Source organism: Leucobacter fengyongliangi (genome assembly GCF_050971685.1).
GTDB lineage: Bacteria > Actinomycetota > Actinomycetes > Actinomycetales > Microbacteriaceae > Leucobacter.
Window position 1 is genome coordinate 1 of sequence record NZ_JBPCEU010000015.1, and the last position, 85,087, is coordinate 85,087.

Genomic DNA, 85,087 nt, shown 5'->3' on the forward strand with positions numbered 1-85,087 from the left:
AAGAGGTCCGGCGGTGTCCTACTCTCCCACACCCTCCCGAGTGCAGTACCATCGGCGCAGTCAGCCTTAGCTTCCGGGTTCGGAATGTAACCGGGCGTTTCCCTGACGCTATAACCACCGTAACACTATTGACATACCAAAACCCACCCACCCAAACCCCAACAAGAGTTCAAGCACCAGGTCGTGGCCGTACGTCAAGAACCACAAAGCGGACGCGAAACATCGTTAGAAGGACCAAACTCACACTTACTCATGCATAAATGATTATCAAGCCATCGGCTTATTAGTACCAGTCAGCTCCACACCTTACAGTGCTTCCACATCTGGCCTATCAACCCAGTAATCTCCTGGGAGCCTCACCACCACAAGGGTGACGGAAATCTCATCTCGAGGCCGGCTTCCCGCTTAGATGCTTTCAGCGGTTATCCATCCCGAACGTAGCCAACCAGCCATGCCCTTGGCAGAACAACTGGCACACCAGAGGTCCGTCCAACCCGGTCCTCTCGTACTAGGGTCAGATCCTCTCAAATTTCCAACGCGCGCAGAGGATAGGGACCGAACTGTCTCACGACGTTCTAAACCCAGCTCGCGTACCGCTTTAATGGGCGAACAGCCCAACCCTTGGGACCTACTCCAGCCCCAGGATGCGACGAGCCGACATCGAGGTGCCAAACCATGCCGTCGATATGGACTCTTGGGCAAGATCAGCCTGTTATCCCCGAGGTACCTTTTATCCGTTGAGCGACAGCGCTTCCACAAGCCACTGCCGGATCACTAGTCCCGACTTTCGTCCCTGCTCGACCTGTCAGTCTCACAGTCAAGCTCCCTTGTGCACTTACACTCGCCACCTGATTGCCAACCAGGTTGAGGGAACCTTTGGGCGCCTCCGTTACTCTTTAGGAGGCAACCGCCCCAGTTAAACTACCCACCAGGCACTGTCCCAGAACCCGATCAGGGTCCGTAGTTAGATATCCAATATGACCAGAGTGGTATTTCAACAATGACTCCACAAGAACTAGCGTCCCTGCTTCACAGTCTCCCACCTATCCTACACAAGCCACACCGAACACCAATACCAAGCTGTAGTAAAGGTCACGGGGTCTTTCCGTCCTTCTGCGCGTAACGAGCATCTTTACTCGTAATGCAATTTCGCCGAGTTCATGGTGGAGACAGCTGGGAAGTCGTTACGCCATTCGTGCAGGTCGGAACTTACCCGACAAGGAATTTCGCTACCTTAGGATGGTTATAGTTACCACCGCCGTTTACTGGGGCTTAAATTCAAAGCTTCACCCCGAAGGGTTGACCTCTCCTCTTAACCTTCCAGCACCGGGCAGGCGTCAGTCCGTATACATCCAATTGCTTGTTCGCACGGACCTGTGTTTTTAGTAAACAGTCGCTTCCCACTGGTCTCTGCGGCCACCACACCCTTTCCGGAGTAAATCCGTATAAGTGGATGGCCCCCCTTCTCCCGAAGTTACGGGGGCATTTTGCCGAGTTCCTTCACCATGATTCTCTCGATCTCCTTAGTATTCTCTACCTGACCACCTGTGTCGGTTTGGGGTACGGGCGGCTAAAACCTCGCGCCGATGCTTTTCTTGGCAGCATAGGATCACTGACTTCCCCTTACGGGTCCCCATCACATCTCACCCTCAAATGAACCGCGGATTTGCCTACGGTTCGGGCTACATGCTTAGCCCGGGACAACCATCGCCCGGGACCAGCTACCTTCCTGCGTCACACCTGTTAATACGCTCACCTCACCAATTCGGGTTCGTACACTCCGAAAGGAAATCACCCGAAGGATCAAACCCAACTTCACATACTTAGCACTCATGGATCAGCGTTTGACGGTTTTTCGCCGGTACGGGAATATCAACCCGTTGTCCATCGACTACGCCTGTCGGCCTCGCCTTAGGTCCCGACTTACCCAGGGCAGATTAGCTTGACCCTGGAACCCTTGGTCTTCCGGAGGACGGGTTTCTCGCCCGTCTTTCGCTACTCATGCCTGCATTCTCACTCGTGTGGGCTCCACGGCTGGATCACTCCGCCGCTTCACTGCCCACACGACGCTCTCCTACCCATCCAACGGACTGAACCACGAAGGCTTGTCTATACGCTGAATGCCGCAACTTCGGTGGCGTGCTTGAGCCCCGTTACATTGTCGGCGCGGAATCACTTGACCAGTGAGCTATTACGCACTCTTTCAAGGGTGGCTGCTTCTAAGCCAACCTCCTGGTTGTCACAGCAACTCCACATCCTTTTCCACTTAGCACGCGCTTTGGGACCTTAGTTGGCGATCTGGGTTGTTTCCCTCTCGACTATGAAGCTTATCCCCCACAGTCTCACTGCTGCGCTCTCACTTACCGGCATTCGGAGTTTAGCTGACGTCAGTAACCTTGTAGGGCCCATCGGCCATCCAGTAGCTCTACCTCCGGTAAGAAACACGCAACGCTGCACCTAAATGCATTTCGGAGAGAACCAGCTATCACGAAGTTTGATTGGCCTTTCACCCCTATCCACAGCTCATCCCCTCAGTTTTCAACCTAAGTGGGTTCGGTCCTCCACGACGTCTTACCGTCGCTTCAACCTGGCCATGGATAGATCACTTCGCTTCGGGTCTAGGACACGCGACTGAATCGCCCTATTCAGACTCGCTTTCGCTACGGCTTCCCCACACGGGTTAACCTCGCCACATGCCGCTAACTCGCAGGCTCATTCTTCAAAAGGCACGCTGTCACAGCAACAAGGCTGCTCCAACGGATTGTAAGCAAACGGTTTCAGGTACTATTTCACTCCCCTCCCGGGGTACTTTTCACCTTTCCCTCACGGTACTAGTCCGCTATCGGTCATCTGGAAGTATTTAGGCTTATCAGGTGGTCCTGACAGATTCACACGGGATTTCTCGGGCCCCGTGCTACTTGGGATACACACCACGCGGCCAAGCCATTTCGAGTACGGGATTCTCACCCTCTCCGATCAGCCATTCCAAGCTGTTCCTCTATAACTTGACGCTCACGTCGAAGACTCGGCAGAATCTCCAGGCATGTCCCACAACCCCGACCATGCAACCCCTGCCGGGTATCACACATGACCGGTTTAGCCTGATCCAGTTTCGCTCGCCACTACTCCCGGAATCACTATTGTTTTCTCTTCCTGTGGGTACTGAGATGTTTCACTTCCCCACGTTCCCTCTACCCGCCCTATATATTCAGGCGGGAGTCACCAGGCACGCACGCGCCCTGGCGGGGTTTCCCCATTCGGAAATCCTCGGATCACAGCTTGTTTATCAACTCCCCGAGGCTTATCGCAGATTACTACGTCCTTCTTCGGCTCCAGATGCCAAGGCATCCACCGTTTGCTCTTTAAAACTTGAAATCACATAAGTAAAGAGAATAAACACGCACACCACCCCGAAAGGCAATCCACGCGCTCAGACCTTATTTCATGAAACACATTGTGTTTCAAAGATGCTCGCGTCCACTGTGTAGTTCTCAACGTACGGTCGATCCCCCCACCATAAGCAACACGTCTCACAGCGAAGGGTCAGAAACCAAGCCCACCCACACCCCCAAAAGAGCACGAACGGTCTAGGCCTCCAGGACCCAATAATGTGCACAAAACGGACACCCACCACCATGACAGAGAGTTCCAACAAACCCGAAGACTTGCGTACTACCCCCACCACACCAGCAGACACCCTGTTGTCAAATGTTCCACCCATGAGCACCCAGCACCACACACTCGGTGATGATCTGGGCAATCTACGAAACCAAAGGTTCCGAGTGCTCCTTAGAAAGGAGGTGATCCAGCCGCACCTTCCGGTACGGCTACCTTGTTACGACTTAGTCCTAATCACCAGTCCCACCTTCGACGGCTCCCTCCACAAGGGTTAGGCCACCGGCTTCGGGTGTTACCGACTTTCATGACTTGACGGGCGGTGTGTACAAGGCCCGGGAACGTATTCACCGCAGCGTTGCTGATCTGCGATTACTAGCGACTCCGACTTCATGGGGTCGAGTTGCAGACCCCAATCCGAACTGAGACCGGCTTTTTGGGATTCGCTCCACCTCGCGGTATCGCAGCCCTTTGTACCGGCCATTGTAGCATGCGTGAAGCCCAAGACATAAGGGGCATGATGATTTGACGTCATCCCCACCTTCCTCCGTGTTGACCACGGCAGTATCCCATGAGTTCCCACCATAACGTGCTGGCAACATAGGACGAGGGTTGCGCTCGTTGCCGGACTTAACCGAACATCTCACGACACGAGCTGACGACAACCATGCACCACCTGTAAACGAGTGTCCAAAGAGTTGACCATTTCTGGCCCGTTCTCGAATATGTCAAGCCTTGGTAAGGTTCTTCGCGTTGCATCGAATTAATCCGCATGCTCCGCCGCTTGTGCGGGCCCCCGTCAATTCCTTTGAGTTTTAGCCTTGCGGCCGTACTCCCCAGGCGGGGAACTTAATGCGTTAGCTACGACACAGAACCCGTGGAACAGGCCCTACATCTAGTTCCCAACGTTTACGGCATGGACTACCAGGGTATCTAATCCTGTTCGCTCCCCATGCTTTCGCTCCTCAGCGTCAGTTACGGCCCAGAGATCTGCCTTCGCCATTGGTGTTCCTCCTGATATCTGCGCATTCCACCGCTACACCAGGAATTCCAATCTCCCCTACCGCACTCTAGCCTGCCCGTACCCACTGCAAGCCCGAGGTTGAGCCTCGGGTTTTCACAGCAGACGCGACAAGCCGCCTACGAGCTCTTTACGCCCAATAATTCCGGACAACGCTTGCACCCTACGTATTACCGCGGCTGCTGGCACGTAGTTAGCCGGTGCTTTTTCTGCAGGTACCGTCACTTGCGCTTCTTCCCTACTAAAAGAGGTTTACAACCCGAAGGCCGTCATCCCTCACGCGGCGTTGCTGCATCAGGCTTGCGCCCATTGTGCAATATTCCCCACTGCTGCCTCCCGTAGGAGTCTGGGCCGTGTCTCAGTCCCAGTGTGGCCGGTCACCCTCTCAGGCCGGCTACCCGTCGTCGCCTTGGTGAGCCATTACCTCACCAACTAGCTGATAGGCCGCGAGTCCATCCATCACCAATAAATCTTTCCAACAACTGACCATGCGGCCGCTGTTCATATCCAGTATTAGACGCCGTTTCCAGCGCTTATCCCAGAGTGATGGGCAGGTTACTCACGTGTTACTCACCCGTTCGCCACTCTTCCACCCAGCAAGCTGGGCTTCATCGTTCGACTTGCATGTGTTAAGCACGCCGCCAGCGTTCGTCCTGAGCCAGGATCAAACTCTCCGTAAAATACTGATGTCACAAACCAGCGGAATAAGCCAGCAAGCAACGAGTTTGACCTGACAAACAAAAACAAACCATCAACCAACCCCCAAAGGAGGCCAGTACTGACAATCCGAATTATTCATCCAAAAGAATCACACCACCGAAACCCATACAGGCCCCGATGACGGGATATAAAATTTGGCATTTGACAATTAAGTGCACACTATTGAGTTCTCAAGGACCAGACACCCCCCGTAACGACCCGCAGGCCCTCCGAAGAGCAACTTTCCTAACTTACCACACCCAAATCATCCCTGCAAATCGATGAACCAGCGAACCAGTAACGATCAACAATGATTTCCCACGCCCGAAGACCCGAGACCACACAAGGTGGTGAGAGAGGTGGTGAGCGCATTATGTCGACCGGGCCGCTTCCGCGTCCCGCATCGTCGCGCTGACAAGGGATTACATTACGCGGGTTGGCCCCTCAGCCGCAAACCCTGCAGTAATTCCGGGCGTGTCTCCGCATGATTCCGCCAATCCAGAGAAATCTGGTCGGAGTTCACCACCCGAGTCCGGAACTAGTCGTCCACGATTCCAGCGAGAGTTTTTTTTCCTCGGCGAAGTATCGCGAAGCGTCCATGCAGCAGATCACTTGCCTGCAGAGCCTGGTCCTCTGACGTCACGGCAACGTTGTTGACGTAGACGCCGCCTTGGGAGATCGCCCGCCGGGCCTCGCTCGAGCTTGTCACCAGCCCAGAGTCGATGAGCAACTGAGCGATGCCTGATCCACCCGTACCTCGTGCGCTGGGGAGCTCCGCGATAGCTGCTTGCAGCGTGCCCGCGTCAAGCGAAGAGAGTTCACCTCTTCCGAAGAGCGCCTCGGAGGCATCGATTGCAGCTTGAGTCGCCGCGGTGCCGTGCACCAGAGTGGTGACCTCGAGCGCCAATCGTTTCTGCGCCGCACGCCGGAACGGTTCATCCGACACCAGCCGTTCAAGCTCCTCGATTTCGGTGCGCGTGAGGAAGGTGAAGACCCTCAGCCTGTCGATCACGTCTGCGTCGGCCTGGTTAAGCCAGAACTGGTAGAACCGGTACGGTGAGCACATTTCTGGGTCGAGCCAGATCGCATTCCCCTCGCTCTTCCCGAACTTCGTGCCGTCTGAATTCGTGATCAGCGGCGTTCCGATCGCGTGAGCGGAGGCACCTTCGACCTTCCGAATCAGATCGGTGCCGCTGGTGAGGTTGCCCCACTGATCGCTGCCCCCGGTCTGGAGCACGCACTCGTACTGCCGAAATAATTCCAGAAAGTCAAAGCCCTGCAACACCTGGTAGCTGAATTCGGTGTAACTGATGCCGGCCTCGCTGTTGAGTCGCGCCGCCACCGCGTCCTTCTTGAGCATCGTGCCCACTCGGAAGTGCTTCCCCACTTCACGCAGAAAATCGATCGCGGAAAGAGGCGCCGTCCAATCGAGGTTGTTCACGAGTCGCACCGCGTTCTCGCCCTCCCCGGAGAGGAATCTACTGACTTGACCCTGCAACCGCGTCACCCACTCGGCAACGGTGTCACGGCTATTCAGCGTGCGCTCGGCTGTGGGCCTGGGGTCTCCGATGAGCCCGGTAGATCCACCCACGAGCCCGAGCGGCCTATGCCCCGCGAGTTGCAAACGGCGCAACAGCAGCAGCTGAACCAGGTTTCCGAGGTGCAGGCTCGGTGCCGTCGGATCAAACCCGCAGTAGTACGTGATGGGTGTGCCCGCGAGGAGTTCGGCGAGCGCATGCTCGTCTGTCGAGACGTGGATCAGGCCGCGCCATTGGAGCTCCTCCCACAGGGTCGCGAAACTCTCATCGTTTCGCTGGGAAGCAAGGATCTCGGTGCGTTCACTCGTTGCTGACACGCCTGTCATCGTATCGCGCCTCGGAATCAGTTCTGCTCGCTACGCGTCGACTGCACGGAACTCGGCAATTCGCTCGGAGAGGAGCGCGAGTTGCTCGTCGACGCGCGCACGAGCGGTACCCCCCACCCCGACCCTGGAGTTGACGGATCCCTCGATCGTGAGGACCTCGCGCACATCTGGTGTGAGGTGCGGTGATACCGCCGCCAGTTCCTCGTCGCTTGGCTCATGCAACTCGATGCCACGATCCTCGCAATACCTCACCAATTCGCCGGAGATTTCGTGTGCATCGCGGAAGATCACGCCCTGCTTGACGAGCCACTCAGCGACATCGGTTGCGAGCGAGAATCCCTGCGGTGCAAGGTCGGCCATCCGATCCACATCGAAGCGCATCGTTGCGACCATGCCGGTGAACGCTGGCAGGAGCACCTCGAGCTGATTCACAGAGTCGAAGACCGGCTCCTTGTCTTCCTGCAAGTCGCGGTTGTAGGCGAGCGGCAGGCCCTTGAGTGTCGCGAGCAGCCCGGTGAGATTTCCGATGAGCCGCCCCGACTTCCCGCGTGCCAACTCGGCGATATCAGGGTTCTTCTTCTGCGGCATGATCGAGGACCCGGTCGAGTAGCCATCGTGCAGACGCACGAAGCCGAACTCTTTGGTGTTCCAGAGGATGATCTCCTCGCTCAGCCGCGAGAGGTCAATGCCGATCTGGGCGCAAATGAACGCGAACTCGGCCACCACATCGCGCGCGGCTGTGCCGTCAATCGAGTTTTCGAGGGGATCGCCCAGTCCGAGCTCGGTCGCAATCAGCCGTGGATCGAGGCCCAGCGAACTCCCCGCGAGCGCGCCACCGCCATATGGCGAGCGACGCGCACGCACCGCCCAGTCGCGCAGACGCTCGAGGTCGCGCACGATCGGCCACGCGTGCGCGGCGAGCTGATGGGCGAGCAGCACTGGCTGCGCGTGCTGCAGGTGCGTGCGACCCGGCAGAATGGCTGCGGGATGAGCGAGCGCCTGAGACAGGATGGCCTGGGCCAAGTCAAGGAGCTGCCGACGGATGACCGCGGCATGGTCGAGCAGGTAGAGCCGGACCAAGGTAGCAATCTGGTCGTTCCGGCTACGTCCCGCGCGAAGCTTGCCACCGAGTTGCACTCCGGTGATCTCGATGAGCCCGCGTTCAAGCGCGGAGTGCACATCTTCGTCGTCGTGCGCAGGCACGAACCTGCCATCAGCAACGCGCGCGGCGAGTTCATCAAGCGCCTCACGCATGGCCACAAGCTCAGCGTCGTCAAGGTAACCGGCCGACGCGAGCGCCGCAGCGTGCGCTTTCGAACCACGAATGTCGTACGGTGCAAGCACCCAGTCGAACTGAGTGGACTTGCTCAGGAGCTGCAATTCCGGCGAGGGACCGCTTTCAAACCGGCCGCCCCACAGCGCTCCGGCCTCCGCCGCTCGGTTTTCAGTCTCGCTCATTTGCTCTCCTTCAACAACCAGGCCATCAAAGCTTTCTGCGCGTGCAGTCGGTTTTCCGCTTCGTCCCACACCACGCTCTGCGGGCCATCAATGACTTCCGCAGCTACCTCGAACTCGCGGTAGGCCGGCAGACAGTGCAGAAAGATCGCGTCGGACTTCGCGTGCGCCATGAGCGTCGGATCCACTCGATACCTACCGAAGATTTCAATGCGCCCCGCCTTCTCGGCCTCTTGACCCATCGATACCCAGGTGTCAGTAATCACCGCATCAGCACCGCTTACCGCAGCCACCGGATCGGTGGTTACCGTGACGCTGCCCCCGGTCTCTGCTGCGATGCGCTCGGCATCGGCGACAATCTCGGCGCGGGGCAGAAAGCCCTCTGGCCCAGCGACACGAATGTGCATGCCGGCGGTCGCGAAACCCAGCAGGTAGGAGTGCCCCATGTTGTTCCCTGCGTCGCCGACGTATGCCGCGGTCAAACCTGCAAGCTCCCCCCTGCGCTCTCGAATCGTCTGGAGGTCGGCGAGTATCTGGCAGGGATGAAAATCGTCGGAGAGGGAGTTGATTACCGGCACGGTCGCGCTTGCCGCCATCTCTTCAAGCCCTGCGTGGGCGAATGTGCGCCAAACGATGAGATCCACCATGCGTGACAGAACCCGCGAGGTGTCGGAAATCGATTCCTTGGCACCGAGTTGGGCCTCGCCCGGATTCACGATGATCGCGTTGCCGCCCAGCTCTGCGATTCCTGCGGCGAAGCTGAAGCGGGTGCGGGTTGAGGTCTTGTCAAAGAAGACGGCGGCCGATCTTGGCCCCTCAAGCGGACGCTCGGCGAATGGATCGAGCTTCAGCCGGGCCGCGAGGTCGAGAACCTCACGTTGCTCGGCAGGCGTCAGATCGTCATCACGCAGAAAGTGTCTCGTCACCCGCCTAGTCTAACGAGGACGGGGTGGGGCGTACGCCCCACCCCGTCCTCCACAGCGAATTGCTGTCGCGACTACTTCGCGAGCTGCTGCTTCAGCCGTGAGGCCGAGCGCGCGCGGGTGTTCGCGTCGAGATCCACCTTGCGGATCCGCACAACCTCGGGAGTCACCTCGACGCACTCGTCTTCGCGAGCGAATTCTAGGCATTCCTCGAGGGTGAGCTGACGCGGCGGAGTCATCGATTCGAAGCTGTCGGAGCTCGCCGCACGCATGTTGGTGAGCTTCTTCTCCTTCGTGATGTTGACGTCCATGTCTTCGTTGCGCGAGTTCTCGCCGATGACCATGCCCTCGTACACCTCTTGCGTGGGCTGCACGAAGAATGACATGCGCTCCTGCAGGTTGATAAGCGAGAAGGGCGTGACGACGCCCGAGCGGTCAGCCACGATCGACCCATTGTTGCGAGTGACGATCGGGCCAGCCCACTCGTCGTAGCCGTGCGAGATCGCGTTGGCGATGCCGGTACCACGGGTCGTGGTCATGAACTCGGAGCGGAACCCGATCAGACCACGCGAGGGAACGATGAATTCCATGCGCACCCAGCCGGTGCCGTGGTTCGTCATATTCTCCATGCGACCCTTTCGCGCGGCGAGCAGCTGCGTGATTGCCCCGAGGTGCTCCTCGGGGGTGTCGATGGTGAGGTGCTCGTAGGGCTCGTGTACCTTCCCGTTGACCTCTTTGGTGACCACCTGGGGCTTGCCAACGGTGAGCTCGAAGCCCTCTCGACGCATGTTCTCGACGAGGATCGCGAGCGCGAGTTCGCCACGACCCTGCACCTCCCACGCGTCCGGGCGTCCCACGTCGAGCACGCGCAACGAAACGTTACCGATGAGCTCGCGATCGAGACGGTCCTTGATCATGCGGGCGGTGAGCTTGTGGCCCTTTACCTTACCGACGAGCGGCGAGGTGTTGGCTCCAATCGTCATAGAGATGGCGGGCTCGTCAACCGAAATGGTCGGGAGCGGGCGTACATCTTCAGCGTCACAGATCGTCTCACCGATGGTGATGTTCTCGATGCCCGCGATGGCCACGATGTCGCCGGGGCCAGCCTTCTCAGCGGGGAAGCGCGTCAGCGCCTTGGTGAGCATCATCTCGGTGATGCGAACGTTCTGCACCGTGCCATCCTGCTTCACCCACGCGACGGTCTCGCCCTTGTGGATCCAGCCATTGTGCACGCGCAGCAGCGCGATACGGCCAAGGAACGGCGAGGAGTCGAGGTTCGTGACGAGCGCCTGCAACGGGTGCTCATCGTCGAAACTCGGAGCGGGAACCCGCTCGAGGATGGTCTGAAAGAGTGGCTCGAGATCCGGGTTGTCGGGAAGTTCACCGTTGCCTGGACGGTTGTGGCTCGCGGCCCCGGCGCGACCCGAGAGGTACACGGTGGGAACATCCAGCACTGCGTCCACATCGATTTCGGGGTGATCTTCGGAGAGATCCGAGGCAAGACCCAGCAGGAGATCCTGCGCCTCGACCACAACCTCTTCAATGCGCGCATCGGGCCGGTCGGTCTTGTTGACCGCGAGGATCACGGGGAGCTTGGCCTCAAGTGCCTTACGCAGCACGAATCGGGTCTGCGGCAGCGGCCCCTCGGACGCATCGACGAGCAACACCACGCCGTCGACCATCGAGAGCGCGCGTTCGACCTCGCCACCAAAGTCGGCGTGACCCGGAGTATCAACGACATTGATAATGATGGGCCCGTTCTTCGCGTGGGCACCAACGTAGGTGATGGCCGTGTTCTTAGCCAGAATCGTGATGCCCTTTTCGCGCTCGAGATCATTCGAGTCCATAACCCGATCGTCCATCTCGGAGTGTGCGTCAAAGGAGTTCGTCTGACGCAGCATGGCGTCGACGAGGGTCGTCTTGCCATGGTCGACGTGAGCGACGATGGCAACGTTGCGGAGGTCTTCGCGAGTGGCGAGAGCCATAGAGGTAGTTCCTAACGAACGAAATACGAAATGCCGGCGGCGCGGATGCCAGGCGCGACACGATGGGCCGAGCGCAAGAAAGCCGACACACTATTCTAACGGATCAGTCTGTGGGGTCACCAAGCCGGGTTCGCGAGGCGAGTCCGGCGATCGCCTCGAGCACGCAGAGAGCCGCGAGTCGCACAGTCCGACCGTCTGCGGAGTCCGCTTGAACGTCCACCTCAGCGATGTCGATGCCGCGCACCCGATCGTCCGCGGCGAACAAGCGGGCGAAGCGTCGCAACTCGTGCGCTTGCAGCCCACCAGGCAACGAGGCGGGGCACCCCGGGGCGACCGAGCGATCGCAGACATCGACATCAAGGTCGACGTGGATCGCGCCGCCCCCCGCCCCCGCAATCTCGAGCGCCTCCGCAACCACTGCGCTGATCGGCCGATCGTGCAGTTCGTCTCGATGCACCACCGTGATTCCGAGATCCTTCGCGCGCTCACGGTAAGCCCGGGAGTTGGCAAAATCCGCGATGCCGACCTGCACGATGCGATGCGGATCAAGCCCGGCCTCGATCAGGCGCCGCACCGGCGAGCCATTACTTCGCCCCTCGCGCAGATCGTGGTGTGCGTCGAGCGTCACGAGTCCGGCGGTGCGGAGCCCGGCAACTCCCCCGGACACCCCAATGGCCGCGGGCACGGTCAGCGCGTTATCGCCCCCGAGCGCAATCACGAGCCGAGCATGCGTGGCGAGTACCGTCACAGCTTCGGTGGCATCCTTTTCGCCGGCAACGGAGTCGGGCCCCGTGAGATCCCCGGCATCGACGATACGCAGCACCTCGTCGAGCACGAGTTCGCGCTCTGCACCGCGAGCCCCGGGCGATGCCGGATCCACCAGGTGGCTTGAATAGCGGCGCAACGCACGCCGCACCGCAGCGGGAGTCTCGTGCGCCTGTGACGGCGAGAGCGAGGTGCGCGACGTGGGAATGCCGACGAGCGCGAGGTCGACTTGCTCGCCCGGACGCGGCGGGGGCCATCCTCCGGTGCGCGGCCACAGCGGATCATGCGAAAGGTCTGACGACTTGATGTTCATGGGCTCCCGCCTGATTGTCTCCCAGCGGTGCCCTCCCCGCAAGACCGACTCTGCTCGCGCAGGGGACAGAAAATGTCGGCCTGCTTCGGCTTTCCAGCACCTCCACCCCATTCTTCACGGCTGCCGGCCCGACCTCGAGGACCCACGACGGCGAGCGTCTGGTATTCCAGACAAATGAGACTCATTCGGGGTGCCCTCCGGGCCGCAGGTGCGCTGGAATCATGGAATGGACGCACGCTCAGACCACACGATTGCCCTCGGTGAGGGCACGCTCACCATCGGCGATGTCGTCGCCGTCGCGCGCGAGGATGCCCCGGTGACACTCGACCCCAGCGCGCTGGAGCGGATCGCCGAGAGTCGCCGCATGATCGATGAACTCGCACGCGACACGCGCCCGCACTACGGCGTCTCGACGGGATTCGGGGCACTTGCCAAGGTGCAGATCCCATCGGAAAACCGGGCACAGCTCCAACGCAGCCTGATCCGCTCGCACGCCGCTGGCACCGGCCCGGAGGTGGAGCGTGAGGTGGTGCGCGCACTGATGCTTCTCCGTCTGAACACCCTCGTAACCGGGCGGACAGGCGTGCGCCCCGTTGTCGCAGAAACGTACGCGGCCATCCTCAACGCAGGCATCACTCCGGTGGTGCACGAGTATGGCTCACTCGGCTGCTCGGGCGACCTCAGTCCCCTCGCGCACTGCGCGCTCACACTTATCGGCGAGGGGATGGTGCGCATGGGTGCAGATCGTTCCGCCGCCCCCGAGCCAGCGGCGGCGGCACTTGAGCGTGCCGGGATCACCCCGGTGGTGCTCAGAGAAAAAGAAGGACTCGCCCTCATCAACGGCACCGACGGGATGCTGGGTATGTTGTGCCTGGCGCTGCACGACCTGAGCTCGCTGCTGAAGATCGCCGACCTCGCTGCAGCGGCGAGCGTCGAGGCGCTCATGGGTTCGGACGCGGTGTTCGCGCCCGAGCTACAGGCGCTGCGTCCGCACCACGGTCAGGCCGTGGCCGCCGCGAACATCGCCCGGGTACTCGTCGAGTCGGGCCTGATCCAGCGCCCGCACGAGGGCGAGTTCACCCGCGTGCAAGACTCCTATTCGCTGCGCTGCGCCCCGCAGGTGCACGGCGCGGTGCGAGACACGGCGGCGCACGCCGCCATGGTGGCCGAGATCGAACTGCGATCCGCGATCGACAACCCGGTTGTGCTGCCCGATGGCCGGGTCGAGTCGAACGGCAACTTCCACGGCGCCCCCGTCGGGTACGTGCTCGACTTCTTGGCAATCGCGGTGGCGGATCTCGCGAGCATCTCGGAGCGCCGCACCGACCGTTTTCTCGACGTGTCGCGCAGCCACGGGCTGCCGCCGTTTCTCGCAGCCAACCCCGGCCTCGACTCGGGCCTCATGATCGCGCAATACACGGCGGCTGGCATCGTGAGCGAACTGAAGCGCCTCGCTGCACCGGCTTCGGTGGACTCAATTCCTTCGTCGGCCATGCAGGAGGACCACGTCTCGATGGGCTGGCACGCCGGGCGAAAGTTGAGGCGCTCTCTCGACGGGCTCAGCCGCGTGCTCGGTATCGAGCTGCTCGCCTCGACGCGCGCGCTCGATTTTCGAGCTGCGGACGGCGCAGGCACGCCCGCTCCCGCAACCTCCGCGATCCACCGGTTGTTTCGCACACGCATTCCCGCGCCTGCGACCGACACCTTTCTGTCTCCACTCATCGATGCTGCGCACCACTTCGTGGTGTCCGGTGCCGTGCTAGAAGCCGCGGAGGCTGCGCTCGCTGAGCCGCTGGAATGAGCAGCGATCGAGGTGCCTCACAAGGGACAGGGTTCAGCTCAGTCGGATATCTCACTCCAGTCGGGCCAAAGAGGGCCCAGCCCTCCGACGCAACTGACATATCCGACCTCGGTGGCCTCGCGATAGGCTGCCGCTGTGAGTCAGCCAAAGGTGCCCGCAGCGGATCAGACGCTGCGAATCCTGTCCCTCCTGGCCGGGGCGCGGGGACCACTGCCCGCGAGCATGATCGCGACGCAGCTGGGGCTGCCCCGATCCACCGTGTACCACCTGCTCGACACACTGCAGGAGCACGGCTTCGTCATGCACGTGCCGGAGGAGCACCGGTACGGGCTTGGGATCGCGGCTTTCGAGCTGAGCTCGGCGTACTCCCGGCAGGAACCGCTTACCCGGATCGGTCGTCCGCTGCTGACCGCCCTGGTTGATCGCGTGCACGTCAGCGGCCACCTGGCTGTGCCCCACGGCCGCGACGTGCTCTACGTCGTCGAGGAACGCGCCCAAGGTGCCCCAGCCCTGGTCACCGGTGTCAACGTGCGGCTGCCCATGCACTTGACGGCGAGTGGCCGGGCGATCCTTGCGGCACTCCCGCGCGCGCAGGTGCGGGCGCTCTACCCCGACCGTGACGCTTTTGTGCATCGGCATGACAACAGCGATGCGATCAACGCCGCCAGGCCGATCGACGGAGATCACGAGATCGACATCGACCGCTACTCGAGGCTGCGTGCGGTGCTCGATGCCACGACCACACGCGGATTCGCCCTTGAACGCGGATCCGTCACGCCGGGCTTCTCTTCTGTCGCAATGCCCGTGAATGATCACCGCGGATGGCCGGTCGCCGCGGTCGCGGTGACGTTTCGCGACGACGAGGCGACAGCGGATCGCCTCGCCGAGCTCGCCTCGCACGTGCGCGTGGCGGCCGAGACGCTCTCGACGCGTATCTACGGCCGCGCCGCGCACTAAAAGGCACCCGAGGCATCTGCAGGACAGCCTGTACAAGCTGCGCGGCCCCCTATCGGACGCGGATGCCGGCCCTCCACACGGCCGAGGTCAGCGGAACACCGGGGCGATAGGCGAGGTGCGTTACCGAGGGGGCTTCCAGCAGCTGAAGATCAGCACGGGCACCTGGGCGGATCATCCCCACCGCGGGCTGCTTGGCGCCCCGGGGATCGATCCAGCCCGTCTCGTGCATGCTGAGCGCCCTGGCCCCGCCCAGTGTCGCGGCACGCACCGCTTCTGCCACGGTCAGCCCCATCTGCAGCACTGCGGTGGCCACACAGAACCCCATCGAGGTGGTGAAGGAGGTGCCGGGGTTGCAGTTGGAGGCAATCGCCACCACCGCGCCCGCATCGATCAGTTGCCGCGCCGGGGCGAGTGGCATGCGCGTTGACAGGTCGCAGGCCGGCAGCACCGTCGCAACCGTGCCGCGACGCCCATCTCCCCACGACTGTGCCAGCGCGTCAACGTCGGCACCAGAAAGAAAGCCCACGTGGTCAACGCTGAGCGATCCGTACTCGACCGCGAGCCGCACCCCCGGGCCGTGTCCCAACTGGTTCCCGTGCACGCGGGTTGCGAGGCCGGCGTCGGCCGCGGATTCGAGCACTCGTCTGGCGGCGGTCTCGTCGAACGCGCCGGCCTCGCAGAACACATCGACCGCGCTCACGTGTGGTGCCACGGCTGCGAGCATCGGCCCGGTTACAAGCTCGAGATAGGTCTGCGGATCCACTCCCGTCGGCACCACGTGTGCACCGAGGAACGTGACGGCGTCAGCGTGTTTCGCTGCGATGCGGGCCGACCGAAGCTCGTCCTGGGTGGTGAGACCGTAGCCGGTCTTCGTCTCGATGATCGTGGTGCCACCGCTTCGGGCCTCTGCGATCAGTCGAGTGAGATTCGCCTCAAGCTCTGTGTCGCTTGCCAGTCGAGTCGCCTCCACTGTGCGGTTGATGCCTCCCGCGGCATACGTCTCCCCTGCCATGCGGGCCTCAAACTCAGCGGTGCGATCGCCGGCGAAGACCATGTGCGTGTGCGAATCAACCCAACCGGGCAAGACCGCGCGCCCCGCCGCGTCGAAACGCGTGTCGGCGGCCGGCGCGTCGGACGCGAGTCCAACCCAGACCACAACATCGCCCTCGATGACCACTGCGGCATCGGAAATCCGCCCGTTGGCACTCGCCTCGGCACCCGCACCAGCACCGGAACCGGAACCGGAACGGAAACCGGACCCGAGCCGTTCGTCGTTGGTCGTGAGCTCGCCGATGTTGTCGATCAGCAGCGTGTGACTCATGCGGCTCTCCCTCGGCACAGTGGTGGCGGGCTACAGGGCCCGGTCGGTATTGCGGATCACGGGTTCCATCGGCACTCGCACGCCTCGTTCGCGCGCAACCTCCGCCGCGCGCTCATACCCAGCATCAACGTGCCGGATCACGCCCATGCCCGGGTCGTTCGTCAAGAGGCGCTGCAGCTTCTGGGCGGCGAGCGCCGTGCCGTCGGCGACCGACACCTGCCCGGAGTGCACGGAGCGACCAATTCCGACTCCACCACCGTGGTGCAGCGACACCCAGGTGGCCCCCGACGAAGACGCAAGCAGGGCATTCAGTATCGGCCAATCGGCGATGGCATCCGAGCCATCAGCCATGGCCTCAGTCTCGCGGTACGGGGAGGCAACCGAACCGGAGTCGAGGTGATCGCGCCCGATCACGATGGGGGCGCTCAGCTTCCCCTCGGCAACGAGCTCGTTGAACCGCACCGCGGCCTTCGCGCGATCTCCGTACCCGAGCCAACAGATGCGGGCAGGCAGCCCCTCGAACTCGACCCGCTCTTGTGCCGCGCGGATCCACCTGTGCAGGTGCGCATCGCCCGGAAAAAGCTCGAGAATCGCCTCGTCGGTCACGCGGATGTCTTCGGGATCGCCCGAGAGCGCCGCCCAACGAAATGGACCCATGCCCTCGCAGAAGAGAGGCCGAATGTAGGCGGGCACGAAACCCGGGAATTCGAACGCACGGTCGTACCCGCCGAGCCTCGCCTCATCGCGGATCGAGTTACCGTAGTCGAAGACCTCGGCTCCCGCGTCTTGGAAACCGACCATCGCGGCGACCTGCGTCGCCATGGAGTGGCGGGCGGCGAGAGTGAATGCCTCGGGGTCTGCGTCGGCCCGGGCATGCCAGTCGGCAACGGAAACTCCCACCGGAAGGTACGACAGCGGATCGTGCGCGCTCGTCTGATCGGTGACCACATCGATCGTAACCTCGCCCGCCAGGTGTCGGCGGAGCACCTCGGGAAAGACCTCGGCAGCGTTGCCGACAAGCCCAACGGACCAGCCGCGCCGCTCTGCCTGGGCGCGCTGCACCGTCGCGAGTGCCTGGTCGAGGTCGGTCGCCATTTCGTCGAGATATCGCTTACCGTGTCGCCGCCGTAGACGTGTCTCGTCGACATCGACGATCAGGCATGCGCCGCCGTTGAGTGTCACCGCGAGCGGCTGCGCTCCCCCCATGCCGCCGCAGCCACCAGTGAGCGTGATCGTGCCCGCGAGGGTGCCCTCCGCCGCGCCATCCGGCTGCGCGGGGAGGCGACCTTGGGCGGCAAGCTTTCTCGCAACCGCGGCGAAGGTTTCGAACGTGCCCTGCAGGATGCCCTGAGTGCCAATGTAGATCCACGACCCCGCGGTCATCTGCCCGTACATCGTGAGCCCCTCGGCCTCGAGGCGGCGAAACTCCGGCCAGTTGGCCCAGTCACCCACGAGGTTCGAGTTCGCAATAAGCACGCGCGGTGCCCAAACGTGTGTGCGAAAGACCCCCACCGGCTTTCCCGATTGCACGAGGAGCGTCTCGTCATCCTCGAGGTCGCGCAGCGTGTCGATGATGGCCTCGAACGCCTCCCAGCTTCGCGCCGCTCGGCCGGTTCCGCCGTAGACCACCAGGTCGTCGGGCCGTTCGGCCACCTCGGGGTCGAGGTTATTCATGAGCATCCTCAGCGGAGCCTCGGTCTGCCAGCTCTTGGCCGAGATCTCGGTACCGCGTGGCGAACGGACGGGACGGGTGCCAGGAAGTGCCATGGGAGTGCCTTTCGAGAGATTTCGAGAGCAGATCGCTGGTTCCATCTCACCTCGCTGACCCGCGCAAGGCAACGCGCGCGGAGCCACCCTTGTCCGGGATTCCAGACGCGGCTACCCGAAGTTCTTGCGCACCTCGAGGTACCGTCGTGCGGGAACGGCCTTGAAATGTCCCACCACCTCTGAGAACGGCACCAGCACGATCTCGTCGCCCCGAAGCGCGGCAAGCATGCCCCACTGCCCTGCATCGATTGCATCAGCGCCAGCGAACCCCGTGCGGGTGGCGAGCACCCGGTCAAACGCTGTGGGAGAGCCGCCCCGTTGCACGTACCCCAGCACGGTCGCCCGGGTCTCGATGTTCGTTCGCTCTTCAATCAGCGGCGCGAGCACCTCGGCGATACCGCCCAGGCGGGGCCGCCCGAAGCGGTCGACCCCCGGGTTTGTCACCGCCTCCGCCATCCCATCAAGGCGGAAGCCTTCGGCGACGACCACCAGCGAGGACCGGCCGCGCTCCTGCACGCTCAGCACCCACTCGGCAATCTGCTCGAGCGACTCTGGATGCTCTGGGATGAGGGTGACCTGCGCCCCACCCGCCATGCCAGCGTGCAGGGCGATCCACCCGGCGTTGCGACCCATCACCTCAAGCACCATGCAGCGACGATGTGATTCGCCCGTGGTGCGCAAACGATCGATCGCCTCGGTAGCGGTCGAGACCGCGGTGTCAAATCCAAAGGAGTAGTCGGTACCCACGATGTCGTTGTCGATGGTCTTCGGGAGCCCGACAACGTGAATGCCCTGGTCATGCAACATCTTCGACACCCGATGTGTGCCGTCGCCGCCGATCAGTACGAACCCTTCGATTCCGTACTCGGCCATGCGCCCACGAATCATGTCGTAATCCCCGGGTACTCCAGCCCAAGAAGTGAACGGGCTCACCCGACTCGTGCCGAGCATCACACCCCCGTGAGGCGCGATCCCGCGAACCGCACTGCGGTCAAGGTTGATCCAGTCTCCCTCGAGAAAGCCACGCCACCCATCCATGAAGCCGATCATCTCGTGACCGAGCACCTCAACACCGCGCAGCACGACCCCGCGAATCGCAGCATTCATGCCCGGACTGTCGCCGCCACTGCAAAGCACACCGATTCTCATACGGGTCAGCCTAGTTGGCGCGGTTTACGCGGAGGGGTCGGCGCGGAAAACACCCGGGATCGCCTCGATCTCCCTCCTGGCACGCTGCCGCCGATACGCTGATCGCGTGACCGCAGAAAGCCCAACGATGCCCCAGCCCTCGAACACTCGCCTGAAGTGGGAGATCGCCATCGTGCTCGCGCTCTCGTTCGGCGCGTCGGCGGTGTACGCGGTGGTTGCCATTGTCGAACGGGTGACCCGCGAGACTTCCCTCGCTTCCCAGACCGCGACGATCAATCGCGCGCTGTCAGAACGCCCGTGGTTCGACCTCGTCTACCAGCTGCTCGGCTTTACCTTCGGCCTCGCCCCGGTGGCGCTCGTCATCTTCCTCCTGTGGCGTGAACGGCGCCCACACCTGTCGCGTCTGGGGTTCGGTCGATCCACCGGGTTGAAACAAAGCTGGTGGATCACGGAGACCGGCGGAGGCGTGCTGCTTGCCGCCGCGATCGGCATTCCGGGTATCGGTTTCTACCTCGCCACGAAGGCGCTCGGTATCAACGTCACCGTGGTTCCGACGACCCTCGACACCGCATGGTGGACCGTGCCCGTGCTGGTGCTCGCCGCGCTGCGAGCGGCCCTGGGTGAGGAATTCATCGTGGTCGCCTACTTGTTCGATCGGCTGCGTCGACTCGGGCTGGGCACGACCACCATCATCGTGGTGAGTGCCGTGCTCCGCGGGACCTACCACCTGTACCAGGGATTCGGAGGGTTTCTGGGCAACGTGATTATGGGACTCGTGTTCGGGTGGATCTACCGGCGCACCGGTCGCGTGCTCCCGCTCGTCGTCGCGCACTGGGTGCTCGATATCGTGAGCTTTGCCGGGTACCCACTGGCCCTGGCTTGGTGGCCCGAGTTGTTCGGAGTGGCTACTTAGGAGCCGCTACAGCGGCCTGATGCTCTCGACCATCGCGGCCGAGAGGCCCCAGATTTCGTCATACAGTTCGGGGGCTTCGGCGCAACGCTGTGCGGGCTTCAAGACCTCAAACGATGCGTCGCCTACCCGCGAAATGCCCCACTCTGACCGCATCGCCGCACACGATTCCGGAAGCGAGCTGATGAGGGCCGAGTTGAGTACCAAACGACTATCTGCGTCGATAACGTAGCTCGTTTGTCCGAATCTCGTGCTGAGGTCGGCGGTAATTCCCCAGAAGGGCACGTCAAGCACCATCGTTGGCCCGACCTCAACCTGAGGCGGTTGATCATCTGCCGTTTCCGAGGGCTCAGGATCTGTCGAGGGCGACGGTGAGGCGGACGGCGTGGAGCCTGTCGTGGGTGTCTCGGTCGCCGTCGGTGCCGCGGTCGGTGTGGGCTCTGTTCCGCCCCCCAGCGCGTTCACGATGAAGATGGATGCGACCAGGGCGATGGCCACTCCTGCACCCACGATGATCCAGGGCAACATTTTTTTCCCCCCGGTGCCCCCCGTCACAGCGATCTTCTCGTACTCGTCGCTAGCGGGAGTACTTGCATCAGTGGCAGCCAGCAGGCCAAAGATCGAGGACTCGTCTGCCTGCGGAAGCGGAGCTGTGGGCGGGACCGACGAAGCCGGTACCACGGGCAACTCCGGCGCAGGCCGACTCGCCGCAGGCACTGGGGTCTGTGCGAATACTGGGATCGCGGGGGCGATCGGCTCCGCGGGTCGTGTGTCTGCGCTCTTTGGGGTCGGCATGTCGGCCTGTGAGAGTGGTTGCGTTGGTGGCTGAGGGTCGTTCATCGCCGCCGGCTGTGCCGAGCGCGCCGGCGTTCCGGCTGGCGGCAGCAAGAGCGGTGTCACGCCCGAGTCGGGTGACGAGGCCCGCTTCGGCTCAGGAAGCACCAGTGGCACAGGGTCAGCATCGGCCGCCTGTCGACGGCGCAAGCCGATCAACTCGTCGAAGCTGAGACCGGCTTGCTGGCCACCAACCGGTGCGGCAGGCCGAGCCGATTCACCGGGCTTCGAGGTCGCGGGGGGTTCGCCCGAAGTCGCTGGCTCAATTGGGTTGCTCTGCTGCTGAGGTTCGGGGTCGCCTTTGCTCGCCGACTCTAAGAACGCGCGCAGTTCCTCGTCATTCACCCTTTCAGACTACCGGGGAACAGCCTGTGGACGCGGCCGGGCGAGCTACACGAGCTCGGTAACTGCACCATTCTCTACGTGCCAACGCCGATCGAGCCTCACCGTGTGCAGCATTCGACGGTCGTGCGTGACCAGCAGCAGTGCACCCTTGTAGGTCTCTAGGGCCTGTTCGAGTTGCTCGATCGCCGGCAGGTCCAGATGGTTCGTGGGCTCGTCGAGAACGAGAACGTTGACGCCTCGGGCCTGCAAGAGCGCGAGACCGGTTCGCGTGCGCTCCCCCGGCGAAAGCTCACTCGCGGCGCGCGTCACGTGGTCGGCTTTCAACCCAAATTTCGCGAGCAGCGTTCGCACCTCGGCGGCTGACATCTCGGGCACGAGCGACTCGAATGTCTCAACGAGTGGGAAAGATCCCGCGAACAGGGAGCGGGCCTGATCCACTTCGCCGATCGCCACCGAGGTGCCGAGCGATGCGGAGCCGGAATCGGGAATCTGTCGCCCGAGAAGCACCCGCAGGAGCGTCGACTTGCCCGCACCGTTCGGGCCGGTGATCCCGATCCGCTCGCCGGCATTCAACTGCAGCGAGACCGGCCCGAGCGTGAACGCCCCCTGTTGGATCACGGCATCGTTCAGCGTCGCGACCACCGCGCTCGATCGCGGGGCTGTGCCGATCGTAAACTCAAGCTGCCATTCCTTACGCGGTTCCTCGACCTCCTCGAGGCGCCTGATCCGGCTCTCCATCTGACGCACTTTCTGCGCCTGCTTTTCGCTGGACTCGGTAGACGCTTTTCGCCGGATCTTGTCGTTATCAGGTGCCTTTTTCATGGCGTTTCGCACGCCCTGGCTCGACCACTCTCGTTGCATGCGCGCACGAGCCACGAGATCGGCTTTCTTCGCAGCGAAACCTTCGTAGTCATCCCGCTTATGCTGTCGGGCGATCTCGCGCTCCTCGAGATACGAATCGTAGCCGCCACCGAACACACGATTGCTGTGCTGCGCGAGATCGAGTTCGAGCACGCGGGTCACACACCGGGCAAGGAACTCGCGATCGTGGCTCACGAGCACGACGCCGCCTCGCAAACCCTGAACGAAGTTCTCGAGTCGTTCTAGACCGTCAAGGTCGAGATCGTTGGTGGGCTCATCGAGCAGCACGATATCAAATCGTGAGAGAAGAAGAGCAGCGAGCCCGACGCGCGCAGCCTGCCCGCCAGATAGCGAAGTCATGAGCGACTCCGGAGAGAGTCCGCTCACACCGTCCAGTGTCGCGGAACCTACGCCTGCAGCAGGCCTGTTCAATACCAGGCCCAGCTCTGCGAGTATCGCGGGCAACCGCTCTTCAAGATCTGCGGCTCCGCTCGCAAGCCAGCGATCAAGCGCGGCTGCATACACGTCGCCTGGGTCGGGGGTGCCTGGCGGCTGTGGCTCAAGATTTCCGAGCGCCTCGGCGGCCGCGTCCATCTCGCTCGTGGCACGCGCGCAACCCGTTCTCCGAGCGATATAGCCCGCGATCGTTTCCCCGGCGACTCGCTCGTGCTCCTGCGGGAGAAACCCCACAAACGCGTCGCTCGGTGCCAGACTCACCGTTCCCGCCTGCGGTTCGACCTCACCGGCGAGTATGCGTAGGAGCGTCGACTTTCCCGCACCGTTTACCCCCACCACTCCGATGACATCGCCCGGAGCAACCGTGAGGTTGAGACCGTCAAACAGGGTGCGGTGTGCGTAGCCACCAGCTAAGCCATGGGCTACGAGCGTTCCGGTCATCAGCCCAGCTTATTCAGTCCTGGAGAGGCGGGTGAACGGTCCCCCGAACGCTCACCTGAAGCCGGCGCCACTCAACGCTGTGCGAATGCCAGAATGTGCACGCGACTCTCTGGGGTGGCGGCACACTAGAGAACCTTCTTCACCACACTAGATTTCAATTGCATCTGACCGAACCCGGGTACCTTCGCATCAATGTCGTGATCTCCCACGCCGTCGGAGATCAACCGAATGCCGCGCACCTTGGTTCCGACCTTGACGACCCCGCCGCCTGCACCCTTGATCTTGAGGTCTTTCGTGATGGTGACGGTGTCACCGTCGGTGAGGACGTTGCCCACCGAGTCCCTGACAGCCGCCTCAGTCCCGACGGCCTCCGCTTCTTCAGCGGGAGCCCACTCATGCCCACACATGGGGCACACCAGCAACGAACTCTGCGTATAGGTATAGGATTCACCACACTCTGGGCACGGCGGCAGTGTGTCAGACATTGAGTTTCGTCTCCCTCGAATCACGACTGCACATCGTGAAAACCTCTTGTATGTGGGGGAACCCGGTGGTCCGAGCCATTCGCGCGACGCGCATCATCTTGGCCGGCGACACCAACGAAACGAATGAAGACCGATATCCACCCGAAGATGAGTGCGAAAACGACGATTTCGAATGCGGTGAGTCCGAAGAACCCTATAGAGAAGAGAATAGTCGAAAGCACCACACTGACGAGAAAAGCCACTGAAGCAACGAAATAAGCGCGAGGCATGCCACGGAGGATCCATGGCCCGGCACTCAGCAGGCCGAAATACATGACCGCCATCCCGCTCGCACAGAGATTGTGAATAATCAGGCTCACATTCACCGGAACTAGACCAACTCCCGCCAACATAATGCCCATAACAATGAACATCGCAGAGACAATCGTGGTACTTCTCCTGTTGGTGAGAATGCCGCGTTCCACGAGGGCACGCATGTCGTTGGCCAAATAGACGGCAAACGCGGTAACGAGCAGACCTGCGGCAATCAATGTGCCGTTAAACATGAAGCCCGACACACTCCAAAACGTGCCCAGTTGGCTGAAGTGAATCTTCCACCATGTGGGATCCGGAGACGAGACCATTGCGGTGAGTGTGCCAATGACAACGAACGACATCAGCAAAGATGACATCCGACGCGTGGTCATACGCGAAACTGACAGATAGGTCATATGCGCGCTCAGCCCGACGCTGACTGCCATGAGTGCCGTGGACCAGAAGGGGTCAACTTCGAGCCCAATGAACCCACGACTCAGAATGAAAAACACTCCGAGCACGGTCAGCGCAGCAAGCACAACGTGCACCAGGACCACTGCGATGGTATTCACGGTGAAGATCGCCGCGGGCAGCGTCCCCCTCCACTCTTGCCCTTCCAGCCGACGCGCGCGCCAGTAGCCTATGGATCCCGCGACTGCAGAAACCAACCCGGCCACGATCGCGACTACTGTCCCGAAAGACAGATCCCCAAAGAGCGGGAGCGGCGGCCATCCAATCCCGAGAATTATGCCCACAATTGCGCCGATGCCGCCGGCTAGCAGCGCTAGATAGATCGCCTGCGACTCTATACGAAGGGTAAGTTGAGGCTCCGCCGCTCTTCTCTCGGAGAGGGGAATCGATGCGGTCCCGAGCTGCGCGCGTCGATCGGTCATTCTGAGTGTGCCTTCCAGTCAGACGTTGTGGGTCTCAGCATAGATGCACGGCTCACAACTGCTGCGGGTTCTCTCCGCGATGGCTGGCCCGTTCAGCTCCACCGGCACGCTACATTGCTCCCTCGCTGGCCCGCTGCCTGCGTGACTTCTTCGAGCAATCGAGATGGATGGCTGCACACTCAAACGGAACTAGATCTCGTTACCGACCTGCGGTACCGTGTCGCAGGCAACGGTGACGCCACTCACTCCAGCGGTGGTGCGGGCATCTGGTTGTCGCGACGTTCTGCTGCGGCGAGTCGCTTGCCGCGATGCACGCCCACCTCGAAGGCGGTCACAACAACGAGGGTCACGCCCACGAGCGGCAGTACGAACCAGATCATCACGTCTGTGAGGCCCTCGAGCGCATCGTGTTGGGTGGCAGCGAGCACGAGGTAAGCGGTGTACGCGACGTAGAGCGCCACAAACGTGCCCCCCTCCCAACGGGCAACGATAAACCCGGTGAAAGCGATCGGTAGCAGCGCGATCGAGGCGGCAAGCATGAGAGGCAGGTCGAGAGCGATCGCGGCGGCCGGCACGGGGATGCCCTGACCGAAGATGATCGCCGGTACCCCGAGCACCATTCCGATGTTGAAGATGTTGCTGCCAACGATGTTACCGACGGCCATGTCTCGCTCACCTCGACGCACGGCAATGATCGACGTGGCGAGCTCGGGTAACGAGGTGCCGACGGCGACCACAGTGAGACCGACAATGAGGCTGCTTACTCCGAGCTCCGTTGCGATGCCCACCGCTCCGTTTACGAGCAGCTGCGCCCCGAGAACGAGAAGACCCAGGCCAACAACGAGCAACACGGAAGCAAGCCACAGGGGCGTCGGATTCCCCCTCGTAGCACTCGCGCTTGCGTCAGAGGATGCCTGAACGCGTGCAGTTCCGTTTGCCGCACCCTCGCGTCGCCCCACCGCGATGCTCATGACGGTGTGAACGACGAGGCCTGTGAGGAGCAGAAGGCCGTCGAGGAGCCCGATCTGGCCGTCGAGGCTGACCACGATGAGCAGAATCGACATGCCCACCATGACCGGCACATCGAACCGCACGATCTGCTTCTTAATGCTCAGGGGCAGCACGAGGGCCGAAATCCCGAGGATCAGCAGGATGTTGGCGATATTACTGCCCACGACATTGCCGAGCGCGAGATCGGGTTCATCGCGCAGAACGGCATCGACGGTCACGGCGAGTTCGGGTGCTGACGTCGCCGCAGAGACGACGACGAGGCCGACGATGAGCGGAGAAATGCCCACCCGTGTAGCGAGCGTGGATGCGCCACGGACGAGCGCCTCGCCTCCGGCGACCAGAATGACAATTCCGGCGATCACGAACACTATGTCGAGCAGCACGAGGTAATTCTAGAGGATCCTCAGGTCGAGATCGCCCCACTGCTCAAAGGAGGAGCGGAAGACCGCCACACGCACGCTGAATCCCTGGCGCGTGGGCTCAGCGACTGCCCGGGGCACTCCAGAGGATGGCTACACGTTGAAGCGGAACTCGACCACGTCGCCGTCTTGCATGACGTAATCCTTGCCCTCCATGCGCGCCTTGCCCTGCGACCGCGCGTCGGCCACCGAACCGGTCGCAACCAAGTCATCAAAGGAGATCACTTCGGCCTTGATGAAGCCTTTTTCGAAATCTGTGTGGATCACGCCCGCCGCCTGCGGTGCCTTCGAACCTTTGCGAATCGTCCACGCGCGCGATTCCTTCGGACCGGCCGTGAGGTAGGTTTGCAGGCCCAGGGTGTCGAAGCCGACGCGGGCGAGCTGATCCAGCCCGCTTTCTTCCTGGCCGATCGAGGCCAGCAGCTCCGCAGCGTCTTCGTCGCTCAGCTCCATGAGCTCACTCTCGAGCTTCGCATCGAGGAAGATGGCTTTCGCGGGTGCCACGAGGGCCGCGAGCTCCGCGAGCTTTGCCTCGTCGCCGAGCACCCCTTCATCGACATTGAACACGTAGAGGAAAGGCTTCGCGGTGAGCAGCCCGAGCTCGCGAATGGGCTCAAGGTCGATGTCCGAGTGCGACAAGAGTTTGCCATCGTTGAGTGCCGCCATTGCGGCCTGCGCGGCGGTGACCACCGATGCGTCGATCTTCTTGGACTTCAGTTCCTTCTCATACCGAACCAGCGCCTTCTCGACCGTCTGCAGATCGGCGAGAATGAGCTCGGTGTTGATCGTCTCCATGTCACTCGAGGGGTTCACCGCACCCTCAACGTGAATCACGTCTGGATCGCTAAAACCGCGCACCACCTGGGCGATTGCATCCGCCTCACGAATGTTCGCCAAGAACTGATTGCCGAGTCCTTCGCCCTCGCTTGCGCCTCGCACAATACCAGCGATATCGACGAAACTCACCGCCGCCGGAAGGATGCGCTCGGAACCGAATATCTCGGCGAGCTTCGCCAGCCTCGGATCAGGCAGGTTCACCACACCCACGTTGGGTTCGATCGTCGCGAACGGATAGTTCGCCGCGAGCGCATCGTTATGGGTGAGAGCGTTGAAGAGGGTGGACTTGCCAACATTGGGCAGACCGACGATTCCGATAGTGAGAGCCACAAGGGTCAAGTCTACCCGTGCCGTTGAACTGCGGGTTGACCGCTCGGCGCCTGTCAGTGGGGTATGTCAAGATTCTTTGGTGCCAGTTGACTTCACCGCCATAGACTTCGAAACCGCCAACAGCCACGCATCATCTGCGTGCGCTGTGGGACTCGTGCGGGTGCGAGACGGCAAGGTGGTGGATCGCGCGAGCTGGCTCATCCGCCCGCCCGCGGGGCACGACGAGTTTCTTCGTTTCAATATCAAGATCCACGGCATCACGCCCGAAATGGTCGAGGATGCCCCGGGGTGGGGCGATCAGCTGACTGACTTACTCGAGTTCATCGGCGACGATATTGCGGTGGCGCACAATGCTGGCTTCGACATGGGAGTCATCCGCGGCGCGTGTGCAGCGACGATCACCCCCACCCCAAAGCTGCGATACCTATGCAGCGTGCAGGTGTCGCGGAAGACCTACGACATTCCGTCGCACCGCTTGCCCCTCTCCGCAGCAGCAGCAGGGTTCGGCGACTTCGCGCACCACGAGGCTCTCGCCGACGCTGAAGCGTGCGCCGCGATCATTAGCGACGCAGCCCGAAGGCATGCCGCAGACGACATTCGCATGCTCGCGAAGGCAACCGGAGTCAAGATTCACCGCCTCGCGGCGATCCCACTCAAGCTGTAATCGAGGCTACTCCCAGCGATGCGGGCGCTGATCGGTGATGACCCGGCGGATCGTGCCTGAGTGCGCACGCATTACGACGCTTTCCGTCCTCAGGAAGGGCCCCCGCCGCTGCACCCCGTCAAGGAAGTCAGCCGAGGTGATACCCGTAGCCACGAAGTACGCGTTGTCGCTGCGAACCAGGTCGTTGGCGTGCAACACGCGACCCAATTCGTGGCCCGCATCGAGCGCCCGCTCACGCTCCTCGTCGTCTTTCGGCCACAATTTGCCCTGGATTACCCCACCGAGAGCCTTCACTGCGCACGCGGTGATGATGCCTTCTGGGGTTCCGCCAATCCCGACCGCGAGGTCGATCCGTGAGTCCCACTGCGCGGCGTTCACGCCTGCGGCGACATCGCCATCAATGAGGAGCCGGGTGCCAGCACCTGAGGCACGGATGTCGGCGATGAGCTGCTCGTGACGTGGGCGGTCGAGCACGGCGACGCGAATGTCAGAGACCTCAACGCCCTTCGCTCGGGCAAGCGCGCGGATATTCTCACCAATTGGCCGCTCGATGTCAACAATGCCCACACCCTCAGGCCCGCACACGAGCTTGTCCATGTAAAAAACGGCCGAGGGGTCGTACATGCTGCCGCGATCTGCGACGGCAATGACAGACAAGGCTCCCTCGCGACCTTCGGCGGTGAGCCGTGTGCCGTCAATCGGATCCACCGCGACATCACACTCGGCACCCTCGCCGTTCCCGACCTCTTCACCGTTGTACAGCCAGGGCGCATCGTCTTTCTCGCCCTCGCCGATCACGACGGTGCCCTTCATCGACACGGTCGACAGGAAGCGGCGCATCGCGTCGACCGCTGCCCCATCGGCTGCAAGCTTGTCGCCCCGACCCACCCACGGTGCCGCACGAATCGCAGCGGCCTCTGTGGCGCGCACAAGTTCCATTGCCAGGTTGCGGTCGGGCTGCCATTCACCCAGTGAATGCTGTTCGCTCATGGTCTGAGGTCTCCGTGTCTGTCTCGATGGCGGGCCGCGCCCCTGGTGTCAGGTCGCGTGGCGATCCCCCCATTAGCTTAGCGTTTGCTGCCCAGCAATAACGGGGTCGCACCGCCTAGACTTGAGGGCGACCAGGCACCCCTACTCAAGGAGCACCGATGCCCGTTGCAACACCTGAACAGTACGCCGCAATGCTTGACGCAGCAAAGACGGGTGGCTTCGCCTTCCCCGCAATTAATGTGTCGAGCTCGCAGACGCTGAACGCGGCACTACAGGGGTTTGCCGAGTCGGGCAGCGACGGCATAATCCAGGTCAGCTTCGGCGGTGCCGACTACTTTGCTGGGCACACCGTGAAGAACCGCATCGGCGGCGCACTCGCTTTCGCAAAGTACGCGGAAGAAGTGGCGAAAGCCTACGACGTTACGGTCGCCCTGCATACCGACCACTGTCCGAAAGAGCACCTTGAGAACTTCGTGCTGCCGCTCGTCGCGGCGAGCGAGGAGCGGGTTGCCTCGGGCGGACTGCCCTACTTTCAGTCGCACATGTGGGACGGATCGGCGGTTCCACTCACCGAGAACCTCGACATCGCGAAGCAACTCCTGCCCCGCATGGCGGCCATCGACGTGATCCTCGAGGTCGAGATTGGTGTGGTCGGCGGCGAGGAAGACGGAATCGTGCACGAGATCAACGAGCAGCTCTATACGACGCTCGATGACGCGATCGCCACGGTCGAAGCACTTGGGCTCGGGGAGCAGGGCCGGTACCTCACTGCGCTGACGTTCGGCAACGTGCACGGCGTGTACAAGCCGGGCGGTGTGAAGCTTCGACCCGAGCTTTTGGCTGAGATTCAGCACGGCCTCGCCGCGAAGTATGGCACGGGTGAGAAGCCGCTCGACCTGGTGTTTCACGGCGGATCGGGTTCCTCCCCTGATGAGATCGCGGAGGCCGTTTCGCACGGCGTTATCAAGATGAACATCGACACCGACACGCAGTACGCGTTCACGCGACCAGTCGCCGATTTCATCCTGAAGAACTACGACGGCGTTTTGAAGATCGACGGCGAGGTCGGGAACAAGAAGCAGTACGACCCACGTGCGTATGGCCGCCTGGGCGAGTCGGGCATGGCTCGACGGATTGCACAGGCCGCTGAGCAACTCGGTTCAGCAGGAAAGTCGGTGAGCTCCAAGTGACAACAGACGGCAAGACTCCCACTGAGCAAGAAGCGCCCGACCCTCGCCCACGCCCCGCGTACGGCGAGTATGCGCCCGAGGGATGGGAGTGGACCCCGCCCGGCGAGGCAGCTCCCCCATCGTCCTCATCGTCGTCTCCCGCATCGCAGCACCCCAGGGGGAATACCCATGGCGGCGCACCCACATCAACTCCCCCGGGCGGTGGCACAGGTCGCTTACCCGGCGTTCCCCACAACCTCGGTGCCCGGGGATCGGTGAGCTCGGAAGTGGCCGAGGTATCGCGCCCTGCCACTGTTACGGATGAGACAAACAACTCGCAGCACTATCGTGCCACGCCGGGGCAGCAGGGCCCACCACGCGCTGTAGGGGGCGGCCGCCTCGGCGACCGCATCGTCACCATCGTGCTGCTCGTCGTCGGGGCGCTGGGTGCACTGAACTCGGCCGCATCCCTGTATTCGATGTCGAACGAGTTCGAGCGTTGGGGCCAGGTACTTGAAGTCGGAGGCTTCTCAGTACCCGCTTCCCTCACCACGCTCGGCACCGTTGGAGCGTTGCTTGTCCTTGCGGTGTATGCACTGACTGTCATCTATTCGGTGCAGCGCCTGCGCGCACACAAGCTCACCTTCTGGGTACCACTTGTCGCCGCAGTCTTGGCGGGTATCATCACGTTCACGTTCATCATGATTGGGATCTACCAGGTTCCTGAGCTTCTGCAACGACTCGCTGAGCCAGATGCAATGGAGTTGATCCTGAGCTCGCTGTCGGCACCGCAATAACCGCCCACTCGGCACGTGCCGGATCCACGTCCCTGGAGCCCCACTGATCGTGCGGTGACCGAGGAGTGCGGTGCGTGCTTACGCTGACTCCGAGGAAGCGTGACGCCCCGCCGTCTGTGCGAGCGAGTGACTGAGCATCGCGTCGGCACTGCGACGCACGAGTGTGTCGCGGCCGCCTCCCCTGATAGCGATGTGGAGCCATTCCATCGTCGTGTCGAGCTGATCTGCCTGCTCGGCTGCATCGCTCAGGCCGCGCAGGAGCTCCTCTGGAACCTCGCGATCGTACTTGTAGTAGATCTTGTGCTCGAGGCTCGCCCAAAAATCCATTGCAATAGTGCGGATCTGAACCTCCACAATGGTCTGCACCGGCCCGCTGGAGAGGAATACCGGAACTTCAAGGAGCAGGTGAAGGCTGCGGTAGCCGTTTTCCTTGGGCTTGGCGATGTAATCCTTCACCTGATACACCGAAACGTCATCGTGAGCGGTGAGGAGTTCGAACACCCGGTACACATCGGACACGAAGGCGCAGACCACCCGCACCCCCGCGATATCGGTAATGGTCTCGCGCACGCGCTCGGTCTCGAGCGGCACCCCGCGGCGCTGCATCTTCTCAATGATGTTGTCGGGGTCTTTCAGCCTGCTCGAGACGTGCTCGATGGGGTTGTACTCACCCGTCTGCGTGAATTCCTCCTGCAGAATGTTGAGCTTCGTCATGACCTCGTCGATGGCGAACTTGTAGGGCATGAGGAATCGCGACAAACTGTCACGCACCTGACGCCGCCCCTCGAGCGCCTCGATGTCGATCTGCGACAGGTCTATGGGCCCGGTGAGCGGGTGTACCGTGTGCGGCTGCGCGCCGGTCGTCGTTTCAGTCACCCTTTGACGTTACCTGTTCGTGATGAAGTGCGCGTGTGAATAGTCTTCGCGTCGCCACTACGAGCGCACGCGACCACCCAGAGCGCGCTCGTCGCGCTTGCCGGAGGCATCTTGACGCAGTTCCTTGGGGAGCGAGAACACCAGGTCTTCTTCAGCCGTAACTGTTGCTCGCACGTCTGAGTAGCCTGCATCTGCCAGGTCGTCGAGCAGCTCCTGCACGAGCACCTCCGGCACCGAGGCGCCGCTCGTGACGCCAACGGTGTTCACTCCGTCGAGCCACTCTTGCCGCACCTCACTCGCGTAGTCGACCCGGTAGGCGGCCTTCGCTCCGTACTCAAGTGCGACCTCGACGAGGCGCACGGAGTTCGACGAGTTCGCCGAGCCCACCACGATAACCAGGTCGGCCTGGGGCGCAATCTTCTTGATCGCGACCTGACGGTTCTGGGTCGCGTAGCAAATGTCATCACTCGGTGGATCTTGCAGGTGAGGAAACTTCTCGCGCAATCGCCGCACGGTCTCCATCGTTTCGTCAACCGAAAGGGTGGTCTGCGACAGCCAGATCAGCTTTTCCGGGTCTTGCACCTCAAGGCTGTCCACGTCTTCGGGCGAATTCACGATCGTGATGTGCTCGGGCGCCTCGCCGGCGGTTCCTTCGACCTCCTCGTGCCCGGTGTGGCCAATCAGCAGAATCTCCATGTCCTGCTTCGCGAACCGCACCGCCTCTCGGTGCACCTTCGTGACGAGCGGGCAGGTTGCGTCGATCGCCTGCAGCCCACGGTCTGAAGCGGCCTGCACCACCGCAGGAGACACTCCGTGGGCGGAGAACACCACATTCGCCCCCTCGGGAACCTCGTCGACCTCCTCCACGAAAACCGCACCCATCTTTTCGAGGGTCTGCACAACGTGCATGTTGTGCACGATCTGCTTACGCACATAAACGGGGGCGCCGAACCGCTCCAGGGCCTTTTCGACGGCAACGACCGCGCGATCCACCCCCGCGCAATACCCACGCGGCGCGGCGAGCAGCACGCGCTTCTCGCCTGCAACGGGAAGGTCTTTGAGGCGGCCTGCCGCCCGACGAATGCGCGGCATCGCGAGGCTCACCACGGGTGCGCCAATGGTGCGCTGATCTTGCACGGAAGCGATATCAGACATGCCGCTAGTCTACGTGTGCCACCCTGACAGACGCTGGGGCGCGAGTATGGTGGAAGGCATGAGCCCCGTCACCGTGCAGACCGCACCCGCGACTCGTGAAGCACCGTGGCCGGTCGCGGCGATGAGCCAGAAGATTAAAGAGTGGATCGACCGCCTCGGCACCGTGTGGGTCGAGGGTGAAATCACCCAGTGGCAGGAGCGCGGGGGGCACGTCTACGGCAAGCTGAAAGACCTCTCGCAAGACGCGACCGTCAGTTTCACCGTGTGGAGTTCGGTGTCGCGGAAGCTGACTGCCAATTTTGCGCAGGGCGACCGGGTCATCGCCCTGGTGAAGCCAGACTTCTGGGTCAAGGGAGGATCGCTCACGGTGCAGGTGTTCGATCTCTCGCATTTCGGGCTCGGCGAGCTCCTCCAGCGTCTCGAGCGACTGCGTCAGCAGCTGCAGCGCGAGGGGCTCTTTGATGCCGCCAGGAAGCGCCCGCTTCCCTTCCTTCCCGCCCTGATCGGGCTCGTGACCGGGCGCGACAGCGATGCGGAAAAAGACGTGATTCGCAACGCCACGCTGCGCTGGCCGGGGGTCAAGTTTCGGGTCCACTATGCGGCGGTGCAGGGCGACCGCGCCGCGGCAGAGGTAACCGCAGGAATCGTAGCGCTCGATGCTGATCCGGAGGTCGATGTCATCATCGTGGCGCGCGGCGGCGGCGACTTTCAGCACCTCCTCCCGTTCAGCGACGAGGGGGTCGTGCGCGCGGCGGCGGCGGCTTCCACGCCGATCGTGAGCGCGATTGGGCACGAGGCGGATCGGCCGCTCCTCGACGACGTCGCCGACCTGCGCGCGTCCACCCCGACCGACGCAGCGAAGCGGGTCGTGCCCGACGTCGAGGAAGAGCACGCGCGAATCTCAGATGCCCGTGCACGCATGAGTTTTCGGCTCAGCCAACTCCTCACACACGAGACCGACCGCATCTCCCAGCTTCGGGCCCGGCCCGTGCTCGCGACGCCCGAGCGCATGGTTGAGGAACGCGCCGAAGAACTCGTGCGCTGGATTGCCCGGGGCAGCGAGCTCGCTGAGCGGCATGTGGCGGATCGTGCCAACGAACTTTCGCACGCACAGGCACGCCTCACCGCGCTCTCGCCGCGAGCAACCCTTGAGCGTGGATACGCCATCGCGCAGCTCTCCTCGGGTGCCGTACTGCGGGATCCGGCCGACGCCCCGGCGGGCACCGCGATCCACCTCGCACTGGCAGGTGGCAGGCTCAACGCGGTCGCCGCATCTTCAGAGACGTGACCGGTAAGCTGGGGGGCATGTCTGAGCCCACAGCGACCGATGTTTCGACCCTGAGTTATGAGCAGGCGCGTGATGAGTTGGTGCAGGTGGTCGGTCGTCTCGAACAGGGCGGGGTGACCCTGGAGGAATCGCTGCAGTTTTGGGAGCGAGGCGAACAGCTCGCCGCACGCTGCGAAGAGTGGCTGCTCGGCGCCCGCAAGCGGCTCGAGGCGGCGCGTCAGAGCGCGACTTCCGTTGCCGGCGCGAACGAGGGCGACCAATAAGCATGGCGGGCAAGCAGAAGCCACCGGTGATCGTCGCCGAACTCGGGCGACCCGAGACCGCGTCTGAAACCTCGGCCCGAAAGGCGCGGGATTCCCAGCTCTATCGGCAGCGCAAGACCGTCAACAATCTGGTGTTGTCACTCATCGTAAGTCTGGGGCTGGTGCTCGTGATCATCCTCGCTGTGCCGCGCGGCACCGGAGGCTGGGGCGACTACTCGGTCAACGTTGCCGAGGCCGCGGCCGCGGCATCCGAGAGCACCGGTGTATCGCTCGTCGTGCCCGAGGTTCCGAGTTCCTGGAAGGCAAAGCAGGCCGAGCTGCGCGAGTCAGGCAGCGGCGACATTACCTACTGGTACGTCGGCTACACCACGGAAAACGGTGCCTACGCGGCCGTGTTGCAGTCGTTCACGGCCGAGGGCGCCGAGGTTGACGCGACGTGGATCAACCAACAGTTCGAGGGGCTTGAACCCACCGGCCGCGAAACCCTCGGCGGTGTCGATTGGTCCGTGTACGACTACCCCGAGCGCAACCCGGACGAAACCAACGTGCTCTTTGGTGCTGAGGGGACGCTCAGCTCGACGACGGCGCTGGTGTTTGGTACCGACACATCGGCCGTCCTCCGCACCCTGACCGCTGCCGTAGGTGACGCGGACTCGCGCTCTCGCGCAGCCACATCAACCGCTCACGAGGAGGATCAGTGACCGTCACCCCCAGGGTCTCACCGCAGGACGCATGGAACACGTTCATCGCTGGGAACGAACGTTTCGTGCAGGGTCGATCGCAGCATCCAAATCAGGACGTGGAACGCCGCACCGAGCTCGTCGTCACTCAGACACCCAACGTCGCCCTCTTCGGGTGCTCGGATTCGCGCCTCGCCGCCGAGATCATCTTCGACTGCGGGCTTGGCGACCTGTTCATCGCGCGCAACATGGGCCACGTGGTCGCGGAGTCGATCACCGCCTCCATGGAGTACGCAGTCACCGCACTCGGCAGTGCCCTCATCGTGGTGTTAGCCCACGACTCCTGCGGCGCGGTTGCCGCCGCCATCGATCAGTCGGGGCGAAACCCCGCAGAGGTCACCACCTCGATCGAGAACACCCTGGCACCGATCCGCCCGGCCGTGCAGCAGCTGTGGCTGCAAACTCATACCGACACCCCCTATGCCGATCCCGCCGAGCTGGATGCAAACCACATCGGCAGGATCCACCTGGCGAATACCGTGAATAGCCTGTTGCGCAATTCGCGGGTCATCAGCGATGCCGTCGATGCCGGGCGACTCGGTGTGGTCGGGTGTCAGTACCAACTCACCGAGGGTCGGGCCGTGCCCATCAGTGCGGTGGGCCCGCTCAACATCGCCCTCGCCGACAGCGACTCAGTACCCCAATTTTCAAACACCCACCGACACGAAGGATGACTGTGAGCACTGTGCAGAACGCAGCCGAAGCTGCCGAGTACCGCATCGAGCACGACACCATGGGCGAGGTGCGCGTGCCTAAGAACGCGCTCTATGCTGCTCAGACGCAGCGCGCCGTTGAAAACTTCCCAATCTCGGGCTCAGGGCTCGAACCCGCTCAGATCGTGGCGCTCGCTCGCATCAAGCGCGCCGCAGCCATCGCAAACGCAGAGCTCGGCATTCTCGAGGCTCCGGTTGCGCAGGCGATCGTCGCCGCGGCTGACGAGATCATTGGTGGCGCACACCACGGCGAGTTTCCGGTCGACACCTACCAGACCGGCTCGGGCACCTCGTCGAACATGAACATGAACGAGGTGCTCGCGACGCTCGCGACCAAGCACCTCGGCGCTCCCGTGCACCCGAACGACCATGTCAACGCGTCGCAGTCGTCAAACGACGTCTTCCCCACCTCCGTGCACATCGCGGTGACCGGCGCCCTCATCGAACAGCTGAAGCCCGCTCTCGCCCACCTCGCCGAGGCGTTCGAGGCGAAGGCTGAACTGTGGAAGACCGCCGTGAAGTCCGGCCGCACCCACCTCATGGATGCGACCCCCGTCACCCTGGGCCAGGAGTTCGGCGGGTTCGCCGCGCAGATTCGCTACGGCATCGAGCGCATCGACGCAGCCCTCCCCCGCGTCGCCGAGGTACCCCAGGGTGGCACCGCCGTCGGCACGGGCATCAACACCCCACTCGGTTTCCCCGAGAAGGTCATCGCCGAGATCGCGGCCTCCAGCGGCCTGCCGATCACCGAGGCCCGCAACCACTTCGAGGCCCAGGCAAACCGCGACGGTCTCGTCGAGGCATCAGGCGCACTGCGCACCATCGCGGTGTCGCTCACCAAGATCAACAACGATCTGCGCTGGATGGGCTCGGGCCCGAACACGGGTCTCGGCGAGCTCTTGATTCCCGATCTGCAGCCGGGTTCCTCCATCATGCCGGGCAAGGTGAACCCCGTGGTTCCCGAGGCTGTGCTGATGGTGTGCGCGAGAGTCATCGGCAACGACGCCACCGTCGCGTGGGCCGGGGCATCGGGATCGTTCGAGCTCAACGTGCAGATCCCGGTGATGGGTACCGCACTGCTCGAGTCGATCCGGCTGCTGGCGAACGCATCGCGGGTGCTCGCAGACAAGACCGTCACGGGCCTCGAAGCGAACCTCGAGCGCGCCGCGGCTCTCGCGGGCATGAGCCCCTCGACCGTTACCCCGCTCAACCGTCTCATCGGGTACGAGGCTGCGGCGAAGATCGCGAAGCACTCGGTCAAGAAGGGCATCACCGTGCGTGAGGCCGTCGTCGACCTTGGGTATGTCGAGCGCGGCGAGGTCACCGAGGCCGATCTCGACCAGGCACTCGATCTGCTGTCCATGACCCACCCGGGTGTCACCAAGTAGTCGTTCGCGCGCACAGACGCTGAGTCGCTGAGTCGGGCGGGGTCGTGATCCACTGTGGATCGCGACCCCGCCCGCTTTTCTTGCGTCCCGCCCCCGCGCCCCGTGCTCACCCAAGCCCCGCCCACCGCCCAACCACACCTCAACCACCGTTCTTCAGCTCAGGGTGCCTTATTTGCGCGAATAGGACACCCTCAGGTGAATAGGACACCCTCAGGTGAATAGGGCACCGTGTTTGCGGTCGAACCGGACGAGAAGCTGCGAGAGAATGTCAGAGTGATCGACGAGACCTTCGTGACCCCGCTTGCGGCAGACTTGATTGCGGTCGGTGTCGGTAGCTTGCAGGGTGCCCTGTTCGCCGCCGGCTTCAAGCGCATTGACCTGCTGGGGGTCGCGATCATCGGGATCGCCTCAGGGATCGGCGGTGGGTTTCTTCGCGACATCCTGCTCGGGGTAACGCCGGCGGCCTTCTCAAATAACTCGTACCTGCTCACGGCAACGCTTGCCGCGTTCGTCGGCATGGCGGTTCCGCGCCTGTTTCGCAAGATCGACCCGGTGATCAGCCTGCTCGATGCCGTGAGCATCGGCATGTTCGGCGCGATCGGCACCACGAAGGCCCTGTCGATGGGCCTTCCCGTGATTCCGGCCATGTTTGTGGGCACGGTCTCGGCGGTGGGGGGCGGCGTGTTGCGTGACATGATCCTCAACATTCCGATCGCGTTGATGCACGTCGGTTCGCTCTACGCGCTCGCGTCGATGGGCGGCATCGTCGTGCTGCTCGGCATGCTGGCATTCGATCTCCCCGTCATCGCCGCGGGCATCGTGTGTGTCGGCGTGACGACGGTCCTGCGCCTCCTTGCCGTGCGCTTCGGTTGGAGCCTCCCCGAGCAGCGCGCGCTCAGTCGCATCCGGCTGCGCAAACAGCGCCAGGTCGAGGAGATCATCGAGGAGGCGCTGCACACCGGGGTGATCACGCTGCCGACTGATTTCCAGGCACCTTATTCAGTGGATCACGATGCCCCCGAGCGACCCGTGGATCCGGGCGAGGGAACACCCGGCGTTACCTCACCGTGATGGAGGTGGCACCCACTCGGAGAGTTATGGTGCCCCCAGGAACCCCCGCACCGTCTTGGCGAGAGCGCGCGAAGACGAGGGGTGAAACAGTCCGGCGAGCACGTCGCGGTACAGTCGCGCCAGTTCACTGTCGGCGTCGAACGCGCGTGCGCCGACGATGCGCATCGCCACCTCGACCGCCCCGCGCGCCTCATCGGTGACGCGGTTGCGCGCGGCGGCGAGCGCCAGAAACCAGTCGTCTCGCACCCGCAATTCATCTACGTCGCGGGCCATCACCTCGAGCGTGTCGAGGGATGCGCGGTGCTCAAGCACCGCCGAAGTCAACCGTGCGGCGATGTCGGGGTCGTCGAGGCGCAGCGACTCTTGCCCATCTGCCCCAATCGTGACGCGATTTGCCGCGCTCGTCGCGAGTTCCAGGGCCCGGTCACCGATGCCGGCGTACACCGAGGCAGTCAGTATCGAAAAGGCGGAGAAGATCGCAAGAATCAGCGGATCGCTGCCGTCGAAGGGCGCCATGCGCGCCGCCACGTCGGCCTCCGCGATCCGCACCCCGTGCAGTTCGGTCGTGTAGCTCTGTGTCGCACGCATGCCGAGCGGGTTCCAGGTGCCAAGGTGTGAGATCACCCCCTCGGCAAGCCCTCGCGATGCCTCATCCGGGTCGCGCACTTCGGCGCCCTCGCGCCGCACGAAGCCGAATACCAGCTGCGGCTCGGTCTCGCGATCAGCGTCACCCGAGGAGCCTCCCGCACGTCCACCCGCACCCGCTTCCCCGCGCTCGACCCGGGCGTGCACGCCGAGCCGCGTCCACACGGGTGAGAGCGTGGTGAAGATTTTGGTGCCGCTCACGAGATACCCATCGCCATCACCGCAAGAACGGGCCGTGGACTGCGAATCCATCAGCACCGCCTCGTTTCCAGCCTCTGAGATGCCGAACGCGAAGACCTCCCCCGCGACCGCATCGCGCAACACCCAGTCGAGACGGTGATCCCCGCGCTCGTGCATAAACCTGGCAACCTGCACCCACACCAGGTGCATATTCACCCCGAACGCCGTCGCCGGGGCGGCCGCAGCGAGCCGCCGCTGGGCCCGCACGAGAGTCGCCAAATCGAACCCCGATCCACCCAGCGACACCGGCACGGGCGCGGCAAGGTAGCCCGCCGCCCGCAACTCGACGAGATCCGCGGCAAAGAAGACGTTTTCTGCGTCTGCGAGCGGAGCGCGGTCACGGCAACGGTCGAGGAGATCGTCAGGGAGCAGTCGGAACAGGGCTTCGGTGGTCACGCCTCCACCCTACGCTCGCGCGACCTACAATTGGCTGCCGTCGATGCCGAAGGTGTCGCACGCGCCGACATCGTTCTGATACCCGCGGGTGAACCAGCTCTGACGCTGCTCGCTCGAACCGTGCGTCCAGCTTTCCGGGTTCACGAACCCGGATTGTTCTTGAATATGATCGTCGCCCACCGATTCGGTTGCGTTGAGCGCGTCGGCGAGTTGCTTCTCGGTGGGCGGCAGCAGGTAGGGCACGCCGTTCTGATCGGTCTGCTCGGTCATCGCGCCGACCCAAGCACCCGCGTAGCAGTCGGCCTGCAATTCCATCCGCACCCCATTGCTGTCGGGGCCCGTGCCGTTATTCGGATACGCCTGCATCGTGCCGACGATGTTCTGCACGTGGTGGCCGTATTCGTGGGCCAGAATGTACAGTTGCGCGAGTTCGTTCGCCGACGCACCCAGCTGCGTGCGCATCACGGCGAAGAAGTCGGGATCGATGTAGACGCCCTGATCGGCCGGGCAATAAAAGGGGCCAACCGCGTTTGACGCGGTGCCGCACCCAGTGGAGGTTGCCCCCTCGACGATCGTGAGGGTGGGTGCTTGATACCCATCGACCCGCTCGACCCAAAATTCGTTCACCACGATCGATCCGGCGGCCATGCGGCAGTCATCGTTCTCGTTCGCGTCGGCACCCGTCTCGCACTCCGCGATCGGCGAGGATGACCCGGAGCCCGATTGCAGTGCGTCACCCGCGCCCGTCGCTCCGCCCAACAGTCCGGTGAGATCCACACCGGTAAACACGCTAAACAGCAGCACGACGATGGCGCCGAGGCCCACGACCCCGCCGCCAGCGATCGCGGTGGTGCGACCGCGGCGACGGGCCGTGTTGCCGCCGACGTCGGCATTGGGATTGAAGGTCATGCCTCCAGCGTACGTCGGCGGCCGGCCAATTCGTAGGGCCGACTACGACGCGTCCTCGAGAAGTTCGGTCACGAGTGCCGCAATGTCGCTGCGCTCGGAACGCGTGAGGGTGACGTGCCCGAACAGCGGATGCCCCTTGAGCTTCTCGATGACGGCGGCGATGCCGTCGTGCCTCCCCACCCGCAGGTTGTCACGCTGCGCCACGTCGTGCGTGAGCACCACCCGGGAGTGCTGACCGATTCGGCTGAGCATGGTCAAGAGCACATTGCGTTCGAGCGACTGCGCCTCATCGACGATCACGAACGCGTCGTGCAGCGAGCGCCCGCGGATGTGCGTGAGCGGCAGCACCTCGACGATGCCACGCGCTTCCACCTCGTCGAGCACGTTCTGACTCACGATCGAACCGAGCGTGTCGAACACCGCCTGGCCCCACGGGTTCATCTTTTCCTGCTGGTCTCCAGGCAGATACCCCAGCTCCTGGCCGCCGACCGCATAGAGCGGCCGAAACACCATCACCTTGCGGTGTTGCTGCCGTTCAAGCACAGCCTCCAGGCCCGCGGCGAGCGCGAGGGCCGATTTGCCGGTTCCCGCGCGGCCTCCGAGCGACACGATGCCCACCTGCGGATCGAGCAGCAGGTCAATCGCGAGCCGCTGCTCGGCACTGCGACCGTGCACCCCGAACACCTCGCGGTCGCCGCGCACCAAGCGCAGGGAGGCCCTGCCGTCGATGCGGCCGAGCGCCGAGCCCCGAGGCGAGTTCAAGATAAGCCCGGTGCCGATGGGTAGTTCTCGGGCCGCGGCCACCTCGTCGAGACGTTCCTCGTCCCACAGCTCACTCATCTGCTCTTCGCTGAGGTCGATGTCGGCGATCCCGGTGTAGGAATCGTCACCGGCCTGTTCGGCCCGGTATTCCTCGGCCCCCAGCCCGAGCGCCGCAGCCTTCACCCGCATCGGAAGATCCTTCGAGACCACCGTCACCTCAAGACCCTCGGCAGAAAGATTCTGCGCGACGGCGAGGATGCGGGTGTCGTTGTCGCCGAGTCGCATGCCGCTGGGTAGCGCGTCGACGCTCGTGTGGTTGAGCTCGACCCGCAGGGTGCCGCCTTGTTCCCCCACTGGCACCGGGAAGTCGAGCCGCAGGTGCGTTTCGCGCAGCCCGTCAAGCAACCGGAGCGCGCGCCGCGCGAAGTACCCGATTTCTGGGTCGTGACGCTTCTTCTCAAGCTCGGTGATCACCACCACCGGAAGCACGACGGAGTGCTCGGCGAATCGGAAAATCGCGGCGGGATCACTGAGCAGCACCGAGGTGTCGAGCACGTAGGTGCGTTCCTGCTGCGGAAGGGACTCGTGGCTGCTGGTGGGAGCAGCGGGTGCGACGAGTGCGGTGCGGGTGTCATGCGTTTCGGCCACGGTGACTCCTTCTGCCCGGCGGTGCCGGATCAGCGGGGCGACCTTTCGCTCGAGGGGGAAGTGGCCGCCTCGATCGGGCTCCTTGCCCGATGCCACACACGCTACGCCTGGCAAGCTCAAGTGCGGGGCGCGACACACGCCAATTCGGTGAACGGTGGGGGCACATTGAGCGAACGGCGACACCGAGATTTCGGTGCCATTTCGCTTGCGTTTCAAGAGGCACGATGACACGTGATCGTGACTTTCTGCGGGCTAGATTCCGATAGCCTGGATGACGCATCTGTGCCGGTTTCTTCAGACCGCGAGACCTATCCACCGACGATATCCGCGTCACTCCGATGAATTGAGGAACTTTTCGTGCGCACCATCGACTGGGCCGACGGAGCTATCGAGCTGATCGACCAGACACTTCTCCCGCACCGCCTCGAAGTGCACCGAGTCACTGAGCTCCAAGAACTCATCGCCGACATCCAGCGACTCGCGGTACGCGGCGCTCCAGCGCTCGGTGTCGCCGGAGCGCTGGGCACTGCACTGATCGCGCGCGCTCACACCACGGGCGACGTTCTCGATCTCCCGTCGGCACAGCGCGACGCGGCGCTTCTGCGCGAAGCTCGCCCCACCGCGGTCAACCTCTCATGGGGGGTGGATCGAGCGCTGACCCGACTGACCGAGGGCGCTGAGGCGGTGCTCGCTGAGGCGCTCGCGATACGCGATGAAGACATTGCAGCGTGCGTGTCGATGGGGCTGCGCGGTGCCGATCTCACCCGGGAGCTCACGGGGAAGCAGAGCGTGAACGTCATGACGATCTGCAACACGGGCAGCCTCGCGACCGTCGAGCGCGGTACCGCGCTCGGCGTGATCCAGACCCTTTTCGAACAGGGGTCACTCACCGAGGCGTTTCCGCTCGAGACCCGCCCCCTGCTGCAGGGTGCCCGACTGACCGCGTGGGAACTGCAGCGCATGGGCGCGCCATTTCGACTCCTCATCGATTCCGCCGGCCCGTTCCTCCTCTCGCGCGGCATCGCTGACGCTGTGTTCATCGGGGCCGACCGCATCGCGGCAAACGGCGACACCGCAAACAAGGTCGGTTCATTCTCACTCGCGCTCGCAGCCAAACACGCCGGCGTGCCGTTCTTCGTCGTGGCACCTGAGTCGACGGTAGACATGCGCACCGCGAGCGGAGCCGACATCCAGATTGAGGATCGCGGCACCGACGAGGTCGCAGGATTCGGCGGCATGCGCACAGCCCCCGAGGGCATCACCGCGGTAAATCCGGCCTTCGATGTCACGCCTCACGAACTCATCACCGCCATCATCACCGAGCGGCGCGTGGTTCGGCCGCAACTCGGGGAGACCCTCGCCGAGACTCCGTTCGGCCCACTACTTCCATGACCCTAACCGTCAGATTGAAAGGAACCCCTATGTTCTTCACCCAGCGCCGCACCCGCGCGGCCGTTGCCGCCGGCGCCATGTCGGCAGCACTGCTGCTCACCGCATGCTCGGGCGGCGAAGCCGGCTCGAGCGAGTCGACCGAGGCGACCACCGATGGCCCGCACTTCGTGTATATCACCAGCGATCCCATCGGCCAGAACGCGTTCCTCGAGTCGGGCAAGATCGGCATCGAGGCAGTTGCCGAAGCCAACGGTGGCACCTCCGAGACCTTCGAGTCGAAGGACGACGCGAGCCGTCGGTCAAACCTCGAGGCAGCCGTCGCCGAGGTTCCCGAGGTCGTCGTGATGCTCGGCTTCCAGTTCGCTGACCTCGCGCTGGAGTTCGCAGAGCAGTACCCGGACCAGGCATTCGTGCTGATCGACACCTTCGTCGAGGGCGCGCCCGACAACCTGTACCAGGCCACCTTCCGCGAGCAGGAGCCCTCTTACCTGCTCGGCATCGAGGCGGGCCTCATGACCGAATCCGGCACGGTCGGCTCGGTCATCTCGCTCGACATCCCCCTGCTGCAGAAGTACTCGGTCGGTTTTGACGAGGGCGCCAAGAGCGTCAACGAATCGGTGGTGACCGTCGCCCCGCAGGTGATCGGTGGCGACAACCCCTTCGCCGACACCGCGCGCGCCAAGGAACAGGCCATCGCGTTTGCCGCCACCGGGGCCGACCAGGTCTTCGCCGTGGGTGCAGCTTCGAACGGCGGCATCTTCGAGGCGGCAGCCGAGAAGGGCTTCTTCGCGTACGGCGTCGATGCGAACCAGTGCATGATGGCACCGGGCAGCGTCATGGACGGCACGATCAAGTCGGTCAACAAGGTCGTCGAAACCGTCGTGGGCGAAATCCTCGATGGTAAGACCCCGTCAGAGGCCACCAGCTCATTCGGCCTCGCCGAGGAGGGCATGACGATCGTCAGCCTCACCGAGGACGCAGCGAACTCGGAGTGCGTGATCATGGAGCACCCGGAGGTGCTCGAGCAGGTCACCGAGGCACGCGACGCGATCGTTGCGGGCGACATCACGGTCGTCGACCCGACCGCCTAGTCACGAACTGGGGTGCGCCGCGCAGGAACTCTCCTGTGCGGCGCACCCGCGTTTCGGGAAGAATAGCCACAGCAGTTGAACCGCCTGACGCGCCGGGCGATCCACCCCCACATCGCGCGAAGGAGCGAGCATGGCATCTGAAGTCGAAATGCGCGGGATCACCAAGCGATTTCCCGGCGTGCTCGCCGACGACAGCGTCGACTTCACGGTTCTGACCGGAGAGATTCACGCGCTCATGGGCGAGAACGGGGCCGGCAAATCGATCCTGATGTCGATGCTTGCCGGAGTCCATCAGCCAGACGAGGGTGAGATCTTCATTCGCGGCGAGCGAGTGAAATTCCAGTCACCACTCGACGCGATCGACGCGGGCATCGGCATGGTGTTCCAATCTTTCAAGCTATTTCCGTCGCTCACCATTGCCGAGAATGTCGTGTTTCGCAGGGAGCCCACGAGGGGCGGCCTGATCGACCGGGCGGCGGCGAATCGAGCGGTCACCGAGATCGCCGAACGCTACGGGCTCGCGATCGATCCCACCGCGCGCGTCGACTCGGTACCCGTCGGAGTGCTGCAGCGCGTCGAAATCGTGAAGGCCCTCTATCGCGACGCTCGGGTGCTCATCCTCGACGAGCCCACCGCCGTGCTCACACCGCAAGAGACCGAGCGCCTCTTCGAGGTGCTGCGCACCCTGCGCGATGACGGGCGAACGATCATTCTGATCACCCACAAGTTGAACGAGGTCATGGCGATCTCCGACCGCGTGACCGTGCTGCGAGACGGTCGCCACGTCGCCCAACTCGTAACTGCAGAGAGTTCCCCCGCAGAAATCACCCGCCACATGACCGGGCGCGATGTCGACCTCTCGACTCCCCCACCAGCGCACGACCCCGGCGAAGTAATACTCGAGGTGAGCGACCTGTCCGTGCCCGGTGCCGGGCGTCCCGCGGTCGAATCGGCCAATCTCACGGTCCGCGCGAACGAGGTAGTTGGTATCGCGGGCGTTGCGGGCAACGGTCAGGTCGAGCTCGCCGAGGCGATCATTGGCATGCGTCGAGTCAGTGGCGGTCGCATTGTCGTTCGCGGGGTGGATCTCAGCCACTCCTCAATTGCTGCTCGCCGCGATGGCGGCATCGCCTACATCCCCGAAGACCGGCACGGCGTCGGCAGTGCGGGCAGCGCCGACGCATCCGACAACCTGGCCCTGGGCCACCACCGCAGCGCGCCGCTGCTGCGCAGCGGGCTGCTCTCACGCGGAGCAATGCTCGATCATGCGCGGAGACTCATCGAACGCTTCGGAGTAAAGATCGCAAGCCCTGCGACTCCGGTCGGCACCCTCTCCGGCGGCAACCTACAAAAGCTTGTCGTGGCCCGAGAACTCGACTACAACTCGCCCCTACTCATTGCCGAGCAGCCAACCCGGGGCGTCGATATCGGAGCCATCGAGTCGATCCATCGCGAGCTGTGCGAGTATCGTGACGGCGGCGGGGCGCTGCTGCTGATTTCGGCCGAGCTCAGCGAAATCCTCTCGCTCTCGTCGCGGATTCTCGTCATGTTCGAGGGGCGGATCGTTGCCGAAGTGCCCCAGAGTGAGGCGACGGAGGCGTTGCTCGGCCTATACATGGCTGGCCATGAGCCGCCGGCACACCACCGACCGGGGGCCGCGTTTGCCTCCCAGAAGGGATCCACCCTGTGAGCGCATCGACCCGAACCGCTGACCAAGCGACCAGCCTCTCCCGGGCGCTCGGGGCATCGCGCACGTGGCTTTCGGGGCCAATTCCCGTCTCCATCGTCTCGGCTCTCCTCATCGGGGCCGTGTTCATGCTGCTCGCGGGGGTGAACCCACTCGACGGCTACGTTGCCATGCTGCAGGGCTCATTCGGGTCAGGCATGGGCTGGGCCTCGACGCTGCAACGGGCACTCCCCATCGTGGGGCTCGGCATCGCGATCGCGATCGCCTTTCGCGCGGGAGTGCTCAACCTCGGCACCGAGGGGCAAGCCGTGCTCGGCGGTCTCGCCGGCGGCCTCGTCGCCGTGTACCTCCCGGGACCAGGCCCGCTCGTCGCGCTGCTCGCCATCGTGACCGCGATCGCCGTCGGCGCCCTCTGGGGGCTTGTGGCGGGTTTCCTGCAGACCGCTCTGGGCGTGCCGATTCTGCTCTCGACGCTCCTTCTCAACTATCCGGCCCGCTACTTCTCCTCGTGGCTCATTCGCTACCGACTCGACGAGCCGTCCTCAGATCTGATCGCGAGCGAGCAGCTCGATCCCAGCCGCCAGATCGGCATGATGGTGGGTCGAGACAGCGGGCTTGCCGAGTCGCTGCGCGAGGGGCTGGGCGCCATGCACCCCATCACCGCGATCCTCACCGGGGTGAATTGGTCGCTGCTTATTGTTGTGGTGCTCGTTGTCGGTACCGCTTTCATGAACCGACGCACGAAGTACGGATTCGAATCGGGTCTTGCCGGACTGAACCCCGAGTTCACACGGTACGGCGGGGTGAAGCCTGGACCGCTCGTTTTGCGTACCATGGCACTCTCCGGGGGCATCGCCGGGTTGATCGGCGTGCTGCTCGTCATCGGCAGCCCGAACACCCGGCTCGTCGAAGGCAGCTTCGTGCAGACGAACTACGCGTGGACCGCGCTGCTCGTGACACTCCTGGCACTGAACCGACCGGTGGGAGTGGCCATCTCGGGGCTCTTTTTCGCGGCGATCATCGTCGGCAGTGAGGCCATGGGTCGTGAGCTCGGCCTCTCGCCGCAAATTTCAGCCATCATCCAGGCGCTCGTCATCATCCTGCTTGCCTACCGCGTTGCCCTCCCGCAGTTCAGGAAGAAACGAACATCGACCGAACCGAAGGAGGTCGCGCGATGAACCTCCTCGACGTGCTCGATCAAGACCTCATCGCCTCGGTGCTGCGCGCCCTCGTTCCGATCTTGCTCGCCGCGCTCGGCGGCATGATCTGCGAGCGCGTGGGCATCTTCAACATCGGCCTCGAAGGCATCCTGCTGGTCGGAGCCTTCGCTGGCGTCGCCGCATCGTTCTTTACGGGGAACTGGATCGCGGGTGTTGTCGTGGCCATGCTCGCCGGCATGCTCTTCTCTCTGATCCTCGGCTACGGAACCGTCTTCCGCAAGGGTGATCCGATTGTTCTCGCCGTCGCGATGAACATCCTCGCGATCGGCCTCACCAGCTTCCTGCTTGTCGCAATTTTTGACGTGCAAGGTGTCTTTAAAGATCCCGGGATCGACGGTATCCCTACTTGGCGTATTCCGGTCCTCGCCGACATCCCGTGGATCGGCCCCCTGTTCAATCTCACCCCCCTGGGGTACCTCGCACTCCTGCTCGTCCCGATCTCGTGGGTGGTGCTCTTCCGCACTCCGCTCGGGCTACGCCTGCGCGGAGTCGGCGAACGTCCGCTCTCAGCCGCGACCATGGGTGTCAACCCACAGCGCTACCAGTTGTGGGCCGTGCTCGCCTCGGGTGCCCTGGCTGGCCTGGGCGGCGCGCAACTTGCCCTCGGCAACGTGGTGCAGTTCAACGAGGGTATGTCGGCCGGTCGCGGGTGGATCGCGGTCGTCGCCGTGATGCTCGCCCGGGCGCACCCCGTTGGCGTGCTCCTGGCTGCCCTGCTCTTTGGTTTCACCGACGCGATTGGCTTCCGGTTGCAGGCGTTTGGGTTGCCGCAGCAGCTCACCGACGTGATGCCCTACGTCGTCACCCTGCTCGTACTCATCATCATGAGCCGGAGGTTTCTGCAAGCCAGACGGGCGCAGGTCGCGTGAGCGCGCACTCAGACGCACCCGCTCACGCGACTACGCTGCCGGCCGATGCTCAGGCTTGGGTGGATCGGCTCGGCCTCGAACCCCTCGACCACGAGGGCGGTCTCTTTGCGCAGGGTCATCTCGACGCACACTCCAGCGCGATCTACTATCTGCTCGCCAGGCCGGATTTCTCGGCACTCCACGCGCTCGCCTCGGTCGAGGTCTACCACTGGTACGCCGGTTCACCCCTCAACTTGCTACTGCTGCATCCCGATGGCCGTTTCGAGGAGCGATTACTCGGCCCAGACCCGGCCGCGGGTCAGGTGCCCCAGCTTGCGGTACCCGCCGGAGTGATGCAAGGCTCTTCGCCTTTGGGCGAGTGGTGCCTAGTGGGCACGACCATGGCACCGCCGTTTGATTGGGACGGGTTCGAGCTGGGCGTCCGGGCGACCCTGCAGGCAGGCTACCCGGAGTGCGCCGAGCGGATTACCGCACTCACCCGGGTGTAACCGTAGCCGGCTCCGTGGCGCACACCATCCACACAGGAGCGCCCCCCCCCCACACCAGACCCCCCGACAGGAGCCACCCCCATCTGGTAGGGCGCAAGTGGCTGCTTCCCCTGACGCGAAGCAGCCACTTGCGCCCTACAGGGAGGCGGCCCGCATGCGCTCGGCGGCCGCGGTGGCCCGCGCACGCACGTCGACGGCGTCTAGCGAGAGGTGATCGCCGTTCGCATACACGTGTCGGCCGCCAATGAAGACGTGGCGCACATCGCTGCCGCGGGCCGAAAACGCCAGGTGAGACACGAGCGAGGGGTGCGGGATCGCACCCGCGCCGGTGACATCGAGCGCGATGACGTCAGCCAGGCGCCCCACCTCAAGCGCCCCGGTTTCGGGGAAACCGATGGCCTGCGCACCACCCCGCGTGGCGATGTCGAGCACGTCGCTCGCCCGCACCGCAGCCGCGTCGCCGCGCACCCCGCGGTGCAGGATCGTCGCGAGCTTGATCTCCTCGAACAGGTCGAGCGAGTTGTTGCTCGCGACGGAATCAGTGCCGAGCGTGAGCCGCACCCCGGCCTCAAGTAACTCCGGCAGCGGGGCGACCCCACACCCGAGCTTCAGGTTTGAAACGGGGTTGTGACTCGCCGCGGTACCCGTGCGTGCAAACACCGCAATCTCCTCCGGAGTCAGGTGCACGCAGTGCGCGGCCAGCACGTCCGCCTCAAACAGACCGAGGGATTCCAAGTGCATCGCGGGAGTGGAACCGTATCGATCGATCATGTCGGCGACTTCGGCGGCAGATTCTGACACGTGAATGTGGATCGGGATGCCCGTGCGCCGCGACCGCCCGGCAATTGCACGCAGCTGCTCCGGCGGCGTTGTGTAGGGCGCGTGCGGACCGTAGGCCAGGCGGATGTGCGGATCCGCCGCGAAGCGTTCTGCGAGCGCCTCGGTGGCATCGAGAACCTCCGCGCCCGTCCACGGGCTGACTCCCGGAAACCCGACCGCCTCGTCGGTGAAGACCGCCGGGGCCGCAAGCACTCGCATGCCAGCGGCGCGCACGAGTTCGAGAAGCCCCGCGTCCCAGTGGTACATGTCTGCAAAAGAGGTGGTGCCGGTCTCGATCATCTCGAGCATCGCGAGCTGCAGCCCCGCGGCCACATCGTCGCGGGTGAGGTGTTGCTCCGCCGCCTGCACCGCGGCGAGCCACGGCATGAACCCGTCGTCGTCTGACGCGCCTCGCAGCAGCGTCATTGCCGAGTGAGTGTGACCGTTGACGAGCCCCGGCATGAGCACGTGTCCGGCAAGATCGTACGTGGGTGTGGATCCGGGGCGCTGGGGCCCCGCATACTCGATGCGCCCCTCACTGTCGAACGCCAGCTCGGCCTCGGCAACGGGGCCTGTCGGGGTGAGCATCGCGTCAGCCCAAATGACGGTCATGGCCCGCTCACCAACCCGGGGTGACGAGCATGCCGCCGTCGACCGGGAGATCTTGCCCGGTAATAAACGATGCCCCGGCCGATGCAAGCAAGACGCAGGCGTTCCCGATGTCTTCCGGGGTGCCCATGCGACCGAGCGGCGCGTGCGCTCGCCAACTCTCCACTCCCTCCGCCCACTCTGTCTCGAGCCCCGGCCGATCGATGAGGCCCGGTGAGACCGTATTCACCCGGATGCCCCACTCGCCGAGCTCCAGAGCCGCTGCTCGCGCGTGCATGACGAGGCCGGCCTTCGCCGCAGCGTAGTGTCCGTGTGCGGCGGCAGGCCGACTGGCTTCGATGGAGGCGACGTGCGTGATCCACCGATTGCTTGAGGGATCTCGCGCGTCGTCACCCTCGCCCATGACCGCAGCGGCGGCCTGGCTGAGTTCAAATACCGCCCCAAGGTTCGTTGCGAACACCGCGTCCCACTCGGCGCGCGTCATTTCGGACAGCGTGGCCAACGGCTGGATACCCGCGTTGTTGACGAGGCCATCAAGGCCACCAAGCTTCTTCACTGCAAGAGCGACCAGTTTTTCTGCCGAACCGGGCACGCTCAGGTCGGCATGCACGGCCTCGGCTTCGCCCCCGGCCTCCCGCAACTCTTCGACGAGGGTGAGCGCGGCGGCCTTCGACGATCGGTAATGCACCGCGACGCGGGCCCCTGCCGCGGCAAAGCGGCGCGAGATGCCCTGCCCGAGGCCGCCCGTGGCACCCGTGATGAGCACTCGTTGCCCGCTGAGATCGGGCAAGCTTGTATCGCGTTTCACCACGCTGTCACCCCGTTTTCGCTCCACAAAATGTCTTGCCCATCGTAGCGCGCCGAGGCTGATGTCACCGCGCGCGTTCAGCGCCCTTCTTCTTGGCCCAGAGCTGCTTCTCGTGCACGGGCCAGGTGCCCGCCGCGACCTGCGCGGCGACGTAGGCCTGGGCCTCCGCTTGCCGTTCGGCCTCAATGCCCGTGGCAATCTCAGCGCGCAACAGCTCCGGAGTCAGGCCGAAGGCATCGACCAGGTCACTCGCGTGGGTTCGGATGCGCCCGAGGAGTCGGTCGACATACGCTGTGATGGCCTCCACGCGGCTTCCCGAAAGCCGGCCGTGCACGAGATACCAGGCCGCGCTCGTTTCGATGAGGCCGAGACCAAACAGATCGCGCAGCCAGGTCATCACGGTGAGGGTGTCTCCGTGAAAGGTCTCGAGCGCCTCGGTGAAGGCCTCCCACTGCAGCAACTCGGCGTGCGCCTTGGCCGCTTCGATGAGCTTGTGCTGCTGCGCGTTGAAGGCATCGGCACCCGCCGCTGCGCGATCCGCCTTGGCAACGTCTTTGGTTGCTTCGCGGAGCGCCATAGCGATTTCGGCGATCATGGTCTCAACCCGGTCGGTGAGCAACGCTCGCTGCGCGTCCGGGCTGCGCACACTGTCGACCGACCGTGCCACCCGGCCAAAGTCGGAAAGGCTCTGCCCCAACTGGCGCAGGCCGAATCGACTCACGCGATCTCCCAGCTGCTCGGCCGCTGCCTTAGCGATGGCGGCCTTGTCTCCCGGTGTGAACCGTGCTGAGTAGTCGGTCAGGAGTCGCTTTCCCACCAACTGCAGCAGCACGTTGTTGTCGCCCTCGAACGTCACGTAGATGTCGAGGTCGCTGCGCCAGCTGGTGAGACGGTTCTTCGCAATGAAGCCCGCGCCGCCCGTGGCCTCGCGAGCCTCCTGGAGCGTGTCAAGCGCTGCCCAGGTAGAGGTGGGTTTGAGAGCCGCGGCGAGGGTCTCGAGGTCTTCGCGGTTCTCGGGGGTGTCGCCCTTGCCCGAGAACACCTCGTCGAACAGCTCGAGCAGCTTCAGGTCAGCGAACTGCATTGCGTATGTCTGTGCAAGTCGCGGGAGGAGCCGACGCTGGTGCTGACCGTAGTCAAGCAACACGACATCCCGGCCGTCGACACCCGGAAATTGGCGTCGCTCGTTGCCATACCGAACGGCGATGGCGAGTGCACCCTTCATCGCGTTCACCGCCGCACCGTCCAGCGATACACGACCCTGCACGAGCGTTCCCGTCATCGTGAAGAATCGCCGTCCCGGGCTCTCGATGGGCGAGGAGTACGTGCCATCCGTTGCGACGTCACCGTACCTGTTCAGCAGGTTCTCTCGCGGAATGCGAACGTGGGTGAAGTGCAGGCGACCGTTGTCGATGCCATTGAGGCCACCCTTAAATCCGTCGTCCTCGCTCCCCACGCCCGGCATCATCTCGCCATCTGGGGTGCGAATGGGCACGAAGAACGCGTGCACGCCATGGTTCACATCTTGGGTAATCAGCTGGGCGAAGACCACCGCTGCCTGGCCATGCAGGGCCGCGTTTCCCAGGTAATCCTTCCACGCTCCTGTGAAGGGCGTGTGGATCACAAACTCCTCGGTGCTCGGGTCGTAGGTCGCCGTGGTACCCACCGAGGCGACGTCTGAGCCGTGACCGATCTCGGTCATCGCAAACGCCCCGGGAAGCTTCAGCGAGAGGGCATCGGGGAGCCACTTCTCGTGATGGGGTTCGGTACCCAGATGCTGGATCGCGGCAGCGAACAGGCCCCACTGTACCCCGCTCTTAATCTGCAACGAGGGGTCCGCGAAAACCAGCTCCTGGAATGACGCAATGTTGCCCCCGTGGTTGTCGTTACCGCCGACCGATTTGGGGAAGGCGCGCTGGACGGCCCCGGCAGCGACGAGTTCGCCCAGCTGCTCAAGCACCCGCTCGCGGTGCTCATCCATCGACATCCCGGGAACAGTCTGAAACCGAGGATCGGAGGCAAGCTGGCGCGACTCGAGCCGCTCCTTCTTCCACTTGCCCAGCAGAGCATCACCTACGGCGGTGTGATCGATCCGAATGGCTGTGGGGCTCGTGCCTGCGGGGGTGGTCATTCTGGCTCCTTTGCGCGCCGTTGACATGCTGCCCCCAGGCTAGGGCTCAGGTGTTCTCGCGACAACTAGCCGGCTGACAACCAACAAATGGCCGGCATCGACGAACCCCTTGAGCTTGTCCATACCCTCCAAAAATGATGCTCACAAACTAGAGTGTGAAGCTAGAGATCCAGCCCGTACAGATTCGGTTCGGGCACCAAGATGACACCGAACTCCGATTGCACGCGCTGCGTCACGTACCGGGCGAGCTGAGCGATGTCCGCCGCGGTCGCGCCGCCCTGATTGGTAATCGCGAGGGTGTGTTTTGATGAGATAGCGGCCCCCGAACCAGGGATGCGAAATCCCCGCGCGATGCCCGAGTGTTCGATCAACCACGCCGCAGAGAGCTTCACCTGACGTGGCGGAGCTGGCGCGGGCAGCCGGAGCGGCGCGCCGGCAGCGAGCTCTTCGAGCGGGGTCACCGCGGGCTCCGGCTCGTCTCCCGCGACCGGATACCGGGGCGCGCTTGCGGGAAGACTCCGCGCAAAATGCTCCGAGACGACGGGGTTCGTGAAGAACGAGCCCGCGCTCCACGTGTCGTGATCGACTTGGTCGAGCACCATGCCCTTCGATGCGCGCAGGCGAAGGACCGCACGCCGAAGCTCCTTCAACGTGACCCGATCACCGATCGTCACACCGAGCTCGTCGGCAAGCTGGCCGTAGGCGATCGGTGCGGAGAGTGGCTGTTCGGTATCAAAGTGCTCGCGCAGGAACACGTCGATCGATAGGACCACGCCCTCTCGACCGGACTTGATACTCGAGGTGCGGTAGCCGAGTTCGAGTTCTGCTGCGGGGATCCTCGTCACTTCCTCGGTCTCGCGATCCAGAAAGGTGATCGAGTGCAGCACGTCGGCGAGCTCCGCCCCGTACGCGCCAATGTTCTGAATTGGAGCGGCTCCGGCCCGCCCCGGGATTCCCGAGAGCGCTTCGAGACCCGACCAGCCACGGTCGACGCATTCGGCCACCAACTGATCCCAGTCGTGACCGGCCTGCACGCGCAGACGGATGATTCCTGCCTCCAGAGAAGGATCAGAAATGCGATCGACTCCCCCGGTGCGCACGAGCAGCACGGTGCCCGGGAATCCTTCGTCACTGACGACCGTGTTCGATCCCCCACCGAGGAGCAGCCAGTCATATCCTTCGTGCCAGAGCTCCCCCGCCAGACGCACGAGCTCGTCTGCGGTGGTCGCGACCAGCACACGCTCGGCGGGGCCACCCACCCGCATGGTGGTCAAATCTGCGAGCCGCATGACATCATGTTCGCCCATCTGCTCCGTGTGCGAGCCGAAATCGATCACCTGAACGCCGCCACGAGCTGGCTCTTGCCCAGCACGGTCTGACCACCGAATATGACCTTCAGGTCGATGCGGGCGGTGCGTGCCTCGAGGTTAAGCGCTCCAACGGTCGCCGTGACGCTCACGCTTGCCCCGACTGACGCGTCGACGGGCACCGGCCGGGTGAACCGCACCTGGTAGTCGAGCACGAAACCGGCCGCGCCGATCCACTCGCTCACTGGCGATGCCGCGACACCCATCGTAAGCATGCCGTGGGCGAGCACGCCGGGAAGACCCACCGACTGCGCCACATCGTCGCGATAGTGGATCGGGTTGAAGTCTCCGGAAGCGCCGGCGTAGCGCACCAGTGTGTCGCGGGAGAATGCAACGGTGCGCTCGACCACCGTGTCGCCGATAGCGAGGTGTTCGAATACTGGGAGCACTGTGTCGCTCATGCGCTCTCCTCCGCTCGCACAACGAGGGTGGAGATCGCGGTGACCACGTGTGCCCCGCCACCATCCACGATTTCCGTGGATGAAGTCACCATCGAGTTGCCCCCCAGCTGTTTCACCGAGGTGACCGTCATAGTGCCGACAAGTTCATCGCCCGCCACGATCGGACGGGAGTAGCTGAACCGCTGGTCGCCGTGCACCACGCGAGAAAAGTCGACCGCCGCGTCTGCATCGGCGAGCAACTGCTGCAGCGTGAAATCTTGCAGCACGATGGGGAACGTGGGCGGAGCCACCACATCGGTGTACCCGGCCGCGCGAGCAGCCTCCGGGTCGTGATGGAGGGGCGCAGAACTGAGCACGGCGCGCGCAAACTCGCGCACCTTCTCACGTCCCACAAGGTACGGCTGAGTGGGCGGGTAGACCCGGCCCTGAATATCTGGATTCACCACGCACCCAGTCTAGGCCGCGCCCCCACATGTCGAGTTCGGCAACGATTCCTAACAAGCTTTGGTGGGTATATCCAACGGCCAGGCCCCCGCCTCCAATAGGCTGGAGATCATGTCGCGTATCCGTAAAGTCCTCATCGCCAACCGCGGTGAGATCGCCGTCCGCATTATTCGCGCCGCTGCTGACAGCGGCATCGCCTCAGTCGCCGTCTACGCCGACCAAGATCGCGATGCCATGCACGCGCAGCTCGCCGACGAGGCGTACGCGCTGAACGGCGCGACCAGCGCCGACACCTACCTCGTCATCGAGAAGATTCTGGGTGTCGCCCGGCGCTCCGGAGCCGACGCGATCCACCCCGGCTACGGTTTCCTCGCCGAGAATGCCGAGTTCGCGCGGGCCGTTATCGCCGCAGGCCTCACGTGGATCGGCCCCACACCCGAGGCGATCGAGCAGCTGGGCGACAAGGTCTCTGCGCGGCACGTGGCCGAAAAGGTCGGCGCGCCGCTCGCGGCCGGCACGATCAACCCGGTGCAGGGAGCCGACGAGGTGCTCGCATTTGCTGACGAGCACGGTCTGCCCGTGGCGATCAAGGCTGCGTTTGGCGGTGGCGGGCGCGGGTTGAAGGTCGCCTACACGCGCGAGGAGGTTGCCGAGCTCTTCGAGTCGGCGACGCGAGAGGCCGTCGCAGCCTTTGGTCGCGGCGAGTGCTTCGTCGAGAAATATCTCGACAAGCCACGCCACGTGGAGACGCAGTGCCTGGCCGATCAGCACGGCAACGTGGTGGTTATTTCCACTCGTGATTGCTCACTTCAGCGCCGACACCAGAAGCTGGTTGAAGAGGCACCCGCACCGTTCCTCACCGACGAGCAGAATGCCGAGCTGTACCGCGCCTCAAAGGCAATCCTGCGTGAGGTCGGCTATGTCGGTGCCGGCACCTGCGAGTTCCTCGTCGCCAGAGACGGCACCGTGTCGTTCCTCGAGGTGAACACGCGACTACAGGTCGAGCATCCCGTAAGCGAAGAAATCACCGGGATCGATTTGGTGCGTGAGCAGTTCCGCATCGCCGAGGGCGGGGTCATCGACTACGACGATCCGATCGCGCACGGGCACTCCTTCGAGTTCCGCATCAACGGCGAAGATCCGGGCAACGGGTTCCTTCCCGCTCCGGGCCCGGTCACCCAGTTCAAGGCCTCCTGCGGCCCGGGTGTGCGCATCGACACCGGCGTTGCGTCGGGAGATGTCATCTCGGGCGCCTTTGATTCCATGCTCGGCAAGATCATCGTCACCGGTGCCACCCGCACGCAGGCGCTCGAGCGCGCCCGTCGGGCGCTCGACGAGTTCGAGGTTCAGGGCCTCCCCACCGTGCTGCCGTTCCACCGCAAAATCGTGCGTGACCCCGCGTTCACCGCGGAGAACGGCACTTTCGGCATTTACACCCTGTGGATCGAGACCGAGTTTGAGAACGACATCGAGCCTTGGGAGGGTGAGGTGGCCGCTCTCGCGCAGGATCCGAAGCGCCAGACGGTCGTCGTCGAGGTCTCGGGGCGCCGGGTCGAAGTGAGCATGCCCGCACGGCTCATTCCGCTGGGCGACCAAGATGTTACGCGGGGGCCCGCCCCGCGCCGCGCAAAAGGATCTTCGGCACACGGTATCGCGGGTGACGCGGTGACCGCGCCCATGCAAGCGACGGTCGTCAAGCTCGCAGTTGAAGAAGGACAGCGCGTCTCCAGCGGCGAGCTCGTCGTGGTGCTCGAGGCGATGAAGATGGAGCAGTCGATCTATGCCCCGCACGACGGCATCGTGTCCGGCATCGACGCACCCGTGGGTCAGACGGTGCCCTCCGGCCACCTGCTGCTCGAGGTGAAGGCCGACTCGGAATAGGGCACGCCCGCCCGGCGTTGCACCGGGCATGACACGCGTGCCGCTCTCCGTCCTCGATCTTGCCACCGTAGAAGAGTCCGGAGACATCGCCGCGGCGCTTCAGCACTCGGTCGATCTGGCGCGATCCGCCGAGAAATTCGGGTACGAGCGAGTCTGGTATGCCGAGCATCACAACATGTCGGCGATCGCGTCGAGCGCAACCGCGGTGCTCATTGCTCACGTCGCAGCGCACACCGAGCGGATCCGCCTGGGTGCTGGTGGTGTCATGCTGCCCAACCACTCCCCCCTCGTCATCGCTGAGCAGTTCGGCATGCTCGCCGAGCTCCACCCGGGGCGCATAGACCTCGGGCTCGGGCGGGCGCCCGGGAGCGATATGGCGACGTTCCGTGCGATGCGCCGCAGCCACAGCGCGGCAGAGACCTTCCCGGCTGACGTGCGTGAGCTGCAGCAGTTGCTCTCTGATGAGCTACCGCGCACCGCGGTCAATGCATACCCGGGGCGCGGCACGAACGTGCCCATGTTCATCTTGGGGTCAAGTCTGTTCGGCGCGAACCTGGCCGCGCACTTCGGGCTGCCGTATGCGTTCGCCTCTCACTTCGCCCCGCAGGCTCTCGGCTCGGCGGTGCGACACTATCGCAGCAACTTCGTGCCCAGCGCGCGCCACCCTGAGCCCTACGTCATCGCAGGCATCAACGTCGTGGCCGCGGACACCGACGCAGCCGCGGAGGCGCTCTTCGCCCGCACCGAGCTCGAGCGTGTGCGTCGCTTCCTCTCCCGCGGCCGCGAGGTCGAACTCACCGAGGCCGAGGCGCGGAAGTTGTTCGACAGCCCCGCCGCGCAGGAGATCCGCAAGATGCTCACGTACACGGCGCTCGGCGGGCGCGAGCGGGTGCAGGAAGAGCTGGCGGCGTTCGCAGCCCACGCCGAGGCGGACGAACTGATGACCGTGCACCCCGCCCCGACCCGCGCCGAACAGCTCACCTCGCTGCGCATCGCCGCGCCGCTGGGCTGAACCCCTACTTCACCCGAACGAGGCCCGTCATCTCGGGATGAACCGAGCAATCGTAGGCGAACTCCCCCGCAGTGTCGAACACGTAGGTGTAGCTTCCCTTCGTGGTCAGGTCGCTCACGAAGCTGCCGTCAGCCCCGACCACGTCGTGCTCCATGCTGCCCCGGAATTCCCAACGCACCGCGTCACCCACTTCGATTTCCACGAGTGCGGGCTCGTATCGGTTGTCGATCACCGTGACCACGACTGCTGCGTCCACACCCTCGGCCGAGGGCACCACGTCGGGCTTCACCTGGCCAGAGCACGCGGTCACCAAGCTGAGGGCGAGCACCGCGAGTGTGGCCGCAAGGCCGCGCAGGAGCATCCGCCAGGGCGACCTGGCCGATCCACCCCCGAATGGGGAGCGCCCGGTCACAGCTGGCTCGCGTGCATCGCCCGCGCCGCGTCGGTGATGGCACCGGAAAGCGAAGGATACACGGCGAAGGCAGAGGCCACCTGATCGACCGTGAGTCGGTGCTCGACGGCGAGCGCGAGCGGAAAGATCAATTCACTCGCCCGTGGAGCGACGATGACCCCGCCGATCACGGTGCGCGATGCCTCCCACGCGAAGAGCTTCACGAACCCGTCTTTGATGCCCATCATTTTGGCCCGCGGATTGATGTTCAATGGAATCGTGTACTGCACCGACCTTGCCATGCCAGTGGCATCGGCGAGGGTGCGCTCGTTCCAGCCCACGTTCGCGATCTCGGGGTGGGTAAACACGTTCGCCGCGACGTTGCGCAGGTCGATCGGACGCACAAAGTCCCCGAGTGCGTGCATAATCGCGGTGCGCCCCTGCATTGAGGCGACCGAAGCGAGCGGATAGAAGTCGGTGCAGTCTCCAGCCGCGTAGATCGAGGGCACAGCGGTGCGCGCGACCTTATTGACCCGAATGTGGCCGCTGTCGGTGAGTTCCACGCCCGCGGCACGCAGGCCGATGCCCACGGTGTTCGGGATCGAGCCGACCGCCATGAGGCAGTGGGAGCCCTCGATGGTGCTGCCGTCGGCCAACCGCACCAGCACCCCGGAGTCGGTGCGGGTGACTGATTCGGCTCGCGACTTCGACATCACCGTCATGCCGATGCGTTTGAACTCATTCTCGATCACGGTCGCAGCATCGGGATCTTCGCCGGGAAGCACCCGCTCGCGACTCGAGACCAGCGTGACCTCCGTACCGAGCGTGCGATACGCGTTCGCGAACTCGGCCCCGGTCACGCCAGAGCCCACCACAATGAGATGCTCGGGCAACGTGGTGAGGTCGTAGAGCTGTTTCCAATTCAGAATGCGTTCGCCGTCGGGCTTCGCCGAGTCAAGCTCGCGAGGCCGCGCCCCAACGGCCACCACGAGTGTGTCCGTCTCGATCCGGTCAAAATCGGTACCCTCGCCGCCGCTCGCGGTTGAGACGAGTACGGCATTGGGCCCGTCAAGGCGACCGTCACCGTGCACCACGCGCACACCGGCGTCTTCAAGAGTCGTCTGCATGTCAATTGATTGCGCCGCGGCCATGGCAGTGAGCCGTTTGTTCACCGCCGCGAGGTTCAACGCAATTTCGGGGCGGATCGGCTTGCCGTCAGCTCCGGGCAGAAACGCCTGCACACCGAGGTTTCCCGACTCCCGCACTGCCCGTGCGGCACCTGCCGTCGCGATCAGGCTCTTCGAGGGCACGACATCTGTGAGCACAGCAGCACCGCCCACCCCCGAGCGCTCAATGAGCGTGACCTCGGCACCGAGTTGCGCCCCCGCCAAGGCGGCTTCGTACCCGCCCGGGCCACCGCCGAGAACAACGATTCGATGCTTGCGTTCATAAGCCTGGACCATGGAGTCAATCCTAGGCCGTGTCGCGCCAACCCTTCGCGGGCAGCGCACCCAGCACAGGGTCGCTTTCCTCCGGAAAGAACGCACTATTTCTTCACCGCACCTGCGGTCCGCATGCAACCACAAGCATGGATGGGGCGTACACTCGGTGCATAACCCCTAAAGTTTCGTTTGCGTCGTCGCCACCGAGACTGTTTTCTGGGCACCGACGTGGGAAGGACCCTGCCAATGCCGCTCCTGGATTCGATGCGCGCGGAATTAAACGAAGGCCTGCACGCCACGCCCTTCGCACCGTCACCGCCCGACACGTTGTCGAGAGGCGGGGAGGCACGGCTTGAGCGCGATCCCGGAATGCCCTCTAGCACCTGGCGCATGCGCAGTGACGCTTGGGAATACCTCCGTTCGGCGGTCAAGCTGCTCGTACACGGCACCCCGGGATCGAGCGCGCTTGAGGCAGACGGGGAGATCTCGCGGCTGCTTCGCGCCCTCGAGACCATCGAGATGTACTGGGCCGGTTTTGGGCAGCGCTACGTGGTCGAGATCACCAATCTGCTCCACAAGGGCGACACGCAGGCCGCTTTGGATCGCATCGGCCGTGTGGTCAATCGCATCCGCCGCAGCACCATCCCTGAGACGCCCCGCGATCAGTACCTCGACGAGGTCGAGCGTGTTGAGCTCGACGACGATGTTGATTCTCGCCCCCGGTTCGAGGTGCTGATCGTCGACGAAACCACCGAGGCCGATCGTGATGCGATCCGCCAAGAGGTGAGACAACTTCGCAGTAGCGGCGATCCCTTCGTCTACGACTACGTCATCGTTCCCTCTGCCGACGACGCGGTTGCCGCGGTACTCACCAACCCCAACATCCTCGCGGTGGTGGTGCGCCCCGGCTTCACCGAGCACTCCAAGCAGCACCTCAGCCGCGATCTGCGCGAGACCATCGCGCTAGCCCGCGCCGAATCGGGCACACAGCCCGCATCGGCGAAGAGCTCGCTGGCGATGATTCAGCGCGTGCTCGGCCTCGCCGATACCCTCGCCACCCTTCGCCCCGAGCTCGACCTCTACCTCATGGCAGGGGCGCACATCGAAGACCTGGCGAGCGCGCTCACTCGTCGCTTCCGTCGCGTCTTCCGCCGCGAAGACCACCTCGAGTTGCACCTCACGTTGCTGCGCCGCATCTCGCACCTCTACGACACACCATTCTTTAGCGCGATCCAGGATCACGCCAGGCGACCGGTCGGCGTGTTTCACGCCCTGCCCATCGCCCGTGGCGGTTCTGTCGTGGGTTCGAAGTGGATCACCGACCTGGCCGACTTCTACGGCCTCAACCTGTTGCTTGCCGAGACCAGCGCCACCTCGGGAGGTCTCGATTCGCTGCTCGCCCCAGTGCGCACGCTGAAAAAGGCGCAGGATCTCGCGGCTCGCGCGTTCGGCGCGAAACACACCTTCTTCGTGACCAACGGCACGTCGACCGCCAACAAGATCGTGCATCAGGCTCTCGTGTCGCCCAACGAGGTGGTATTGGTGGATCGCAACTGCCACAAGTCCCATCACCATGCGGTGATGCTGACCGGTGCGCGCCCGGCGTACCTTGAGGCCTACCCGCTGAACGAGTTTGCGTTCTACGGGGCGGTTCCCCTCAGCCGCATCAAGCAGATGCTCCTCGACTACCGCGCGGCTGGACGCCTTGACGAGGTGCGAATGGTGACCCTCACCAACTGCACGTTCGACGGGATCGTGTATGACCCCGAGCGTGTCATGGCCGAGTGCCTCGCGATCAAGCCGGATCTCGTGTTCCTCTGGGACGAGGCGTGGTTCGCGTTTGCTGCCTTCCACCCGGTGACCCGCCGTCGCACCGCAATGGCGGCCGCGAAGCGCCTCGAAGAGCGGCTGAAGAGCTCGCAGCATGCCTCCGACTATCATTCCCAGCGAGAGCGGCTCTTCGACGCCGACGGGAATCCCGCTCCCGACGAGGTGTGGTTGAGTGAGCGACTGGTACCCGCACCCGATGCGCGCCTGCGTGTTTACGCTACCCAATCGACGCACAAGACGCTGACGTCGCTGCGACAGGGATCGATGATCCACGTCTACGACCAGGATTGGGTGCGGGAGGCCGAGGAGCCGTTCCACGAGGCATACATGACGCACACAACGACCTCCCCGAACTACCAGATCCTCACTTCGCTGGATCTCGGACGCCGCCAGGTTGAGCTCGAGGGCTTCGAGTTGGTGCAACGGCAGCTCGACCTGGCCACGAGCCTGTGCCAAGCTGTCGCGCGCCACCCGCTGCTGCGCCGCACGTTTCGGGTGCTCACCGCGCACGACCTCATCCCCGCGGAGTACCGCGAGGCTGGTCGCCCGATGCCGCTGCGCGACGGACTCGCGACGATGTGGCAGGCCTGGTCGACCGATGAGTTTGTGGTCGACCCGAGCCGAATCACCATTGAGATCAGCCGCACCGGCGTCGACGGAGACACGTTTAAACACGATTATCTGATGGATCGCTACGGCGTGCAGGTCAACAAGACCAGCCGCAACACCGTGCTGTTCATGACGAACATCGGCACTTCGCGCAGCGCGATCGCCTACCTTATCGAGGTGCTCGTGAAGCTGGCCGAGCGCTTCGAGGAAGACAAGGCGCAGCGCGATCCCGATCTGCCACTTCCCGGCGAGGTCGCAATGCCACCGCTCCCCGACTTCAGCTCGTTTTCCACTGGCTACTCGACCGACGGTCAGTTGCCCGATGGCGACATGCGCGCGGCTTTCTTCAAGGGTCAGCGGCGCGCGGCGGTCGAGCACGTGCTCATTTCCGAACTGCGCGAACGTGTGGATCGCGGCGAGGTGCCGGTGAGCGGCGGGTTCGTAACCCCGTACCCGCCTGGGTTCCCGGTGCTCGTGCCGGGGCAAGTGATCACGCCCGAGATTCTCGATTTCATGGCGGTGCTCGATACCCGCGAGATCCACGGCTATGATCCCGTGCGTGGGTTTCGGGTGCTGCGAGGGTAGCGAAGACTCTCCTCCCAGGCACTTCATGGGCATGGAGGGCATCCTGGTGGGCATCAAGAGTCGATGCAGGGCAGGCGGAACATAGATGACCAAACGAACGAAGATCGCGATCTCAGTAGTCGTCGGCATCATCGCTGTCAGTGTGATCGCGGTGACCGTTGGGCCTGCTGTCTACCGCGACTTTCTCGCCCCTCCACCGGCAGAGACCCCGCTGCTCACTGCCGATGACACGACGCTCTCGATGGGAGACGAAGCCCAGCTTGATGCTGCGAGCCTGAGCGGTACGTGGAAGCTGAGCGAAGGCTCAGTCGCCGGTTACCGAGTCGACGAGGTGCTCAACGGCACCGATGTCACCGTCACTGGACGCACCTCGCAGGTTGAGGGAACCCTCACGGTGAGTGAGCTCACGCTGACTGAGGCCGAGTTCACGGTCGACGTCGGCTCGATATCCACGGATAGCCCACAGCGCGACAGCTACTTCCGCGACACCGCGCTGCGCACCTCCGAGCACCCGACGGCCACGTTCCGCCTCACCCAGCCGACCGTCGCGGCAGAGGCGCCAATCGTGGGTGAGACCGTTGAGCAGCAGTTCGTGGGCGAGCTCACCATCGCTGGCGTCACGAAGCCCGTCACCTTCACCGCGCAGGTGCGCACGGATGGTGCGACCGCCGAGGTCGCAGGCCAGATTCCGATCGCGTTTTCCGATTTCGGCGTGCAGGCACCCAGCCTCGGGTTCGTGTCAGTGGAGAACCAGGGCTTCGTCGAGTTCGAGTTGGTCGCGCGGCGGGGTTAGTCGCCGTGGGTGGATCGCGGATCCACCCGGTCACCATCGGCCAGCGCCTGAATCTCTTTCGGCAGCTTGCGCACCCGGGCGCGGCGCTTGGGACGCTCAGGGATCATCGACCGCATCTCTTCCAGCTTCCCAAAGCACAGCAGGCGATCTTCCGGTTCGAGCACGACGTGCTTGCGAGGATTCGGAATGACCTGCACACCCCGGTGCAGGGTGAGCACGGTAATGTCACGATCCCACAGACCGAGTTCGCCCAGCGGCTTGCCCAGGTGTTCGGCTCCCCCGTGCATCACGAGTTCCGCCACACCGTAACCGGTCGAGACGCTGAGTCGCTCGCGCACGTCAATCTCGGGGAAGGTGACCTGCCGTGCGATGTAGTCGATGATGGCACCAGCAACGTCAAGACCGGTCGCGCTCTCGATGCCCTGCAATCCCGGCGAGGAGTTCACCTCCATCACGAGTGGGCCCTCATCACCTTCGAGCATGTCAACGCCAGCGACCCGCAAACCCATGATCTGGGCCGCGCGCACCGCCGCCTGTTCGTATGCCGGCTCGAGCTGCACCGACTCCACGGTGCCACCGCGGTGCACGTTCGAACGGAACTCGTCACCGCTGGCGATGCGGCGCATCGCGGCCACCACCCGGTCACCCACGACGAGCGCCCGAATGTCGCGGCCGCGACTCTCGGACACGTAGCGCTGAATCAGCACATTCTGCCGGGTGGAGTGCAGAGTCTCGATGATGGCCTCCGCGACCTTCACCTGGGGCGCGAGAATCACGCCGATGCCCTGGGTGCCCTCCAGCAGCTTGATCACGACCGGCGCACCACCCACGCTCTCGATCGCCGGGCGCACGTCGGCCCGGTTACGCACGAAGGCTGTCGCGGGCATGGCGATGTTGTGTCGCGACAAGATCTGTGTCGCGCGCAGCTTGTCGCGCGCGTTCGAGATGCCGTTCGCGGTGTTCGGCGTGTACACGTCCATCTGCTCGAATTGGCGCACGACGGCGGTGCCGAAGTACGTGATCGAGTTGCCGATGCGCGGCAGGATCGCGTCGTAATCGCTCAGCGGCTTGCCCCGATAGCGCAGGTCGGGTTCATCACCGGCGAGGTCGATCGCGAAGCGCAACGTGTTGAGCACGCGCGCACGATGTCCACGGTCGACGGCGGCTGCGAGGAGGCGCTGCGTCGAGTACGCCTGGGGCGCGCGCGAGAGAATCGCGAGTTTCACGTAAAGTACCTGCCAATATAGAAGGGTGAACGAACCTCACCATTCAAGCACCCTCACCGGGTGGCGTGAATGGGTAACCCTCCCGAACATCGGCGTGTCGCACATAAAGGCGAAAATTGACACCGGTGCACAGACTTCTGCCCTGCACGCCGCTGACGTTGAGGAGTTTTCGCGCGACGGATCAGACTGGGTGCGCTTTACCGTGCATCCTTGGCAACATAACGACAATGACGAGCTTCGGGTTGAACTCCCTGTGCACGACCGGCGCACGGTGCGCAGCTCGTCCGGGCACTCACAAGATCGCCTCGTAGTGCTCATGGACATCGAGTTGCTCGGCCGGCGGATTCCCGCCGAATTCACGCTCACGAGTCGGCACGAGATGGTGTTTCGCATGCTGATCGGCCGCGAGGCGCTCCGACAGGGGTTTCTCGTGGATCCGGCCGCCTCGTACCTCGGCGGCAAGCCCAGCTCTGCGATCCGCCGCAAGAATCGTGGCCAGTCGCGCTAGTCTCCGATTCGGCGCTTCGGGCGCAACCTCTACCTCAGATTGAGCTGGCTGAGCAGTGCCTTCCAAGCGGCCTTTTTCGGTGGAATATCGTCTGCCGACTCCAGCTTGGAGTGCTGCACCGAGACGACCGCCTTCGCGGGCGCACCTTCTGCGACCTGTTTGGCGGAGATGTCGACCTGGGCTCGGGTGCCGTCTGCGAGCGAGACCCGCCAATAGCGCCACTTCTCGGTGGCAGAAGTTGTCGGCTGCTCGCTCAACGGCACTCCATCTATCTCGGTGACACCCGCCATCACGTCGAGCCAGTCGCGCAGCGCCTCGTCGAGTGTGCCCTGAATGGTCTTCGACGCCGAGGCGGCAAACGTGCCCAAGTGCCCCTGGCCAACCTCGCGCATGCCATGATCGTGCTCGTAGTCGATGGCGATCGTCTGCGCCCACCAACCGTCGTTCAACGGCTCGCCGGTGCTGGCATGCCGCTCAATGCCCAGCTGCCGAATGCGGTCGAGCACCAGGCGCGCCAACTCCGCGTGAGCGAGCGCGGAAGCGCCCTGACCCTCGAGCCATTCGGTCCATTCCAACCATGGATGCCCGGTGGCTGTCTCGATACTCTTCGCTGCTCTGCCCATGCGCACATCCTAGGTGACCGGCTACGCCGCAGAGACCCCGGGAAATTCCCCCCGAGGTGCCTCCGAAGTCGCCTGCGCGTCGCCGTTCCGGTGAGAGAATTGGCGATCGTTTGCGAACCATTGCCTGAGGCCGTCACGATCCTCCACCCCCAACTTCGCGTAGACGTGCCCGAGGTGCGTGTCGACCGTACGCACAGACAGGTGCAAGCGCTCAGCGATGAATCGTGATGAGTACCCGAGCGATGCGAACAGTGCCACCTCTCGCTCGCGCGCAGACAGGCCGCCCGAAAGGGGCAGCGGGATCCACAAGCCAAGTTCCGAGAGAAGACGCACCTCTGGTTCGTCGACATCGGTGGGGTGCACTCCCGCAATGATCTTCTCGATGTGGCTGACGATCACGTCGCCGATGGGTTGATCGATTGCCGTGGCGAGTTCCCGAGCCCGCGATTCGATGGTGCGTGCCAGTGAACGGGATTCGAGTGCCACCATGTGCAAAGCCTCGAGCTCGACGAGCCTCACCCCCTGCTCACGGGCCCACTCAGCCATCCTCAGCGCCTCGGCGGCGGGGTCTCCGACTCTCAGCCATTGCATGGTGCGCACCATGAGGCGCCGACGGAACCCCTCGACCGCGCGCGAGACCCCCCGCTCTTCCCGGTGGGCGCGTCGCAACTCAGAAACGGCAACCTCGCTCTCACCTAATGCGGCGAGCGCGAGAGCGTGCACCGCATGCAGCAGGGGCCTCAGCCCGTATCCGTCGTAGACCTTGAGCCCGTCGAGGAGCTGTTCGGCTTGATCCGCGGCATCCCGCCAGCGCGCCTCCTGCGCAGCCAGCAGCGCTGAGCCTGACTCCACGAGACCCGAGAGATACACCACGGCTTGCACATCGGCGCTGCCGCTTTCCCGCAATTCCTCGAGGCTCTGACGCCCCGCTTCCCGACTCCCGCTTGCCCAGAATCCAAAGAATAAGCAAAATCCTTGCAGATCTACGGTGCCTGTCGGCACCCGATCGCCCAAGAGGGAGAGCACCCGGGCTTCTTCAGCGATCCGTATTGCGTCGTCGAGTTGGCCGTCTTGCTGCTGAATGAGCGCATTAACCGCTCTCGCGGGCGCACGCACCCACTCGATGTTGATGAGTGATGCTGACTCGGGCGCGGGGCTCTCGAGTGCGGCCTCACGAAGCCGACCGTCATACGCCAGAAGAATCAACCGGGAGCTTCGCACCATCTCATGCGACACCGGATCGGAATCTCCGAGCGCATCCTTGACAGCCTGCAACTCGAGAAGCACACTTTCAATCCTGCTGCCCTCCCAAAATCCATGTTCGACGAGAAGGATGCGAAGCCGAGTCTTGAGTGTGGTCGGCAACTCATCGAAGCGGGCCAGGTCAGCCGTGATGTCGCGAATTCCGGCAATGGCAAGCTGAAGCCGCTGATGATCGCCAAGCAGTCGCGCATAACTCGCCGCTCGCACCGCGACGACTGCCGCCTCCTCAGGATCGGAGCTGTGGATCAGTTCGAGCGACACTCGCAAGAGGAGCCTCGGATCCGATCCGCCCTGCAAGAACGCGAAGGCCTGTGAGAGCCAGGCGGTCGGCAAGTCCTGCCCACTGTCCAGGCCAAACACCACCAATCGCGTGAGAAGCTGCGGTGTCGAGATCAGGGTCGAGTGGCTCCGATCCGCATCCAGCGCATGAAACAATTGCGCGCTGAGCTCGACCTGTCTGGCCCGATTCATATGCTCGCGGATCGCGGCAGCAAGTATCGGGTGCGCAGTCTCAAGCGCGATGCTCCCGCTGGGGTGCCGACGCTTGCGCACCAGGCCTTTCTCGATCAATGAGGCACTGCACCCCGGGTCGACCAGCTGCAGCAACGGTGTTTCTAGCAGTGGTTCAGCCTGCGCGATGAGTTCGAGCGTGCGCAACTCTGCTTCGCTGCAGGCTTCTCTCGCGAACACCGCGAACTCCTCGGGTGCATCGTCGGCGCCTCGTGGCACCCAAGCAAGACCACGGTTTCTTCTGAGCACGCCCCGTCGTTCGCAAGACAGCGCCAATACACCCAACGCATAGCTATTGCCCGCCGTCGCAGCGTGCCAGCGACGCAGCGTCTCGGTCGCGATGTGCGAGACACCGAGGCGCCTGGAAAGAAACAGATCCGCTTCCTCGAGACTCAGCGGCCCGACCGTGATGCGTTGTACGCGAGGGTCTCGACCCATGCGACTCGCTGCGCCGGTGAGCCGATGGGCGGTCGCAATAAGACGCAGAGCACGCGAGCGCACGAGATGTTCGAGCAGGAAGGCCGGCAGAGGTCCGTAGGCGTGAACATCAGATACCACGAGAACCGGTTCCCGCCCGGCAGCTCGATTTCGGATCGCGTTCATCAGTCGTGTCGCGAACACCTGGGGCGAGACCGAGCCGCTCTGCAAGAAGCCTGACCCGTCTTCCCCCTCAAGAATCTCGGGAAAGTAGAATCCGAACACCGCCGCAATCCCGCTCGTTTCGACGGGCGGTGTTGACATCACGGTGACAAAGAACTCCGGGCTTTCCTGCGCTTCGAGGGTGTACGCGGCGGCTTCGGCGAGCCTCGACTTGCCAGCCCCTGGCTCGCCGAGCAGCAACACCGAGGCTCCCGGCTGCGACACGGCCGCTACGACCGCTTTGAGCCGCTCGGTCATCACCGACGTGTCGAAAACTGGGGTCAGGCCACGAAAAAGCCCCTGCCCTGACGACTCAAAGACTTCCTCGACCATACGACCACCCCTGCCCCGGAAGGTTTAAGCGGGCGCAAGCTACGCCCGATAGTGTCCCCCCGGCACGGCATCATCACTGATGCATACAGGCTCGCCCACTTGAACCAAAATGTCAACAGTGTCTAAGATTTCGTGACGTGTTTTGGAGCAAATGAAGAGAAAAATTCCTACACAATTCATAGCAAGCTCAGGTGTTCCCGCTGCGCGAGATGCCCGCGGCGTATTGAGAGACTGCGCATGAGTCTGGGGCACGATGGTGGCCCTTTCGGCTTCTGCAACGACTCTCCCACACCGGCCGCAAGCGGCTAACGACCTACGTCGACTCTGGGTCGACCGTGGCGCGTGTGTTTGCTGGCCCCTGAACGAGCTTCAACCCGATGACCGCGAGAATGATGCCGGCGATGAAGAGCATCTTCCACAGGGAGACGCTCTCAGTCCCGGTGAGCATCGCATACGACACGGTGAGCGCGGCCCCCACCCCAACCCACACCGCGTACCCGGTACCGATGGGTATCTCCCGCACCGACCAACCCAACCCCACCATGCTCGCCGCTGCCGCGATCAGGAACACGATGGTGGGGACTGGTTCGGTGAATCCGTTCGAGAGTCCGAGTGCGGTGGCCCAAACTGCCTCAAGAACCGCGCTCATCAAGAGCACGATCCACGGCACCTCAGCTCACCACCTTCAGGCCGATCACACAGCCCACCAGGAGGAGAAGCAGGAGAGTTCTCGCGATCGTCGGGCGCTCCTGTCGGGTGACGAACCCCCAGACCACCGTGAGCGTCGCACCGATTCCGACCCACACTGCATAGGCCGTGCCGACGGGCAGATAAAGCATCGCCCAGGCGAGGCCCATCATGCTGACGCTCAACGACACGAAGAACAGCACGGCGGGCCGCCATTTGGTAAACCCCTGTGAGGCAGAGAGCGCCGCGGCCCACACCGCCTCAAGCATCCCGGAAACGATCAGCACCAACCATGCCATGACGAACCCTTTCGAGTCAGTCTTGTCGCGATGCGGGTACTGCTCCCTCGTCCGCGAACCCGGTTGTCGGGTTCCATCCACCGATGCTACCAGCCTCGGCGCGCCAGACTCAGCGGAGGTGGAGGTCCGCAACCACCTCCGCGACGCGTATCCGCTGCGCATGAGAGAGACCCTGAATCGGCAGCGGCAGGCAGCGCGGAGCCACCAAGCCCAGGTGCTCAGCAATCGCCGCCACGACACGCAAGCTTCCGCCGCACTCGGCAAACAGATCCCACAGCGGCCTGAGTCGCTCTGATGCTGCGTGCGCGTCGCCGGTGTGACCGCTCAGTGAAAGCTGTGTGATCTGCATCGCAAGTTCGGGAAGCGTGCCTCCCACCACCGAGTACCAGGAATCGCATCCAGCCAGCAATCCATCGACAGCAACCGCATCACCTGAGATGCCGATCGTTACGTGCTTCGGCACGAGCGCTCGTATCTGCTGAATGCGAGCGAGGGCCTCATCCGGATCTCGGGTCACCCCCGGGATCTTGATCGACGCGAGGCCTGGAAGCTCTGCGATGCGAGCATATAGCTGGTCAGTGAAGGTGAAATGGGTCGTCGTGGGATTGTCGTAGAGGATGACCGGCAGATTGGTCGCTTCGAGTACCGAACGAAAGAGCTCAAACACATCGCCGTCTTGAAGCGGTTGGTACGACATTGGTGCGAGAAGCAGACCCTGCGCGCCGGCTCGCTCCGCAGCACGCACGTTGGCAAGCACATGTGAGGTACGCAGCGCGCTCACACCGGCGATCACTGGGATGCCCTGTGCGTGCTCGACAGCGAGGGCAGTCACGCGAGCGCGTTCCTCAAGCGTAAGGTACGCAGCAACGCCCGTGGAACCGAGCGCAGTGATGGAATCGACTCGGGCTGCAGCGAGTCGCTGTACGAGCCCAGCGAATGCACGCTCATCAACTGCATCGTCAAGCAGCGGAGTCAACGGAAACGCGCTCATTCCGGAAAACATGGAACCCCCTCTGGTGTGCGCTTCGATGATAGGGCCTGTGAGCACATGTCAGACCATTCGCATATTCTGCTCTTGGGTACGACGAGGAGGCCGAGCATGAGAATTCGAGAAGAAACCACACTGCACATTGGCACCCGGGAAGACCAGCAGCTCACAGTCATTGAGGCGATCCGCGAGCTCGAAGAGCAGCGCGCGAATGGCACCATGTCTGACGACGCCTACTTCGAGAAGAAGCGGTCACTGATCAGAATGTTGTGAGCGTCCGTCTGCAAATATCGGCGGATCGCGCCCCCTCTTTACGCCTTCTTCACCCGGACCCTCTGATACGGCTTGGCGATCGAGTCTCCGACAGCCTCGGCGATCAGTTGTTCGGCCGATCGATTCTTGCGTGCGAGTTTCGCCACCCATTTGGTGAAGCGTGCACCCTGTGCCAGTTCCTTCGCGCTGCGATCCTCCACTGCGTAGAAGAGCCGGGCGCTTTCCGGAAGCAGCGAGAGAATGCCATTGAGCACTCGTCGCGTGGCCCACTTTGCGAGCGGCCCCTTTACATCCGGATGGCGGAGCGCGTGCCCCGCCAGCGCCGCAAAGAGGGTCAGCGCTTTGGTGTTGAGCTCGTCACGAATGTATTGGTCGAGTTCGGCGAATGTATCGAAGTAGGGTCCGGGCACGAAGAGCTTCTCGGCACCGAGCCGAGATTCGACCACCAGCCGATCCGCGTCTGCGACTGAGAGGCCGGGGCCAAACTCCTGGTAGCCACGCACCGCCGACCAGATATACGTCCACCAGGTCCAACGCTGCCATGCGGGCTGCTTGGCGCTGACGACCTCACCAGTCTCCGGGTTTGTCCAGCTCGCGTGCTCATGCAGCCGGTCGACATGCGCGGCGGCGGCATCCGCGTGGGCTTTGTCGGCGAAGATCGCGTCGCGCAAATAGGCCGACGTGCGGTCAAATCTGGCCGCCATCGCTTCGGGGCCCTCGCTGGTGAGCGAGACGCGCTCAAAGTGGGTCATCATGCCTGGCTCCAGCATCTGCAGAAACACGGCATTCTTCGCACCAAGCATCGAGCCCGGATCTGCGAACACGCGCCACGAGACGCTGTCCGGGCCGTAATGTCCGTCGTCTGCGCGCGGCGCGTCTGCGAGTGTGCGGCTCGGGTAGGCATCCGTCATTGTTTCCCCCTAGAAACCAGCACCAGGCGCCGAGTGCGCCGCGTCATCTGAGATCGGAAGCACATTCGCTGCCGTCGACGGTTGGTGCGTTAGTTCGAGCTTATTTCACAAAGACCCACTTACAGGAAAATATAAACCGTGTACAAAAAATTTCACCGAAACGACTCACGCAGGGTCCGCGGAGAACGATCACCACGGGCATGAGGACCACCAGAACTTGCACCGACCGTGTGCCAACGAAGTGTTCCGCGTCGGCGCCGAGCGAGCTGCCTGATCCACACTCTCGGGTAGGCTCGGCCCGCAGTTCGGTGCGAATGTGGTGGTGGAATTAGCAGTCTGCTCTGCCGCGGCAGAACAGATCCTCCCGCTCGCGAGAGACTCGGCGCAGAAATCAGCAAACCACGGGCCGGTGGAGACTTGAGTGTCGAGCGACTGGCCTAGCCGATGATCTCGTTGAGCGTGGCCGACGGGCGCATCACCTGTGAAACCAGATCGGCATCGGGAAGGTAGTACCCACCGATTTCGACCGGCTTGCCTTGTACGGCGAGCAGTTCTTCAACGATCTTGCTCTCGTTCGAGATGAGCTGCTGGGCAACTGGCGCGAATACCGATGCAAGCTCTGCGTCTTCGGTCTGCATCGCCAACTCCTGAGCCCAGTACTGAGCGAGGTAGAAATGGCTTCCGCGGTTGTCAATCGTGCCAATCTTTCGCCCGGGTGAGCGATCTTCTTCGAGGAAGGTGCCGGTCGCGCGGTCGAGCGCCCCTGCGAGCACACGTGCCTTTGAATTTCCGGTGCGATCTGCATGGTGCTCGAGTGATGCAGCGAGCGCAAAGAACTCGCCCAGCGAATCCCAGCGCAGATAATTCTCTTCAACAAGCTGCTGCACATGCTTGGGCGCAGAGCCTCCGGCACCGGTCTCAAAGAGTCCGCCCCCCGCGAGCAGCGGAACGATAGAGAGCATCTTGGCGCTCGTGCCAACCTCGAGAATCGGGAACAGATCGGTGAGGTAATCGCGCAGCACGTTACCGGTGACCGAGATGGTGTCTTCGCCGCGACGGATGCGTTCGAGGGTGTAGCGGGTCGCGAGCTCTGGTTTCAAAATCTTGATCGTGAGGCCTGTGGTGTCATGGTCGGCGAGGTAAGTATTCACCTTCGCGATGAGCGACGCGTCATGCGCGCGATCTTCGTCGAGCCAGAACACTGCGGGCACACCAGTGGCACGGGCCCGAGTAACGGCGAGCTTCACCCAGTCGCGAATCGGTAGATCTTTGGCTTGCGTTGCGCGCCAGATGTCACCAGTCTCAACGTTGTGTGACATCAGTACGTCGCCAGCACTGTTCAGCACCTCGACGCGCCCGCCACCCGTGATCTCGAAGGTCTTGTCATGGCTACCGTACTCCTCGGCTGCTTGCGCCATGAGGCCAACGTTTGGCACCGTTCCGATGGTTGCAGGGTCTAACGGGCCGTACTCAATGATGTCTTCGATAGTGGCCTGGTATACCCCCGCGTAGGAGGAATCGGGAATTACGGCAATCGTGTCGTCTTCGGCTCCGTCTGCACCCCAGAGCTTGCCACCATTTCGAAAGAGCGCCGGCATCGAGGCATCGACGATCACGTCGGAGGGAACGTGCAGGTTTGTGATGCCCTTGTCGCTGTTCACGTAGGACAAGCGCGGGCCCCGCGCGATCACAGCCGCAATATCATCGGCAATCACCTGACCACCGGGCACCTCATTCAGGCCGTCAAGAATCGCACCGAGGCCGTTGTTCGGTGTGAGACCAGCCTCTTCGAGTGCACCCGCGTGCTTGTCGAACACGTCTTTGAAGAAGGCCTTCACCGCGTGACCGAACATGATCGGGTCACTGACCTTCATCATCGTGGCTTTAAGGTGCAACGAGTAGAGCACATCCTCGGCCTGCGCCTGTTCGATCGTGTCGGCAAGAAACCTGTCAAGAGCCTTCGCAGACATGAATGTGGCATCAACGACCTCGCCCTTGAGTACCTTCAGGCTGTCTTTCAGCACTGTCTGGGTGCCGTCATCCGCGACGAAGCGAATCTGCAACTCGTCTTCCTCTGCAAGGACTACCGACTGTTCATTTGAGAAAAAGTCATCCTGCCCCATTGTCATTACCCGGGTCTTCGAACCCTGTGAAAATGGCTTGTTCAGATGCGGGTGCTTGCGAGCGTAGTTCTTCACCGATTGGGGGGCTCGACGATCGCTGTTTCCCTCACGCAGCACCGGATTCACGGCTGATCCCTTGATTTTGCCGTACCGGGAAGCGATGTAGTGCTCCTCGACATCCGCCGGTTCGTCAGGGTAGTCGGGGATGTCGTAACCCTTGGCTTGGAGCTCGGCGATCGCGGCCTTTAACTGCGGTATTGAAGCGGAGATATTCGGAAGCTTGATGATGTTGGCCTCGGGCTCGGTCGCGAGCGCGCCAAGCTCCGCCAGCGCATTGGAGACCTGCTGCTCGGTCTTGAGGTTCTGCGGAAACTCCGCGAGGATGCGTGCGGCGAGCGAGATGTCTCGAGCCTCGACTGCGATATTCCCCGCTCGGGTGAACTTCTCTACAATCGGAAGGAAAGAGGCGGTCGCAAGTGCGGGAGCCTCGTCGGTGTGCGTGTAGATGATCACGGGTTCGCTCACGGCAGTCTGCTCTCCATATCCAAAATCAAATCTTCTTCTTCGAAAAGTCTACAGAACTTACGGAAAGTATTTTGATGTCGAGAGAAATTGACTCCGGCACAGCGCCATCATTTCAACTCTTAGACCCGCGACACGATGATGGCGGTCAGCGGTGGAGACAATGCTCCCAGCACCTCGGTTTGCGGCGGTTGTGCGCATTCGCCGCAATCCTGTTCGACGCGGGCGCATCGGCCCCGGATGCGCAGGCAGTGCTCGGGCATTCGAGCCTGCAAGTCACCGAGCGCCACTCTCGAACTCGCGAGGACGTCGCCAGGCGAGCCGCCGCCGTGTTCGACGGACTCACACACGGCAGCGGATACGGCAAGATGTGACACAGCGCCCAGATGCGCCCCGCCTTTGAGTACGGTTAGTGCCTCAAAATCAACTTGCTGCGCTCGCTCAAACAGCGGCGAAACCCACCGCTGACCAGGGAAAATAAAAGAACCCCCGCAAGTAGAAGCCTCTTGAGGGTTCAGCAGCGGTGTAATCTCCGCTACGTGGCTCCGACCGGCATCGATCCGGTGACCTTTCGATTTTCAGTTTCACATTCTGCGACTACGATTCGCGGTTTTTGGGGCGCTGGCGGGCCGCGCGGCGCGGTGGCGGGCACCCGCACGCGCGTCAGCGCGAGGATGCACGCCACGCGTCGCACGGTCGCCCCGCCGCACAGCTCGAACCGGTTTCGCTGGGGGTGGCGGCATGAGCGCGACCGCCGAGGAAGTCTCAGCTCGTGGCTGTTCGCGACCGGTCAAGCTGTCGTCGGGCATCTGGGTTCGGTGCGCCTCGCGGGTGAAGTCGCGGTGCGAGTCATGCTCGGATCTCTACGCGAAGGACTGGGCGGCGATTGCGCGCTCGGGCGTGTTCGACGGGCCGGTCGAACAGTACCGGTTCTATCTCCTGACGCTCACTGCCCCATCGTTCGGCGCGGTGCACCGCGTGCCGAAAACCGGAGTGAGTAACAAACGTTGCAGGTGTGGCGCGACTCACTCCGCGAAGGATGTCGGGCTACGCGGTGTACCGCTTGATAACAGGTCTTATGACTATTCCGGCCAGGTCGCCTGGAATCGCGACTCGGGCATTTTGTGGACAAACACGGTGCGGCGCATGCGGGATCGGTGGGACTCTCTCGAGTTTTTCGTCGTTCGCGAGTGGCAAGATCGCGGGGTGCTCCACCTTCACGTGATCGTCCGCATCGCACGGGTAGAAGCTCCGGCACCTGCCACGCTCCGCGATGTTGCACGCACCGCCACGGCGGTTTCAAAGATCGACGACAACGTGGTCGAATGGGGCACCCAAGCCAAATGCGACGCGTTCCGCGCTGACGGCGACGGCGCTAAGACGATTTGGTATCTCTCGAAAGCGCTGCGGTATGTCCTCAAAGATGTGGTGCTGGCCTCAGATGGCGACTCCCCCGCGTCCTGGCGGCACCTGGCAAGCCTTACCGCGGCGGCACGTGCGATGCCGTGCTCGCGAGAGTGCGAACCCACGGCCTGCAATTCGAAGGTGCATCAGCGGTTCGGGTCGCGCGCTCAGGTTGTCTCTGCCTCTCGCCGCACGAAACATCGCCCGGGTTGGTCGTTCACGGGGCTGACGCGCACGGTGCAGCGCCGACTGCGGCTCGAATGGTGGCTGTCGCAGACGGCCGAGCCGGAGGCGAGGCAGGATGCGCAGCCGCCGTCGCGAGCCGCGGTAGGCGCTCCCGGGGTACGGCTGGAACAGTTACTTCCCCGCATGACCGCAACAACGAGGTGACGTGGCTGGGAGGCATTTACGCCCCTAAGCGGTGGCTTTGCGAAGCAAAGCCACCGCACCACGCTCGATCAGCTCGGAAAGCCTCAACTCAGAAGGGCTTCTTCTCTTCCTTGAGAAGACTATCCAGATCGCTAAGAATCACGGCGACCGTGTTAGCAGCCCCGCTCACTTGACGGCCAACCATCGGATAGAGCTCTGCGAGTGCCTCGGACGGGGATTCGTCGTTCTCGCGATACGCCTGCGAGACAAAAAGGTCAATCAGTGCTCCGTCCGCCGCGTAGATCTCCAGCCTGTAAGGGAAGTTCCCGTCTTGATCCACAGAAGCGAGTTTGTAGGAGATTCCGCTCGCCGTGCTTACAATGAAGTCCGTGCCGCCCCGGGCTTCATCCTTCGCCCAAGGCAATAGGTTGGCCTTTGTCGCTCGGTAGAGTTTCCAAAGTAGAGCGTCCCATTCCTCTTCCAAAATTAGAGCCATTACTTCTGGTCCTTCCTAACCTTTGAATACTTGAACTCGACTTCAGCCACGGAGAACCGCTGAATCAGGTTCTCCAATCCCTCTTCTAGCACCTGCGTGTGATTCATGACTTTGGCATTCGGCGTCTTACTGATTCTGCGTTTGACAGTCGCCGCTTCGGGAATTAGCAGTTTCATATCCGATACAACTTCGGCAGACACTATGTTTCCGCCTAGCTTTTCTGCAAGTGCAACAACGTCTGCGAGATGTTTACCCAATTTCACGAGCACATGACTTGATACCGGTACTGAGTTTGCCTGAATTGCACTGTCCAGATCACGTACGAGTTCGCGGACCACTCCCAGCGAGGCGATCAACTCCGATCTACCTATGTCACCCGCGGTTTCAATGATTGCCTGCTTCGTCTGATTCGCTGCTTTCATCGCTCCTCGAGCCTTCCACCAGGTGGCGACTAGGCCGATAATTGTGAGGGCAGACATAATCCAATCGAGCCACGTGATGCCGTCCGACATGCACACTCCCCTCTGAGTGAAGCTTGATCTTGTATAGAGAATTTTGGGAGAGCTACTCTTCTTCGTCTTCTTCGTCTTCTGCGTCCTGCGCATCGATCATTGCCCACTCCGCAGCTGTCGCCCCGCTCGACATCGCATCATCTAGGTCCTGGCCTTCCAAGCCATGAAGAAAATCCCATTCGCTCATCTCAAGTTCCTCTCGCCCCCAGATGACACGTTCGCTCATCTGTCCCTAATCGGAATCGTAGCCTAAGCTGATAGTCGCACAACAATAGACTAAGAGGCGGTTGATTGTGGCAGATTTCCGTGCCGAGCGAATGCCTACCCCCGAGGGAGAAGGACGCGCCAAAGACGCGCTCGAAGAAGCCTGGCGGAAGTTCTATCGCACGAACAAGGCCGTCAATGCGCCCCTCCATGCAGCAGTTCCATTCTTAAGGAACCTCAACAAGGGCTATACCGCTTCCCGGGTCTTTGACCTCTTTGGGTTTTGGGTCTGGTGGCGAATCTGCGGTGGATTCGAAGGTGTACAGAAGGAACTTGGTCTCAGTAGGTCAGCCGTGTTCCGGCGAATCGCACTCTTCCGCGAGGTCTTTGGTGAGCATCCTGACGTGTACGAATTCCCCGGCATAACTGTCGATCCGGTGGCGTTCGCTGCGGGCATGGCTCAGTGGGCGGAAGATCGCAAGGGAAACTACCAGTCTTAAATTGTTGAACTAGAACATCCTTTTCTGTAGTCTCACTTTTGAGTACTACAGAAAGGTTTCTCATGCACCCTTTGCCACCCGCAGGTGAACCTGCTCCGCCCACCCTGAATTCGATCTGGGATGAATACCAGGAACTGATCCTGGCTGATGTCACCGAGCGCACCGCATACGTCTACACAAACGCCTGGAGGCGTCGTGTCCGCTACGACATCGGTGCGCTACCGGTGACCTCGATTGGTCGACTGACAGTCAAGCAAGCCTGGGCGCGCTGGGATAAATCGGCCTCTACGAAGAACGATGCGCTCGCGGTACTCTCTAAGCCCGGATTCACCGATGCAGATTCGAGGCTGGTGTTTTCTCGGGTGCAGTGACGTCGGCGCTCTCTGGGCACGTTGGAACCTCAGGCCCCTGATGTCCTGTCCGTTCCACTGATAAATGTTGTCGCGCCCGGTCGGGCTGGATGGTCAAGAAACAGTGATGCCCGGCGGTGACGTGGAGCGCGTAAGCAGGGCCGCCCATTCCCTCGCCCATGGCCAACACTCGGGCAGATGGAGCCGGAGTTTCCGTGCTGAACGGGCGATGCGCGCGGGTACGTTGATCAGTGTGCGTCGGATCGTTTGGGTGACCGCGCGGCCGAGTTTCTCTGCCGGGTCGGCGATCACGGCGGCAGCACGGGTGAGGTTGTGGGCGATGACCGCGAGGACCAGCCAGGCCGCGTTCGCCGCGTACTTCCCCGACGGTACATGTGCGAGCGCGCTCGCTTTGAGGTCAGCATTGATCTGCTCAATGATCGCGTGATGCCGGTGGGTCTGATCGACAGTGACAGTATCGAGCTCGTCAGGGGTGACGGTGGTGAAGAACGCGTGGAACCGCCACATGTCAAACAGAGTCGGATGCTCCCGGGACGCTGTGGGCCCGAGCTCGGGGATGCGCCGCACCACGAGACGCCCGCTGACCTGCTGCCCCTTTTTCGAGGTGAACGCGGTGTACGGAACCTCGGCGACCTCGGCCCGGGAGATCAGGAGGCCAGTTTCCTTGTCGCGCGTGGAACCGGGATACTCGATCGGTGTCCACGCGTCGCCAGAGATCGACTCGATCGCGTGTCTGATCGATGGGTTCATGCGAACCGTTACCGACACATCGGCACCAGCCTGCTGCGCGGCTGACACCACGGCGTGGGAGTAGTAGGCCGCATCAGCTCGCACCAATTCTCGGCGAGCGCCTGGCATGCGGCGCAGCACGGCGAGTGCGTCACTGACGACGCGTTTGGCTCCACGAGCAGAGCTCGTTGAGCCTTTCCGGAGCCGTTGCGTCACGATCACCGGCGTGCTTTCGCTCGTGGAAGCTGTTGCGAGGACCGCGTTCAATCCCCGTACCCCGGAATATCCAAATGATGCGCCCTGCTTCAGATAGCCTTCGACCTCGATGATGGTGTCATCAACATCAACAAACGTGTACCCATCGGTTACGGGCAGCAGCTTGGCGCTGCGCTGAGCGAGACCGGTGAGAAACCGAGACGCGACCGCGTCAAGCTGCCGAACATGCCCAAACTCGAATGCTCTGAGAAACGAACCCAACGTGGAGGGCGCGTACACGCGATCGAAGAGGCGACCCATACCGCCGTGTCGGAGGAGGCGCATGTCCTCGATCGAGTCAGCGCCAGCGACCATTCCCGCGACCAACGAGGAGACCTTTGCTCCTGCGTTCGCACCCTTGTCGGATGGGACGGTGAGATGCTTGGCGGCGAGATGCGTGAGGCCTGCCCGTTCGGCAAGACGCATCACGGGCACAAGACCGGCGGCGGACACGAGGTTCGCGTCATCGAATGCTGCAGATAGCGCTGAGCACGTGTGGTTGAATTGCATCTGAGAGATGCCTCCTGGACTGGGTGTGGATAGTCGTGTGGTAACGCTATTCTCCCAGGTCAGAGAGGCATTTCCGTTAGCTCAGGCTATAGGTTCTTGCATCATTATCGGTGAATCCGGGCTTAGCGTCAAGCCCGATGCGTCGCGTTTCCTGCGGGCAGTGCTCCCTGCTCTCGCGGCGTGCGGTTTCCAATCCGTCGGATGACGGCCTTGGCACCTTCCATCACCACGAAAACGCCGACGGCCAGGCCAGCTGTCAGTGCCCAACTGTGGAAACCGATGGGGGTTGAGTCGAACCAGTCGTTCATGAACGGCGCGTAGGTGAACATGATCTGCAGAGCCATCAGCAGGCCGGCCGAGATCCACAGGTTGCGGTTCCCGGTAAGTACCCGAACAGTGAACGCGGAACCGTTGAGCAGACGGCAGTTCAAAAGGAAAGCGAGCTGGCCGAGGGCGAGCATCAGGACTGCGGACGTCTGCGCCACGGCGTAATCGCCGGTGCGGTCGCGCTCGAGAAGGTAAACGACGAAGGTCGCGACGCCGATGACGACCGAGGCGGTGAGGACGACGGCGATCGCCCGCGACGACAGGACCTGCTCCGTCGCTGAGCGCGGCATGCGCCGCATGATGCCTGGCTCTGCGGGCTCTCTCGCCAAGGTCAACGACAACGTGAGCGCGGTGACCAAGTTGATCCAAAGGATTTGCACCGGGGAAAGCGGCAGAGCAATCCCCGCCAGGACCGCAGCGATGATCACAAGGGCCTGCGCGCCGTTGGTTGGCAACAGGAAGACTACGGACTTGCGGATGTTGTCATAGATCCGCCGGCCTTCCTCGACAGCGCGTTCGATAGTCGCGAAGTTGTCGTCGGCGAGAACGATGTCCGCCGCTTCCTTGGTCGCTTCGGTTCCCTTGATGCCCATGGCCACGCCAACGTCCGCGAGCGTGATCGAAGGGGCGTCGTTGACGCCGTCGCCGGTCATGGCGACGACCTCGCCGTGAGACTGCAGGGCGCGCACGATCCGCAGCTTGTGCTCCGGGGAGGTACGAGCGTAAACGTCCACGTCACGTACGACCCGGCGGAGTTCGTCGTCGTCCATCGCTTGGAGGTCGGCGCCGGTCAGGGCGAGAACTTCGCCCTCCGCTGGGGCGATGCCCAGCTCACGGGCGATCGCCGTCGCAGTCCCGCGGTGGTCGCCGGTGATCATCTTCACGCGGATACCTGCAGCGTGGGCCTCGGCGATCGCCGCAGTTGCCTCGGGGCGTGGTGGGTCGACGATGCCGATGATGCCGAGGAAAGTCAGGCCGCCATCGAGGTCGCCCAGCACGATATTGTCGACACCGTCGGCCGGGCGTGTGGCTGCGGCCAGCACGCGCAGTCCTTTGGCCGAGAGTGCGTCGATCCGCTCCTCCCACGCCGCCCGGTTGAGCGGTGCGGTGCCGCCGTCGGCAGAGCGCTCGGTGTCGGCTCGGTCGAGAAGGCGGTCCGGGGCGCCGACCACGTGGACGAATCGGGTCACGCCGTCGGGGGTTGAGCCGGTCGGGAGCTCGTCGAGGGTGGCTGCGAACTTGTGGGTTGACTCGAACGGCACCGCGCCGACGCGGGTCACGGCGCCGGTGGCTGCGCCGGCTTTCGCCGCCAGGACGTCGAGGGCTCCCTCGGTCGGCACGCCGACAACCCGCCAGCGGTCTTCCGTCTGTTCGACATGGGCGTCGTTGGTGAGACCGGCGGCCAGCACGAGATCGGAGAGGTCGGGGTGGACGGCGAGGTCGGCGGTCTGGCCGTCGGAGTTGACGACCCGACCCACGGGGTCATAGCCGGTGCCCTCGACTGTGTATGTGCTTACTGCCGTGACGACCGTCCGGGCGGTCATCTCGTTCTGAGTGAGCGTCCCAGTCTTGTCAGAGCAGATGGTCGTCGTGGAGCCGAGGGTCTCAACCGCCTCCATCTTGCGTGTGATTGCGTGGCGTTTAGCCATCTGCTGCACGCCGAGCGCTAGCGTGATCGTCACCAGGGCGGGCAGTCCCTCTGGCACCGCAGCCACGGCGAACCCGATGGCCGCCGAGATGAGCTCATCAACATCCAGGCCGTGCACGAACCAGCCGATGAGCAACATGACAACGGCGAGCACGCCGATGAGGATCGACAGCTGCTTACCCAGGTGGGCGAGCTGTCGGGCGAGCGGGGTGTCCATCTGGTCCTGCTCGGACACGAGCACCGAGATACGGCCGATCTCAGTGTCCCGCCCCGTAGCCACCACCACGCCCTCGCCGTTGCCCGCCGTGACGATCGTCCCTGAGAAGAGCATCGACGTTCGGTCCCCGATGCCCGCATGCGCAGCCACGATCTCATCGCTCTTGTCGGCGGCCACCGACTCGCCTGTCAACGCAGACTCGTCGATCTGCAGCCGCCCGGAGGTTAACAGCCGGACGTCCGCCGGCACCCGGTCGCCGCTACGAACGCGGACGACGTCACCGACGACGATGGTCGCGGAGTCGACCACTCCCCAGGTCCCGTCGCGCCGTACCTGCGCGCTCAACGACTGCATCTTGCGCAATCCCGCGAGCGCCGACGCCGCACGACCTTCCTGGATGAAGCCGATCAGCCCAGTAGCCACGATCACAACAGCGATCACGGTGAAGTCGACCCAGTCACCCCTAATCGCCTTCAGCACGGCCGCCACGATGAGGATGTAGATCAAAACGTCAGCGTAGTGGGCCAGCAGACGCTTGAAGACGGACGGCTCGGGCGGAGTCGGCAATTCGTTGCGACCGTCGCGCGCGAGACGGGATTCGGACTCGCCTTCCGTCAGGCCTTCTGGCCCGCTAGCGACAGCGCGCAACACCTCCCCCCCAGTGATGGCCCAGGACGCTGCGGGCGCCTCGGCGCGGGAGCGGTCGGTCTCAGAAATATTCATCTGGCGTGCTCCTTGGCAGGGTGCGGTTACGCATGATCGCCCGTCCAGCGCACGCTGCGCTACCGCAGTGAGCGAGCGACTGCACTGCTGTCGGCCTCCAGCTCATTTTTGCTTTGTGACCTGTGCGCCGCCGACGCGATTGCAATCCTCTGATTGTAGACACCCGTTTCGATAATCACAATGCGTCGACGTGCCTCACCTAATATGCCCGCGAAACACTTCCGGTGCATCACGTAAAAATGCCCGCGAAACGGAATCATCAGTTTCATGGGAAGTGGGCTATCAATGCGTGCCAGACACGAGATCACACGAAAGTTCGCGAAGCAGTATGCCGCAGCGGCCAAGAAGGAGAAGAGCCGTCTCCTTGACGAGGTATGCGCGATCACGGGCTGGTCCAGAGACAACGCGCGCAGACAGTTACAAGCTGCGCTGAAACCGCGTCGGGTAGGGGCCCGGCAACGTAAGCCGCGCCCGCTGAAGTACTCACATGACGCGTTGAAAGTGCTGCAGAAAGTGTGGGCGTTCGCGGGCGGGATCAGCGGGAAATACTTGGCCGCGTCAATGGAACTCCAACTCATGCTGCTGGAAGCGCACGGCGAACTGGTCCCAGGCCGGGGCAGGTACAGTCACCACGTCGCGGACGAGTTGCTGGCAATGTCACCGGCCACGATCGACCGCTACCTCGCCCCAGCCCGCGCGAGGGACCCACTCCGCGGGATCGCCACCACCACGCCAGGCCCGCTGCTGCGGAACTCGATCACGATCAGGAAAGCCGGTGACGAGATCGAGGCCGTACCCGGGTTCTTCGAGGGCGACACCGTCGCACACTGCGGGCCCGTCTTGAAGGGTGAGTTCTGTCGCAGTGTTGATCTCACCGACATGCACACCGGTTGGACGTACACGCGCTCGATCCGGAACAACGCACACCTGCACATTCGTGACGCCCTCGACCGATTCATCAGCGAAGTGCCGTTCGAGGTGACCGGGGTGGATTTTGATAACGGGTCCGAGTTCATCAACTACGACGTCATCGGTTGGGCTGCAGAACTTGACATCTACTTCACGAGGTCCCGGCCGTACAAGAAGAATGATCAGGCCACGATCGAGTCGAAAAACAATCAGATCGTGCGCCGGTACGCGTTCTACTGGAGGTACGACACCGCGCCTCTGCTGAAGCTATTGAACGAGTTATGGCCGCTGGTGAACGATCGCCATAATTTCCTCACCCCCACGAAGAAACCCATCGGTTGGGCGACCGATCAAAGGGGGCGCCGTAAACGTGTCTACGATGAGCTCGCGACACCATTCGACCGGCTCCAGCGTTCCGGTGTGCTCAGCGCCGAGAAGACCGCCGAGTTGACCGGGTACCGTGACAGCTTGAACCCGGCCCACATCGCTCGCGAGATCGACCGAATCCAGCAGCGCCTCACCTACCTCGCGGCCGAGAAGACTCGCACGCTCGAAGCGATCGAACTCGCGAAAGCACCAAACGCGGCAGCCGGGGTCAAGCCGGCCCGCGCGAGCAGGAAACAGGCAAGCTAAGCTCGAGAATTACGCGGGCATTCTTATGTGAGTCACCGGTG

General features: G+C 63.3%; 70 protein-coding genes, 3 rRNA genes and 1 riboswitch. Of the genes, 29 read left to right on the plus strand and 44 right to left on the minus strand.

Annotated elements, in window-relative coordinates; all coding sequences use genetic code 11:
• Window positions 1–5: 5 nt before the first annotated feature.
• The 8 genes from rrf to ACR0R4_RS11310 form a co-directional block, all read right to left on the minus strand.
• Window positions 6–122: ribosomal RNA gene (gene rrf, locus ACR0R4_RS11275) — 5S ribosomal RNA — on the minus strand.
• A gap of 141 nt (window positions 123–263) precedes the next feature.
• Window positions 264–3,375: ribosomal RNA gene (locus ACR0R4_RS11280) — 23S ribosomal RNA — on the minus strand.
• Window positions 3,376–3,793: 418 nt separating this feature from the next.
• Window positions 3,794–5,316: ribosomal RNA gene (locus tag ACR0R4_RS11285) — 16S ribosomal RNA — on the minus strand.
• Together the 16S, 23S and 5S rRNA genes form the textbook arrangement of a ribosomal RNA operon.
• 557 nt (window positions 5,317–5,873) lie before the next feature.
• On the minus strand, window positions 5,874–7,199 hold the full coding sequence (tyrS, locus tag ACR0R4_RS11290; protein ID WP_433647552.1) for a tyrosine--tRNA ligase: 1,326 nt from the start codon (window positions 7,197–7,199) through the stop codon (window positions 5,874–5,876).
• Between the two features lie 30 nt (window positions 7,200–7,229).
• Window positions 7,230–8,657, minus strand: a complete 1,428-nt coding sequence (gene argH / locus ACR0R4_RS11295; protein ID WP_433647553.1) for an argininosuccinate lyase — start codon at window positions 8,655–8,657, stop codon at window positions 7,230–7,232.
• On the minus strand, window positions 8,654–9,580 hold the full coding sequence (gene argF / locus ACR0R4_RS11300) for an ornithine carbamoyltransferase (protein WP_433647554.1): 927 nt from the start codon (window positions 9,578–9,580) through the stop codon (window positions 8,654–8,656). Before argF ends, argH begins: the two co-directional genes overlap by 4 nt.
• Window positions 9,581–9,651: 71 nt before the next feature.
• Entirely contained in the window at window positions 9,652–11,562 is a 1,911-nt protein-coding gene (typA, locus tag ACR0R4_RS11305; protein ID WP_433647555.1) for a translational GTPase TypA, read from the minus strand.
• A 103-nt stretch (window positions 11,563–11,665) separates the two neighbouring features.
• Complete coding sequence (locus tag ACR0R4_RS11310) at window positions 11,666–12,640, minus strand: agmatinase family protein (RefSeq protein WP_433647556.1); 975 nt, start codon at window positions 12,638–12,640, stop codon at window positions 11,666–11,668.
• 226 nt (window positions 12,641–12,866) lie between these two features.
• On the opposite strand from ACR0R4_RS11310, the gene hutH reads away from it, so the two are divergent.
• The gene (gene hutH / locus ACR0R4_RS11315; protein ID WP_433647557.1) at window positions 12,867–14,441 is read left to right on the plus strand and encodes a histidine ammonia-lyase; all 1,575 of its coding nucleotides are present in this window, start codon (window positions 12,867–12,869) and stop codon (window positions 14,439–14,441) included.
• Between the two features lie 135 nt (window positions 14,442–14,576).
• Complete coding sequence (locus ACR0R4_RS11320) at window positions 14,577–15,398, plus strand: IclR family transcriptional regulator (protein ID WP_433647558.1); 822 nt, start codon at window positions 14,577–14,579, stop codon at window positions 15,396–15,398.
• A 49-nt stretch (window positions 15,399–15,447) separates the two neighbouring features.
• Here the strand turns inward: ACR0R4_RS11320 and ACR0R4_RS11325 are convergent, their stop codons facing one another.
• From ACR0R4_RS11325 to ACR0R4_RS11335, 3 genes are all read right to left on the minus strand, one after another.
• Entirely contained in the window at window positions 15,448–16,719 is a 1,272-nt protein-coding gene (locus ACR0R4_RS11325; protein ID WP_433647559.1) for an amidohydrolase family protein, read from the minus strand.
• Window positions 16,720–16,749: 30 nt separating this feature from the next.
• Entirely contained in the window at window positions 16,750–18,486 is a 1,737-nt protein-coding gene (gene hutU / locus ACR0R4_RS11330) for a urocanate hydratase (RefSeq protein ID WP_433647560.1), read from the minus strand.
• Window positions 18,487–18,597: 111 nt separating this feature from the next.
• Entirely contained in the window at window positions 18,598–19,635 is a 1,038-nt protein-coding gene (locus tag ACR0R4_RS11335) for a 6-phosphofructokinase (RefSeq protein WP_433647561.1), read from the minus strand.
• A gap of 127 nt (window positions 19,636–19,762) precedes the next feature.
• Between ACR0R4_RS11335 and ACR0R4_RS11340 the strand changes: the two genes are divergently transcribed.
• Window positions 19,763–20,548: a CPBP family intramembrane glutamic endopeptidase gene (locus tag ACR0R4_RS11340; protein ID WP_433647615.1), complete on the plus strand. Its 786-nt coding sequence runs from the start codon at window positions 19,763–19,765 to the stop codon at window positions 20,546–20,548.
• A 6-nt stretch (window positions 20,549–20,554) separates the two neighbouring features.
• On the opposite strand, the gene ACR0R4_RS11345 is transcribed toward ACR0R4_RS11340, so the two are convergent.
• From ACR0R4_RS11345 to ychF, 6 genes are all read right to left on the minus strand, one after another.
• Window positions 20,555–21,724, minus strand: a complete 1,170-nt coding sequence (locus tag ACR0R4_RS11345) for a hypothetical protein (RefSeq protein WP_433647562.1) — start codon at window positions 21,722–21,724, stop codon at window positions 20,555–20,557.
• 45 nt (window positions 21,725–21,769) lie between these two features.
• Entirely contained in the window at window positions 21,770–23,482 is a 1,713-nt protein-coding gene (locus ACR0R4_RS11350; protein WP_433647563.1) for an ABC-F family ATP-binding cassette domain-containing protein, read from the minus strand.
• A 125-nt stretch (window positions 23,483–23,607) separates the two neighbouring features.
• The gene (locus tag ACR0R4_RS11355; protein WP_433647564.1) at window positions 23,608–23,967 is read right to left on the minus strand and encodes a zinc ribbon domain-containing protein YjdM; all 360 of its coding nucleotides are present in this window, start codon (window positions 23,965–23,967) and stop codon (window positions 23,608–23,610) included.
• 20 nt (window positions 23,968–23,987) lie between these two features.
• Window positions 23,988–25,154, minus strand: a complete 1,167-nt coding sequence (locus ACR0R4_RS11360; protein WP_433647565.1) for a DUF998 domain-containing protein — start codon at window positions 25,152–25,154, stop codon at window positions 23,988–23,990.
• Between the two features lie 242 nt (window positions 25,155–25,396).
• Window positions 25,397–26,548, minus strand: a complete 1,152-nt coding sequence (locus ACR0R4_RS11365) for a calcium/sodium antiporter (protein WP_433647566.1) — start codon at window positions 26,546–26,548, stop codon at window positions 25,397–25,399.
• Between the two features lie 129 nt (window positions 26,549–26,677).
• Window positions 26,678–27,751, minus strand: coding sequence for a redox-regulated ATPase YchF (gene ychF, locus ACR0R4_RS11370; RefSeq protein WP_433647567.1), 1,074 nt, complete (start codon window positions 27,749–27,751; stop codon window positions 26,678–26,680).
• A 79-nt stretch (window positions 27,752–27,830) separates the two neighbouring features.
• Here ychF and ACR0R4_RS11375 point away from each other — a divergent pair, with 79 nt between their 5' ends.
• On the plus strand, window positions 27,831–28,415 hold the full coding sequence (locus tag ACR0R4_RS11375) for an exonuclease domain-containing protein (RefSeq protein WP_433647568.1): 585 nt from the start codon (window positions 27,831–27,833) through the stop codon (window positions 28,413–28,415).
• 6 nt (window positions 28,416–28,421) lie between these two features.
• Here the strand turns inward: ACR0R4_RS11375 and glpX are convergent, their stop codons facing one another.
• Window positions 28,422–29,405, minus strand: a complete 984-nt coding sequence (gene glpX, locus ACR0R4_RS11380) for a class II fructose-bisphosphatase (protein WP_433647569.1) — start codon at window positions 29,403–29,405, stop codon at window positions 28,422–28,424.
• Window positions 29,406–29,563: 158 nt separating this feature from the next.
• Between glpX and fbaA the strand changes: the two genes are divergently transcribed.
• Both fbaA and ACR0R4_RS11390 read left to right on the plus strand, forming a co-directional pair.
• Window positions 29,564–30,595 carry a class II fructose-bisphosphate aldolase gene (gene fbaA / locus ACR0R4_RS11385; RefSeq protein WP_433647570.1) on the plus strand — a complete coding sequence of 344 codons (1,032 nt, stop codon included), beginning with the start codon at window positions 29,564–29,566 and terminating at the stop codon, window positions 30,593–30,595.
• Complete coding sequence (locus tag ACR0R4_RS11390) at window positions 30,592–31,371, plus strand: DUF6264 family protein (protein ID WP_433647571.1); 780 nt, start codon at window positions 30,592–30,594, stop codon at window positions 31,369–31,371. Before fbaA ends, ACR0R4_RS11390 begins: the two co-directional genes overlap by 4 nt.
• A gap of 78 nt (window positions 31,372–31,449) precedes the next feature.
• On the opposite strand, the gene ACR0R4_RS11395 is transcribed toward ACR0R4_RS11390, so the two are convergent.
• A complete protein-coding gene (locus tag ACR0R4_RS11395; RefSeq protein WP_433647572.1) occupies window positions 31,450–32,247 on the minus strand; it encodes a GTP pyrophosphokinase in 798 nt (265 codons plus the stop codon).
• Between the two features lie 57 nt (window positions 32,248–32,304).
• Window positions 32,305–33,339, minus strand: a complete 1,035-nt coding sequence (locus ACR0R4_RS11400; protein ID WP_433647616.1) for a 4-hydroxy-3-methylbut-2-enyl diphosphate reductase — start codon at window positions 33,337–33,339, stop codon at window positions 32,305–32,307.
• Window positions 33,340–33,460: 121 nt separating this feature from the next.
• Between ACR0R4_RS11400 and xseA the strand changes: the two genes are divergently transcribed.
• The 6 genes from xseA (at window position 33,461) to ACR0R4_RS11430 (ending at window position 38,865) form a co-directional block, all read left to right on the plus strand.
• Complete coding sequence (xseA, locus tag ACR0R4_RS11405) at window positions 33,461–34,690, plus strand: exodeoxyribonuclease VII large subunit (protein WP_433647573.1); 1,230 nt, start codon at window positions 33,461–33,463, stop codon at window positions 34,688–34,690.
• 17 nt (window positions 34,691–34,707) lie between these two features.
• Window positions 34,708–34,953: an exodeoxyribonuclease VII small subunit gene (locus ACR0R4_RS11410; protein ID WP_433647574.1), complete on the plus strand. Its 246-nt coding sequence runs from the start codon at window positions 34,708–34,710 to the stop codon at window positions 34,951–34,953.
• A 2-nt stretch (window positions 34,954–34,955) separates the two neighbouring features.
• Entirely contained in the window at window positions 34,956–35,654 is a 699-nt protein-coding gene (locus tag ACR0R4_RS11415) for a DUF4245 family protein (protein ID WP_433647575.1), read from the plus strand.
• Window positions 35,651–36,367 carry a carbonic anhydrase gene (locus ACR0R4_RS11420; RefSeq protein WP_433647576.1) on the plus strand — a complete coding sequence of 239 codons (717 nt, stop codon included), beginning with the start codon at window positions 35,651–35,653 and terminating at the stop codon, window positions 36,365–36,367. The genes ACR0R4_RS11415 and ACR0R4_RS11420 overlap by 4 nt, the downstream gene beginning before the upstream one ends.
• Before the next feature lie 11 nt (window positions 36,368–36,378).
• Window positions 36,379–37,794 (plus strand): class II fumarate hydratase, encoded by a 1,416-nt coding sequence (locus tag ACR0R4_RS11425; RefSeq protein WP_433647617.1) that lies wholly within the window; start codon window positions 36,379–36,381, stop codon window positions 37,792–37,794.
• A 273-nt stretch (window positions 37,795–38,067) separates the two neighbouring features.
• Window positions 38,068–38,865, plus strand: a complete 798-nt coding sequence (locus ACR0R4_RS11430) for a trimeric intracellular cation channel family protein (protein WP_433647577.1) — start codon at window positions 38,068–38,070, stop codon at window positions 38,863–38,865.
• Window positions 38,866–38,889: 24 nt separating this feature from the next.
• Here ACR0R4_RS11430 and ACR0R4_RS11435 read toward each other — a convergent pair whose 3' ends face one another.
• Genes ACR0R4_RS11435 through phoH2 form a run of 3 tightly spaced genes read right to left on the minus strand, consistent with a single transcriptional unit; the run spans window position 38,890 to window position 42,372 of the window.
• Window positions 38,890–40,146 carry an acyl-CoA dehydrogenase family protein gene (locus ACR0R4_RS11435; RefSeq protein ID WP_433647578.1) on the minus strand — a complete coding sequence of 419 codons (1,257 nt, stop codon included), beginning with the start codon at window positions 40,144–40,146 and terminating at the stop codon, window positions 38,890–38,892.
• A gap of 24 nt (window positions 40,147–40,170) precedes the next feature.
• Window positions 40,171–41,055: a KPN_02809 family neutral zinc metallopeptidase gene (gene ypfJ / locus ACR0R4_RS11440; RefSeq protein WP_433647579.1), complete on the minus strand. Its 885-nt coding sequence runs from the start codon at window positions 41,053–41,055 to the stop codon at window positions 40,171–40,173.
• Between the two features lie 42 nt (window positions 41,056–41,097).
• Entirely contained in the window at window positions 41,098–42,372 is a 1,275-nt protein-coding gene (gene phoH2, locus ACR0R4_RS11445) for an RNA 5'-3' helicase PhoH2 (protein ID WP_433647618.1), read from the minus strand.
• 450 nt (window positions 42,373–42,822) lie between these two features.
• Between phoH2 and mtnA the strand changes: the two genes are divergently transcribed.
• From mtnA to ACR0R4_RS11475, 6 genes are all read left to right on the plus strand, one after another.
• A complete protein-coding gene (mtnA, locus tag ACR0R4_RS11450) occupies window positions 42,823–43,857 on the plus strand; it encodes an S-methyl-5-thioribose-1-phosphate isomerase (protein ID WP_433647580.1) in 1,035 nt (344 codons plus the stop codon).
• 29 nt (window positions 43,858–43,886) lie between these two features.
• Window positions 43,887–44,948: a BMP family ABC transporter substrate-binding protein gene (locus ACR0R4_RS11455; RefSeq protein ID WP_433647581.1), complete on the plus strand. Its 1,062-nt coding sequence runs from the start codon at window positions 43,887–43,889 to the stop codon at window positions 44,946–44,948.
• A 130-nt stretch (window positions 44,949–45,078) separates the two neighbouring features.
• Entirely contained in the window at window positions 45,079–46,638 is a 1,560-nt protein-coding gene (locus ACR0R4_RS11460; protein ID WP_433647582.1) for an ABC transporter ATP-binding protein, read from the plus strand.
• Window positions 46,635–47,813, plus strand: coding sequence for an ABC transporter permease (locus ACR0R4_RS11465; RefSeq protein WP_433647583.1), 1,179 nt, complete (start codon window positions 46,635–46,637; stop codon window positions 47,811–47,813). The genes ACR0R4_RS11460 and ACR0R4_RS11465 overlap by 4 nt, the downstream gene beginning before the upstream one ends.
• Entirely contained in the window at window positions 47,810–48,724 is a 915-nt protein-coding gene (locus ACR0R4_RS11470) for an ABC transporter permease (protein ID WP_433647584.1), read from the plus strand. The genes ACR0R4_RS11465 and ACR0R4_RS11470 overlap by 4 nt, the downstream gene beginning before the upstream one ends.
• Entirely contained in the window at window positions 48,721–49,212 is a 492-nt protein-coding gene (locus ACR0R4_RS11475; protein WP_433647585.1) for a cupin domain-containing protein, read from the plus strand. The genes ACR0R4_RS11470 and ACR0R4_RS11475 overlap by 4 nt, the downstream gene beginning before the upstream one ends.
• Before the next feature lie 135 nt (window positions 49,213–49,347).
• Here the strand turns inward: ACR0R4_RS11475 and ACR0R4_RS11480 are convergent, their stop codons facing one another.
• The 6 genes from ACR0R4_RS11480 to ACR0R4_RS11505 form a co-directional block, all read right to left on the minus strand.
• A complete protein-coding gene (locus tag ACR0R4_RS11480) occupies window positions 49,348–50,643 on the minus strand; it encodes an amidohydrolase (protein ID WP_433647586.1) in 1,296 nt (431 codons plus the stop codon).
• A 7-nt stretch (window positions 50,644–50,650) separates the two neighbouring features.
• Window positions 50,651–51,451 carry an SDR family NAD(P)-dependent oxidoreductase gene (locus tag ACR0R4_RS11485; RefSeq protein ID WP_433647587.1) on the minus strand — a complete coding sequence of 267 codons (801 nt, stop codon included), beginning with the start codon at window positions 51,449–51,451 and terminating at the stop codon, window positions 50,651–50,653.
• Between the two features lie 61 nt (window positions 51,452–51,512).
• On the minus strand, window positions 51,513–53,579 hold the full coding sequence (locus ACR0R4_RS11490) for an acyl-CoA dehydrogenase family protein (protein ID WP_433647589.1): 2,067 nt from the start codon (window positions 53,577–53,579) through the stop codon (window positions 51,513–51,515).
• A gap of 161 nt (window positions 53,580–53,740) precedes the next feature.
• Window positions 53,741–54,886: a UDP-N-acetylmuramate dehydrogenase gene (locus ACR0R4_RS11495; protein WP_433647619.1), complete on the minus strand. Its 1,146-nt coding sequence runs from the start codon at window positions 54,884–54,886 to the stop codon at window positions 53,741–53,743.
• A gap of 26 nt (window positions 54,887–54,912) precedes the next feature.
• On the minus strand, window positions 54,913–55,347 hold the full coding sequence (locus tag ACR0R4_RS11500) for a MaoC/PaaZ C-terminal domain-containing protein (RefSeq protein WP_433647590.1): 435 nt from the start codon (window positions 55,345–55,347) through the stop codon (window positions 54,913–54,915).
• Complete coding sequence (locus tag ACR0R4_RS11505) at window positions 55,344–55,790, minus strand: FAS1-like dehydratase domain-containing protein (RefSeq protein ID WP_433647620.1); 447 nt, start codon at window positions 55,788–55,790, stop codon at window positions 55,344–55,346. Before ACR0R4_RS11505 ends, ACR0R4_RS11500 begins: the two co-directional genes overlap by 4 nt.
• Before the next feature lie 112 nt (window positions 55,791–55,902).
• Here ACR0R4_RS11505 and ACR0R4_RS11510 point away from each other — a divergent pair, with 112 nt between their 5' ends.
• Together ACR0R4_RS11510 and ACR0R4_RS11515 are read left to right on the plus strand one after the other, a co-directional pair.
• On the plus strand, window positions 55,903–57,672 hold the full coding sequence (locus ACR0R4_RS11510) for an acetyl/propionyl/methylcrotonyl-CoA carboxylase subunit alpha (RefSeq protein WP_433647591.1): 1,770 nt from the start codon (window positions 55,903–55,905) through the stop codon (window positions 57,670–57,672).
• A 28-nt stretch (window positions 57,673–57,700) separates the two neighbouring features.
• Window positions 57,701–58,684, plus strand: a complete 984-nt coding sequence (locus ACR0R4_RS11515) for an LLM class flavin-dependent oxidoreductase (RefSeq protein WP_433647592.1) — start codon at window positions 57,701–57,703, stop codon at window positions 58,682–58,684.
• 4 nt (window positions 58,685–58,688) lie between these two features.
• Here ACR0R4_RS11515 and ACR0R4_RS11520 read toward each other — a convergent pair whose 3' ends face one another.
• On the minus strand, window positions 58,689–59,096 hold the full coding sequence (locus ACR0R4_RS11520) for a cupredoxin domain-containing protein (RefSeq protein ID WP_433647593.1): 408 nt from the start codon (window positions 59,094–59,096) through the stop codon (window positions 58,689–58,691).
• Window positions 59,093–60,538, minus strand: coding sequence for an NAD(P)H-quinone dehydrogenase (locus tag ACR0R4_RS11525; RefSeq protein WP_433647594.1), 1,446 nt, complete (start codon window positions 60,536–60,538; stop codon window positions 59,093–59,095). Before ACR0R4_RS11525 ends, ACR0R4_RS11520 begins: the two co-directional genes overlap by 4 nt.
• Before the next feature lie 348 nt (window positions 60,539–60,886).
• Here ACR0R4_RS11525 and ACR0R4_RS11530 point away from each other — a divergent pair, with 348 nt between their 5' ends.
• Window positions 60,887–63,541 carry an aminotransferase class I/II-fold pyridoxal phosphate-dependent enzyme gene (locus ACR0R4_RS11530; protein ID WP_433647621.1) on the plus strand — a complete coding sequence of 885 codons (2,655 nt, stop codon included), beginning with the start codon at window positions 60,887–60,889 and terminating at the stop codon, window positions 63,539–63,541.
• A gap of 85 nt (window positions 63,542–63,626) precedes the next feature.
• A complete protein-coding gene (locus tag ACR0R4_RS11535; protein WP_433647595.1) occupies window positions 63,627–64,334 on the plus strand; it encodes a YceI family protein in 708 nt (235 codons plus the stop codon).
• Here the strand turns inward: ACR0R4_RS11535 and ACR0R4_RS11540 are convergent.
• Window positions 64,331–65,560, minus strand: a complete 1,230-nt coding sequence (locus ACR0R4_RS11540) for a RimK family alpha-L-glutamate ligase (RefSeq protein WP_433647596.1) — start codon at window positions 65,558–65,560, stop codon at window positions 64,331–64,333. The genes ACR0R4_RS11535 and ACR0R4_RS11540 overlap by 4 nt on opposite strands.
• Before the next feature lie 25 nt (window positions 65,561–65,585).
• On the opposite strand from ACR0R4_RS11540, the gene ACR0R4_RS11545 reads away from it, so the two are divergent.
• Entirely contained in the window at window positions 65,586–66,068 is a 483-nt protein-coding gene (locus ACR0R4_RS11545; protein WP_433647597.1) for an ATP-dependent zinc protease family protein, read from the plus strand.
• A 29-nt stretch (window positions 66,069–66,097) separates the two neighbouring features.
• Here ACR0R4_RS11545 and ACR0R4_RS11550 read toward each other — a convergent pair whose 3' ends face one another.
• The 5 genes from ACR0R4_RS11550 to ACR0R4_RS11570 all read right to left on the minus strand — a co-directional run bounded on the left by ACR0R4_RS11550 (window position 66,098) and on the right by ACR0R4_RS11570 (window position 71,425).
• On the minus strand, window positions 66,098–66,691 hold the full coding sequence (locus ACR0R4_RS11550) for a hypothetical protein (protein ID WP_433647598.1): 594 nt from the start codon (window positions 66,689–66,691) through the stop codon (window positions 66,098–66,100).
• Between the two features lie 21 nt (window positions 66,692–66,712).
• Complete coding sequence (locus ACR0R4_RS11555) at window positions 66,713–69,436, minus strand: helix-turn-helix transcriptional regulator (RefSeq protein ID WP_433647599.1); 2,724 nt, start codon at window positions 69,434–69,436, stop codon at window positions 66,713–66,715.
• Between the two features lie 313 nt (window positions 69,437–69,749).
• Window positions 69,750–70,106 carry a DMT family transporter gene (locus ACR0R4_RS11560; protein ID WP_433647600.1) on the minus strand — a complete coding sequence of 119 codons (357 nt, stop codon included), beginning with the start codon at window positions 70,104–70,106 and terminating at the stop codon, window positions 69,750–69,752.
• A gap of 1 nt (window position 70,107) precedes the next feature.
• Entirely contained in the window at window positions 70,108–70,422 is a 315-nt protein-coding gene (locus ACR0R4_RS11565) for a DMT family transporter (protein ID WP_433647601.1), read from the minus strand.
• A gap of 10 nt (window positions 70,423–70,432) precedes the next feature.
• Window positions 70,433–70,499, minus strand: a riboswitch (guanidine-III (ykkC-III) riboswitch).
• Window positions 70,500–70,531: 32 nt separating this feature from the next.
• Window positions 70,532–71,425, minus strand: coding sequence for a dihydrodipicolinate synthase family protein (locus tag ACR0R4_RS11570; protein WP_433647602.1), 894 nt, complete (start codon window positions 71,423–71,425; stop codon window positions 70,532–70,534).
• A 96-nt stretch (window positions 71,426–71,521) separates the two neighbouring features.
• Between ACR0R4_RS11570 and ACR0R4_RS11575 the strand changes: the two genes are divergently transcribed.
• Complete coding sequence (locus tag ACR0R4_RS11575) at window positions 71,522–71,683, plus strand: hypothetical protein (protein WP_433647603.1); 162 nt, start codon at window positions 71,522–71,524, stop codon at window positions 71,681–71,683.
• A 38-nt stretch (window positions 71,684–71,721) separates the two neighbouring features.
• Here the strand turns inward: ACR0R4_RS11575 and ACR0R4_RS11580 are convergent, their stop codons facing one another.
• Both ACR0R4_RS11580 and ACR0R4_RS11585 read right to left on the minus strand, forming a co-directional pair.
• On the minus strand, window positions 71,722–72,594 hold the full coding sequence (locus ACR0R4_RS11580; RefSeq protein ID WP_433647604.1) for an oxygenase MpaB family protein: 873 nt from the start codon (window positions 72,592–72,594) through the stop codon (window positions 71,722–71,724).
• 437 nt (window positions 72,595–73,031) lie between these two features.
• Window positions 73,032–75,242, minus strand: coding sequence for an NADP-dependent isocitrate dehydrogenase (locus ACR0R4_RS11585; protein ID WP_433647605.1), 2,211 nt, complete (start codon window positions 75,240–75,242; stop codon window positions 73,032–73,034).
• 188 nt (window positions 75,243–75,430) lie between these two features.
• On the opposite strand from ACR0R4_RS11585, the gene ACR0R4_RS11590 reads away from it, so the two are divergent.
• Together ACR0R4_RS11590 and ACR0R4_RS11595 are read left to right on the plus strand one after the other, a co-directional pair.
• Entirely contained in the window at window positions 75,431–75,613 is a 183-nt protein-coding gene (locus ACR0R4_RS11590; protein WP_433647606.1) for a hypothetical protein, read from the plus strand.
• 367 nt (window positions 75,614–75,980) lie between these two features.
• On the plus strand, window positions 75,981–77,033 hold the full coding sequence (locus ACR0R4_RS11595) for a replication initiator (RefSeq protein ID WP_433647607.1): 1,053 nt from the start codon (window positions 75,981–75,983) through the stop codon (window positions 77,031–77,033).
• Window positions 77,034–77,121: 88 nt separating this feature from the next.
• On the opposite strand, the gene ACR0R4_RS11600 is transcribed toward ACR0R4_RS11595, so the two are convergent.
• Genes ACR0R4_RS11600 through ACR0R4_RS11610 form a run of 3 tightly spaced genes read right to left on the minus strand, consistent with a single transcriptional unit; the run spans window position 77,122 to window position 78,246 of the window.
• Window positions 77,122–77,508 (minus strand): hypothetical protein, encoded by a 387-nt coding sequence (locus ACR0R4_RS11600; protein WP_433647608.1) that lies wholly within the window; start codon window positions 77,506–77,508, stop codon window positions 77,122–77,124.
• The gene (locus ACR0R4_RS11605) at window positions 77,508–78,020 is read right to left on the minus strand and encodes a hypothetical protein (protein ID WP_433647609.1); all 513 of its coding nucleotides are present in this window, start codon (window positions 78,018–78,020) and stop codon (window positions 77,508–77,510) included. Before ACR0R4_RS11605 ends, ACR0R4_RS11600 begins: the two co-directional genes overlap by 1 nt.
• Before the next feature lie 52 nt (window positions 78,021–78,072).
• Complete coding sequence (locus ACR0R4_RS11610) at window positions 78,073–78,246, minus strand: hypothetical protein (protein WP_433647610.1); 174 nt, start codon at window positions 78,244–78,246, stop codon at window positions 78,073–78,075.
• A gap of 67 nt (window positions 78,247–78,313) precedes the next feature.
• Here ACR0R4_RS11610 and ACR0R4_RS11615 point away from each other — a divergent pair, with 67 nt between their 5' ends.
• Complete coding sequence (locus ACR0R4_RS11615; RefSeq protein WP_433647611.1) at window positions 78,314–78,724, plus strand: hypothetical protein; 411 nt, start codon at window positions 78,314–78,316, stop codon at window positions 78,722–78,724.
• Between the two features lie 62 nt (window positions 78,725–78,786).
• Window positions 78,787–79,095, plus strand: coding sequence for a hypothetical protein (locus ACR0R4_RS11620; protein WP_433647612.1), 309 nt, complete (start codon window positions 78,787–78,789; stop codon window positions 79,093–79,095).
• 93 nt (window positions 79,096–79,188) lie between these two features.
• On the opposite strand, the gene ACR0R4_RS11625 is transcribed toward ACR0R4_RS11620, so the two are convergent.
• Together ACR0R4_RS11625 and ACR0R4_RS11630 are read right to left on the minus strand one after the other, a co-directional pair.
• Complete coding sequence (locus tag ACR0R4_RS11625; protein ID WP_433647613.1) at window positions 79,189–80,589, minus strand: IS1380 family transposase; 1,401 nt, start codon at window positions 80,587–80,589, stop codon at window positions 79,189–79,191.
• A 128-nt stretch (window positions 80,590–80,717) separates the two neighbouring features.
• Window positions 80,718–83,504, minus strand: a complete 2,787-nt coding sequence (locus tag ACR0R4_RS11630; RefSeq protein ID WP_433647614.1) for a cation-translocating P-type ATPase — start codon at window positions 83,502–83,504, stop codon at window positions 80,718–80,720.
• Between the two features lie 285 nt (window positions 83,505–83,789).
• Here ACR0R4_RS11630 and ACR0R4_RS11635 point away from each other — a divergent pair, with 285 nt between their 5' ends.
• A complete protein-coding gene (locus ACR0R4_RS11635; protein ID WP_433645266.1) occupies window positions 83,790–85,046 on the plus strand; it encodes an integrase catalytic domain-containing protein in 1,257 nt (418 codons plus the stop codon).
• Window positions 85,047–85,087 lie beyond the last annotated feature (41 nt).

Bases quoted from the DNA above. Each gene is read 5' to 3' on its own strand.
- ACR0R4_RS11335 (WP_433647561.1), bottom strand. From the start codon at position 19,635: ATGAGAATCGGTGTGCTTTGCAGTGGCGGCGACAGTCCGGGCATGAAT.
- typA (WP_433647555.1), bottom strand. From the start codon at position 11,562: ATGGCTCTCGCCACTCGCGAAGACCTCCGCAACGTTGCCATCGTCGCT.
- ACR0R4_RS11525 (WP_433647594.1), bottom strand. From the start codon at position 60,538: ATGGTCCAGGCTTATGAACGCAAGCATCGAATCGTTGTTCTCGGCGGT.
- tyrS (WP_433647552.1), bottom strand. From the start codon at position 7,199: ATGACAGGCGTGTCAGCAACGAGTGAACGCACCGAGATCCTTGCTTCC.
- ACR0R4_RS11550 (WP_433647598.1), bottom strand. From the start codon at position 66,691: ATGGGCAGAGCAGCGAAGAGTATCGAGACAGCCACCGGGCATCCATGG.
- ACR0R4_RS11470 (WP_433647584.1), top strand. From the start codon at position 47,810: ATGAACCTCCTCGACGTGCTCGATCAAGACCTCATCGCCTCGGTGCTG.
- argH (WP_433647553.1), bottom strand. From the start codon at position 8,657: ATGAGCGAGACTGAAAACCGAGCGGCGGAGGCCGGAGCGCTGTGGGGC.
- ACR0R4_RS11610 (WP_433647610.1), bottom strand. From the start codon at position 78,246: ATGAGCGAACGTGTCATCTGGGGGCGAGAGGAACTTGAGATGAGCGAA.
- ACR0R4_RS11600 (WP_433647608.1), bottom strand. From the start codon at position 77,508: ATGGCTCTAATTTTGGAAGAGGAATGGGACGCTCTACTTTGGAAACTC.
- ACR0R4_RS11580 (WP_433647604.1), bottom strand. From the start codon at position 72,594: ATGACGGATGCCTACCCGAGCCGCACACTCGCAGACGCGCCGCGCGCA.
- hutU (WP_433647560.1), bottom strand. From the start codon at position 18,486: ATGGCACTTCCTGGCACCCGTCCCGTCCGTTCGCCACGCGGTACCGAG.
- ACR0R4_RS11630 (WP_433647614.1), bottom strand. From the start codon at position 83,504: ATGAATATTTCTGAGACCGACCGCTCCCGCGCCGAGGCGCCCGCAGCG.
- ACR0R4_RS11595 (WP_433647607.1), top strand. From the start codon at position 75,981: ATGAGCGCGACCGCCGAGGAAGTCTCAGCTCGTGGCTGTTCGCGACCG.
- hutH (WP_433647557.1), top strand. From the start codon at position 12,867: ATGGACGCACGCTCAGACCACACGATTGCCCTCGGTGAGGGCACGCTC.
- ACR0R4_RS11635 (WP_433645266.1), top strand. From the start codon at position 83,790: ATGCGTGCCAGACACGAGATCACACGAAAGTTCGCGAAGCAGTATGCC.
- ACR0R4_RS11620 (WP_433647612.1), top strand. From the start codon at position 78,787: ATGCACCCTTTGCCACCCGCAGGTGAACCTGCTCCGCCCACCCTGAAT.
- ACR0R4_RS11480 (WP_433647586.1), bottom strand. From the start codon at position 50,643: ATGACCGTCATTTGGGCTGACGCGATGCTCACCCCGACAGGCCCCGTT.
- ACR0R4_RS11460 (WP_433647582.1), top strand. From the start codon at position 45,079: ATGGCATCTGAAGTCGAAATGCGCGGGATCACCAAGCGATTTCCCGGC.
- ACR0R4_RS11410 (WP_433647574.1), top strand. From the start codon at position 34,708: ATGTCTGAGCCCACAGCGACCGATGTTTCGACCCTGAGTTATGAGCAG.
- ACR0R4_RS11500 (WP_433647590.1), bottom strand. From the start codon at position 55,347: ATGAGCGACACAGTGCTCCCAGTATTCGAACACCTCGCTATCGGCGAC.
- ACR0R4_RS11325 (WP_433647559.1), bottom strand. From the start codon at position 16,719: ATGAGTCACACGCTGCTGATCGACAACATCGGCGAGCTCACGACCAAC.
- ypfJ (WP_433647579.1), bottom strand. From the start codon at position 41,055: ATGACCTTCAATCCCAATGCCGACGTCGGCGGCAACACGGCCCGTCGC.
- ACR0R4_RS11570 (WP_433647602.1), bottom strand. From the start codon at position 71,425: ATGTTTTCCGGAATGAGCGCGTTTCCGTTGACTCCGCTGCTTGACGAT.
- ACR0R4_RS11510 (WP_433647591.1), top strand. From the start codon at position 55,903: ATGTCGCGTATCCGTAAAGTCCTCATCGCCAACCGCGGTGAGATCGCC.
- ACR0R4_RS11355 (WP_433647564.1), bottom strand. From the start codon at position 23,967: ATGTCTGACACACTGCCGCCGTGCCCAGAGTGTGGTGAATCCTATACC.
- xseA (WP_433647573.1), top strand. From the start codon at position 33,461: ATGAGCCCCGTCACCGTGCAGACCGCACCCGCGACTCGTGAAGCACCG.
- ACR0R4_RS11515 (WP_433647592.1), top strand. From the start codon at position 57,701: ATGACACGCGTGCCGCTCTCCGTCCTCGATCTTGCCACCGTAGAAGAG.
- ACR0R4_RS11310 (WP_433647556.1), bottom strand. From the start codon at position 12,640: ATGAACATCAAGTCGTCAGACCTTTCGCATGATCCGCTGTGGCCGCGC.
- fbaA (WP_433647570.1), top strand. From the start codon at position 29,564: ATGCCCGTTGCAACACCTGAACAGTACGCCGCAATGCTTGACGCAGCA.
- ACR0R4_RS11575 (WP_433647603.1), top strand. From the start codon at position 71,522: ATGAGAATTCGAGAAGAAACCACACTGCACATTGGCACCCGGGAAGAC.
- ACR0R4_RS11360 (WP_433647565.1), bottom strand. From the start codon at position 25,154: ATGACCGATCGACGCGCGCAGCTCGGGACCGCATCGATTCCCCTCTCC.
- ACR0R4_RS11400 (WP_433647616.1), bottom strand. From the start codon at position 33,339: ATGCCGCGCATTCGTCGGGCGGCAGGCCGCCTCAAAGACCTTCCCGTT.
- glpX (WP_433647569.1), bottom strand. From the start codon at position 29,405: ATGAGCGAACAGCATTCACTGGGTGAATGGCAGCCCGACCGCAACCTG.
- ACR0R4_RS11605 (WP_433647609.1), bottom strand. From the start codon at position 78,020: ATGTCGGACGGCATCACGTGGCTCGATTGGATTATGTCTGCCCTCACA.
- ACR0R4_RS11350 (WP_433647563.1), bottom strand. From the start codon at position 23,482: ATGACCGGAACGCTCGTAGCCCATGGCTTAGCTGGTGGCTACGCACAC.
- ACR0R4_RS11340 (WP_433647615.1), top strand. From the start codon at position 19,763: ATGCCCCAGCCCTCGAACACTCGCCTGAAGTGGGAGATCGCCATCGTG.
- ACR0R4_RS11415 (WP_433647575.1), top strand. From the start codon at position 34,956: ATGGCGGGCAAGCAGAAGCCACCGGTGATCGTCGCCGAACTCGGGCGA.
- ACR0R4_RS11530 (WP_433647621.1), top strand. From the start codon at position 60,887: ATGCCCTCTAGCACCTGGCGCATGCGCAGTGACGCTTGGGAATACCTC.
- ACR0R4_RS11495 (WP_433647619.1), bottom strand. From the start codon at position 54,886: ATGGGCGAACATGATGTCATGCGGCTCGCAGATTTGACCACCATGCGG.
- ACR0R4_RS11455 (WP_433647581.1), top strand. From the start codon at position 43,887: ATGTTCTTCACCCAGCGCCGCACCCGCGCGGCCGTTGCCGCCGGCGCC.
- ACR0R4_RS11565 (WP_433647601.1), bottom strand. From the start codon at position 70,422: ATGGCATGGTTGGTGCTGATCGTTTCCGGGATGCTTGAGGCGGTGTGG.
- ACR0R4_RS11625 (WP_433647613.1), bottom strand. From the start codon at position 80,589: ATGCAATTCAACCACACGTGCTCAGCGCTATCTGCAGCATTCGATGAC.
- ACR0R4_RS11555 (WP_433647599.1), bottom strand. From the start codon at position 69,436: ATGGTCGAGGAAGTCTTTGAGTCGTCAGGGCAGGGGCTTTTTCGTGGC.
- ACR0R4_RS11535 (WP_433647595.1), top strand. From the start codon at position 63,627: ATGACCAAACGAACGAAGATCGCGATCTCAGTAGTCGTCGGCATCATC.
- ACR0R4_RS11490 (WP_433647589.1), bottom strand. From the start codon at position 53,579: ATGACCACCCCCGCAGGCACGAGCCCCACAGCCATTCGGATCGATCAC.